We start from the raw sequence: 115,343 nt of genomic DNA, 5'->3' as shown, positions 1-115,343 counted from the left end.
TACCGCTCGCGGCCCGTCGTCTCCTCGCCGAGCAGCCGTGAGGAGAGCAGCACGAGGAGGACGAGCCCGGAGACGAAGATGCCCTGCGCGGCGGCGATGGGAAGTGTGCGGTAGACGGCCAGTTGGGCGCCGAATCCGGCGGCGAGCGACAGTGAGCCGCCGATCCACAGGGGGCTGCCCAGGACCAGCCGCAGCAGTCGGGCGGGGCGGCGGATGTCGACCTCCGGCATGGCCGCCAACGCGCGTTTCTCCAGGACGAATCCGGTGCTGTACAGGACGTTCGCCAGCAGGGCCGCGGCCACTCCCCACCACATGGGCTACGTCCTTCGCGCGTGCAGGAGAAGGATGGAGGACGCCGAAGGGACCGCGCAGGCCAGCCGGTCCAGCGGTCGCAGCGGACGCGGTACGCCGTGGAAGGGCGCACCTCGCAGCCGCTCGACCTCGAAGCCCGACGCGGCCACGAACTCCCTCAGCGCGCGGGCGGTGTAGAGCCGCAGATGGCCCACGACCTCCCGGCCCGGGCGGCCGTGGATCGCGCGCAGGCTCACCTCCGAGAACACGGGCTGCACGCCGGCAAGGAGCAGGGCGCGGTTGTACCAGGCGGCGAGGTTCGGGGTGGAGAGCATCAGGTGGCCCCCGGGACGCAGGACCCGGCGGATCTCGTCGAGCGCGGAGTCCGGGTCGACGAGGTGCTCGACGACCTCGCTGAACAGCACGGCGTCCGCTGACGCCGTCCTGAACGGCAGCCCCCCGTCGGTGAGTTCACCGCGGATCGCGTACGGCACATGGGCGTGGGCCCGTCTGAGGGCGTCCTGCGACCAGTCGACACCGATGAGACGGTGCCCGGCGAGGAGGGGTGCGGCGGTCGCGGCGGCGGAACCGTCGCCGCAGCCGATGTCCAGGACGGTCTTCGTGCCCGCCGTCGCCGGGCCGAGCGCGGCGGCGAGCATGCGTGCCTGGCGCAGGCTGCGGGCGGCGCCGGAGGCGACGGGCACGCCGGGGTCCTCGTAGAAGTCGCGAAGTCCCCGGCGTACGGCGCCTGTTGCCGGGGTTGCCGCGGGAGCCTTGGTGGTCATGGGCCGTTCTCCTCCGTCGCGTGCAGATAGTGCTCGAAGAGGTCGCGGAGGTGGGCGCCGTCGCCGTGGCTGAGCAGGGTCCGAGACCAGCGCAGGGCGACGTGCAGGCGGCCCGCGGTGGACGCGGTCGTGACGGTCAGCCCGCGGGGCATCCGGGCGGGCGCCGAGAACCAGACCGCGTTGGCACGGCCCGCCGCCTCCCCGAAGTCCAGCGGGTACGGGATCCGGCCGATGTTGCTCAGCAGCGTGGTCGACGTCCAGGGACCGGCCGCCCTGCGCAGGCCCCGGGTGAGGGCGGCCCGCCACGCCACCGGGACCACGGGGGCGGTCAAGAGGGCGGCCCCGTGCCCGAGTTGGGGGCGGTCCACGGACTTCAGGGCCTGGGTGCGGAGCGCGGTACGGCGCAGCAGCTCGCCCATCGACTCCGGGTCCAACTCCTCCGGGGCGAAGGTGACTTCGACGAGTCTGGTGCCGTTCCCGATGGGCATTCCCATGTCCCTGGGGCGGTCGTCGACCGGCATGGTGATCCGCAACGGGCGGGGACGGGCACCGTGTTCCCTGTTCCAGTGGGCGATCATCAGGGCGGTGGTGACCATGAGCTGGTCGTTCACCGTGTAGGGGGAGCCCTTGGGACGGCGCGGGACGTTGAGCTCGGTGACGAGCAGGCCGTTGCCGGGGGAGGGTTCGGGGGTGCCGTGGGCCACGCGGGCGGGCGGGGCCCAGCTGGAGGGGGTGTCGACCCGGGCGGTCTCGGGGGCCCCGGGTGTGCGTACGGGGGGTGCGGCGGGGGAGTTGTCCCGGCCGCCGTAGAGTTCCGCCGCCGTGGCCAGGATGCGGAGGCAGGCGGGGCCGTCGAGTGCCGTGTGGTTCATGGTGAGGAAGAGGACGGTGCCCTCGGACGCGCCGTCCTCGTCGACGACTTCGAGCCGAACCGGCGGTGCGGCCGACAGCGGCGGGGCGTCGTCCAGCGCCCGGTCGCGGGCATGCTTGAGCGCGTCCCGGTCCGGCGGCGGGAACGTCACGACCTCCAGGTCCGGACCGTCGGTGAGCTCCCACTCGTAGCGCCGGCGGTACCAGGGCCCCGGCGCCTCCCGCATCAGGATGCGAGGATGCCGGCGCAGAGCCTCGGCGAAGGCCGACCGCAGACGGGCGGGGTCGAGCCGCCCCGGCAGATGGACCTCGATGTGGACGGTCTCCGGCTCCGCCTCCTGGAGGCAGTGCCGCGAGACTTCGTCGACGACGGGGAAGGGGACCCGCGCGGGGGGCCCGCCCGGCCCGCCCGCGCCGTTCCGCGCCGGGTGCTCGACCGCGGTCATGGGGCCTTGTCCCTAGGGGTGTCGTCCGAGGGCGTCGCTTTGAACCTCGGCTTGCGGAAAGGGTTCCGCACGGTCGGCGGCTCGGGTTCGGGCTGAGCGGAGCCGGGACCACGGGCGGAGATGGTCGGCCCGGACTCGGGCCTGGGTTTCTCCAGTTCTGGCCGATCCAGCCCCTCCGGCGTTTGAGGAGCGGGGTCCGGGGCGGAGCCCCGGGAAGGGACGGGTAGGGGCGGAGGGGGCGAATCCAAGCCGTTCCCCGACTCGGACCGCACAGCCGAAGCACCGGGATCGACACCAGGCTTCCCCTTACCCGTCTCGGCCCCGGCGGGGGGCCCGAACGCCCCCGGCCCCGGGTTCTCCCCCCGCACCCGCTGCGGCAACGGCGCAGTAGGCGCCTCCGACCCGGGAGACCCCGGCGGCGCCCCCCACTGCCACGGCGGCGGCCCGGCGGGGACGGACTCCCGCACAGTCACCAGCGCCGCGAACAACCCGATCAACGCCAACAGTTGAGCCATAGGACCGAACGCCCCCGCGTCGGAGGACACCGCCTCCCCGGCCCCCGTCGAGGCGGCAACCCCCGCCCCGGCGAGCGCGAGAAACGCGATCGGCACGAGCAGCGCATGCCGTTTCCACGCGAGCAGCGCCAGCACGGGCACAAGGAGCGCGAAGAACCCCGCGATCACGACCCCCACCAGGGTCAGCGCGACCAGCCCCAGCCACACCCCGGGCCCCGCCGGAACCGCCTGCGGCTCGTCGGCGTTGGGCGAGCGGCGCCGCCACAGCACGAGGCCCACCAGCGCGGCCACGCCGACCCCGCCGCCGATCAGCCCGGCCTCGTACGTCGTCGAGGGCTCGTACGACAGCTTGACCGTGCCGCCCGCGCCGGACGGGATCTGCCAGCCCTGCTGCCAGCCGTCGAGCCGCACCGGCGTGAGTTCCTTGCCGTTGAGCGTCGCCTTCCAGCCGTCGTTGAAGTTCTCGTACGTCGTCAGGTACGAGGCCGCGCCCGAACCGACCGTCACCTCGCGGCGGTCGCCCAGCCAGTCGCGTACCCCCAGCTCACGCCCGGCGGTGGGGGCCTCGGCGACCGTCCCGCGGGTCAGCGTCACGTCGGTGACGGTGAGCGGCCCGGCGTCCCCGGCCTCGACCCGGTGCGAGCCGGAACCGAGGTCCAATTCCGCGTTCTCGCCGCCTTCTTGACAGAGCGTCAAGTCGATCGCGCGGCGTTCCACCAGGTCCTGCACGGTCCCGGCCGCACTCGTCGCGTACAGCTTCCCGTCGACCGCGAGCACCGGTCCCTTCCCGCAGGGGAGCGAGAACTCCCGGGTGCCCGAGGGCTGCGGGGTGCGGTACTGGTCGAGCGCCGGGATGTACGCCTCGGTGAGTCCGACCGGCAGTTGCAGGTCGGCGTCCGCGACCGGGTTGTGGACGGTCAGCGGCGCGGTCTCGGTGACGGTGATGTCGAGCTGGTCGGTGGTGATGGGCTCGAAGCGGGCCCAGCCGTTCTCGTCGACGCCGACGATCGCCGCCCCGTCCGGGGAGCTGATGGCGATCTTCGTCGGGCGGGTCGACAGGCCGCCCGCCGGGGCCAGGACGATCGACGAGACCGCCTGCTTGTCCGGCCAGCTCAGGTGGATCGTCGGGTTGTCGCCCGCGATCCACGCCGTCGTCAGGTCGCCGTCCGTGAGATTGCGCGCCGACAGACCCGCGCCGAGCTGCGCCGTCGAGTCCGCCGTCGCGGTGATCCGGCTCTGCTGCTCGGGCGCCACCTCGTAGAGCAGCTTGTCGAGCTCCTCACCTGGGACGGGGACCGCGCTCGCCTTGATCTCGTACGTCCCCGACGTCGACGTCGAGAAGACGCGGTGCAGGCCCGCCTCCGTGCCCGTCGGGGAGAGCCCGGTGGGGTCGGCGGAGCGGTGCAGGGAGACGATCTCGGCGGTGGCGTCCGAGTCGGCGGCGTCCGTCGGGAGCCGCAGCAGGCGGGTCACCTGGACGTTCGGGAGGTCGATCTCGGAGAAGCCCGCACCGGTCAGACCGGCGTGCTGCTCCGTGGCGTCGACGATCGTGATCTTCAGCCAACTCGTGTCGCCGACAGGGGACTTGATGCTCTGCGTCATGCCGTTCGGCTGGAGATAGCTCGTGACGGAACCCTTCTCCGTCTCCACCCGCACCCGCGTCGCCGCGGACCGCACCCCGTCCTGGGGCAGCGGCGTCACCTTGAACGACGACGGCATGTCCACGGAGTCGGTGAAGCCGATCCGCAGCCACTGCCCGTCCGCCGAGCCCGCCGCGCCCTCCGCCCACGCGGTGTCCGGGTTGCCGTCGAAGGCGTTCACGGGGTCGTACTGCGGGAGGTAGAACAGCCAGTTGCCGGTCGAGGAGGCCGTCACCGAGCGGGCGCCGCGCAGTTCGGCGACCGTCTGGTGGTCGATGCCCTTCGTCGGCAGGATCTGGTGCGGTTCCTCGCCCGCGTCCTGCGCGCTGTCGCTGTCGTTGCGCTGGTCGGCGGTGTACGTGTACGAGGTGTTGGCGTTGACCAGGCCGAAGCGGGTGTCTGCGCGCCGCAGCCCGTCGCCGAGGACCTGGACCGCCGGAGTGCCGAGCCCCGGATGGTTGTCGCCGGTGAGCACGGTGGCGCGGTCCCGCATCGCCGGGTCCGCGGAGAGCGGGAGGAGGGCCTCGGGGCCGCCGGAGACGACCGCGGTGTCGGCGATGGGCTTGAGCCCGGCCTGCCCCGGCCGTGGCACGTCGTCGCTGACGGGCTCGTAGATCTCGACGGAGCGCTGGCGCGGATAGAGGCCCTCGACCTGGAGGGGAGTGTCCTCGGCGATCCGGCCACCGGTCATCTCGGGCCCGAATCCGGTCACGCGCTGGTAGCCCGACTGCTCCAGGGTCCGCTTCACGGTCGTGGTCGGGACGTAGCCCAGCTGGTCGGGGTCCAGGTCATTGCGTACGACGACGTAGTAGAGCCCTGCCCGGCTCAAGTAGTCGGCCAAGCCCGGGACTTCGGAACCTGTCATCAGGGACTGCTCGACTGCGTCCATCGCGCGCCGGTTGCCCGCGGTGCCGAAGGGGACGTAATCGCGTTGCGCCCAGCGGGAGTCGGCGAGGACGTCGAGGGGCTGGTCGATGGGGGAGCCCCAGGTGTAGATGCCGTGTGCGGTGGCGGGGACGACGAGGGCGCGGGAGTCGGGGGAGTACTTCTCCAGCCAGTCGGCGGTGCTCTGCCAGTACTTGGGGAGTTCCTGGAACGAACCCGGGTTCAGGATCGACCCGTTGAGATACGGCCAGGCGAGCCCGGGCAGGATCAGGACCGCCGCGATCAGCGGGGCGAGACGGCGCCCGCGGACCCGCCTGGCCCCCCGCTGCTCCGAGGCGATCCCGACCAGATGGGCGAGCCCGAACACGAGGGCGAGCGCCAGCCCCGTCTGGAACTTGTAGATGTTGCGGAACGGGACGAGCCCGCCGTTCAGCCAGTCCTGGACCACACCGTGGAAGGGCGCGCCGAACGAACCGCCGTACCCGGCCAGGGTGATGAGCGCGACCGTCAGCACGGTCAGCACGAGCCAGCGCCGCTCGGGCATGTCACGGCGGGCGAGCCCCGCAAGGCCCAGGCCCGCCGCGAGCGCCGAGCAGACGATCACGATCACCGAGGCCACGACGGTCCAGCCCGCGGGCAGCCAGGCCTCGCCGAAGTGCAGATAGGCGACCCAGTTCCCGGCCCCGCGCAGGGTCTCCGTCGCCGACATGGTGGCCGTCGTCGTCTGCGAAGTCTCCACGTACGGAAGGAAGTTCTCCCCGTAGATGCCGAGCACCAGCAGCGGGACCACCCACCAGGCGGTCGCCAGGATCACACCCGGAACCCACCAGGCGATCAGCTTGCGCTGCCGGGGGCCACGCGGGCGGGAGAGGAGATACAGGCCGACGGGGAGGAGGGCGGCGAGCGTCGAGGCCGCGTTCACACCGCCCATGAACGGGATGATCAGCGCCGAGCGGAGGGCCGCGATGCGCGCGCTGTAACGCTCGTTGGTGAGCGGGAGCAGGACCCACGGGAGGAAGGCGCCGGGGAGCGCGGCGGCCGAGGTCGAGCCGACGACGATCGTGAACACCGGCCACAGCGCGTACGCCACGGCGGCGAGCAGACGCGAGGCGGGCGTGCCGATCCGCAGCCGCTCGGCCAGCCGCAGCGCGCCCCAGAAGGCGACGGACACGATGAGAGAGAGCCACAGCCGCTCGGCCAGCCACACCGGGAGGTCGATCAGCTTGCACAGGCCGTAGAACGGCAGCATCGGCCAGACATAGCCGACGTACTGGTCCTGGATGCCGCCGAAGCCGCCCCGGTCGTGCCACAGCTGCCCGAGGTCCGACAGGAACTGCCAGGGGTCGAGCGCGACTCCGAGCTTGGTGTCGAAGGTCGTGCGCCCGGGGTGCACCACCAGGAACAGCACGAACACAACAGCCCAGAACCCCAGCAGCCACCGTCGCGACCGCGGCCCCTCGGGGGGTCCCGAGGTGGTCGCGACGGGGCGGACGGCTGCCGGGGGTGGAGCCTGGACCGTGCTCGTCATGGTGGACACCGCCGGAGGATGAGGAGGAGATTCCAGGTGGCGAACTCGCGCAGCCCCGGCGCCTTCGCGACGGCTCCCGCGAGGAACGGCCAGTAGCGGGAGCGCGCCGAGACGACCGTGACGTCGTCGCGGGCGCGGACCTGCCGAAGGGTGGTTCCGATGTGCACGGCGAAGAGGTTCTCGCCGAGGGTGTGCTTGGCCGGCTTTCCGGTACGGCGGCTGTAGCGGGCCCGCGCCCGCTCCGCGCCGAAGTAGTGCCAGGGCGCCCACTCGTGACCGCCCCACGGGGACAGCCAGTTGGTGAACGACACGTAGATCAGCCCGTCCGGCCGGGTCACCCGCACCATCTCGCTGATGAAGGTCCCCGGATCGGCCACGTGCTCAAGGACGTTGGAGGAGAAGCAGACGTCGGCGACGCCGTCCGCCAGCGGCAGCAGATAACCGTCCGCCACGACGGTCGAGTCGGGCGGCTTCGGCCCCAACTCCGCCACGTCCGGCTCGAAGAGATAGGCGTGCGCCCCGCGCCGCCGGAACTCCTCGGTGAAGTACCCGCTGCCGCCGCCGACGTCCACGACGGTACGGCCCTCGACGACCCCGCCGTACGCCTCGACCTGGTCGGCGGCGTCACGGGCAAGCAGCGAATAGCAGGCCTCGGGGTCGTCCTGCTCGTGCAGGAACGCACGGAAGAGGGCGAGGGAGCGGCGTATGGAGGGGTCCTTGAGTCCGGTACCCGTACCCGCGCCGTTGCCCGCGCCCTTTCCCGTCCCGGTCGGGGCCGTCATGGTGCCCAGCTCCTCACCGCCTCGCCGGCCACCGCCCTGAACTGGCGGACCGTGTGGTTCCAGCGGTACTGGGCGGCGCGGTCGCGGGCCGCCTTGCCCATGAGGGTGCGGCGGTGGGTGGACAGGGCGAGGGTGCACCAGGCGGCGGCGAAGGAGGACTCGCCGCGGGCCAGGACGCCCGTCTCGCCGTCCACCACCGAGTCGCGCAGACCAGGTACGTCGAAGGCGATCGCCGGGGTCTCACGGGCCGCGGCCTCCGTGACCACCAGGCCCCAGCCCTCGACGGCCGAGGGGTGCAGCAGCAGCCAGGCGGCACACAGCAGCCGGTGCTTCTCCGCCTCGGAGACATGGCCGGCGAACTCCACGCCGGGGCCCGCGAGTTGCTCCAGGCGCTCCCGCTCGGGGCCGTCGCCGACGATCACGAGGCGGCCCCCGGTGACCGGGCGTACCCGCTCCCACAGCCGCAGCAGCAGATCGATCCGCTTGTACTCGACGAGCCGCCCCATCGCCACGAACAGCGGCTCCGGCGAGCGCGAGCCCCGTGGGCCCGGCTCCTCGACCCCGTTGTGCACGACCCGGATGCGGTCCCGCTCGACTCCGATCGCGCGCAGCGCGTGTGCCGTCGACGGAGAGACGGCGACCAGCAGATTGCGGCGCTGTGCGGCGCTCGCCAGCGCCCAGTGTTCGAGTCTTCGGCCGATCCGGGCCGCGGGCGCCATCGGTCCGCCGAACCGCATCCGCCACAGGTCGGTGTGGACGTGGTTGACCAGGCAGAGCGTGGGTCCGTGGTGCCACATGGGCGCCAGATACGGCATGCCGTTGCACACCTCGACCAGGAGGTCGCAGTCACCGACCTGGCGGTGGAACGTGGGGCGGGCGCGGAGGTAGTGCCCCAGGTCGCCGCCCGCCGAGACGACCCGGTAGTCGCGGTAGGCGGTGGGCCCGCCGCACAACAGGGTGACCTGGTGGCCGAGTTGGGTCAGCCCCTCGGCGAGGCGGTCGACCAGCAGCTCGGAGCCGCCGGCCGCCGGGTTGCCGAGGTCACGACGGGCGAGGAATACGATTCGGCGCGGCTGGGGGGGAAGCGCCGGGGGGTGCTGCGCGGAGCGCGGGAACGCGGCGCGCAGCGAAGACGGCACGTGCTGGGGCATCGGTGCTCCAACTCGTCTCAGGGTGCGGAACTCAGCGTGGGGGGTCGGTCGGTCTGGCGGTGGGACGGTGGGACGGTGGGACGGTGGGACGGTCGTGCGGTGGGGCGATCGTGCGGTGGGGCGTGGAGCAGGGTGCGGGACTCCGGATCCGCCGGGGGGTGGCGGGGCTACGAATCTTCCGATCTGTGGAGTTTTCGGGTACTGCCTGTATCTGGGATGTGGGCGGGCTGTGCTCGGGTGGGGGTGGATAGTTTTCGCCGAGCGGTTCGATGCTGCTACTCACCGAGGTGACAATTTCCGGGGTTTGTGAGCTGACGCCTCATCACATCGTGGGCGCAGGCTGGGAGGACTCGGGCGTATCGGGATGTGGACGCCCGCGTACGACCAAAACGACTCCCGCCGCGGCGAGGGCGAATCCCAGCGCACCCGCCCCGGTGGGCACCGTCTGCCCCACGGCCTTCAGCTGACCGCTTTCCTCCTTCGCCCGGTCCACCGCGAACTCCTGTGTGTCCGCGGTGAAGGCGATCTTCTCGCTGTCCAGGAGCACCGCCGCGTCCTCCGTGCCGCCCGGCGCCCGCAGCGTCTTGCGCGGTCCGGTCTGCGCGTACAGCACGCGTCCGGTGCGCTGGTCGACGACGAGTTCGACGCCGTGGTTGGCGTACCACTCCTCGGCGAGCACCTGGCTGCGCTCGGGCTGGTCGACGATCGCGCCCGGTACGAGCCGTGTGCCGGTCTTGGTCGCCGGGACCGTGCCGGTGAAGCGGAGGCCCTCGTAACCCCGGATCTTCTTGGTGCCCCGGTAGTTCAGAGTGACCGTCGCGCCAAGGGAGTTGTCCCACCAGCGGTACGCGCGTTTCTGCACGTCGAAGGGGAACTTGAGGTACGCCTCACCCTCGATGTAGGGCTTCTCCTGGCAGCAGTGCACCGGCTTGTTGGTCGTCCGGTCCATGACCCACCGGTGCGGGGTGAACTCCAGCGCGTCGTGCGGGTCGGCCGCGGGCAGCGACTTGTCCGTGTCGACCGTGGTCGTCACGTCCCAGACCCCGTTTCCGCTGGTCTCGCTGGCGGCGACGTCACCTCGTACCTTCTGGGTGACGGTGATCTTCTGATCGGGCACGGTGGCGACCTGCTCGACGTCGAAGACGCTGCCCGTCCCGGTGTAGACGGCGGTCTGGTCGATGTCGATCGGATTCACGGCGGCATGTGGTTTCACGTACCACGCGAGCATCGGGGCCAGTACGAGGAGAAAGGTCCCGAGACCCAGCAGGATCAGGGAGAGGGGTGAGGCTTTCCGGCGCATCCGGGCACTCCAGGGGGCGTGTGGCGGCTCGACGCGCGGGTCGTGCGGGCGGGTCGACACCGTGGGGAAAGTGCACCTGCGGTATGGGCCGGGAACCGTAGGCGCACCCTTGACGGGGTGTCAATGCATTGTCGAGACTGTGGACTTGCCGGACGGGACCGGCGAACATCGGGAACGCACCACGGGATCGAACAACCGGGGAACGGGCAGGGGCCGCCGGCCGCACGACCATGGGACGACCACGGTCACGCGGGCGAAGCGGCCGGGGTGGGGACGACCTCCGACAGAGAGGCTGACCCGCGATGTCCAGACTGCTCGCCGCCGCACTGACCGTCCTGGCCGCCACCGCACTCGCGATCGGCGCCGCGCTCGGCATCGTCGCGCTGCTCGACGCGACCCCCGACCAGCCGAACACACCACTCATCACGTACGAGAACGCCGGGCAGGAGCGCTGACGTGCGCGCCGCCGAGGGGCGTACCGGGGGTGAGGTGCCTATCGGAGACGGCCGTGCCGGAGCCGAGGCGCCTGCCGCGGACGGCCGTACCGGAGCTGAAGTGCCCGTCACGGAGGGCCGTGCCGGAGCCGAGGTGCCTGTCGCGGACGGCCGTACCGGAGCTGAAGTGCCCGTCACGGAGGGCCGCTCCGAGGTCGAGGTGCCTGTCGCGGACGGCCGTACCGGAGCTGACACGCCCGCCACGGACAGCCGTACCGGAGTTGAGGCGCCCGCCACCGAAGGCCGCTCCGGAGCTGACACGCCCGTCGCCGGCGGCCGCACCGGAGACGGCGTGGCGCCCCGCCGCAGCCGCGCCCGGACCGGTCGACCGGTCCGTCCGAGCCCGTTACCCACCGGAGCGCTGACGTGACCCCCCCACCCGTCGTGCGCGGGAGCGCCGACATCACCCCGCCGTCGGCCCTGCGAGGCAGCGGCGACGCGACCCCACCGCCAGCCCTACGAGCAGGCGGCGACCCGACCCCACCGTCGCCCGTGCGCGGCAGCGCGGACGCGACCCCCCGCCCGGGAACCGTCCCGACGCGCTCGGCCTGGCGCGACGTCCCACGCCTCCAGGTACGCCAGTTCGCCGCGCTCGCGATGGCCGAGGCGCCGGTGCTCGCCGAGGAGATCCTGCAGGAGATCCGGCACGAGTACCCGCAACTGCCCGTCTTCCTCGACGACTCCGGCGAGCCCATGGCGCTGATCGGCATCCGCCGGGCCATCGAGGTCTTCGTGCAGCACTTGGAGACCGCCGAGGGCCGCCCCCGCGTCCACCCCGAGGTCTTCCAGGAGTTCGGCCGCGGCGAGGGACTGAACGGCCGCAGCCTCGACTCGCTCCAGGCGATCTACCGGCTGGGGGTCCGGCTCGCCTGGCGCCGCTTCGCCGAGATCGGGCAGCGGGTCGAGATCCCGCCACCGGCGATGTACGAACTCGTCGACGCCGGATACGAGTACCTGGACGGCCTGGTGGACCAGTCGGTACGCGGCTACGCCGAGGCCGCCGCCCGCCAGGCAGGCGAGCGCCTGCGCCTCCAGCGCCGCCTGATGGAGCTGCTGCTCGCCGAACACCACCGCGGCGACCCCGCCGAGGCGCTCGGCGAACGCGCCGCCCGCATCGGCTGGCCGCTCCCCGAGAAGGTGGCCGTCGGGGTACTGCTGCGCCCCGCCCGCGAGGCCGTCGCACCCGCCGTGGGCCAGGGCGTGCTGCTCGACATGGAGTACGAGCAGCCCCGCATGGTCGTACCCGAGCCGGACGCCGCGGGCCGCCCCGAACTGCTGCACCGCGCGCTGACCGGCTGGTCCGGCGCCATCGGCCCCCCGGTGCCGCTCGCCGACGCGGCGAAGTCACTACGCTGGGCGGAGGCCGCCGTACGCCTCATGGAACGGCGCCTGCTCCCCGCCGGCGAGGTCCTGCACTGCACGGAACACACCGAGGCCCTGGTCCTCCTCCAGCCCGAGGAACTCATCGACGACCTCGCCCTGCGCTGCCTCGCCCCGCTCGCCCACTGCGGCCCCACCCACGGCCGCCGCCTCGCCGAGACCCTGCTCGCCTGGCTGGAAACACGCGGTGGCGCCCCGGAGGTCGCGGCCCGTCTCGGCGTCCACCCCCAGACCGTCCGCTACCGCCTCCGTCAGATACGGGAACTGTGGGGCGACGAGGTCGACGACCCGGACCGCCGCTTCGAGCTGGAGCTCGTCCTCAGGGCGCAACGCCTGCGGGGCGAACTCGGCGACCCCAGAACGCGGCGATAGTCACGTACCTCTGAGCCATCGGCGGTCACACACAGCGCACACCCATTGCCCGCCCAATACCACTATGAGTAACCTGTGTTCGTCATGCCGATCGTCTGTTGAAATTTCGAACACAAGGGAGGGGGCCGGTTGTGGGACGCCTGGTACCTGCCGTAACCCGAGCTCTGGACATACTCGAGCTCTTCCTCGACGGGGACGGCACGCTCTCCGCCCCCGACATCGTGCGCAAGCTGCAGCTGCCGCGCACGACCGTGCACGAACTGGTCACCACGCTCGCCGCCCGCTCGTACATCGTGCAGGTGCCCGGCCAGCCGGGACGCTACCGGCTCGGTGTGCGGCCGTACCAGCTGGGCAGCCGGTACGCCGAGCAGCTGGACCTCGCCGCCGAGGGCCAGCAGGTCGCCCGCTCGGTCGCGGAGACCTGCGACGAGACCGTACACGTGGCCATCCTGGAGGGCACCGACGTCATCTACATCGCGAAGGTGGACTCCACGCACGCCGTGCGCATGGTCTCCGCCGCGGGCCGGCGGCTGCCCGCCCACTGCACCTCCGTCGGCAAGATGCTGCTCGCCTCGCTCCCCGATCCGGAGCTGACGTCCCGCGTCCCCGACGACGCCCAGCTGGTCGCGATGACGCCCAACAGCATCACCGAGCCTGCCGCCCTGCGGGTGGCCCTCGCGGAGATCCGGCAGCGGGGCATCGCCGTGGAGAGCCGCGAGTCCAACCCGGACGTGAGCTGCGTCGCCGCCCCGGTGCGCGACCGCACGGGCCAGGTCGTCGCCGCCATCTCCATCTCCGTACCGATGATCCGCTGGAGCGACGAGCGCCTCACCGAACTGGAGCAGCTCGCCGTGAAGGGCGCCGCCGAACTGTCCGAGCGGCTCGGCCACCGGAGCGTGGGATGACGGCCGTCGAGGTCGCGGTACGCGAGTACGCGACGCTGGGGGAGGGGCCCACCTGGGACGCCGCCGCCCAGCGGCTGATCTGGGTCGACATCCTCGGCTCGCGGATCCACACGTACGACCCGGTGACCGGGCGCCGCTCGGTCATGGTCACCGAGCAGCACGTGGGCGCCGCGAAGCCGCGCACGGACGGCGGCCTGGTGGTCAACCTCCGTGACGGCGTGGGGATCTACGACTTCACGGGCTTCCGCTGGCTGCACCGGGACGTCGTCCCCGGCCGCCGCGGCAACGACGCGGCGGTCGCGCCCGACGGCTCCCTGTGGACCGGCACCATGCGCTACGACGAAGCGCCGGGCGGCGGCACGCTGTCACGGATCACCCCCGACGGCACCGCGGCGACCGTCCTCGACGACGTCGCCGTCAGCAACGGCACCGGCTGGAGCCCCGACGGCGGGCTGATGTACTACATCGACTCACCGACGCGCAGCATCGACGTGTTCGACGTCGGCACCGACCAACTGCCGTTCAACAGGCGGCAGTTGGCCTCGATCGACGAGGGCTTCCCCGACGGTCTCACCGTCGACGCCGACGGCTGCGTCTGGGTGGCACTCTGGGACGGCGGCGCGGTCCGCCGCTACACCCCGGACGGCCAGCTCGACCGAGTGATCGAGCTCCCCGTACTCCGCCCCACCGCCTGCGCGTTCGGCGGCACGGACCTCACCGACCTGTACATCACCACGGCCCGTACGGGCCTGGAGACGCCGCACCCGCTGTCGGGCTCGGTGCTGGTGGTACCCGGCGCGGGGAAGGGACTCGCGCAGCCCGCGTTCGCGGGTTAGCCCCGCCGCGCCGGCGACTCCCTGAGGTCCCTGTCGAAATCCCCGGCCGAGTGCAGGCCGGGGACGGGCTGAACAGGCCGAGTCGGCTAAGAGGGGCTTTGCCCGGAGTGCCTAAGGGGCGCGGGGAACTGCGCGACCAGCCCACGGCGACCCGCAGCCGCCCACGAAAGGGAATCCCCCTACTAACGGCGCCCTGGAAAGGAAGACATGCGCACCGCCCGCTTCACCCTCGACCCCGCCTTCACCATAGGCAAGGTCAACCCCCGCCTCTTCGGATCCTTCGTCGAACACCTCGGCCGCTGCGTCTACACCGGCATCTTCGAGCCGACCCACCCGTCGGCGGACGAGGCGGGCCTGCGCCAGGACGTGCTGGAGCTGGTCCGTGAACTCGGCGTCACCACCATCCGCTACCCCGGTGGCAACTTCGTCTCCGCCTACAACTGGGAGGACTCGGTGGGCCCGGCCGAGGACCGCCCCCGCCGCCTGGACCTCGCCTGGCGCTCCACGGAGTCGAACCGTTTCGGCCTCTCCGAGTACATCGCGTTCCTCAAGAAGGTCGGCCCGCAGGCCGAGCCGATGATGGCCGTGAACCTCGGCACGCGCGGCGTCCCCGAGGCCCTGGCGCTCCAGGAGTACGCCAACCACCCCTCGGGGACCGCCCGTTCGGACCTGCGGGTGGCGCACGGGGACAAGGACCCGTTCGGCATCAAGCTGTGGTGCCTGGGCAACGAGATGGACGGGCCCTGGCAGACCGGGCACAAGACCGCCGAGGAGTACGGCCGCCTCGCCGCCGAGACCGCGCGCGCGATGCGCCAGATCGAGCCGGACCTCGAACTCGTCGCGTGCGGCTCCTCCGGGCAGGGGATGGAGACGTTCGCCGCGTGGGAGGCGACCGTGCTCCAGGAGACGTACGACCTCGTCGACCACGTCTCGCTGCACGCCTACTACGAGGAGACCGACGGCGACCGGGACTCCTTCCTCGCCTCCGCCGTCGACACGGAGTCCTTCATCGAGAACGTGGTGGCGACCTGCGACCACGTGGGCGCCCGCCTCAAGTCCGAGAAGAAGATCAACCTCTCCTTCGACGAGTGGAACGTCTGGTACCAGAGCCGGCCCAACCCGCACCCGGTCGAGGACTGGCAGGAGGCCCCGCGCATCCTGGAGGACGTCTACTCCGTCACGGACGCGGTCGTCTTCGGCTCGCTGCTCATCGCGCTGCTGCGGCACGCCGACCGGGTGACCGTCGCCTGCCTCGCCCAGCTCGTCAACGTCATCGCGCCGATCATGACGGAGCCGGGCGGCCCGGCCTGGCGGCAGACGACGTTCTTCCCCTTCGCGGCGGCCTCGAAGTACGGGCGAGGGGAGGTCCTCGACGTACGGGTGGACTCGCCGACGTACGGGACGAAGAAGTACGGCGAGGCGGATCTGCTGCACGCCACCGCCGTACGTGCCGAGGACGGCTCGGTCACCGTCTTCGCGGTCAACCGCAGCCAGACCGAGCCGCTGCCGCTCGAAGTCGCCCTGAACCGGCTGGGGTTGACGACGGTCGTCGAGCACAGCGCGATCGCCGACGCCGACCCGGACGCCACCAACACCCTGGACGACCCGGAGCGGGTCACTCCGCACCAGGTCGAGGGGACCGCACTCCAGGACGGCACGTTGACCGCCGTCCTGGAGCCGCTGTCCTGGAACGTGATCCGGCTCGGCTAGGCGGATGTGCGGCCGGGGGAGTCCACCGCCGTCACCGGTACCCCTCCGGCCGCGCTGCCCATCAGCGTCAGTTTCACCTCACCGGGACCTGAAGGTGTGGTCCCGTCGGACAGGACAGCGAGGGCCAGTGTGTTGGCGCCCCGTGTGCGCAGCACCCCGTTCGGCAGGACGAAGGTGTGCTGGGGGCCTACGTCGTTGATGTACTGGCCCATGTTCCAGCCGTTCAGGAAGATCTGGACGCGGTAGGCGCGGGCGGGGTCGTCGGTGAGCGTGAGCCCGATCGAGGCGTCCACGCCGGGGTCGACGGCGAGCCGGAACCCGGTCCGGTACCAGACGACACCCTGCCGCCGCTCGGCCCGGGGGAAGTCGACGACCTTCCAGCCGCCGTCCGCGAACCCCGGCAGATGCCAGCCCGCACGCTCCCCGTACAGCCCGCCGTTGTTGAGCGGCCCGCGCACCGGGTCGGATCCCTTCTCACCCTGGATCCGCCAAGTGACCGCCGGAGAAGCCCCGTTGAAGGTCACGGCGGCCAGCCCCCGGGCGGCCTTGTGCGTGTCGTCCGCCTTGCCGTCCATGTCGTGCTGCATTGGGCGGACGAGGACGGAGAGGACATGCGGCCCTTCGTCGACCTGAACGGGGAAGGTCGCCGTGGCCGACCAAGTCCCCTGCCGCACCGTCTTCTTGTCCGGCACCGGCATCCGGTGCGTACCCAGCGGCTTCCCGTCCAGCCACGCCATCAGCAACCCCTGCGTGCCCGTGGTGAAGGCGAGGGACACCGTCTCCGCTGCGCCGCCCCCCTCGAAATGCCCCCGGTACCAGACGTCCCCGTAGTGGAATCCGTAGTCGTCGGCGAACAGCACGGGCTGCCCGGCCGGTACGGGGGTGGTGCTGTACGAGGACGTCCTGTCCGCGAGCTGCCACGCCGAGTCGTCGAAGCCGGCCTCGGACTCCGGGTTCTCCGCGGACCGCCGCCAGTTGGCGAGCTCGGGGAGCCGCACCTCCGGCACACCGGGCAGCCGCTGCCCGGCCCGCAGACTCCCGGACGTCGTGGCGGTCGTCCTCAACGTGCCCTGGTTCCAGACGACTTCGCTCACCCCGCGTGGCCCCCAGACCTCCAGGTCGGCAGCCTCGACGGTGTCCCCGGTGAGATGGACGGCCGAGTCGCGCACGGTGGCGGTGCGCAGCAGCGCCGGGCCGCGCACCAGTACCGGTCCCGACGGGGTGTCGTACCGCCACAGCCGCCCGGAGGTCTCGTCGTCGGCGAGGAGCAGCAGAAGCGGTGCCGAGGCGCCGCCGCCCTCCACCAACACCCGTACAAGACCGCCGAGTTGAGCCGAGACCCGGAGCGCACCACTTTCGTACTCGTGTTCCGCGGCCCCCTCCAGCACCGTCACCGTCGGCTCGCTCGCGCACTCCAGGGCGGTCTCGGTCGTCTCACCGGAGCGGCCGGTGAGCACGGCGATGTCCTGCCGTCCCGCCGAGAGCCAGAGCATCGGCTGCGCGGTGGAGTGCCGCAGGGTCCGCCGCCCGACGGCGATCTGGGTGGCGAGGAGCCGGGCGTCGAGGGCGGGCACGGTGAGCGGAAGGTCCGCGAAGGGGAGCGCCGTCGTCACCTCCGTCGCGCTGTCGTTGCGTACGACGTAGAAATGGGCGCCGGTGTCCGGGTTGACCAGGGGATACACCTTGACCTGCGGGTCCGTCCCGGCGACCGGCTCCGCCCGGTCCAGCTTGGCCAGGTCGGGCACGGAACGCAGCAGCTGCCCGATCTGGTGCATCGGGATCAGCTTGGGGGTCGGCCGGCGGGCCTCGTCGAGGGCGGCGCCGTAGTCGTAGGAGGTGTAGACGATCGGTGCGGGCAGCCAGCCCCAGGAGGTGCCGCCGAAGGTCATGTAGACGTTGTGGATCTTGATGCCGTTGGCGAGGTTGGTGAGGTAGAAGCGCCGCTCGTACGCCGCGTCACGCGTCCGGGCCGACTCGGCGTACCCCTTGCCGTCGAACTCCACCCCGCCCCACGGATCGAACCAGCCGCCCCCGAACTCGGGCACGAACCCCGGGGTCCGGGGACTCGCGGTCGAGCCGCCCTTCGTACCGCCGACACCGAAGTAGCCCCAGTCCGGCGGGGGTTTGAACGGCGACGGATACCCGTCGAAGCCGTACAGGTAACGCCCCTTCTCCCCGCCGGTGTCGAAGGTCCCCGGGGCCCAATGGCCGTTCCTGCCCTTGTCGTTGTGGAACAGCGGTACGTCGATTCCGTCGGCGCGGACCTTGGCGTACAGGTGGGCCATGTAGTCGCGGCCGAGGGGGCTGGTGACGTGGTCCGCGTACTCGTTCTCCAGCTGGTAGAGGACGATCGTGCCGCCGCCGTCGCTGTAGAGGTGCCGGGCGACGATGCGGCCGACGACGGTCAGCCACTCGTCGACGTGCTTCAGGTAGGTCGGGTCGGAGGTCCGGGCCGTGCCCTTGGTGGCGGTCAGCCAGCCGGGGAAACCGCCCGCGTCGACCTCGGCGTTGATGTACGGACCCGGGCGCAGGATCACGTAGAGGCCGGTCTCGGCGGCCATGCGCAGAAACAGGTCGAGGTCCCGGACGCCGGTGAAGTCGTACTTCCCGGGCGCGGGGGAGTGGTAGTTCCAGGACACGTAGATGCTGATCGCGTTGTAGCCGTGGGCGCGCAGCTTCTGCAGGACGTCCCGCCACAGGGACGGGCTCGGGAGGCGGAAGGGGTGGACCTCGCCGGACCAGAGGACGACGCGCCTGCCGTCGATCAGCATCGAGTACTCGTCGAAGCCGATGGTGTGCCGGTCGCCGTCGGCGCCGGGTGGTCCGGGTGCGGGGCCGGTGGGTGCGGTACCGGCGGCGTAGGCGCTGCCACTCCCACTGGCGCCGCTCAGGGAGAGGCCGAGTGCGGCCGTTCCGGCGAGTGCGCTGAAGGTACGTCTGCTCAACACCATGTGGTTCTCCGGTGGACAGGGGCGGCGCGGGTGCGGCCATTGTCCACAGCGATTCGCCCCACAATGGTGGCATGAGGATCTCGGCGCGGGCGGATTACGCGGTACGGGCGCTACTGGAGCTGGCAGTCCGGCACGACGACGGCGCCCCGGTGAAGGCGGAGGCCATCGCCACCGCGCAGGCGATTCCGTACAAGTTCCTGGAGGGAATCCTCGCCGACCTCCGGCGTGGCGGCCTGGTCGTCAGCCGGCGCGGCGGCAGCGGCGGCTATGTGCTGGCCAGGGCCGCCGACGCGATCACCGTCGCGGATGTCATCCGTACGGTCGACGGCCCCATCGTGTCGGTACGCGGCGAACGGCCCACCCAGCTCACCTACACCGGGCCCGCCGAACCGCTGCTGCCGCTGTGGGTCGCGCTCCGCGCCAACGTACGGCGGATCCTGGAGGGCGTCACACTCGCGGACATCGCGGCGAACGCCCTCCCGGAGCCGGTACGGGAGCTGGCGGCGGAACCGGCGGCCTGGGAGAACCCGTAGGGCCTGCCCGGGTCGCCTTGAGCGAGAGTGGCGTGCGGAACATCACCCTCCGTCTGTGAGCCATCCTCATTCCGCACTAAGGCAGTCCTCAGCTTCAGCACCTAGCGTCACGTCCCGTCCATCCCTATCGAACCGATAGGAAAGACCGGGAATCCCAGGCAGCTCGGGAGGACCGGAACCAGAACGACGGGACGGGATCCCATGCGCACGCTCATCCTGCTGGCTCTCGCGGGCCTCGGGGCCCAACTGGTCGACGGCAGCCTGGGCATGGCCTACGGCGTGACCTCGACCACCCTGCTGCTCGCCATGGGCACCAACCCGGCGCTGGCCTCGGCCACGGTCCACCTCTCCGAGATCGGCACCACGCTGATGTCGGGCGCCTCGCACTGGCGCTTCGGCAACGTGGACTGGAAGGTCGTCGCCAAGATCGGCGTACCCGGCGCGGTCGGCTCCTTCCTGGGCGCGACCGTCCTCTCCAAGCTCTCGACCGAGGTGGCCGAACCGGTCATGTCGCTGATCCTCTTCGGCCTCGGCCTGTACGTCATGTCCCGCTTCACCTTCCGCGGCATGCCCAAAGGCAATCTCGGCAAGCCGCTGCGCAAGCGGTTCCTCGCGCCGCTCGGCCTGGTCGCCGGGTTCCTGGACGCGACGGGCGGAGGCGGCTGGGGCCCGGTCGGTACGCCCGCGCTGCTCGCCAGCGGCCGGATGGAGCCGCGCAAGGTGATCGGCTCGATCGACACCAGCGAGTTCCTGGTGGCGGTCGCCGCGAGTCTCGGGTTCCTGTTCTCGCTCGGTTCCCAGGGCCTCAACTGGGGCTGGGTCCTCGCCTTCCTGCTCGGCGGCCTGGTCGCCGCCCCCGTCGCCGCCTGGCTGGTCCGTCTCGTACCGCCGCGCGTACTCGGCTCCGCGGTCGGCGGCATCATCATCGTCACCAACGTCCGCACGCTCCTGAAGAGCGACTGGATCGGCGCGTCCGGCGCGGTCAGCACCCCCGTCTACGTACTCCTCTACGCGCTGTGGGCTGCCGCCCTGACGTACTCGATCCGCGCCTACCGTCAGGAGAAGGCGGCGGAGGCGGAGCTTGTCGAGAAGCGGCAGCCCGTCGGGGTCTAACTACCCGGGGTCAGCCGTCGACGCCGACCGTGAGGGTCGCCGCGTACCCGTCCGACACGCTCGACCCGAGCGCCGTCAGGGTCAGCAGGCCGGAGGACGCGCCGCCGTCGTCATAGATGGAGTCGTCGGAGAGCAGGGTCTCCTGGGTGGTGTTCGCCGAGTACGGCGAGGTCGCCTGGACCTCCGCGTTGATGTCCTCGTCGAAGAACAGCTGACCGGTGTGGATGACCTCGCCGCCGGTGTACGAGTCGTCGGTGAGCGTCACGTCCGTGTGCACCCGCATATGGACGTGGACGGCGCGCGAGATGTAGTGCCCGGGCCAGATCGAGGTGATGTTCACCCGACCGTCGGCGTCGGTGATCTGCCCGCCCCGCAGGAAGGTCCCGTTGTCCTCCTCCTCGTGACCGTTGCCGCCGACGAACCCGGAGTACTCGCCGAGCGAGTCGCAGTGCCAGAGCTCGACGAGCGCACCGGCCAGCGGAGCACAGTCGCCCGCGACATCGACGACCGTGAAGGTGTACCGGACCTCGAAGCCCTCCTTGTCCTCACGGATGTCCTCGCGGACGAGAGCGCCGTCGAGGGAGTACGGACCTTCGGTGACTTCGGCGTTGAGGGTGCAGACGGTGGTGGCGGACGCGGACGCGGAGGCGGATGCCGACGCGGAGGTGGACTTCGCGGCCTTCGGTTTGCCCTTCTTGGCGGACGTCGGGTCGGCCGAGGCGATACCGGCGACCGCGAGCCCGCCCACGACGGCGACGGTTCCACCGCCGATCAGGACGCGACGACGCTGGACGCTGTTGTCGCGGCGGTGGGCCCCGGTGCGGGGGTTGTCGCCGTGCTGCTCGGGTTGCTCGTGTTGAGCTGGGGTCTCAGTCATGGACATGGAAAGTAGGGGCCCAGCTCAGGAAGTCCTTGATGTGGGGCTGTGAATGCGCTGGGGATTTAAGCCCCAACTGGGCGTGTTTGTGGGGGAGGTCGGACACATGCGATCCGCCGCGTGCGGGTCACAGGGCATGCGCCGACACCAGTGAGACCGGCCGAGGCCGCCGATAACTCTTCGTCCTGTCCCGTCACGCCGTTAAACGGCACACGCCGCGCCTCCATCATGCGACGGTAGATACGCCAGCCCTTGTCGCCGCGCACCAGAGTGTCGTCGTAGGTCACCGAGCCGCACGTGCCGTCCTTCATGACGCCAAGTCCTTTGGACCGGACGCGTACCCGGTCGCTCCTCTGCCCGGCGATCACGATGTTGGTGACGTGATGGGCGACGGGCTTCGCGGAGTGGGGCTCCTTTTTGGTGCGATTCGCTGTCATGCAGCGGAGTTTCCGGGGACGTTGCAGCGGCCTGAGATCAGGTCGGCAACGGTGATGCGTGATGACTTGGCGTTACAGATGACCGATCTGATGATTTCTGGAGAAGGCTGAATTCTTTCGCTCAGTGCATGCCAGTCAGTGGCCGTACTGCTATGTCCCGCTTGGTACTGAGAAGATCAATGACTCGTGGCGACCAAAATATACCCGCGGAGAGAATGGCTGGGTTCAGCGTTCCCTCGACTCTGATGGACGCGGAGAGTGATCTTCAGTGGAAGCAGGGCGGGCGGCTCCTGATCGGACATCCAGGGTCATTTGTGCAGGTCAGGGATCTGGCACGGGAGGGTTGATGTGTCGTGGGTCACATTGACGCAAGGATTTGAGGAAGCGTTTACTCGCTCCACCTGTGAACAATCTGTGACTCTGGGGTGGGGTTTGTGGGGCTGGGGCGGGAACATTGGTGTATCCGTACGACGGCGCGCCGATCGGGTCGTGTAATCGGCGGAGTTACGGCCGCGGCAACGGTGTTGTCGCTCCTGCCCGTTGTGGCATTTGTGGCGACTGCCGATGCACGGGCTGCGATGCCGCCGTCCGGGTTGACTGAACAGTCGGCTTCCGAACAGGCAGCTGCTTCCGGCGATCCGGTTGAGGTGACGGCAGCTCGGACCGAGTACTCCACCACGATGGCGAACCCTGACGGGACGTTCGCACTCACCCAGTCGACGGAGCCTCAACGGGCCAAGTCCGATGACGGGGTGTGGCGGGACATCGACGTCACCTTGGAGAAGCGTTCGGACGGCACGGTCGGGCCGAAGTCGGCTGTCGTGGATCTGGCGTTCTCGGGCGGTGGCAGCGGCTCGGACATGCTTCGACTGGGGCATGACGGCCAGGAGTTGAAGCTCGGCTGGCCAGCCTCGCTGCCGGCGCCGACATTGGACGGACCCACGGCTACCTACGCCAACGTGCCGGTCACTGGCGTGGATCTTCAACTGACCGCGACTGCCGAGGGCTATCGCGAGGTTCTCATGGTCAAGACGCCTGAAGCCGCGGCCAGTCCCGAGTTGGAGCAGGTCCAGCTCGCTGCCCACGGTGACGGCCTGAGTGTCGTGCCGGGCGAGGGTGGTGGCCTGCGAGCGATGGACGCCGACGGCAACGCAGTGTTTCGCGGGCCTGCCGGGCTGATGTGGGACTCGGCGGGGGGCGAGGCCACAGGCGCCACGACTCAGCTCATGTCGACTGCGGCCGACGACACGCAGGTTGGACAGGGCCCGGAGGAGGACCCGGCGCAGCCGGGCCATGGTGACGTCACGGCGGAGCTTCCGGTATCGGTCGGTGGCGGCACGGTGTCCGTGACGCCGGACCTTGGCCTGCTGCGTGGAAAGGACACCGTCTATCCGGTGTTCATCGACCCTGCTGCGGGGCTGGGGGTGTCGGAGTGGACGAAGCTTTCGTCGGACGGCGACAAGTTCTGGAAGTTCAGCGAGCCCAAGGGTGTGGGCCGGTGTGGTGTGGCGGACGGATACGCCTGCAGCACGGGTGGCTACACCGACCGGATGTACTTCGAGTTCGGCCCCGGCAAACTGGCCGGCAAGCAGGTCCTCGATGCGACGTTTCGAGCGTATGAGACCTGGTCGTTCAACTGCTCTCCGCACTGGGTGGATCTGGAGCGGACGGACAACATCAGTGAGGGCACCAGATGGCCCGGCCCCAAGCAACTCGACCAGATGAGTGACAGGTATGTCTCGGCGGGCCGTGGCGACCTCTGCAGCCCCGAACAACCCAACTCGTGGGTCGAGTTCAACGACAACCCCGCAGAGGCGGACGAGAACCTGACATCCACCGTCCGGGCCTTCGCGGACGGCAAGTTCCCCAGGCTGACGCTCATGTTGCGGGCCAAGGACGAGACCGATCCACGGGCTTGGAAGCGATTCGACAACAACGCCGAGTTGAAGGTCTGGTACGTGCACAAGCCCGGTGTTCCGACGTCAGTCGGGGCGATTCCGGGAACGGGAACCACGGCCGCGTGCCGACCCTCGTCCGACCCGCTGACGGTGACTGTGGACACGCCGACCGTCCAGGCGCGCGTACAGACGAAGGTAGAGCAGAACGAGGGCGAGGAAGAGGGGTATCTGCAGGCCGAGTTCGTCATGCAGCGCTCCAGTACCGACACCACATCAGGCACGTGGTCGCAAGTGTGGAGCGACTATGAGCCGGACTCTGGATGGGTTCCGGATGGCACGCTGGAGAAGACCACAACCAGTAAGCGGGCGGACGGAGGCCTGTACAGGTTCCGTGCCCGCACGCAATCGCACTGGAGCTACAACGGTAAGGCCGCAGATCTGTTCTCTCCGTACTCGTCGTGGTGCTACCTGCGGATCGACTCCTCGGCGCCGAAGGTGCCGACCATCACGTCCGGTGGGCCGTACCTCGAATGCCTGACGGACGACTGCACACCCACGGGCGGTCCGGGCGCGCAGGGTACCTTCACCTTCGGCCCCAACGCGGCGGACCTGGATGTGAAGGCATACCGCTGGAGATTCATGACCAGCAATGCCGCCGCAACCAAGACGGTGAACGCGAAGGTCACGAACGCCCCGGTGACGGTCAGTGATGTGAAACCAGGCCTTGCCGGTCTCCAGACGCTGTCGGTCGAGGCAAGCGACTTGAAGCTGGACAAGGAGGGACGGGTGCGCTGGGGGCCGCCCGCCTACTTCAACACGAAGGTTGCGCTCGCCCAGGATGCCAGCGGGCGTTGGCGCTTCGGGGAACTCAAGCCCGGCACCGGCACCATGACGGCGGCAGACACCGCCACCGTGGGTGTTCGTCACAACGCTTCGCTCGTCGGAGAGGCGGGTACCGGCGGCTCGACCAGGGCCCGCCGGGGTGCCGGCGACTACTCGCTGCGCTTGAACGACGACACCACCGATCCGGCGCAGCAGACCGGACATGCGTCGACGGCCTCGCCCGCGGTGAACACCCAAGGCTCGTTCACCGTCTCGTCCTGGGTGTATCTGACAGACGCTTCGGTGAACCGAGTTGTTTTGACGGAGCCGGGTTCCAAGACCAGTGCCTTTACCTTGTACTACTCGACCGCGTACAAGAAGTGGATCTTCAACCGTACGGACAAGGACCAAGCGGCACCGGTGATCATCCGTTCCCTCGCCGATACTGCCAATCCGCCGCTGAGGGTGTGGACGCACCTCATGGGCGTGTTCGACACCAACAAGGACGCGGACAGGAGCGACGACACCATCCAGCTGTTCGTCAACGGGCAGCCCCAGGGCGATCCCGTGGTGCTCGCCGCCGCGGCATCGACGTACGAACCCTGGGCCGCGACCGGTGGCCTGCAAATCGGACGTCAGGTCAAGGCCGGAGTCGGCGGTGAGCACTTCTTCGGGCTCCTGGACGAGGTTGCCGTGTGGCAGTACGCACTCGAACCGGGCCAGGCCCGGGAAGAGAACCGTCTGCAGCAGGACGGTGTACCGGCCAATGAGCTGGTCGCGCACTGGGACGCCACGATTTCGTCCGGGGTCAAGGTCGCGGAGAGCCCAGAGGATCCCGACAACCCCGCGAGTACTTCGTTCCCGTACAGCCGAGGCGGCCTGACCCTGTCCGGCTCGGGAGCAAAACTCTCCGGCGTCGACGCCACCGCACTGGTCATGGACGGGGCCGCCGGCTACGCGTCCGCGACGGGCTCGGTGGTCGATGAGACCGGTTCGTTCACGGTGTCCGCGCGGGTGCGGCTGAACAAAGCGCTGCTGACGTCGAAACCAGTCGGCTACCGAGGACTGGTTGCAGCACAGGCGACCCCGGTGGGCAAGGAGTCCTCGTGGGCGGTGTGGGTCGAGAAGGTCGCGGACGGCATCTACCAGTGGAAGTTCGGACGCACCGCCGTCGACTCCTCAGGCAAGGTGATCGACACCGCGCTTGCTCCCGCCCAGGAACCCGTGGGCGACAAGGAATGGGACACCTGGGTCGATGTGACGGGAGTCTTTGACGCGACGGAGAGCTTCGCTGCCGCTGACGGTTCCGAGCGCTTCGGGGTCGCCCAGTTGTACGTCGGTCCGTTCGTCCAGCAGGGCGAGGAGGATCCGGGGCTTGCTGTGGCGCAGCAGGGCAGCGGAGTGCTCTCGGTGGGCAATGGATCCGCGGACGGCGTCACAGGCCACTACCTGCCGGGCGACTTGGCGAAGGTGCGCGTGTGGACCGGCGCGATGACTCCTGACCAGGTGAACCGCCAGATCGCGCAACCCTCGACGTAGCCGACCGGGCGTCTCTTCTGCCGCCCTCCGACTTCTTCCGCAGACCTTCAACGACGTGCTGCCGTCCTCACCGGGGCGGCGGCACGCGAGGAGACATGTCATGAACCAGTACGCCTCAGGCTCGCCCAGGACAGGGAAAGCCGCACGCGGCAGACGCCCCTGGCTACGGCGTATCGCCGCGGTGGCCGGTTTCGTCATGGTGCCGAGCCTGCTGACGCCGGTCGTCTTCGCGGCGGACGCGGATCCGCTGGGGAACCCCGGTCTGAAGGCTCCGCGGGCGGCCAAGGTCACCCCGTGGACGGTGAAGGCAAACGAGAAGAGCACCGAGGTGGTCGAAAAGTCCGCCGCGGCCGACCGGGCCGCCGCCAAACGTGCCGACCAGGACCAGCGGCGTACGGTCACCTGGCCCGAGAGCGGTATCGCAAGGCTTTCGCTGCCCGCGTCGGGCAGGGCGAAGGCCGAGCCGGGTTCGCTGCCCTTGAGCCTGGCGGCCCCGAAAGCCGTCAAGGGTAAGAAGCAGCCGCGCACCGCCGACGCGGTCAGGGTCGAGGTTCTTGGGCAGAAGGCCACAAAGAAGCTTGGCATCAAGGGCGTGGTGCTCAAGGTCACCGGGCCCAAGAGCGGCGGCAGGGCCCAACTCGACATTGACTACTCGGCGTTCGCCACCGCCTACGGCGGCGACTGGGCAGGTCGCCTGCAACTGCTCAAGTTCCCCGAATGTCTGTTGGACACGGTCGACAAGGGAATGTGCCGAACCTCCCAGCCGCTCGACTCGGCCAATGACCGCGGCAGAGAGCTCCTTTCGTCGACGCTCGCCTTCAAGTCCACGGCCGACAGCGGCGAAACGATGGTGCTGGCCCTGGCCGCCGGAACGCAGTCGGGCGCCGGCGACTACAAGGCGACCCCGCTGGCAGCCTCCTCCACCTGGGAGGCGGGCGGCTCGTCCGGCACCTTCACCTGGTCCTACCCTCTGCGCACACCGCCCGCCGCGGCTGGACCCACGCCTGGCCTGTCGATCTCGTACGACTCCGGCAGCGTGGACGGACGTACCGCGTCCACGAACAACCAAGGCAGCCAGCTCGGAGAGGGCTTCGACCTGACCTCCTCCTACGTCGAGCGCAAGTACGGCTCGTGCGACGACGACGGGCAGACTGACAAGTTCGACCTGTGCTGGAAGTACGACAACGCCTCCCTCGTCCTGAACGGGAAGGCCACCGAACTCGTCAAGGACGACACCACGGGTGAGTGGCACCTCAAGAACGACGACGCCTCCACGGTCGAGCACCTGACCGGAGCCGGCAACGGCGACGACGACGGCGAGTACTGGAAGGTCACCACCGGCGACGGCACCCAGTACGTCTTCGGAAAGCACAAGCTGCCCGGCTGGCGCTCGGACAACCCGGCCACGACCGACACCGTGGACCCCGACCCCACAACCGACTCCACTTGGCTTGCCCAGGTGTACGGCGACGATTCCAGCGAACCCGGCTACGACAAGGGCACCGACTTCTCCGGTCGCTCCCTCGTCCAGGCCTGGCGCTGGAACCTGGACTACGTCGTGGACACCCGCGGCAACGCAATGTCGTACTACTACGGCAAGGAGACGAACTACTACGCCAAGAACGGCGCATCGACCAACAGCGCCTACACGCGTGGCGGTTACCTCAAGCGAATCGAGTACGGCCAGCGCTCGGACACGATCTTCACATCCGTGGCCCCGGAGAAGGTGACCTTCGGCTACGCACAACGTTGCACCGCTGCGGACTGCACTTCGCTGACCGAGTCCACGCGGGACAACTGGCCCGATGTCCCGTACGACGCCATCTGCGCCTCCTCCACCGCCGACTGCACCGGAAACAACGGCCCCTCCTTCTTCACCCGATACCGGCTGACCACTATCAACACCTACGCCTGGGACGCGGCGGCCGCCACACCCGCGTACGCGGCGGTGGACACCTGGACGCTCAACCACCTCTACCTCGACCCGGGTGACACGGGCGACTCCACCGACCAGGCCCTCTGGCTCGACGGGATCAAGCACACCGGCAAGCGCGGCACCGACCTCGTTCTGGACCCGGTCAAGTTCACGCACGTCTTCATGCCCAATCGAGTCGACGGCCCCAGCGACGACATCCTCTCCCTCGACAAGCCGCGCCTGCGCACGGTGACGTCCGAGGCCGGAGCACAGACGATCGTCTCGTATGCCGAGGCCGACTGTGTCTACGGGCAGACGATGCCCAAGGTCGACGAGAACATCAAGAACTGCTATCCGGTCTACTGGTCGCCCAACGGCGAGGAGACCCCGATCCTCGACTGGTTCCAGAAGTACCCGGTCACAGCCGTCTCCACCACCGACCCGCACGGCGGCTCGGAAGATGTCCAGCACAGCTACCAGTACTCCGGCGGCGGTGCCTGGCATTACAACGAGGATCCGTTCACCCCGGAGAAGGAGCGCACCTGGTCGGTCTGGCGCGGCTTCGGACGCGTCACGCACGTCACCGGTGACAGCAACAGTGCTCAGCTCAAGACGACCACGATCTATTTGCGTGGCATGGACGGCGACCGGGTGCTGGGTTCGGACGGGACGACCCCTGACCCGGACAAGCGCAAGTCGGTGTCGGTCACTGGAATCTACGCCGACGCTCACGGCGACCCCGACCGATACGCCGGCTTCACCAGAGAGAGCGTCACCTACAACGGTGCCACTCCCGTATCCGCGACGATCAACACCGGCTGGTCCAAGAAGACCGCCACGCAACACAAGTCGTACGCGGACATCGAGGCGTACTTCGTGCGCACCGGCGTCCAGTACGCGCATGCCAACCTCACCCCCACGGCCACCGCTCCGACGTGGCGTACTCGTACGACCACGACGACCTACGACGACTACGGAATGGCCGCCACCGTGCAGGACGGTGGCGACAACGCCGTCAGCGGCGACGAGAAGTGCACGCGCACCTGGTACGCCCGCGATGACGACAAGGGCATCAACTCCCTTGCCTCCCGCACCCGCACGGTCGCCAAAGCCTGCGCCACCGCGGACTCGGCCCTCGACCTGCCCACGGACTCCACCCGTGCCGGTGACGTCATCTCCGACACGGCCACGATCTACGACGACACCGCGGCCATCGCTTGGTCGGCCTCCCAGAAGCCGACCAAGGGCCAAGCGGTCTGGGCGGGCCGTGCGAAGTCGTACGGCAGTGACGACGCCCCGGTGTGGCAGAAGATCGCGACGACGACGTACGACACCCTCGGTCGCCCACGTGTAGTGAAGGACACCAACGACCAGACCATCGCGGACACGACCTACGTCCCGGCGGCGGCCGGACCGCTGACGTCCAGCAGTGTCACCAACGTCAAGGGCCACAAAGCCACCGCCGCGGTCTCCTTCGCGACTGGCAGCGTGGTCAAGGCCACCGACTCCAACGGCAAGATCACGGAAACCGAGTACGACAGTCTCGGCCGTGTCACCAGCGTCTGGCTGCCGAACCGCTCCAAAGCTCTCGGCAAGACGGCAAATCACGTCTACACGTACAAAGTCACGAACTCCGCCATGTCCTGGGTTTCGACTGGCACGCTCAAGGGCGACGGCTCCGGCTACAACACCACGTACGAGTTCTACGACTCGCTCCTACGCAGCCGCCAGGTCCAGAGCCCGAGCCCGGTCGGCGGACGGCTGGTGTCCCTGACCCTCTACGACGACCGTGGACTCGCGGTCAGCGCACAGGGCGACATCTGGGACGACACCTCCGAGCCCTCCGGCACGCCGGTGCAGACCGAGGGCAGCCAGACACCGATCCAGACGGACACGACGTACGACGGTGCGGGCCGTGCCACGAAAACCGTGACGAAGAACTACAACGTCACACGCTGGACCACTGACGCGACCTACACGGGCGACACCGTCACCACCTCGGCTCCGGCCGGCGGCCAGGCCACCGCAGTCGTGACCAACGCACTCGGCCAGACGACGGAGCGCCGCGAGTACGCGAGCCCGAAGCCCACAGGCACCGGCTACACCACCACGAACTACACCTACACACCGTCCGGCCGGCAGGAGAGCATCACCGGCCCCGACAAGGCCAAGTGGTCCTACGGCTATGACCTCTTCGGCCGTCAGACCACCGCAACCGACCCGGACAAGGGCACCAGCAGCACTTACTACGACGCCCTCGACCGGGTCGACTACACCGTCGATGCCGCGAACAAGAAGCTGCTGTACGGATACGACGAGCTGAACCGCAAGACCGGCCTGTGGCAGACGGCGAAGACGGACGGCAACAAGCTCGCCGCCTGGACCTTCGACTCCTTGGCCAAGGGACAACCGGACACCACGGTCCGCTACGACGGTGGCCTGACTGGTGACGCGTACACCCAGCAGGTCACCGCCTACGACAGCCTCTACCAGGTCACTGGCAGCCAGTTGATCCTGCCGGACAACGACGACATGGTCGCCGCGGGTGTGCCCAATCCTCTCTCCTTCACCACGGGCTACCGCCTGGACGGCACCATCAGCCAGACCTCCCAGCCGGCCGTCGGCGGCCTGGCAGCCGAGACCGTCTCCTTCACCTACAACGCGACAGGGCAGCAGCTCACCTCGCGGGGCACCACGGGCTACCTTCAGCTCGCGGCGTTCACTCCCCAAGGCGACCTGAACCAGCTCCAACTGGGCATGGACGGAGCGCTCTCGGCGAAGAAGGCCTACCTCAACTGGGAGTACGAGCCCGGCACCCGCCGCCTGACGCACTCCTTTGTCACCGACGACGTGCACGGCTACATGCCGCAGGACCTTAAGTTCACCCAGGACGACGCTGGCAACGTCACCTCGATCCTTGACGCCTCCACGCAGGGCGGCACCGCCAAGCCCGACTACCAGTGCTTCACCTACGACGGCTCCAGGCGGCTGACGGAATCCTGGACACCGAAGACCGCGGACTGCGCGGCCACTGGCCGCACCACAGCCAACATCGATGGCGCAGCGCCCTACTGGACCTCGTACACGTACACCGGCGGGGGCCAGCGCAAGACCGAGACCAAGCACACCGCCTCGGGCGACAACACCACCACGTACGCGTACGACGCCACCACCGACACCAAGCCCCACACGCTGGACAAGACCACCGGAGCCACCACCGGCAGCTACGTCTACGACGCTACCGGCAATACCACCTCCCGCCCTGGCCCCAGCGCCCAGCAGGCCCTGGTCTGGAACGCCGAAGGCAAGCCGGCCAAGACCACCGAAGGTACTAAGGAGACCAGCTACCTCTACGGCGCCGACGGCGAACTCCTCATCCGAAGTGCCAAGGGCGATGGTGACACCGTCCTCTACCTCGGCGGCACAGAGGTCCGCCTGACGGTCAAGGGCGCGACGAAGACTCTCTCGGGCACGCGCTACTACTCGGCCAACGGCCAGACGATCGCCGTCCGAACGGCCACTTCGGGAGTCTCCGGCACGAAGCTCAGCTTCCTCGCCTCCGACCACCACGGCACGTCCAGCATCGCGCTCGACGCCACGACGTACGCGGTCACCAAGCGCTACACGACGCCGTTCGGCGCGACGCGGGGCACCAAAGCCACCAACTGGCCTGACGACAAGGCCTTCTTGGGCAAGCCGGCCGATGAGTCGACGGCGCTGACGCATATCGGCGCCCGCGAATACGACTCCGGCATCGGCCAGTTCATCAGCGTCGACCCGCTGCTGGAACTCGACAAGCACCAGACCCTCAACGGCTATAGCTACGGCGCCCAGAACCCGGTCACAAACGCCGACCCCAGCGGCCTCGGCCTGGCCTGCGGAGGAGAGGGCGGCGACGAGGGCTGCGGCAGCGGCGTCGTCACGCACGGGGACGGCTCCCTCTCCAAAGACGGCAACCCCACCGGCGGCGGCGTGAGCAGCGGCGGGGGTGGGACCACGAGTGGACGCGGGGGAACGGCGAGCACGGACAGCACTTCAGGTGATGTCATCATCTTCGCCGAGGCGCCAGAACTCGGGGAGCTGCCGCAGCAGTATAGATATCAATCACCCAATGGGGTTTGCATTTATGCTATGGCGAGCAGTTGTGACACTGTGGATGCTCAGGCGCAGAGCATCCCCGATCTCCCGTGCCCTTCCGGCGAGGCAGGATGGGTGTGCGCAGCTCGTAACTCGCTGTATAAGTTTGGAATCTTGTCGGGAATGCAGGGTGGCTCTATCGGTTTCTTTGGGCTGGGTGGTGGTGGTGCTCGCTGGAATCAGGTGGTGAGGCTTCCCGAAGGGTTGACTAGATCACAATTCTCGGGAGTCGGAGATGTGTTTCGTAGCAGTTTGAAGATAAAGGCGAATGTTGTAGTTCAGGGTAGTCGCGTGACGGGGAATATTACAGGTTCATCGGACTTGGATATCGCCGTCCGCGTTTCTCCTGAAACATTTGACGCTATGGTTGCCCAGCGGTGGGTCGGTGCCAAGCCGGGATCTGCCAAGGCGCGTACGAGAGATTGGGCAATCGAAACAGGGAAGATCACGGCCGGAGATTCGATCCCCAAACTGAGTGGGATCCGAAACGAAATCCAGGGAATCTTGGGTGATGAAGTTCATCATGTAGATGTCTCGGTGATCAAGATGGGAGGTGCTTTCGACAATGGGCCATTCATTGGGATCGAATGAAAATTCTGCGAGTATTGACATGGACTGCATGATCTATGTTGACATGGACGACTTCAGGGGCGTTCTTCGTCGCCTGTCTGACGCCCTGCATGTGCGGTTGGAGTCGCGCGGAATGTTTGCCTACTCTGGAGTCAGGGTGTATGGAGCGCACAATGACTATGAGGCGGGTGGGGATGGTAGTAGCGACTTTGTACAGTGGCCGTCAGTCCTCGAATGTGAACCTCTCGATAACTCCTCACGAGAGGATGTGGTAGCAGCTATTGGTGTCATGCTGGAGACTCTTTGGGGTTTTGGTCGTCGAGCCGTGGCTGCCTGTGACTTTGAGGATGAATTGCCTGAGGGGGGCGGTCTAGGAATGCAGTCGTAGGTCACGGCCAGCTATTTGGTGCATCGGAATGCAATGTCGCTAAGTTAGCTGCTCCTGTCGTGCGCGTGTTGGCGGGGTGGACGGGTACGGTTCGCCATGGCGCAGGTTATGGTGTGCGGGGCAGGTCGGCGGAAAAGTGGTTCGTCGAGCTGGTGGCTGACGAACCACATTAAGTTGGTAGAGTTTCCAACCTTTCTGCGGTAGCCGGTGATTTTTTCAAGAATTGGGGTCGATGTTGAGTGGTGTGCCGCGCGCCGTGATAGCCATCGCCTTGGCGGCCGCAGTGGCAGCCATCGCGGCCTGTGGCGGGGTGGCGGACGGGTCCGCGGAGTCGAAGTCCTCCGCGGTGAGTCGGGGGCCGCTGACGGAGGCCCAATTGACCGCGGCGCTTCCGGTCGGCTCCGATCTTCCCGGTTTCACTGCAGAGCTGCAGAGCGCTCCCTTGTTGGAGGCTCAGGACATCGTGACAACCGGCCAGTCGGCCTGTCGCCCCATCGCGGACATGATGAGCGTGCGTCCTCGGTATCCGCGCCAGGCCATGGTCTGGGCCACGCTCCGACCGGACGGCGCTCCGGAGGCCGCCACGCCCGGCAGTGTGACGCTCACGAGTCACCGGGGCGACGGGGCGGCGGCGGGGATGGCCGAGCTCAAGGAGGCTGCGGTCAACTGCACCGGTTTCACCGCCACTTCGCAGCGGGGCTGGACCCACCGGTTCATCGTCACAAGACTTCCCCAGGCGCGGGTGGGTGACGATGCGGTCAGTTACCTGATCACGAATGTGAAGGCCCCGGGTGGAGAGGGCAACGTCATGACGGTCGTCCGCACCGGCAGCACCTTCGCCACGTACCTCCTGCCACCGACGGATGGCGAGTCGCAGCCTGTGCCGGAATCCGTCGCCGCCCGGCAGCACATGAGGATCCGCGTCGTTGCGGACTAGCGCGGTGGTCGAGGGAATCGGCTCGTAGGAGGCCTGGGTGCCTCGGAGTTGGGCAAGGCGGCGAGGTGCCCATCACGTCATTCGGTAATCATGCGGGCGCGGACGGTTCTGCCGATGTGCCGACGCGGACTCCAGGTGAGCTCTGTCGTCAGTGCTCGTACGAGGCTCAGGCCCCGCCCGTGTTCCTCGGTTAGATCTCGCGGTGCCGTCTCGGTGAAGTTCGGGAACGCTGAGACCGGGTCCGAGACCTCGATCAGCAGTGAGCCGTCCCCGAATTGCGCCAGCCGGAGCCACAGTTCATGCCTCGGACACCTGCCGTGGCGTACGCCGTTGGCCACGAGTTCTGACGTGATCAGTACAGCGTCGTCGGTGTTTCCCTCCCAGTTCCAGAGAGTCAGCCGGCGCCGTGCGTGGAGGCGAGCCAGGCGCACGCTGGTGGGCAGCATGGGGTAGCTCAGGGCACGTCAGCGTTCCGAGCCTTCGTGCGCGCCCTCAACTGACGCGATGCCGGGCAGGCGATGTGCTGCCGGGCAGCGTTGCCAGGCCGGGTCTGACCTTGTACTGCCGTCTCCTGCTGAAGCTGGCGTCGTCCGTTGACGGCTTCGCTACGCACTGCGCCTGGTGCAAGACATTCCAGCAAGGCACGCGGCTCGTCCGTGGTACCGACGCCAGCTTTGGATTCATGGGGGCGCAATACGCGTGCAGCGCGTGCCGCACCGAGCATCGGCTCCCCCTGGTCGCTGATCAGTGCCTCGGCGATTACCACCTCCCGAAGAACAGTCTGAAGGACGGCCGGCCATGATTTGCTCCAGGCGAGCCCAGGTGGTCGAGGCTGTCATCACGACCTCCCTCGCGGCGCTGGTCGTGGGGCGTGGAGTACCGCGCTTTGGTATGTGCTCTGCAGTCCCAGGCGATAGGAGCAGACTCGAACTCTGTGGTTCGGTGCGAGCCGGAGCCGGTGAGGCACGATGAGGTTTCCGATCGGCGCAGGAGGGAGGCCGCGGGGTGGGTTATGAACTGCAGGCAGTGATCGCCGGAGAAGAGTTGCTTCGGGCTGCCTCACGGGATGTCGCCGTCGCTGCAGTGGTGCCTCTGAGTCAAGGCCTGTCGCTGATGCCGATGACGGACCAGCTTTTCGATGCCGTCACGGACGGCAGTGCGGTGGGGCCTCTTGGCTTTTGGCGGTTGCCAGGAGGCTTCGACACGCTTCTTGCTCAGTGGTCCACTGCGGGGCCGGTCGTCTATGCGGAAGTTGAATACTTCGGAGGCGTCGGGGAACAGCGAGCTGCCGTCTGGGCTGATGGGGCAGTGGTGCTCGGACCGTTGCATGTCCCGGAGGGCCAGTCGTTCCCCTCTGCCGGGAGCCCGATCTCGCAGGCTCTTCGGCGAGTTGGCGCGGTGGCCAATGCGGCCGAGGACGAATTCTTGGCCGTGGGACTCGACCGCCATCGGCACAACGAAGACTGGATGCCAACCGGGAACGGTTAGGCCTGGGTGGGATCGACGGCGGAGCGCCCGGTTCAGTGCTTGGCGTCCAGCCTGCTGAAGGCTCTGGTCAGGCCCTGCTTGAGTTTTCGTGACAGTGGCACCTCGACGAAGCGGTGGACGAGCCGGCTCAGGGTGAGCATCGCGGTGATGATCGCGGGGACCAGGAGGCGGGCGTCGATTTGGGCGTGGAGGTGGTGGATGAGGGTGGTGCCGATGCCGTAGTGGAGTAGGTAGAAGGGGTAAGTGAGGGAGCCCGCGGTGGTCAGCCACTTCCACTGGATTCTGTCGGTCAGGCCGAGGGCGATCCCCACCATGAGGAGCAGGAAGAGGGTGTAGAGGAGCAGTGAGCCGGACCAGCTCGACACCTTTTCCACACTGATCCGGGCGAGCAGCTGGTTCTGGGACATGACCCAGGCCAGGCCCAGGATGCCCCACAGCAGCAGGTCCTGGCCGAAGCGGTGCATGAGGTACAGGGCGAGGCCTGCGATGAAGAACCACGCGGCCTCGGGGTTCACGACCGTCACCAGCAGCGGAATCCCGGAGTTGTGCGCGACCGCCGCGAGGGCGCCCATACGCAGCAGAACATCACGACCTTGCGGTACGTCAGTCCGGTCGCCACCACCAGCATGAAGACGACGTAGAAGCGCAACTCGGACCAGAGCGTCCAGTACACGCCGTCCACCGCGGGCGCTCCCTCGCCCTGCTGGAGCATGGAGAGGTTGAGGATGACCTTCGCGGAGGGGATCGCGGTGAACTCCGCCGGCCAGAGCGTGAGGACGGCGGTGGTGAACAGCACCGCGAACCAGTAGGCCGGGTAGAGGCGGATCACTCGCGAGACGAAGAAGTCCCTGGCCCGCCTGCCCCAGCTGGACATGCAGATGACGAAGCCGCTGATGACGAAGAAGAACTCGACGCCGATCCAGCCGTAGGCGGCGAACGGGAAGAGGCTGGGGAAGATCTCCGAGACGGGGCCGTCCCAGATCTGGTTGCCCGGCTGGTTGGCGCGGTAGGTGCCGATGTAGTGGTGCAGCGCCACCATCCGGGCTGCCGTCAGCCGGAGCGCGTCGATCACGTAGAGCCGGGGCCGGGGCCGGCGTTGCGCGGTCGTGGGCGCCGCGCGTTCCCGCGCGGGCGGGCTTGTGTTGTCTTCGAGGGGCTGGTGCTGCTGTCGCCGGTTCTCCGCGGCGACGCTTCCCGCCTGTATCACGTGCTCATTCCGCCTGCCTGGCCCGTGGGGAGCCATCGTCCGAATGACCGGGAGATGACGGAGCGACCCCGGCGGATCCGGCTCACCAACTCCCACACGGGTACCGCGCCGCCCGACGGACGGTACCGGCGGAGCCTGGGAGGCCCCTGAGTGGCCAGCCTCCCGCGCGTGGGTCCTTGATTGGCAGATTCATCCCAGCCGCGGGCGGGAAAAGGCCTGGTCGTGCGGTCTGCCGCTGGGACGAATCTGCCAATTACCTAGCTGTCGGGGTGGGGGGTTCGGGTCAGGTTGATTCGATTCCGAGGGTCAGGGTGCCGGTGTAGCCGGCGGAGGGGGAGGTGCCCAGGGGGGTCAGGGTGAGGAGGCCGGACGCGGCGCCTCCGTCGTCGTAGATGCTGTCCTGCGCGAGGGTGGTGCGGGTGACCGTGTTGGCCGAGTAGGGGGAGAGGGTTCCTACCGACGCGGTGGTCGTCTCGTTGAAGAAGAGCTGGCCGGTGTGGAGTTCCTGGCCGCCGGTGAACGAGCCGTCGGAGGTGAGGGTGACTCCGGTGTGCACCTTTACGTGGATGTGGACGCAGCGGCCTCGGTACCAGCCGGGGTAGATGCTCGTGATCTTCGCTACGCCGTTGGTGCCCGTCAGGACGCCGCCGCGCAGGAACGTGCCGTTGTCGGGCTCGTTGTGGCCGTTGCCGCCGACGAATCCGGAGTACTCGCCGAGGTGGTCGCAGTGCCAGAGCTCGACGAGCGCCTTGTTCAGCGGTGCGCAGGTGTCGTCGTCGACGACGGTGAGGGTGAGTTCAAGGGGGAATCCCGTCTTGTCCTCGCTGATGTCGGCGCGTACGTAGGCGCCGTCCAGGTAGTAGGGGCCTTCCGTCATCTCCTTGGTGAGGGTGCAGACGGCCGCCGCGGCGGCCGGAGCCGTGGCCGCGGTGTCGGCTGTGGGGGCTTCAGGGGCCCCGGCGGCCACGGCCAGCGTTGCGACCGTCGCGCCCGTGGCGATCAGCACCGTGCGGCGCCCGAGTGGGGTTGCTTCCGAAGTGTCTGTCATGAACGCGTCACCGTAGGGACGGAAGCTGTCGACGGGCTGTGTGTTCGGCAAAGTGATGCACCGTCAAGTTCAGAGTGAGCCAAGGGAGTTGATGGAATGTTGAACGAAGGGGAAGGGTGCGGCGCCATAATGGCGCCGCTCAGCGTGCCGCCTTCGCGATCGACGTCAGGACCGCCTCCGGATCGCCCGCCGGCGCGACCGCCGCGCCGACCTGCGTCCTGATCGCCGCCGAGACCTCCGACCAGTTGGTCTCGGAGAGCGGATAGAGATCCATGTTCTCCAGCGTGTCCAGGCCGTTCCAGAGGCTGCGGTAGCGGGTGTCCGCGCGCATGGCGGCACTGACGGACGCGGTGACGGGGAGCAGCTGGTACTCGGAGGCCTGCTGGGTGACGTACTCGTCGCTGTACAGGAAGTCGAGGAACCGGCCGGTCTGCTCGCGGTGTCCGGCCTGCTTGAAGGCGATGGTCCAGTCCGCGGTGCCCATGGTCGGCTCGGTCTGCCCGGTGCGGCTCGGCAGCGGAATCGTGCCGTAGGGCACGCTCAGCGACGAGTCCTCGATCTGCCGGATCAGGGAGAGCGGGGCGTTGACCATCGCGGCCTCACCGTCGACGAACGCGTCCAGGGCCTCGGTGCGGTTCAGCTCGCCCGGCTGGACAGGGCCGGTGAGCCCCGCGCCGACGAGGTCCGACTTGAGCCACTCCAGGGTCGACACGTTGGCGTCGGAGGTGAGGGTGTAGGTGCCGCCCTGGGTGTAACCGCCGTCCCCGGCCAGCAGCCACGTCAGCGTCTCCGCCTCCGCCTCCTCGGGGCCCAGCGGCACCGCGATCGGGTACTTCACGCCCCAGGCCTTCAACACCTCTGCTGCGGCGACGAGTTCGTCCCAGGTGGTGGGCGGTTCGAGGTCCGCCCGGGCGAACAGGTCCTTGTTGTAGTACAGCAGCCGGGTGCTCGCGGTGAACGGCAGGCCGTACTGGGTGCGTTGCACCTGTCCCGCCTCGGTGAGGCTCGGGGCGAAACTGCCCTGGACCGCGATGGAGAGCAGTTCGTCGGCCGAGTAGAGCAGGCCCTCTGACGCGTACTCGGCGTAGCTGCCGGTCTGCACGACGTCCGGCGCCCTGCCCTGTTTCACCAGCTCGGCGACCTTCGCGTCGACGGTGTCGGCCGGGTACACCTTCGCCTCCACATGGATGTCCGGGTTGGCGGCCTCGAAGTCGAGTGCCACCCGGTCCCAGTAGCCCTGCGAGTTCTTGTGGACGCTGTCGCCGTAGTTGGTCGCGATGACGGTGAGGGTGGTGGCCCCCGACTCCGTCCCCGCGCTGCCGCCGCAGCCGCTCGCGCCCGCCAGGAGGGCCAGCGCGGCCGCCGTCGTCACCATGGTCCGGGCTCTGCGGTGCATGGTCGCCACCTCTGTTCGGCCGTTGACGCGCGTAGACGAAGCGCGTCGATCGTAGGCCGGACATTAGGCGGTGCACAGGGCCGTGGCGGTTGCGTTCCGGTTCCGGGGATGTGACGCATGTGGCCTGAAATCACAGACGGGTGAAGGGAGTTGGGTGCGCGACGGACGTTGACGCGCAAGCGCTTCGATTCTACGTTTCCGGGCTGAAACCGTTCGAAGTGCAGGCCATGGTTCGAAATGGCGACCAATCGTCCGTACCTCGTCGGGTCAGTACCTGCTGTACGCCACCGGTGGCGGCCTGAGCCACCGGACGTCCGCCAACCGCATCGTCTTCAGCGCCGGCCGGCGACGCGTTCACCACCAAGCCCGGCGGCCCGTCCGTCCTGGCCGACGCGGACGACGACCTGATCGTCCACCACTACTACGACGGCAACGACAACGGGACGCCCAAGCTCGGGATCAACCTGCTGAACTGGAGCAGCGGTTGGCCGGTCGCGTACTGACCCCGTAGGTGCCGACCTGGAGGGTACTGACCCGGAGTCAGGCGGCGGGGGGAGGGGCTGCGTCCCTCCCCCCGCCTGGCTAGCCGGCCTGGGTGTACATGGCCCCCGCAGCCGGCCAGCCGCCCATGGCCTGCTGCGGCGACTGCTGCTGCGGTTCGGGCTGGGTCCGGCCGCGGACCTGGGCGGCGGTGAGGCCGCTGGGGTGGGCGCCGCCCTGTGTGCCCGGCTGGGGGGCGGGGGCGGGGGCCTGTACGGCCGCGGCCATGCCGGGCATGCCGGTCTGGGTGTAGGCGGGCAGTCCGGCGGCCGGGACCGGGGCGTACCCGGGCATCGGGGCGGGCTGCTGAGGCGGCAGCATGGCGGCCGGTGCCGCGACGGGGGCCAGGCCCGGCATGACCCCGGGGGTCTGCGCGGGGGCGGGCCCCGGCCAGGCGCCGGTCTGTGCGTTCTGGATGCTCGGCATCGCCTGGGCCTGCGCCGCCAGCCCCTGCATGCCGGCCCCGTTCGTGGCGCCGATCAAGCGGTCCACCGCCGCCGTACCCGAGCTGTAGCTGGTCCCTGTGCCCATCTCGGGTACGGCGGCTCCCCTCCTGGTCCCGTAGAGCACCTGTTCCAGGCCGGACACCAGGCGACGCACGTCCACCTGGGGGCGCACCACGAGTCTCAGGAAGCGGCTGGAGGAGCCGATCTTGTTGCCGCACTCGCGGACCAGGATGCGGTGCTCGGTGAGCAGCCGGTCCCGGACCACGGTGCCTTCGGCGCCCACGGGGAGGCGTACGAAGAGGAAGTTGCCCTGCGACGGATAGACCGTCAGGCCGGGCAGATGGGCGAGCTGCTGGGCCATGTCGAGCCGGTCGCGGCGGACCATATGCAGGCTCTGCATGTACTCCTGGCCGTGGTTCTTCAGCATGAACACCACGGTCTCCGCGAAGGAGTTGAGGTTCCACTTGGGCAGCATCGAGCGGACCCGGCCGGCCAGCGAAGGGTTGGCGACCATGTAGCCGAAGCGGATGCCGTGCAGACCGAAGTTCTTGCCGAGGCTGCGCAGCACGACGACGTTGGGGCGCATCACGGCGTCCTCGACGACACTCGGCTCGTGCTCCGCGTCGGCGAACTCCAGGAACGACTCGTCGATCACGATGAGGTCCAGGTCCGCCATCGCGTCCATGAACTGGACGAGCGACTGGCGGGGTATGAAGCCGCCGTCGGGGTTGTTCGGGTTGCAGATGACCGCGACCCGGGTGCCGCGGGCGCGGATGAACTCCGCGTACTTGGCGAGGTCCAGGGCGAAGCCGCTGGACTCCTGCAGCGGGAACATGTCGACCCGCTTGCCGGTCTCCATCGGCTGGTCGGTCCAGCGGCCGAAGGTGGGGACGGGTATCGCGAGGGACTCCCGGACCAGCAGGTGGTCGATCCAGGTGATGAGTTCGGTCGAGCCGTTGCCCATCGCGACGCACTGCGGCGGGAGTTGGAGGAGGTTGCAGAGCTCGCCCGTGATGGTGTCGGCGCTGCTCGGGTAGTACGTGATGATCTCGCGGAGCCGGCCCGCCAGGTCGTCGAACATGGCGGGCGTCGGGAAGTACGGGTTGCACGGGATGCAGAAGTCGACCGGGCCGGCCCCTTCGCCGCTCTCACGGGTAAGCGCTGCCATCGAGGGGCTGTGCGCCGCCGTGCCGCGGAACAGCGAGGTGACGTTGTCGGCCATGGAACCTCCGTAGGGGGCGGGCCCGCTGGGGAGGACGGGCCCTCCGGCTTTGGGTGGCCCGCGCGGGGGAGCGCGGGCCACCCAAAGATACGGATACGGAGGGGGCGCTGTTCAACTCGTGTGAATTTCGTAAGAGTTAGTGATCTCAGGCAACCGAAGCGGCCGGAAACCCCTCAGGGCCCACTGTGCCCTCAGTTGCCGAACGTGTGCACCGTCGTCGTCCGGTACGTCTGGCCCTGCCTCAGCACGGTCGACGGGAACGACGCCTGGTTCGGAGAGTCCGGGAAGTGCTGGGTCTCCAGGCACAGCGCGTCGCCCTGCCGGTAGATGCTCCCGCCGGGGCCGACCAGCGTGCCGTCCAGGAAGTTGCCGGAGTAGAACTGCAGGCCGGGCTCGGTGGTGGCGATCTTCAGGGTACGGCCGGAGGAGGGGTCGCGCAGCGTCGCGACGTGCTCCGGCTTGGCCGTGATCCCCTTGTCCAGGGCCCAGTTGTGGTCGATGCCCTTGCCGTACAGCAGCTGCTGGTTGGCGACCCGGATGTCCTCGCCGACCGTCTTCGTGCGCCGGAAGTCGAAGGGGGTGCCCGCGACCTTGGCCAGCTCGCCGGTGGGGATCAGCCCCGAGTCGACGGGTGTGTAGCGGGCGGCGGCGATCTTCAGCTCGTGGTCGTAGATCGAGCCGCTGCCCTCGCCGGCCAGGTTCCAGTAGACGTGGCTGGTGAGGTTGACGACGGTCGCCTTGTCGGTGGTGGCCTCGTAGTCGACGCGCCAGTCGCCGTGCTTGGTGAGGGTGTACGTCACCTTCGTCTTGAGCGTGCCGGGGTAGCCCATCTCGCCGTCGACGCTCGTGTAGTATAGGTACAGGCCGACGTCCGTGCCCTTGGTGAAGGGCTCGATGTCCCAGACGTGCTTGTCGAAGCCCTTGATGCCGCCGTGCAGGCTGTTGACCCCGTCGTTGACGGAGAGCTGGTAGCTCTTGCCGTCGAGGCTGAACTGCCCCTTGGCTATGCGGTTCCCGTAGCGGCCGATCAGCGCGCCGAAGTACGGGGTCTTGGCGACGTAGTCCTCGATGTTGTCGAAGCCGAGCGACACGTTCTTGTACTTGCCGTGCCGGTCGGGGATCTCCAGGGACTGCACGATCCCGCCGTACGAGAGGACCTTGAGCTTCGTCCCGCCGTTGGCCAGTGACCAGCTGTAGATCTTGGTGCCGTCGGCGAGCTTGCCGAAGAGCGACTTCACCGGCGTCCTGCCTCCCGTGGCGTGGGCCGTGCCGCCGAGTGCGGTGGCGGCCATTCCTGCTGCTGCGGCTCCAGCGATGACCGTACGTCTGTTCAGTTCCATGTGCGGCTCCTGCAGATGGAGGGGGCCCCGCCTTCCGGCGGGGCCCAGCTGACTTACGAACCGACCTTGCGCTTGTTCCACACGTCGAAGCCGACCGCCGCCAGCAGTACCAGGCCCTTGATGACCTGCTGCCAGTCGGTGCCGATGCCGACGAGGTTCATGCCGTTGTTCAGCACGCCCAGGACGAGACCACCGATGATCGCGCCGAGGACTGTGCCCACGCCGCCGCTCATCGACGCGCCGCCGATGAACGAGGCGGCGATCGCTTCGAGTTCGAAGTTCAGGCCCGCCTTGGGCGAGGCCGCGTTGAAGCGGGCCGCGAAGACCAGACCCGCCAGGGCCGCGAGCATGCCCATGTTCAGGAAGACCAGGAAGGTGACCTTCTTGTCCTTCACGCCCGACAGCTTGGCCGCGGGGAGGTTGCCGCCGATGGCGTACACGTGGCGGCCGATGACTCCGTTGCGCATGACGTAGCCGAAGCCGACGAGGAGCACGCCCAGGATGAGCAGGACGACGGGGGCGCCCTTGTAGCTGGCCAGGAGCATGGTGAAGGTCAGGACGGCCGCGGTGAGCGCTGCCAACTTCACCGCGAACAGCTTGGCCGGCAGCACCTCGAGCGAGTACTCCGACTGCCGCTTGCGGTCGCGTACCTCCTGGAGGATCACCACGCCGACCAGTGCGAAACCGAGCAGCAATGTGAGGTTGTGGTAGTTGGTGTCCGGTCCGATCTCGGGCAGGAAGCCGTTGGCGGTCTTCTGCAGGCCCTCCGGGAACGGGCCGAGTGTCTGGCCCTCGAGGAAGACCTCGGTCAGACCGCGGAAGATCAGCATGCCTGCGAGGGTCACGATGAACGACGGCATACCGGCATAGGCGATCAGGAACCCTTGCGCCGCGCCCGCGGCGGCACCCATGGCCAGGCACAGCAGCACCGCGAGCGGCCAGGGCACATCGTTCCTGACCATCAGTACCGCTGCCACACCGCCGATGAACGCGGTGATCGAGCCGACCGACAGGTCGATGTGGCCCGCGATGATGACGATCATCATGCCGATCGCCAGGATCAGGATGTAGCTGTTCTGCAGCACCAGGTTGGAGACGTTGCGCGGCAGCAGGAGGTCGCCGTCGGTCCACACCGCGAACAGGGCCACGATCACGCCGAGGGCTATCAGCATGCCGTACTGGCGCATGTTGCGGCGCATGCCGTCCAGCAGTAGCCGCAACAGGCCGTCGGAGGCGGCCGATCCGCTCTTCCCCGGCGGCGCGGGGGCCGGCGTCTTGGCGGTCAGATCCGTGCTCATCGCGTTACCTCTTTGTCCTTCGTCATCTGACGCATCAGGGATTCCTGCGAGGCCTCCGCCCGCGAGAACTCACCTGTCAGCCGCCCTGCGGCCATGGTGTAGATGCGGTCGCACATGCCGAGCAGTTCCGGCAGCTCGGAGGAGATGAAAACGACCGCCTTGCCCTCGGCGGCCAGCTTGTCGATGACCGTGTAGATCTCGAACTTGGCGCCGACGTCGATGCCGCGCGTCGGTTCGTCCATGATCAGCACGTCCGGACCCGTGAAGATCCACTTGCTGAGGACGACCTTCTGCTGGTTGCCGCCGGACAGCCTGCCCACCCGCTCGAAGACGTTGGGCGCCTTGATGTTCATGGACTTGCGGAAGCTCTCGGCGACCTTGCGTTCCTCGTGGCCGTCGACGACGCCCCGCTTGGACACCTTGTTCAGCGCGCTGAGCGAGATGTTGCGGCCGACGGTGTCGTCGAGGTTGAGCCCGTAGTGCTTGCGGTCCTCCGTGACGTACGCGATGCCGTGCTTGACCGCCTGGGAGACGGTCTTCGTACGGATCTCCTCGCCGTCCTTGAGGACCGTGCCGCCCGCGTACCGGCCGTACGTCCGCCCGAAGACGCTCATCGCGAGTTCGGTGCGGCCGGCGCCCATCAGGCCCGCGATACCGACGATCTCCCCGCGCCGCACATTTATTGACACATCGTCAACAACCTTGCGCTGCTGGTCGATCGGGTGGTGGACGGTCCAGTTGCGGATCTCCAGGGCCGGTGCCGCGCCCGCCACCGCGTCGTGCGCGGTGCGCTCGGGGAAGCGGTGGTCGAGGTCCCGGCCGATCATCCCGTTGATGATCCGCTCCTCGGTGGTCTCCGCGGCCTTCACGTCGAGGGTCTCGATGGTCCGGCCGTCCCGGAGGATCGTCACCGAGTCGGCGACCTTCCGGATCTCGTTGAGCTTGTGCGAGATGATGATGGAGGTGATGCCCTGTTCCTTCAACTCCAGGATCAGGTCGATGAGTTTGCCGCTGTCCTCGTCGTTCAGCGCGGCCGTCGGCTCGTCCAGGACGAGCAGCTTCACCTCCTTCGACAAGGCCTTCGCGATCTCCACGAGCTGCTGCTTGCCGACGCCGATGTCGGCCACCCGGGTCTGCGGATGGTCCTCGAGACCGACCCGGCGCATCAGCCGGGTCGCGTGCTTCAGCGTCTCGTTCCAGCTGATGACGCCACCGCTGGCCTGCTCGTTGCCGAGGAAGATGTTCTCCGCGATGGACATGTACGGCACCAGGGCCAGTTCCTGGTGGATGATCACGATGCCGTGGTGCTCACTGGCCCTGATGTCCTTGAACTCGCAGGCCTCACCCTCGAAGAGGATGTCCCCCTCGTAACTCCCGTGCGGGTGGACGCCGGAGAGGACCTTCATCAAGGTCGACTTGCCGGCGCCGTTCTCCCCGCAGATGGCATGGACCTCGCCCTGACGGACGGTCAGTGTGACGTCCGACAGCGCCTTGACGCCGGGAAAGGTCTTGACGATCGAGCGCATTTCCAGGACGGGTCCCGCCATGGTCGTGCCTTCCAATCCCTAGAGTGCGGCGGTTACTTGAGGTCGCTTTCCTTGATGTAGCCCGAGTCGACGACGACCTTCTGGTAGTTGGCCTTGTCCACGCTCACCGGCACCAGCAGGTACGCGGGCACGACCTTCGAGCCGTTGTCGTAGGTCTTGGTGTCGTTGGTCTCCGGCGTCTTGCCGGTGAGCGCCGCGTCGACCATGTTCGAGGCCACCTTGGCGAGTTCGCGGGTGTCCTTGTAGACGGTCATCGACTGCTCGTCCGCGATGATCGACTTCACCGAGGCGACCTCGGCGTCCTGGCCGGTGACGATCGGCAGCGGCTTGCTCGCGGAGCCGTAGTCGTCCGACTTCAGCGAGGAGAGGATGCCGATGGAGATGCCGTCGTACGGCGAGAGCACCGCGTCGACCCGCTCGGTCTTGTAGGCCGCGGTCAGGATGTCGTCCATGCGCTTCTGCGCGGTGCCGCCGTCCCAGCGCAGCGTGGTGACCTGGGTCAGGTTGGTCTGGCCCGACTGGACGACGAGCTGCTTCTTGTCGATGTACGGCTGCAGGACGTTCATCGCGCCCTGGAAGAAGTACTTCGTGTTGTTGTCGTCGTTCGAGCCCGCGAACAGCTCGATGTTGAACGGCCCCTTCTTGCTGCCGTCCGCCAGGCCGAGCTTCTCCAGGATGTAGTTGCCCTGGAGCTCGCCGACCTTCTCGTTGTCGAACGACGCGTAGTAGTCGACGTTCTTGGTGCCGAGGATGAGGCGGTCGTACGAGATCACGGGGATCTTGGCGTCGGCGGCCTGCTGGAGCACGTTGTTCATCGACTTGTTGTCGATGGCCGCGATGATCAGGGCCTTCACGCCCTGCGTGATCAGGTTCTCGATCTGGGAGACCTGCTGGTCCGGGTCGTCCTCGCCGTAGACCAGCTGGGTCTTGTAGCCCTTGGACTCCAGGTCCTTGACCACGTTGTTGCCGTCCGCGATCCAGCGCTCGGAGGACTTGGTCGGCATCGCGATGCCGATGGTGCCGCCCTTGGCACTGTCCGAGGCCGCGTCACTGCCGCCCTCGCTGTCCTGACCGCAGGCGGTGAGGGTGAGCGCGAGGGAGGCGGCTCCGGCTATGGCGGCGAGTGCTGCTCTGCGGTTTCGCATGATCATCATCCTTGATGTCGTGGGACCAGACTCGGTCTCGCGATGCGGGGACGCTCCGAAGGGCGGTGCGAGAGAAGACCGAGGAGAGGTGTGTGGGATTGTGTGCGGCTGCGTCGTCTTTTGTGAAGCGGTTGGCCCGGAACGTTATGAGGGCGTTTCGAACCGCTTCAAGCCACCCGGCAGCCGTGAACCGAGCGGCGCCATGTCGCCGTCCGCTCCGTGCCGCGCGAGCAGGTCCAGGGCGAGCCGGCCGCGCCGCACTCGTTCCCGGGCCGTGTTGAGGGTCAGATCCCGCAGATGGTGCCCGTAGGGGTAGATCCCGGGTGCCTTGGACAGGCCGAACTTCAGATAGATCGGTGCGCCGCGCCGGATCAGCTCGGCGACCTCGTACATCCGCACGTACCCGCCGAGGTCGTCGGGGGCCTCGATGTACATGTCCATGGGGGCGGCTGAAACCCGCCGGATCTCGGTGAGGTGATCGAGCGTCAGATCACTCGGCACATTGAGGGAGTCCGCGCCGAGATGCTCGTACACGGCGTACGAGGCCGGGTTGACGGGACCCACCAGCGCCGAGAGTTTGAGGGTGGTGTCGGCCGGGATGATCCCGGCCACCCGCGCCCGGTGCAGCGTCCACAGGACACCCTCGTCGGCGACGAGCAGGCACTTGACGCCCAACTCCGTTGCCCGGACGGCGTCTTCGACGCATCCGGCGACCGCGTCGTGGCCGCGGGCGCGCAGCCCGCCGCCGCGCGAGTCGGTGCGCACCGAGCCGCCGATGTCCCAGGTGCCGCGCGGCCCGGTGAACAGGCAGAGCTCGATGTCGTGTTCGTCGGTCGCCTCGACCATCTCGGTGATCTCGGAGTCGGTCAGCATCCAGACGCCGCTGCCCTGACTGATCCGGTGGATCGGCACATCGAGCCGCGAGGACTCCTTGAGAACCACGGCAAGCGCCTCGGGCCCCTCCACGGAGGGGACCTCGGTGCGCCAGCGGCCGCCTCCCGGGAAGGTGTGCGGCGAGGCGTCGGCGGGATCGAGGGCGGGCGCGCCCAGGCCGAGCGCGGCGAGCGCCTGCTCACCGGGTCGACGGGCTGCCGTTGGCGGGGCGTCGGTCACAAGCTGTCCTTCGCGTTCGTTGACTGGTGCGTTCGGTATTTCGAACGCGGTTCGTGTCGGTGGGTGTACGCCGGTACGGAGTGGTCAGGCACCCCGTACCGGCGTACTGCTAGGGGCGCCGAAGGACCCGGTTCATGGGCGGAGGACGACCTGGTTCATGGACGCAGAAGGACCTTTCCGACCTTGGGATCGCCGGACCCCACCAGCTCGATGGCCTGCGGGAACTCGGCGAGCGGCAGCTCGTGCGTGACCAGCGGCAACGGGTTCAGCAGCCCGGCCCCGAACACCCGCACCGTGTGCGCCCAGGCATCCGGCGGCGCCCCGAACACGGTGTGCACCTCCAGCTGCCGTACGACGAGATCGGTGGGGTCGAGACCCTCGGCACCCGGCGCCGGGATACCCGTGAGGACCAGGCGTCCGCCGCGCCTGAGCAGGGAGGCGGCGGTGCGCGCGGCGGACGCGGACCCGGCGGTCTCGATGACCACGTCGAAATCGTCGGGCAGTTCCTGGTCCCGGGTACGGAAGTCGGTGGCGCCGAAGTCCCTTGACAGCGCCGCACGGTCGGGGCGGGTGCCGACGACCAGCAGCTCGGCGGGCGAGCCCGCCTTGAGGAACTGCACGGCGAACATCCCGAGCGTCCCCGTGCCCACGACCGCGACCCGCTCACCGGGAACGGCGTTCGCCTTGAGCGCGGCGGCCGCGATGCAGGCGGCAGGTTCGAGCAGGGCCGCCGCCGTCAAGTCGGCGTCGTCCGGGAGGACATGGAGAAGGCGGGCGGGGAGGGTGAGCGTGGCGGCCATCGCGCCCGGCTGGGTGAAGCCGGTCTCCTCGTACCCCGCCGTGCACAGCGTGGTCTCGCCCGCGTGGCAGCGGTCGCAGACCTGGCAGTTGCGGAAACCCTCACCGACGACCTTCCGCCCGACGAGAGCCGCGGGCACCCCGGCGCCGACGGCCTCCACCGTTCCCGACCACTCGTGGCCGGGAGTGAGGGGGTAACGGACGTACCCCTCGGGCCTGTTGCCCTGGTAGACCTCGCGGTCGCTGCCGCAGATACCGACCGCGTGCACGCGCACGAGCGCCTCGCCGGCCTCCGGCTGCCTGGGCTCATGACGGGTCAGCCGGTGCTCGCCCGGCGCCTCGACGACGACAGCGGTACTCACTGCGCCCCCTTCGGCTTGCGCTGCTCCCAGCCGTCCGCCCACAGGTCGAACCTGGCCTGCTGCTGCGGGAACTCGGCCGCCGCGTCGACGTCCAGCTCGACACCGAGACCGGGCTCGTGGGACAGCTCGAAGTAGCCGTCGACGACCTGCGGGGCGCCCTTCACGACCTTCTTGATGTCCGCGTCCGCGAAGTCGTTGAAGTGCTCGAGGATCTTGAAGTTCGGGGACGTGAAGCCGACTTGGAGGGAGGCGGCGGTCAGGACCGGGCCGCCGACGTTGTGCGGCGCGACGAGGACGTAGTGGGCCTCGGCGGTGGCGGCGAGCTTCCTGGTCTCCCAGATGCCGCCGATGTGGCCGACGTCCGGCTGGATGATGTCCGCCGCCTGGCTCTCGAAGAGCTCGCGGAACTCGATGCGGTCGTGGATGCGCTCACCGGTGGCGACCGGGATGTCCACCTTGGCCGCGACCTTCTCCAGGGCCTTGAGGTTCTCCGGCGGGACCGGCTCCTCCAGCCAGGCGGGCTTGAAGGGCGCGAGCTCGTGGGCGAGACGGATGGCGGTGGCGGGGGAGAACCGGCCGTGCATCTCCAGCATCAGCTCGGTCTCGGGCCCGATCGCGTCGCGCACGGCCTCGATGAGGGAGACGGCGTACAGGCTCTGCTCGTGGTCGAGCTCGAACTGTCCGGTCCCGAAGGGGTCGATCTTGAGGGCCTTGTACCCGCGTGCGACGACCTCCTGCGCGGCCTTGTGGTAGGCCTCGGGGGTCCGCTCGGTCGTGTACCAGCCGTTGGCGTACGCCTTGACCTTGTCGGTGACCTTGCCGCCGAGCAGCTGCCAGACGGGCACGCCGAGCGCCTTGCCCTTGATGTCCCAGCAGGCCATCTCGATGACGGCGATACCGGACATGACGATCTCGCCGGCCCGCCCGTAGTCGCCGTACTTCATCCGCCGGACGAGGTCCTCGACAGCGAACGGGTCGGAACCGAGAATGTGGTTGGCCTGAGCCTCCCGCAGATACCCGATCAGCGCGTCGGTGTGGCCCAGCATGCGGGTCTCACCGACCCCGGTGACACCTTCGTCGGTGTGCACCTGGACGTAGGTCAGGTTCCGCCAGGGTGTCCCGACCACGTGTGTGCTGATTCCCGTGATGCGCACGGCAGTTGCCCCCTGTGCTCTTCGGCTCTGTTCGAAATTTCGTCACACGTTCGAAATGCTGGCGTGACAGTAAGGATTCCGTCCCGGAGGTGTCAATGGGTCGAACACATAACGGTTTCGACGCGATGGGTGCGGGATGGCGGGGAATGGTCGGGGCTGTCCTCAACTCGGCATACCGGAACGGGTGGTTCACTACACAACCTTCACAGCTGTGACTATGAACGTTACCTGTGGGGAATCTAGTCTTCCGGCGTCATGGACTACTGCCACCCGTGCCGCAGGCACCTCAATGGCGCTCTCGCATGCCCGGGGTGCGGCACACCAGTCGAAAAAGTTCGCGAGCATGCGGACGCGGTCGAATCGCGCCCGGAAGCGGACGACGTCGAGGACTCGTACGAGGACGACGACGACGCGCGTCCCAGCGGGCGTGGGCGCGGACGGCGGCGTGAGTCCGCCGCGGGCGGGGGCAGCCGGCGGGACCGGAAGGCCGCCGCGCACCGGCGGCGTCGGCGCGGGGCGCTGATAGCCGGGGCGGGGCTGCTGCTCGCCGCGGGCGGGCTGAGCCTTGCCGAGCTCGGCATAGAGGGGCCCGGGTCCACTCCGCAGGCCGCCACGGCGGGCGAGTCCGCCGACGGGGGTGCCACTCCGGCCCAGACCGCCGTGCCGATCGACGACACGGAGGGCTCCACCGGCGCCTCCGCCTCCCCGTCCGCCTCCGAGTCGGCCTCTCCGTCCGCCTCAGCGTCGCCCTCCGCCTCCGCGACGGACGAGGAGTCCGCGTCCGCCACGGCCCCGGAGGCCACGACCTCGACCCCGAAGCCGTCCCGCCCCGCCGCGACGTCCCAGGCCCCGACGTCCGACCCGACCTCGGCGGACCCGACCGCGGACCCGTCACCTTCGGAGACTTGCAGCCAGTTCTTGTGGTGGTGCACGTAGGGGTTTGTTTCGCCCCCTCCGCCCCTTCCCGTCCCGTTCCTGGGGGCTGCCGCCCCCAGACCCCCGCTAAAGATTTTCAGCCCCTCCGGCGTTTGAGGAGCGGGGTCTGGGGCGGAGCCCCAGGAACAAGGGACGGGTAGGGGCGGAGGGGGCGAAAAACCCCACCCCAGCCCCTACGTGGCGAGCATCCGCTGCAGCAGCCCCCGCAGGGAAACCCGCTCCTCCCGGGACAGCCCCGCCAACGGCTCCCGAGCAAAGCGGAGCGAATCCCGCAGCCCCCGGGCAACCCGCCGCCCCTCCTCCGTGCACGCGGCCAGCTTCACCCGGCGATCCGTAGGATCCGGCCGCCGCTCCACCAGCCCCCGCGCCTCCAGCCGATCCACGATCCCGGTGACATTCGACGGCTCACACTTCAGCTGCTGCGCGAGCCGCCGCATCGGCAGCGGCTCCAGCGACAGCAGGCTCAGCAGTCGCGCCTGCGCCCCCGTGAGGGCATGCTCGGCGGCAGCGTCCTCGTACTCCTCGTGATACCGCGCCACCACCGTGCCGATGAGGTCGACGACCTCCAGCGTCAGGGGGTCGATTCGGGGTGTCTTCTGCGTGGCCATGCGCTCCAGGCTACCTCGTTACTTGACATCATGAAATATTCAGGAGCATGGTTGTTTCAGGTACTGAAGTATTTGACCCACCAGAGCCGCAGACAGCACCCCGCACCCCGCAGGAAAGGCGCCCCTCATGACCGACACCCCCCAGCTCCCCGCCCTCAGCCGAGAATGGCACCTGGTCAGCCGCCCGGTCGGGGTCCCGAAGCCGGAGGACTTCGCCCTGGTCGAGGCCGAGGTCAAGCAGCCGGGTGAGGGCCAGGTACTCGTACGGAACAAGTACCTCTCCGTGGACCCGTACATGCGCGGCCGCATGAGCGCCGCCAAGTCGTACGTCGCCCCCTTCGAGCTGGGCAAGGTCATGCAGGGCGGCGCGGTCGGCGAGGTCGTCGCCTCGGGCGCCGAGGGCATCGAGGTCGGCGACCACGTGCTGCACTTCTTCGGCTGGCGCGAGTTCGCCGTGGTGGACGCCAAGCAGGCCGTCAAGGTGGACCCGGAGGCCGCGCCGCTGAGCACGTACCTCGGCGTCCTCGGCATGACCGGCCTCACCGCGTACGCGGGTCTCCTGCGCACCGCCTCGTTCAAGGAGGGCGACTCGGTGTTCGTGTCGGGCGCCGCCGGCGCGGTCGGCAGCCAGGTCGGCCAGATCGCCAAGCTCAAGGGTGCGTCGAGGGTCATCGGGTCCGCCGGCTCCGACGAGAAGGTCAAGCTGCTCGTCGAGGAGTACGGCTTCGACGCCGCCTTCAACTACAAGAACGGCCCGGTGGGCGAGCAGCTGCGCGAGGCCGCCCCCGACGGCGTCGACGTCTACTTCGACAACGTCGGCGGTGACCACCTGGAGGCGGCCATCGGCCGGCTCAACCGGGACGGCCGCATCGCCATCTGCGGCGCGATCTCCGTCTACAACAGCACCGAGCCCGTCCCCGGCCCGAAGAACCTCGCCCGCCTGATCCAGACCCGCGGCCGCATCGAGGGCTTCCTCGTCGGCGACCACTACGACATGCAGGCGCAGTTCGTCCAGGAGGTCGGCCCCTGGGTCGCCTCGGGCGCGCTCAAGTACCGCGAGACGGTCGTCGAGGGCATCGAGAACAACCTGGAGGCGTTCCTCGGGGTCCTGCGCGGCGACAACACCGGAAAGATGATCGTCAAGGTCTGAGATCCGAAGGCGGCCCAGGGGCCTGTCGCTGGACTTCCGGCATACGGTAACTTCTTTCCGAAGTCGTCGCGATCGCGGGCGCGAGTCGCGGCGGACCAAGGAGGAACGCACCGTATGTCCATCCAGCAGACCGACGTCCTGTACACCGCCGTCGCCACCGCCGAGAACGGCCGCGACGGCCGAGTAGCCACCGATGACGGCAAGGTCGACGTCGTCGTCAATCCGCCCAAGGAGATGGGCGGCAGCGGCGCCGGTACCAACCCGGAGCAGCTGTTCGCCGCCGGGTACAGCGCCTGCTTCCAGGGCGCCCTCGGCGTCGTCGCCCGGCAGGAGAAGGCCGACATCTCCGGCTCGACCGTCACCGCGAAGGTCGGCATAGGCAAGAACGAGGACGGGTTCGGGCTCATCGTCGAGATCTCCGCCGCCATCCCGAACGTGGATACGGCGACGGCCACGGCGCTGCTCGAGAAGGCCCACCAGGTCTGCCCGTACTCGAAGGCGACTCGCGGCAACATCACCGTGACGCTCGTCTGACGGCAGTCGTTGCACATGGCGGAGGCGGCACCCCAAGGACGTGGGGTGCCGCCTCTGTCGTAGCGACCCTGCTACCGGGCGAGTGTCAGCAACGCCCGTGCCACCTGCGGGAATTCACCCTTCGGATGGTCGCGGAAGAGCGGCTCCGTGCCGAACAGGACCGCGTCCGGGCCGCTCACGACGGAGGCCCGGCCCCCGGCCGCCGTGGGCCCTGCCGTGCCGTCGGCCAGCGGGCGCCAGTGCCCGGAGACCAGCGGATTGCCCGCCGCGTACGACTGCTCCACGCGGACCCCGGGACCGAGATCGGTGAACCAGAGCGGGGCGTAGACGAAGCTGTGGTCCGGGGCGCCTGTGGTGAGCGCGCCCGAATTCACCACCCGTACAACGCCGTTGGCGTCCCCGTCACCCGCCACAGGCTGCACGGCGAGCAGCCCTGTGGCGGCGTTGAGGGCCACGCCGGTGGCTCCGCGCCCCACCAGGCCATGGGTGTCGAGGAAGGCGCCGAGAGCGGCGCGTGCGGCCGCGTTGAGGCCTGCGTGGTTGAGCCCCGACGAGGCGAACAGCACATCCGCGCCGGACCAGTCGAAGCCCGCGTTGAGGACGGCCGTCGACACCGGGACCACGTCGAAGTTCATCTCGCGCAGCGCGAACAGCTCGCCCGGGGTCACGGCGGCGGCGACCCGCGTGAGGCGCAGGGGAGTGCCGCCGGTCGCCTTCGTCGCGTCGAAGGCGACGTCGTACTCACGGGCGAGGGCGACGGCCTTCGCCCGCGCCGACCCCGGCACGATCGCGCTGCCGTCCGCGGCCTGCCGTACCGGAACCCCCTGCTTCAGAAGGGAGTTGAGGGCCGCGATCTCCTGCGGATCGTCGAGCCGGAGCCGCAGATCACCGCGCGGGGAGACGTACCCGACGTCCGTGGCCGCGCCGACCGCGCGCAGCGGGACGGCCGACAGGCTGCCGCTCCGTATCGGCGTGACCGTCGCTCCCCACAGCCGGCCCAGACTCCAGCCCGAGATGTCGTACATGACCGACACCTTGTCGCTGATGTCCGTCCCGTCCGCCAGCATCACATTGGCCATCCCGCGTTTGGCCTGGCGCAGGTCGACGACGTACGAACCCTTCGCGTACGACCGTCCCGCGAGCCGGAAGCCGTCGGTCGCGCGGCTGACGCGGACGTCGTTGGCGAGAAGGTGGTCGACCAGGCGGGCGGCGGCCGTCGCGGAGCGCTGCGTGGCGCCTGCCGGGATGACGTACGCGCGCGGGAACTCGGTCGTGTAGACGTCCTCGGGGCCGATGCCCGGGACGCCGGGGACCGTCTCGGCGGAGACCGGCACCTGTGCGGCTCCGGTCACGCCGCGCCGGAAGACCTCGATCTGGTCGGCGATGAGCGAAGTCCGGTTCTTCTGCGCGAAGTTGAGGGTCGCGCGCATGGCCGCGCCCGCGACGTCCACGTTGATCGCGGAGCGGCGCTTCAGCTCGGCGACCGGCAGCGAATCGTAGGCGGCGTTGTTCACCTGCATCGGGATCTCGACGGTGTGCGCGGCGACCGTGCCGTGGAACGCCGCGTACTGCGGCGTGAAGATCGGCGGCCAGTCGTCCCAGCCCTCCTCCTGGTCGCGGAAGGGGATCTGCGCGGGCTCCACGCCGTCATCGGCGGGCGTGTAGCCGAGGCCGTTGACGGCGGCCTCCATGCCCAGCGCGTTGGCGTAGGTGTTCTTGAGGAAGAGGTCGTACTCGTAGTTCTCGCCGTGCGGCGGGGTCGTCGGCTCGATCAGCGTGCCGTTGACGTAGCCGTGCAGGTCGACCATGACCGCGGGCTGCTTGTCGATGCCGATCTGGCGCATCGCGCGCGCCTCGGGCTGCGAGGCGGTGATGAAGTCCCGGTTCAGGTCGAAGCCGTTGGCGTTGGCGCGGGTGCCCGCGATACGGCCGTCCGGGTTCGCGGTGATGTTGAAGTACAGGCGGCTGTGGGCGAGGAGGTCGGCGGTCTTGGTGTCCTTGGCCGTCGCGAGCTGCTCGATGAGCCCGAGGGCGGCGTCCGTGCCCTCCCATTCGTTGCCGTGGATGTTGTTGTTGAAGAAGACGGGCGTCTTGTACGTCTTCTTCACGGCCGGGTCCTTGGCCGCCGCCTGCGGAGCGTTCTCGAAGAGCTCGCGCATCCGGTCCTGGGCACGCGTCTCACGGCTGGACTCGGGCGCGGTGACGGTGACGAGGTACAGCCGGTGGCCGCCGGCCGACTCGCCCGCGACCTCCACACTCACGCGATTGCCAAGCTCCTGAAGGGCGTTGAGCTTCGGGGCGATCGCGTGGTACGGGGTGAGGCCGAGCTTGATGGACTTGTCGGCGGGGTTCTCCGGGTCCGGGGTGAGGACCTGCTCACGCGGATAGCCGGCGGTGGAGGCGGAGAGGCCGGTGACGGGGGCGGCGAGGGCGTTGAGGGCGGCGCTCGCGGAGTTCCGCGCGGCGCTGCCCTGGCCGTTCTCCTGCGCGGAACCTTCCCGGACAGGCGGTTTACGGTCCGCGGTGGCGCTCTGCGGGGTGAGCAGGAGCGAGCCGGTAGCCATGGTGATGACGGTCGCGGTCAGAACGGGTCTCGGTAGGCGCACGCGTCGTACCTCCTGAGGATTCATGAGGATTCCTGAGATCGGTTCAGGGTCGAGTCGGGTCGGTACGGCGAGGTGTACCCGTTCGACTCTCCCGCAACAAGAGGGCGTTGCCGTCACGTGCGTCGTCATGCGGGCCGTCACGGATGCCCCGGATGGCGCATGCCCGGTGGGTCGGAGAGGGCATCCTGAGTGCGACGGCCGAGCGGTACGCGCGCAACGAGGAGGCCCCCTCCATGTCCCCGATTCCGTCGCTCCCCAGCAGGGAGGACGTGCTGCGCATGGCACGCAGCACGACCGACATCACCGGCCAACTCCTCGACACGGCGGGGAACATCACCAGAATCGCCGTCAACACCTTCGACCCCCGGGACGGGGCGGGCGCGGAGGCGCTGCGCGTCCTGCGCGAGACCACGGCCGAACTGGCCGAGGCGAGCGCGTCCCCACAGGCGCAGGAGGCCTTCTACCGCATCGTGGACACCCTGACCCGCCTCGGCACCAGCGGGGCACCGCTGGCGGCGCACCCCGTGAGCGAACCCGCGCAGGTGCTCCTCTCCGCGCTCGGCGACAGCCTGCTGCCGGTCCTCGACGCGGTGGCGCCCGCGGTGGAGGAGGCGGCCGACGCGCTGGCCGAACTGGTCGACGCCGGCTCACCGTTGCTGCCCGCCGCAGCCGGGATCACCGCAGGCGTACTCCTCGCCCTGACTCCGGTGATCCGGGCCGCCGCAGACGTCCTGCGCGAAACGTCCCCCGAACTCCGCCGCATCGCCGACGCGTTGACGGCCGCACTGGCCCCACTCCTCCCGCTCCAGGTGGCCCTCGCGGAACGGGCCGCCGCGGTGGGGGCGGGGGTCGTACGCGCCTCCCTACCCCCCTTGGCCGACCTCACGGAGGCCGCCGCGACCGCAACGAAGGCGGCCCGCCCCCTCCTCATCGCCACCGAGGAGTTCCTGGTCTCCGGCCTGGAACACCTCCAGCCGCTCCTCCTCGGAACGGCTTCACGGGCCGGGCGCGTGGCCCGCTCGGCGGCGGTACGGGTGTCGGCGGCGGTGTCGCCTGCGGCGGAGCGGGGGGTGGTGGTTGCGGTGGCGCCGGTGTGAATCGGCGTGGCCTCAGGGGCTGTTGGGGCGCAGATCTGACCGCTGTGGAGTGCTTTCGCTGTGCCCATGACAGACTCGGCGATCTGTCGGCCACGCTTGAGGAGGTCCCCTGCCATGCGCCACTTGGCCACCGTGGCGGCCGCCATCGCGTCCGTCGTCCTGCTCGCCGGCTGTGGCGCCGGGGATGAGGGGAAGGCACCCGCATCGACGTCGAAGAGCGGAGCATCGGCCACGCCGGAGTCCGATGGTTCATTCGAAGTCGAGGCCGCGCTCAAGAACGCCGATCCAGCGCCTTACTCGGCTGAGATCGCGACGGAGACCTATACGGGCTCCACGCTGACGGTCGTGATGGCCGGCCGGATGAACTTCAACGGATCAGCACCTACGGGCAAACTGACCATGACGTCCTCCGACAGCGTCCCGGAGGACCAAGCGTTCAACGCGGAGACGATCCTGCTGGAGGACGCCACCTACACGCGAACACTTGATGACGACGGAGCAGTTGGGGGGTGGCAGCGCACAGGACTGGACTCCTCAAGCGCGGGCGTAGCTGACTACAGCCCTTACGCACAGCTGCTCTTGGACCTCGGGCCGAAGGCCCAAAAAGGTCCAGAGGAGATGGACGGAACCCCGGCATACCGACTTTCCGGCAAGCTCACCCAGGACCAGATCCGATCAGTGGACCGTCGGCTGTACGACAAGATGCGCGCCACGGGTACCGAGGAGTTCGCCTGTGACGTATGGGTCAACGATTCCGGCCGAGTCGTGCGCTTCGAGCAGTGGCTTGAGGTGTCCGGCAGCTCGGCGCACAACGTCGTGACGCTCAAGAATTTCGGCGACCCTGTGGCTGTGAGCGCACCCGAGTAGCTCCAGCCCAACTGTCGCGCCATGCAGAGATGGCATTTGGCGGCTGACACCAGCGGCTGACACCAACAGCGTGAACAGCGACGGTCGGCGCCGGACATCAGGGGACGATCAACCGAAGCGCAGAGCCGGTTGGGCCTTCGCAGCAGGTTCGGACAACGAACCTGCCGGGGCGAGGGTGCCGCGGGCTGGTGGTGGGCATGGGCAATTGAGTCATTACCGGCGTAGGGGTCTATCGGGTGCCCTAGGGTTTGGCCAGCTTGAGGGGCAGTGGCTCAGGGTTGCTGTGTTCGGGGGTGCGGTGTGACTGAGGCCGGGCGATTCGACGCGTTCGTGTCGTATGCGCATGAGGATGAGCCGTGGGCGAAGGCCTTGGCGGAGAACCTGGAGCGGCTCGGCCTTCATGTGTGGCTGGATCAGTGGGAGCTGGTCGGTGGTCAGCCGGTGGCATCGCGGTTGCAGGACGGCCTGGCGAGGTCCCGCACTGTGGTGACCGTCGTCAGTCGGCACTGGACGGAGTCGGGATGGTGCGGTGAGGAGTTCGCGTCCGCCGTGGCGAACTCCGTAGCTGGACAGCAACGGGTGATCCCGGTCCTGTGGGGCGAGGTGGAGGTGCCGCCCTTCATTGCTTCGCGGCTGTACTTCGACTTCCGTCAGGTGGCTTCTCCATCGCAGTACGAGAGCCTGGTGCGGCAACTGGACCGGGCCGTACGGGGATTGCCGACGGCGGAGCGCCCGGCGCCGGGCGGGGCGCTGGTGGTGCCCGACGAGGTGGTCTATCGGCCGGCCGGACCGGCGTACGCGGAATTGCGGGTCGGCACGGGATCGGTCACGTTCTCCACCGCGGGCTCCGAAACGTCCTGTCCGCCGCGTGGTGTGGACCGGAGCCTTGAGCAGCATCTGTGGATGTTGCAGCGCGCGCGTGCACGGGCTGTTGGCGGCCTGGCCACGCGGCGTCAGCTAGCTCTGGAGGAAGCAACTGCTCCGGGAGGGGCGGCGGGGGCGCTGGTTGGTGTCGGTGCGGTGTTGGGCGAGAGCTTCGTGTGCGGTGAGGTGGCGGCGGCGCTGGCGAAGGAGGAGGGGCTGGCGCAGACGCGTCACGCATCGTTACGGATCGGGTTGACGGTCGATGATCCGCGGTGGGTGGATCTGCCGTGGGAGACGCTGGTTGTTCCGGGCGCGGGGCAGCCGTTGGTGCTGTCGGAGCATGTGGAGTTGTACCGCAAGGTGCGGCGGGAGAGTCCTCCCGTCGCGGTGCAGCTGGCCGGTCCGTTGCGGATTCTGGCGGTGGTGGCGAGCCCGGAGGCCGATGGGGGTGAACTGCTGGACTACGAAAGGGAGCTGGGCCGCATCCTGGACGCGGTCGACCCGGCGCGGTCTGGGCACGACGCATATGTGCGGGTGCTGAACTGGGGCAGCCTGGCCGAGATTCACGCGGCCCTGGAGCAGGAGCGCTTCCACGTACTGCACCTGTCCTGTCACGCCAAGCCGGGGATTCTGCTGCTGGAGGACGAGCGGGGCCAGGCGGACGAGGTCGATGCGCGGCGGTTCATGGCAGAGGGCCTGCCCACTGATCGGGGCGTTCCATTTGTGGTGCTGGCCGGCTGCTCCACCGCCCGCACCCCCGCGTCCCGCGATTCGCACGAGCGGCCCCCGGGCGAGGAAGGGGACTCGGGTGAGGAGGGGGGCTCGGACGCGAGCGCCGACGGCTCCGGTCATGCTGATGTCAGTCCGGAGGGGCGGGCCCGGGCCGGTCTGGCGCGCGAGTTGCTCGCGCGCGGGGTGCCGGCGGTGCTGGCGATGACCGAAGCCGTCACGGACCACTACGCCACCGAGCTGGCCGCGGAAACCTACGAGGCGCTGGCAAGGGCCGAGCACCCCGACCCGCTGACCGCGCTCTCCCACGCCCGCCGCACCCTGGAGGCCCGGCGTCGGCAGCTGCCGGACAATACCCCACGCGCTGCGTGGCCGGAGTGGGCAACTCCGGCGCTGTTCCTGGCAGGGCCGCCGCTGCCGCTGTTCGACCGCACCCACGGTGCCGGTCGGGTGTCGGTCGCGCCGGAGGTGGTGCTGGACGAGGGGATGGTGGTCCGCAAGGTCGGCGAGTTCGTCGGCCGCCGCACCGAGCTGCGCAGACTGCTGTCCGCCCTGCGGGATCCCGGGCGGGCCGGGGTGCTGGTGCACGGAATCGGCGGAGTCGGCAAGTCCACGCTGGCCGCCGAGCTCTTGCACCACTACGGCATCCGGAACCGGCTGATCGTGCCGGTTTCGGCCACCACGACCCGTACCGTCGACGCCGTCCTGGAGACACTGCGGCAGCGCCTGAACGCATACTGCCTGGCCGCGGACCTGCCGGAAACTGACCCGTTGCGGCGGGTAGCGGTGGCGCTGACCGACGCCCGCTCACCCTGGCGGGACCGCTGGGAGCTGGTCCGTCAGATCGTGCTGCCACGGCTCCCGGTACTGATGATCGTGGACAACGCCGAAGACCTCCTCACCCGCACGACGTCCGGCGACGGCCGACAGCCGTCCGACCCGGCACTGGCGGATCTGCTGGCCGCGTGGACGGCGGCGAGCCCCCGCACACGGCTGCTGGTGACCAGCCGCTACCCCTTCAGCCTCCCCCAGCGCGCCCACGTTCGGCTCACCGCTCATCACCTGGGACCCCTGTCGCTGGCGGAGACCCGCAAACTCATCTGGCGACTGCCCGGCCTGGACGCCCTCAGTCCAGCCGACCAGACCCGCGCGTACACCGACGTCGGAGGCCACCCACGGGCCCTGGAGTACCTCGACGCCCTGCTGCGCGGCGGACAGGCCCGTTTCCCCGACATCGCCGACCGCATGGAAGCCGCGCTGGAGACTCGCGGCATCCATGATCCCGAGCGCTGGCTGGCAAACGTGGAGGGCGACCTGGACACGGCGCTGGCCGAGACCGTCACCCTCGCCGTGGACGACATCCTTCTCGACACCCTGCTCGACCAGCTCGACAACGTACCCGGGGCGCGCCAACTGCTCGACGGCCTGGCCGCCTACCGCACCCCAGTCGACCGCACAGGTGCCGCCTGGCAGCTGTCACAGCTCACCGCACCCCCCCAGCCCGACCCCGCCCTGTTGCAGCGCCTCAAAACAATGAACACGCGCATCACCCAGGCCCGTGCGGCCGGAGCAGGACCGGACAACAACTACGGCCTGACACCCGAAACAATCACCGAATACGAAAGCATCCGGGAGGAGCTCCAGCGGCCCCCGGTCGACTTGGACGGCCAGGCTGGGAACGCTTTGAAACGGCTGCTGGAACTGGGGCTGGTCTCCCCGGCCCCCGCGCCCCAGGACGAGCCGGGCAGTCGGCCCAGCGGTTTGACGGTGCACCACTGGACCGCCGACGCGCTCCGGCAGCGCGCCCGTCCCGACACTCTGGAAGCCGCACATCGGCGGGCCGCCGCGTACTGGCAATGGTGCGTCAACGTACGGCCCCAGCCTCCTGTCGACGACATCACTCAGCTCATCGAGGTACGCCATCATCATCACCAGGCTGGCGACCTCGACCAAGCCGATGCTGTCACGCAGCATGTGTGCTCCCAGCTGCACACCTGGGGAGCCTGGGACTGGGAACAACGCCTGATTGAGGAGACCCTCACCTGGGTCCCCGCACGCTCCAGTCCTGCCGCCGCCTACGTCCACCAGCTGGGCATGATCGCGCAGCTGCGGGGGGACTACCAGCAGGCCGAGAAACGCTACCGGGCCTCCCTCGCCATCAAGGAGGAGCTGGGCAACCGCTCCGGCATCGCCAGCAGCTACCACCAGCTGGGCATCATCGCGCAGGAGCGAGGGGACTACCAGCAGGCCGAGAAACGCTACCGGGCCTCCCTCGCCATCCTGGAGGAGCTGGGCAACCGCTCCGGCATCGCCAGCAGCTACCACCAGCTGGGCATCATCGCGCAGGAGCGAGGGGACTACCAGCAGGCCGAGAAACGCTACCGGGCCTCCCTCGCCATCCTGGAGGAGCTGGGCAACCGCTCCGGCATCCCCGGCAGCTACCACCAGCTGGGCAGGATCGCGCAGGTGCGGGGGGACTACGAGCAGGCCGAGGAACACTACCGGGCCTCCCTCGCCATCCTGGAGGAGCTGGGCAACCGCTCCGGCATCGCCACCAGCTACCACCAGCTGGGCAGGATCGCGCAGGAGCGGGAGGACTACGAGCAGGCCGAGGAACACTACCGGGCCTCCCTGGCCATCGAGGAGGAGCTGGGCAACCGCTCCGGCATCGCCAGCAGCTACGGTCAGCTGGGCAGGATCGCGCAACTGCGGGGGGACTACGAGCAGGCCGAGGAACACTACCGGGCCTCCCTCACCATCAAGGAGGAGCTGGGCGACCGCTCCGGCATCGCCACCAGCTACGGTCAGCTAGGCGTACTCCGTACTGCGCAACAGCGCCCGGCAGAAGGCGTGCCTTACACGCTGCAGGCGCTGACGCTTCAGCTGGAGATCGGAAGTCCGCCCGGCACCGCCCTTTACTGGCTCGGCCAACAGAGGGCCCTCATCGGCGACGACGCCTTCCGGTCCATCATCGACAACCTGCTGCCGGACGACGCTGCGACAGCGGTCATGAACGCCACGCAACCCCAGGCGGAACCTCCACCACAAGGGGGAGATGACACCGCCCGCCCGGACCCCACAACCACAGATCAGGCATAGACCGCTTCGAAGTCCTCCACCGGACGGACCGCAGAGCCTTCGAATTCAACAGACGGTGGTTGGCCACACTGTCGGCGCCTTCCGTGCTCGCCGCACGTTACCGATAGATCATCCCGGTAACGTGAGTCAGCAAGACCTGAGGACACTCCGTAGGCAGCCGAGGGGAACAGTAATGGTGCGGGCGCCGAAAAGCGTGGATGTGAAGCTGAACCTGCATGTGCTGGAGATTTCCGGCACATGGGAGCCGAACGACGCTGAACGGCGCGCGGCCTGGGAGGTCTACGTGGAGCTGGTGACGCGGGTATCAGTGGTACCCCTGAGAGTCGACGAGGGCCTCCTCCGCGAGGCGCTCACCAGCATGTACTCACTCTTTGCCACCACTCGCGACGTGCTGCGCCAACACGGCCCGGAGGTGGCCGAGCCCAAGCGCAACGGGCAGTACAACTTCGGCTACCTGGCCGTCGCCATGCTCAACTTCGGCATCCGCCCCCTGCTCGCCCGCTGGCACCCGGTGCTGGAGGACTGGGAGAACCAGCGCCCCGCCGATCGCTCACGCCGTGACCACGAACGGCTCTGGCCCCAATCCGACGAGTTCCGCGTTGCCCTCACGGACACCCGCCGCATCCTCACTGCCTACGCCGACCTCCTCGCCGGCGCCTGCGGCGTCCCCAATCTCCTGGCAGCCGTACCAGCCGGCGACTGACACAGCACCGCCTCAACACCGAAGCACACCAACGACCCCCACCGCAGCCCACCGACACCGCATCCAGACGACCCGTCAGCCGAACAGACCCCAGTGACTCACCTGTCCCTGGCGGGCCCCAAGACGTCCGTGTCAGACACTCCCGTTCCGGCGCGCCCCGACGGGCCGGTGACGGGACTGCCAGAGCGTCACTCGCCCCCCTCCGGGCGCGGTGGCGCCACCCGCTCGGCGTCGAGGGTGACGCGGCCGGAGGCGGCGAGGAGCGCGAGCAGTGCGAGTACGGCCAGCAGGATGACGACCAGCAGCAGGATGGTCAGGACTGTCGGGTGGTTCCAGAGTGCGAAGACCAGGGCCACGATCAGCAGGGCGGCCAGGGCGATCCAGTGGCGGTGGGCCTGGGTCCAGGTGCCCACCCGGCCGGTGCGGACCTGGTGGCCGTACGCCCACTTTGCTGTGGAGTCCGCGGCGCGCTCGGATGTGCCGCGGACGGCGCGTGGCAGCCGTCCGGGGCCGATCAGGTAGGCGCCCAGCGCGATGATCACGCCGAGCACGATCGCCGTGCGCAGGCTGACCCGCAGGAAGTGCAACAGGGTGTCGAAGATGGCCGCTGCGGCGGCCTCCGACTGCACCTGGGCCGGGAGGTGGTCCAGGTAGTAGCGGCGGGCGACGACCAGGCCGATGGCCACGATCAGGCAGGCGAAGGCCGCGCCGAGAGCCGTACGGGCGAGGGCCCGGCGGCGCCGGTGGGCCAGCAGCACACCGGCCGCGCCGATCAGCACGACGAGCACGGGGAACCAGTTCCCGATCACGTCCAGCAGATGGGCACCGTCGCGGATCTTCTTCAGCTGGTCGGACTGGAAGAGCACCATCTGTTTGTTGACGTCGGGGATCTTGGCGGCCGGCGACAGGCCGGCGTCCACGAGTGCTTCCTTGACCTGGTCGACGGCTTCGCCGACGTCGAGGGTGACTGTTCCGCCGTTCACGCCCACGGCTCCACGGCCCTCGCCGGTGAGCGCGTGCACGACCGCGGAGTGGGCCTCCCGGTTGGCGTTCGTCCAGATCCGCTCGAAACGGTCGCTCTCCACGAAGCGTGTGGCCACCTTCTCCACCGTGTCGTTGACCACGGAGTCGAGCTGCGGGCCCAGACCCTTCACGGCGTTCGCTGCCCGCGGCGGTAGTCCCTGCGACTGCAGCCAGGCGGCGATGTCCGCTGCGGCCTGGCTGCCGTTCACCCGCACGTCGGCGGCTTGGGTGATGCGGTTGACCGCTGCGGCCTCGATCGCCGGATCCGAGGCCAGCGGCGAGACCGTCGCCACGTACCGGTCGGTGTCCAGAGCGATGCCGTGCACCCACACCGTGAGCAGTGCGATCGGCACCAGGATGCAGGTGAGGACGATGAGCACTGCCGAGGCGATCTTCCGCGTGATCCGCGTGGCCGCCGAGCCGTGCTTGTGCCCACTTCCGGTCGCGTCACCTGCGGCCCCCTCCGGGGCGGCTTCGGGCTCGGACGACTCGTGCGGGTTGGTCATGGGGGCTCCCGGGGATTGGCCTCCCTCCATTTCCGCTGCTTTACGGCGATACGGCACGCCCAGGTGGGCCGTATGGGCAGCAGGTGGTCAACCACCCCGGCGGGTGACCCCGCAGTGCGGGCCGGGGTTCGTGCCGGTCGCACGCTGCGTGCGCGCACCGTTCAACGCGATGGAATCGACGGCTCAGGGTGAACGCACGGTTCCGGTGAGCCGACGCGCCGGTGATCCGCCGCAGCGCGGCGGATCACCGACGCCGGCGGGGAGCGCCCGCTCTCAGCCCTGAGCCTCGATCTCGGCATCGGCGACGGCAATGACGATGCCGAGCGCCGTGGCGATGTGGCCCGCTGCCGTCATGACGCGGGCGGTGCCCACGATGGGCGCGATGGCGACCAGGACGTCCTGCAACTGTTCGGCGGTCAGACCGGCCTGCAGAGCGGGGTCGATATGGGCCACGTAGGAGATCGGCGGGGCGTCCGAGGCGGCGAGTGCCGCGATGCGCGTGAGGATGAGCATGTCCGGGGCCAGCCCGCATCGCTCGATCGAGTCGACCGTCATGGCGGCGAGGGTGTCCAGGACACGGGTTTCAGATGCAGTGGACATGTCGCATGCCCTCCTGGTGAGTTTTCGAGCCCGAGAGAGCTACGTGGCGGAGAGAACCGGGTTCCGCGAACGCGAAGCTCCCTACAACCCTAGAACCCTTCCTGGCCTCGCGCCGGTCGGGCACCCCGAGGTGCGGTGCGATCCCGGTGGGCCGAGATTGGAACGAGGCGCGGCCCGACATCCAGGTCGCTTCCGGATCGGAGACACCCATGAAGGACCTCAAGTTCGAGCAGAAGCGCTCGCTGACACGCCTTGAAGCGGCTGACCAGCTCACGGCACTCGCAGCCGCGCTGAGGAAAGGTGAGGATGCAGAACTGGAACTCGGCCCGGCAACTCTGAGCCTGCGGATCCCCGACGACCTTCGCAGCGAGATCGAGGTCGAGATCGGTGATGGGGAGATCGAGTTGGAGATCGAGCTCAAGTGGCCGACAGCACCGACCCGGACTGCACAGACCCGGACAGCGCCGTCGCGGACGGCGGCACGCACGGAGAAGGCCACGACGCGAAAGAGCGTCACGACGCGAAAGAGCGTGCCCGCAAAGCCAAGGCGCACCAGTACGGGCACCAACAGAAGCAAAAGCGCGAAGCGGTCCGCTACGAAGACGTCCTGAGTTGCGTCCGTCACGCAGCCGACGAACCCCCATGAACCATCGACGCTAAAGTTCCCCCCATGCGCGACTTCGGGGTGGGCTTCAACTACTTGCTACAGGGCCAGCGATGGGTGGCGAGGCACGGGAAACAGTACGGATTCGGCCTGCTCCCGGGGCTGATCACCCTCGTGCTGTACGCGGCGGCCCTCGTCGCCCTGGCGATGTACGGCGACGACTTCATCACCTGGTCGACCCCGTTCGCGGACGACTGGACCAGCCCCTGGCAGGGCCTCTTCCGCGGCTTCCTGACCGCCGTACTGTTCGCGCTCGCCCTTCTCCTCTCCGTGGTCACCTTCACGGCGGTCACCCTCCTCATCGGCCAGCCCTTCTACGAGAACCTCTCGGAGAAGGTCGACCGGGACGTCTCCCCGGACGGCACGGCCCCCGAGTCCGGCCTGCCGTTGTGGCGTGAGCTGTTGATCTCGGCCCGCGACAGCCTTCGTATCGTCGCCAGGGCTGCCCTGTGGGGCGTCCTGCTCTTCGCGCTCGGCTTCATCCCGTTCGTCGGCCAGACGGCCGTCCCGCTGATCGGCTTCTTCGTCACCGGCTTCTTCCTGACGGAGGAGCTGGCCGGGGTTGCCCTGCAACGCCGCCGCGTCGAGCTCCGCGACCGCCTCACCCTCCTCCGCTCCCGCAAGACCCTGATCTGGGGCTTCGGCACCCCCCTCGCGGTCTCCTTCCTGGTCCCCTTCGTCGCCGTCTTCCTGATGCCCGGCGCGGTCGCGGGCGCCACACTGATGGCCCGCGACCTGCTGGGCGAGGAGACGACGGACGGCGACCGGGACAGGAACGGCGCGGACGACCAGGAGCCGGCGTCAGCGGGCTGACCGGCGTCCACGCCCTCCCGGTCTCCCGGTCCCCCGGTCAGGAAGCCTGACCCGCGTCCACCGCCACCGTCAGGATCGCCCGCACCTGCGCGATGATGTCCAGCCGGTTCTGTACGAACTGGGGGTCGGTCACCACCCCGGTCGCCGGGTCGGTGTTGCCCGTGCCGAACTGCAGCACCGGGGTGTGGACATGCCCGCCGGGAAGCGAGGACTGCAGCCCGAGCCGGTTGCGCAACAGCGTCGCGCGGTACGCGATCTCGTTGGAGAGGTAGTCACCACCGCCCCCGGCACGGGCCGTCGAACCCGGGGTCGGGCCGAGGGGACGTACGACCGGAGTGGTGCCGCCCGCCGGGATCTCGGTCACCGACGTGTTGTCGTACACCGGGAAGCGGCCCGTGTTCGCGGCCACGATCTCCGCGTACGGAAGGGTCGTCGACGTCCACTGCGGCTGCGAGGCCGGATCGGTGACGGGGATGGTCTCGGTCCGCGAGAGGTTCTCGTTGTCGGGGAAGCCGCCCCGCCAGGCCCCGTTGGTCCGCTCCACGTCGAACCGGCCGACCCGGCCCTGGCTCACCGTCGTGAACAGGTCCACGCGGGGGAGCTGCTTGCGCAGCGTCCGTTCCACCGTTCCGGCGGCGAAGTCCTGCCAGCGGACGGGGAACATGGCGGTCTCGACGCGTGCCGGGCCGTCCGCGGTCTGGATCGTCGTGCCGTCGAGGGCGAGGGCGGTGGCCCCGGAGGGGTTGGAGATCCGGATGTCACGGTCCAGCGTGAACGGGTCGAACCCGGTGACCAGGATCCGCTTCACGCCCTTGGCCGGCGGATAGTGGATGGCGTCCTGACCGCGCGAGGTCACCTCCAACTTGGCCAGCAGCTTGTCCCGTTGGGCATCCGTGAGCCCGAACTCCGGCTCCCACTGGCGTACTTCACGCGTCATACCGAGCCGCGCCCAGTACAGCGGCCGGTCGTCGTCCCGGCTCAGGTCACCGCCCGCCGGACCCCGGCCCTGCGCCCGGTCGACGGCCCGCTGCCACAGCCGCGCACCCTGCTGTACGGCGGCCCGCTCGGCCTGCGCGTACGAATCGGCGCTGTCCAGCGCCTGCGCGAACTCCGGTGCCACGGTGTCGAATCCGGAACGCCGCAGGATCTCCTGGGGCGCGGCCTTGTCGAGCCGCAGCTCCTCCACGGTGGGGGCCTCGGCGGTCGACGGCACGGCGGCGGACGCGGTGGGCGCCGCCGCGAGCCCCGCCACCAGGGTCAGTCCGAGTACGCCGATCCGAATACGTATGTGCGTCAAGGGAATTCAGGCCTTCCGTCGCCGTGGGGTGCTGCCGGGTGGCCGCAGTATCGCGTGACGGATGGGACGTACGCCATGGCGCGTGGCTCAGGTGGGGATCTTCGCGGCCGCCTCCCGGAGCGCTTGCAGGAACGCCTCTGCCGCGGGCGCCAGGGAACGCCCCCGTGCCGTCGCCGCGTACACGGCCCGTGCGGGCGTGTCCTCGTCGCGCACCGGGAGCAGCGCGATGTCGGGACGTACGGACTCGGCGGCGAGCGCCGGGATCAGGGCCACTCCGAGTCCGGCGGCGACGTAGCCCTGCTTGGCGGTCCACTGGGCCACGACGTGCGCGACGCGCGGGCGGAAGCCGTGCCGCAGCGCCGCGTCGAGGAGGGTGCCCTCGGGGCGGGCGGTGCCGGAGATCCAGTCGGCGTCGGCGAGTTGGGGGAGCCGTACCGAGGGCTCGGCAGCGAGCGGGTGGCCGGCGGGGACGGCTACGTAGAGGGACTCGTCGAGGAGGTGGTGCAGGGTGTACGCGTCCAGTGGCGCCCGGCCCGTCGTCGAGACGATCGCCAGGTCCAGACTGCCGGCGGACAGCCGCTCCAGGAGCGCGGGCGTGAACCCCTCTTCGCGGGTGAGGCGCACTCCCGGGTGACGGGTGCGGAAGGCGGCGATGGCCTGCGGGACGAGAGCGGCGTCGGCCGTGGCGAAGGCACCCACCCGTAGCCGTCCGCCCGTCAGTTCGCGCAGCGCCGTCAGTTCGCGCTCCGCCGACTGCAGCCGCTCGACCACGGCCTCGGCGTGCGGCACGAGGACCTGCCCGGCCTCCGTCAGCCGTACGCCCCGGTGCAGCCGGTCGAAGAGCGGTGCCCCGCCGAGCGCCGACTCCAGGGAGGAGATCTGCCGCGACACCGCGGACTGCGTCCACCCGAGTGTCCGTGCCGCCACGGTGAACGAACCGTGCCGGGCGACGTCCAGGAACACCCGCAGCCACACGGTCGAGAGATCGGGCGCGTCCTCATGGGTCGCGTCGCCCTGCAGATCGGCATTGTCATACGCGTCATGCGTGTTCGGCATGGGACCCATGCTAGACATTCGCTTGTCGCATTGCCTCGGTGTGCCTAGCGTCGAAGGCATGGAAAAGATCGCCTTTCTCGGACTCGGCCACATGGGCGCCCCTATGGCCCGCCAACTCCTTGGATCCGGGCACCCGTTGACGGTCTGGACCCGCACCGCCGCGAAGGCGGAGCCGCTGGCCGCCGAGGGAGCCACGCTCGCCGCGACCCCGGCGGACGCCGTGCGGGACGCGGACGTGGTGATCACGATGCTCGCCGGCCCGGCGGCGCTCCACGCGGTCGCGGACGCCGTCGTGCCGGAGCTGCGCCCGGGCGCGTACTGGGTCGAGATGTCGACCGTCGGCCCTGATGTGGTCAAGGAGTTGGCCGCCCGGCTCAAGGACGGCGTGACGCTCGTCGACGCGCCTGTGGCGGGCAGCACCGACAGGGCCGCCGCGGGCCGGCTCGGCATCCTCGCGGGCGGTGACGTGGCCGGTGTCGAGCATGTGCTGGCTCACCTCGGCACGGTCACTCGCACCGGACCGCTCGGCTCCGGCGCCGCACTCAAGCTCGTCGTCAACACTTCCGTCGTCGGCGGGGTCGCCCTCGTCGCCGAGGCGATGCGCCTGGCGGACGCCCTCGGTGTCGACGAGGACACCGCGCGCGCCGTCCTCACGAACGGCCCGCTGGGCGGAGCCGTCGGCCGTGCCTTCGCCGAAGGCGTGCACTTCGACACCGCGCTCGCCGTGAAGGACGCCGACCTCGCGACGAAGGCGGCCCGACTCCCGGTCATGGAAGCGGTGTTGGAGCAGTTCAGGCGCGCCGCCGCCGACCCGGCCGTCGTTCACGAGGACATCGCGAAGGCCGTGGCCCACATCCGCCGATCATCCTGACGAACCCGACGAACCCGAACCTGAAGAGCCCGAAGAGCCCGAAGAACCTGACGAACCCGAGGACCCCGTGCAGATCACGCTGGACAACCCGCCCTCCGCACCGCAGCCCGCCAACGCCTACTACTCCCAGGTCGCGCGCGTCGAACTCCCGGGCGGCGGAGCCCTGTTGTACCTCTCCGGCCAGGTCGCCGAAGGAGCGGACCTCGCCGCCCAGAGCCGCGGCGTCTTCGAGGCCATCGACGCCCTGCTCGAAGCGCACGGCGCGTCCCTCGCCGACATCATCAACATCCGTACGTACCTGACGGACATCGACAAGCTCCACGAATACGGCGCCGTACGGCGGGAGTTCCTCACCGGAACCGCGCCCACCAGCATGACGTTCGAGGCCTCCCGCCTCTTCAAGCCGGAGGCCCTCGTGGAGGTGGAGGTCGTCGCGGCGGTCAGCCCTCGCCCGGCGGGGAGTCCAGCAGGGAGTCCGGCGAAGGATTCTCGCCCAGCAGCGTAAGGAAGTCCCGAAACGCCCCCGGCATGTCCACCGACTCCGGGTCGAGCAGCCACTGGTACTGGAGTCCGTCCATCACCGCGACCAGGAGAGGGGCGGCGCGCTCCGGAGTGAGTCCGTTGGGGAGTCGCTCCCCGTACTCGGCGCGCAGTACCGAAGCCATGCTCGCCCGCACGGCCGCGTACCGCTGGGTGAAGAACTCACGGGCGGGGTGCCCTTCCGTGACGCTCTCGCCGAGCAGTGCGGAGAAGGTCTGGATGATCCCGGGCCGCATGGCGTTGTACTCGACGAGCGAGGTGAGCAGATCGACCCGCCACTGGGTGTCCGGCACCGCGTCCCACTGGTCGCGCTCCTTGAGGACGGCGACGAGCAGGGCCTCCTTGGTGGGGAAGTGGTGCAGCAGCCCCTGCTGGGTGAGGCCCACACGCTCGGCGACCGCGGCCAGACTCGCACCCCGGTAGCCGCGCTCGGCGATCACCTCCAGGGCCGCGCGCACGATCTCCGCGCGCCGTTCCTCACTCCTGGTCCTGGTCGTCATGGAGCCACGGTATCGGCATCCGATCACCCGAAAATAACGTCAAGATAACGAAACCTACCGCTCTACAGGTAACGGGTGCAGGATGAGGAGGTCCAAGGACTTCAACGAGGAGGTGCCGCCGTGGCGGAGACAGTGGAGAGCCGAGCCGGGAGCCGAGCCGAGAGCCAGGCCGGAAGCCAGGCCCGAAGCACGGCCGCAAACGCGACCCGAAGCACGGCCGACCAGGCCCGCGAGGCGGTCGTCGAGGCCGCGCTCGCCGAGCTCGGCATCGACGCGAAGGCGAAGCTGCTGGCCGGGCAGGACATGTGGTCGCTCCCCGCGCTCCCCGAGATCGGCCTGAAGTCCCTGGTCATGTCCGACGGCCCGATCGGTGTCCGCGGCGTCCACTGGACCGCCGACGACCCCTCCATCGCGCTCCCGTCCCCGACCGCGCTCGCCGCCACCTGGGACCCGGCCCTCGCCCGCCGCGCCGGCGCCCTCCTCGCCCAGGAGGCCCGCCGCAAGAACGTCCACGTGCTCCTCGCGCCCACCGTGAACCTGCACCGCTCCCCGCTCGGCGGCCGCCACTTCGAGGCGTACAGCGAGGACCCGTACCTGACCGGCGCGATCGGCAGCGGCTATGTGAACGGCGTCCAGTCCGGCGGCGTCGGCACCACCGTCAAGCACTTCGTCGCCAACGACGCCGAGACCGACCGCTTCACGGCGAACAACCTCGTCTCCGAACGCGCCCTGCGCGAGCTCTACTTGGCCCCCTTCGAGGCCATCGTCGAGAACGCCCACCCCTGGGGCATCATGACCGCCTACAACTCGGTCAACGGCACGACCATGACCGAGCACCGCTACCTCGTGAACGAGATCCTGCGCGGCGAATGGGGCTTCGACGGATTCAATGTCTCCGACTGGATGGCCGCCCGCTCCACGACCGGTGACATCGAGGGCGGCCTCGACGTCGCCATGCCCGGACCGAGGACGGTGTACGGCGAACCGCTCGCGCAAGCCGTACGCGACGGCCGCGTCGAGGAGTCGACGGTCGACGAGGCCGTACGCAACGTCCTGCGCCTCGCCGCCCGCGTGGGCATCCTGGACGGCGCCGAACCGGTCGTCACCGAGCCGCCCGCCGCCATCGACGGCGAGGCCCTGGCCCGAGAGATCGCCCGCCGTGCCTTCGTACTCGTGCGCAACCAAGGCGCCCTCCCGCTCAGGCCCGGCACGGTCGCCCTCATCGGCGCCGCCGCCCGCGACGCCCGAGTCCTCGGCGGCGGTTCCGCCACCGTCTTCCCCGCCCGGATCGTCTCGCCCCTCGACGGCCTCACCGCCGCCCTCCCCGAAGGCGGCCTGACGTACGCCGTCGGAGCCGACCCGAACGAGGAACTCGCCGTCGCGGACAAGGGGTTCGAGCTGCGAGCCGTCTGCCGCGACGCGGCCGGCGAGGTCATCGGCAGCGGCTCCGCGCCCAACGGCCAGATCCAGTGGATGGGCGACGACCTCCCGGCCGGCGTCACCCACGACACCCTCCACACCGTCGAGTTGACCGGCACGTTCACCCCGCGCGACAGCGGCCCGCACACCTTCGGCATCAAGGGCCTCGGCGGCTTCACGCTCACCGTCGACGGCACGACGTACTTCGACGACGTCCAGCGCACCGAGGAGGACGACCCGTTCCTGACCTTCTTCGGCGCCCCGGTGCCCCGCGCGCAGGCCGAACTGACCGCGGGTGAACCGGTGAACGTCTCCCTCACCCACGTCGTCACCCTCCCCGAGGGCATCCCCATGAAGGTGATCGGCTTCGCGCTCGCCCACCAGGAGCCGCAGCGCGACGCAGACGAACTGATCGCCGAGGCCGTGGAGGCGGCCCGCGCCGCCGACACCGCCGTCGTCGTGGTCGCCACCACCGACCGCGTCGAGTCCGAGGGCTTCGACCGCAAGGACCTCCGACTCCCCGGCCGCCAGGACGACTTGCTCCACGCCGTCGCCGCCGCCAACCCGAACACCGTCGTGGTCGTCAACTCCGGCTCCCCGGTGGAGCTGCCCTGGCGGGACGAGGTCGCGGCCGTTCTGCTGAGCTGGTTCCCCGGCCAGGAGGGCGGCGCCGCCCTCGCCGACGTCCTCACCGGCGCCCACGAGCCGGGCGGCCGCCTGCCCACCACCTGGGGATCCCTCGCGGCCGCCCCGGTCACCCAGGTCGTCCCGACCGAGGGCGAACTCGCCTACACCGAGGGCGTGTTCATCGGCTACCGCGCCTGGGACAAGGCCGGCGCCACCCCCTCGTACGCCTTCGGGCACGGCCTCGGCTACACCGACTGGACGTACGAGTCGATCGAGGTCGACGGCACCACCGCCAGGATCCGCGTCCGCAACTCCGGCGAGCGCGCAGGCCGCGAGGTCGTCCAGGTCTATCTGGCCCCGGCGGAGACCGACGCCGAGCGCCCCGCCCGCTGGCTCGCCGGTTTCGCCGGTGTCGAGGCCGGACCCGGCGAGAGCGTCGAGGCCGTCGTGGAACTGCCCGACCGCGCCTTCGAGATCTGGGACGAGACGGCGAAGGCGTGGGCATTTGTGAAGGGTTCGTACGAGATCCAGGCAGGACGTTCGATCGCGGACCGTCGCCTCGCTTCGACCATTACGGTCTGAGCCAGGACGAGCCGTCCTCCCGAGCAGCCCCGGTCCGGAACCTGACATCCGGGCCGGGGCTCGGGGGAGAACTCCTAGTCGCGCACCCCGAAGCCATAGACGGTCTCCGACCTGTACACCCCGCCCGGCCGCAGCTCGATCTTCGGGAAATCCGGACGGTTCGGGGAGTCGGGGAAGTGCTGTGTCTCCAGCGCGATGCCGTCGCCGGGTGCGAACGGCCCCGAGCCGTCCAGGTGGTCGGCGGTGTAGAGCTGGAGGCCGGGCTCGGTCGTCGCCACGGTCAGTACGCGCCCGGAGGCCGGATCGTGCAGCTCGGCCACCTCGACGGCCGTCCCGGTTAGCCCCTTGTCGAGCACGAAGTTGTGGTCGTACCCGGCGCCCACCTTGCGTGCCTCCCGGAAGTCGAAGCGCGTGCCGTGCACGCCCTCGAACTCCCCGGTGGGGATCAGATCCGCGTCCACCGGCGTCAACCGTGAGGCGGCGATGCGGAGTTCGTGCCCGCCCGCGCTGCCCGAACCGCCGCCGCCCAGATTCCAGTACGTGTGGTTCGTCAGGTTCACCACGGTCGGCGCGTCCGTGACCGCCTCGTACGCGATCCGCAGCGCGCCACCCTCGTCCAGTGTGTAGGTCGCCGAGACCTCCAGGCGCCCGGGGAAACCCTCTTCGCCGTGCGGAGCGACCCGCGACAGCCGGACTCCGTGCTCGACCGGCTCCGCGTCCCACACGCGCTTGTCGAAGCCGCGCTCGCCGCCGTGCAGGGAGTTGGTCCCGTTGTTCTGGGCCAGGTGGTAGGTCAGGCCGTCGAGCGGGAAGCGGCCGCCCGCGATCCGGTTCGCGTACCGGCCGACGAGCGCCCCGAAGTACGGCTCCGGATGCGCGAGATACCCCGCCAGGTCCGGGAAGCCCAGCACCACGTCCACGGCCCGCCCTCCCCGGTCCGGGACCTCGGCGGACTGCACGATCCCGCCGTACGTCAGGACCCGCACCCGCACGCCGGAACGCTCCAGCGTCCAGCGGTGGACCGGGGTGCCGTCGGGAAGAGTGCCGAAGAGTTCGTCGTACATGATCGAAAGCCTAGGCCAACCGGTCACGATCGAACGCCTTGCGCCGCGCTACGGCCTGGTCATGCCCGCATCGACAGAGGACGGGCGAGTGGGACACATGCTTCGGCGGCCTCCGCGTGCAGCGGCCCCGTGCCGGCACGAAGAGGTGTGGCCGGGCGGCCATGGCGTACCGCGACCACTTCGGCGGCGATGGACAAGGCGGTCTCCTCCGGGGTGAGTCCGCCCAGGTCGAGGCCGACGGGAGCCCGCAGACGCGCGAGTTGGCGCTCCGTCACACCCGCCGCGATCAGCGACCTGCTCCGTTCGGCGCACGTACGACGTGACCCGATGGCCCCCACATAGGCCAGCGGACGTCGAAGTGCTTCACACAACAGGGGGATATCGAACTTGGGGTCGTGCGACAGCGATACCACGACCGTGTCGCGATCGGTTTCCACATCACTGAGATGGCGCGCCGGCCGGTCGACGACGACTTCGTGGGCGTACGGGAACCGTTCAGGAATGGCGAATACCGCACGCGCGTCGCACACGGTCACGTGATATCCCAGAAATGCCCCGACCTGCGAGAGTGCGCGCGCGAAATCTACAGCCCCGTACAGCAGCATCCTGGGCGGCGCGGAGATCTCGTGGATAAAAAATGAGGTCTTCTCACCGGAGTCGTTCTTCATATTCAGAACGCCGGAATCTCCGACGGCCCGGCGACGCAGACATTCACGGTCCCACTCCTCGGCGCCGAGTGTGCCAATGATCGATTCCGGAGTGATGACCAGGGTCGAGCCGAGATGCTCGGGGTGGACACTGCCGACGGTCAGGGCGAGCGTGACCGCGGCCCCGCGGGCGAGTGACGCCAGGGCCGCCCCGAAGGCCTCGTCCGTGCCGGGGTCGACGCGCCGTACAAGGGCCTCCATGCTTCCCCCGCACAGGAGACCGGGCTCGAACAGGTCGTCCGACCCGCTGTCGAACCGCACCACCTGGGCGCGGCCGTCGGCCAGCACCTCACCTGCCAGCTCGTAGAGCGTGGCGTCCAGGCATCCGCCCGAGATCCCGCCGAGCGCTTCACCCTCCGGTCCTCGGACGAACATGGCGCCGGGGCGTTGCGGCGAACTTCCTTCCACCGCGGTCACCAGGGCGACGGCGAACGCCCTTTTTCCGTCGAACCAGCCAGTGAGAGCCGGGAGCAGATCACGCATATATTCCCTCCGTACTGAACACTATTGATGTACCAGACTCCGTCCGAGTACGTCCATGCGTCTCATCGAAGCTTCATAGTGCCTTCATATCGCAAATAGCGGCGTTTTCGCTGTTACGATAACCGGGCGCATTTCCTCGGCAGAGCTTTCCAGGAGGGAATGCCTGAGCGCGGCTGACCGAGCTCTCTCGAAGGGTTTGGTGAGTCGGTCCCATCGCTCTCGGATACCGGAAGGCATGGCATATGTCAGATACGTTCGACGAAGCATCCACCATCAATCGGCGCAGTTTTGTTGTGGCGTCCACGGCGGTCGTGAGTGTGCCCCTGCTGGGCACGGCGTTCACGTCCGACAGCGCGCAGGCGCAGACACCGTCCGCCGCCGTGCAGGAGTCAGAGGTCAGGCTGACGGTCAACGGCGAGCAGCGGTCGGCGTCCGTGGACACCAGGACCTCGCTGCTCGACCTCCTGCGCGAGCACCTGGACCTGCCCGGCACCAAGAAGGGCTGCGACCAGGGCGCCTGCGGAGCCTGCACGGTCCTGGTGAACGACCGCCGGGTGAACTCCTGCCTCACCCTCGCCGTCATGCACGACGGCGCGGAGGTCACCACGATCGAGGGGCTCGCCGACGGCGACGAACTGCACCCTCTCCAGCAGGCCTTCATCGACCACGACGGCCTCCAGTGCGGCTACTGCACGCCCGGTCAGATCCTCTCCGGGGTGGCCTGCATCGCGGAGGGACACACCAACTCCCCGGAGGAGATCCGCGAGTGGATGAGCGGCAACATCTGCCGCTGCGGCGCCTACACCAACATCGTCTCGGCCATCGAGCAGACCGCCAAAGAGAGGTGAGCTTGCCATGCATCCCTTTGCCTTCAGCAAGGCCGGCACCGAAAAAGCCGCGCTGACCGCCGGCGCCGCCGGCGGCCGGTACATCGCCGGCGGTACCACCCTCGTCGACCTGATGCGGGAGACCGTCGAACGCCCACCGCGCGTGGTGGACATCAACGGCCTTCCCTACAAGGACATCTCGGTGTCCTCCTCGGGAGTCCAGGTCGGTTCCCTGGTGCGGATGAGTGAACTCGCCGCACATCCGCGGGTGCGCTCCCTGTACCCCGTCGTCGCGCAGTCGCTGGAGCTGGGCGCCTCGGCGCAGCTCCGGAACATGGCGTCCATCGGCGGCAACATCATGCAGCGCCCGCGCTGTCCCTATTTCCGGGACGTCCACTCGGCCTGCAACCGGCGTACCCCCGGCACGGGGTGCGACGCCCGCGACGGCGACAACCGTATGCAGGCGATCCTGGGGACCAGCGAACAGTGCGTGGCCACCCACCCCTCGGACTTCTCCGTCGCGCTCGTGGCCCTCGACGCCGTCGTCCACGTGCGCGGCGTGGGCGGCGAACGGGCCATCCCCGTCCAGGAGTTCTTCCTGCGCCCCGGCAACACCCCGCAACGCGAGCAGAGCCTGAAGCCGGGGGAACTCATCACCTCCGTGGAGATCCCGGCCGGTCCGCACACACGGCGCTCCGGCTACCTCAAGGTGCGCGACCGCCAGTCCTACGAGTTCGCCCTCGCGTCGGCGGCCGTCGCGCTGGACATCAGGGGCGGCGTCATCCGCGGTGCCCGCGTGGCGGTCGGCGGAGTCGCGACCGTGCCGTGGCGGCTGCCGAAGGTGGAGCGCGCACTGGTCGGCAAACGCCCCGGCCGCAAGACCTGGACGGACGCGGCCTCCTTCGCCGCGGACGGCGCGACCGCGCTGTCCGAGAACGAGTTCAAGATCGCGCTCATCGAACGCACGGTGCGCCGACAGCTGATGACGATCGGAGGGCAGTGATGGCCGACACCGTTGTGGGGCAGGCGCTCTCCCGCGTCGACGCCCGGCTGAAAGTGACCGGCGCCGCAACCTACGCGGCCGAGCACCGGTTCGCGGGGCTGCTGTACGGCGTCATCGTCAACAGCACGGCAGCCCGAGGCACGGTGTCCGCGATCGACGCGGACGCGGCCCGCGCCCACCCCGGTGTGGTGCGCGTGCTGACCGACTTCAGCAGCCTGACGCTCGCCCACTCGGTGACCGAGCTGGTGTTCTACGGCCAGCCGATCGCCCTCGTCCTCGCCAACACCCTTGAGGCGGCGACGCATGGAGCGTCCCTCGTCGAAGCGACGTACAACCGGCAGGAGGTCATGACCGACTTCAACAGCTCCACGGCCACCTCCGTGACGGCCCCGTCGAACCCCGACTACAGCCGCGGAGACCCGGAGGGCGCCTTCAGGTCGGCACCCCACAAGGTGGATCTCGACTTCACCATCAGCCGGGAGAACCACAACCCCATCGAGCTGCCGTCGACCATCGCCCGCTGGGAGGGCGACCGGCTCACGCTCTGGGACAAGTCCCAGTGGGTCCAGGGCGCGGCCCGTACCGTCGCGGGCGCGCTCGGTATCCCGGTGGGCAACGTCCGGGTCCTCAGCGAGTTCGTCGGCGGCGGATTCGGCAGCGCCATCCGCGCCTACGACCACGTCACCCTGGCCGCCTTCGCCGCCCGCGAGGTCGGCAAACCCGTCAAGGTCGTCCTGACGAGGCGCCAGTTCTACTACGGCACCGGCTACCGCCCCGCCAGCCGCCAGCGCCTCGCCCTCGGGGCCAACGCCGCCGGACGCGTCGACGGTCTCCTCTACGAGGTACGCACCGAGACCTGCCGCTACGACGAGTACGAGGAGGGCATGACCGACCTGCCGAAGTTCCTCTACGGAGTCCCCAACACCAGCACCAAGTACCAGATCACCGCCATCGACGCCCAGTCACCGTCCTCGATGCGCGGACCAGGTGTCGTCACCAGCGCCTTCGCCCTGGAGACGGCCATGGACCAACTCGCGCACGATCTGCGCGTCGACCCCATCGAGCTGCGGCTGCGCAACGAACCCACCAGGGACGAGGTGACCAAGCTTCCGTTCTCCATCCGCAAGCTCCGCGAATGCTTCGAGACCGGGGCGCGCGGCTTCGGCTGGTCGCGGCGCGCCGCCACTCCGCGCAGCCGCACCGAGGGCGATCTGCTGATCGGCATGGGGATGGCCACCGCCTCGTACCACAACAACCGCCGCGACGTCGGCTCGCGCGCGCGGATCGACGCGGACGGGACGGCGACGGTTGCCACGGCCACCAGCGACATGGGCCCGGGCACCACCACGTCCGTCATGCAGGTGGCCGCCGACGCGCTCGGCCTGCCCGCCGGGAAAGTCACCTTCAGACTGGGCGACTCCACCTACCCCACCGCGCCCCCGCACGCGGGCGCCACCACCATGGCCAGCGTGGGATCCGCCACCTTCACCTCCTGCAACGCCCTGCGCAACAAGTTCATCGCCATGGCGGTCGCGGACACCGCCTCGCCCCTGCACGGCGCCGACCCCGCCCAAGTGACCGCCGCCGACGGCTACCTCCGGCTGGCCGACGACGACAGCACCAGGGACAGCTACCGCGAGATCCTGAGCCGAGCCGACCTGCCCAGCCTGGAAGCCACGGCCACCTGGGGGCCGGGCACCATCGACACCAGGATCTCCACCTACGGATACGGCGCCGTCTTCGCCGAGGTGTCGGTCGACCCGCTGCTCGGCCTCGTCCGCATCCGCCGTATCTTCGCGGCCTACGACGTGGGCCGCGTCATCAGCCCCAAGCTGGCCCACAGCCAGGCCATCGGAGGCATGGTCGGCGGCATCGGCATGGCCCTGCTGGAAGGCACCTACACGGACCACCGCGACGGCCGGATCGTCAACGCGAGCCTGGCCGACTACCTGGTCCCGGTCAACGCCGACGTTCCCGAACTCGACGCCACCTTCATCAACACCGAGGACCCTCAGGCGGACCCCATCGGCGTCAAGGGGCTGGGCGAGATCACCATCGTCGGCGTCCCGGCGGCCATCGGCAACGCGGTCTTCAACGCCACCGGCAAACGCCTCACCGACCTCCCCATCCTCCTGGAGGCCCTGCTCTGAGAACTCCCGCGCCGACGTGACGTCCCTCCGGCCGACGGCGACCGGAGGGACGTCACGTCAGCGCGCGTCAGGCCACCGGCTTCTTCGCCGTCACCACGCGATAGGCCATCTCCGCGAGCTGCGCCTGGCCGTTCTTGCTCGGATGGAACCAGTCCCAGTGGCTCAACTGATCAGTCCCGAAGCGGTAGTCGAAGACCGCGCCACCGTCGAAACGGCAGTACTTGTCCTTGGCGCAGACCTCTTCCAGCACCTTGTTGTACGCCTCCACCCGGTCCTGCACCGTGTCACGCCGCAGCGTCGCCGCCGCGTTGAGGGAGTCCGCGTTCTCCAGCATCGAAGGGCAGATGCCCAGCTTCCAGACCTGCTTGCCCATCGGATTGCTGCGGCCCTCGGACCAGAGGCGCTTCAGGTCCGGCACGCTCGACACGTACACCTGGGTCTTGGGCAGCGCACCGCGCAGCGTGCCCAACGCGTCCTCGAAGTCGGCCTGGAACTCGGCGACGGACGTCATCGCCGAGACGGACGAGCGGCAGGCGTCGTTGGCCCCCGCCATCACCGCCACCAACTCCGGCTTCTCCGCGGCGGCCTGAGCCATCTGCCCGGGCAGGTCCGCCATCCGCGCCCCGGTCACTGCGTAGTTCCAACTGCGCTCGGCAGCCCCGGCCGTCCCCAGCAGCCGTACGGCGAGACTGTTGACCTCCGTGTCGCTGCCGGTCGCCCAGGACGCCTCGGGGCAGTCGGACAGCACGGTGCACGCGTCGAAGCCGCGCGTGATGGAGTCGCCGACCGCGGCCACGGACTTCGGGCTGCGGTCCCAGGCCGGCGTGGGCTTCGGGGACGGCCGCACCTTCGCCTCGGTGCCCTGTGGCGCCGGGGAGTTGCCACCGGTGGCGTCGCACCCGGCGACACCCAGCAGGGCCGCCGCCGCAACGGCGAGGACTGCCCGTGAACGGTGGCTACGCTTCCGCATCCCCTGGTCCCCTCGTTCGTTGTGCAGGGTCGGTCGCCACCCGGGCAGACACGGTCGGTCAGCACCGCGTCCCCTTGGGTGAAACCTCAATATTTCTGGGCGCTTGGACCGACGGTACGTCACACTCCTTGCACCGCCGCACGGTAGCCTCGCCACGTGGCCGCCCCGCCACTGCCGTTCCGCTAAGTTACAAGATGCGTCGCTCTGTCCGGAGGCCCCAGTGACGACACGTGGAGTTCTCTACGTGCACTCCGCGCCCCGCGCGCTGTGCCCGCACGTCGAGTGGGCGGTCGCCGGAGTGCTCGGCACGCGCGTCAACCTCGACTGGATCCGGCAGCCCGCCTCGCCGGGCACCTGGAGATCAGAGTTCTCCTGGAAGGGCGAGGTCTCCGCCGCCTCCAAACTCGCCTCCGCGCTGCGCGGCTGGCAGATGCTCCGCTTCGAGGTCACCGCCGAGCCCTGCCCCACGGCCGAGGGCGAGCGCTACAGCTGCACCCCCGAACTGGGCATCTACCACGCCGTCACCGGAATCCACGGCGACATCCTCATCCCCGAGGACCGCCTCCGCGCCGCCCTCCTCCGCTCCCAACGAGGCGAGACAGACCTCGAAGCCGAACTCGCCAAGCTCCTGGGCAAACCGTGGGACGACGAGCTGGAACCCTTCAGGTACGCGGGCGAGGGCGCCCCGGTCCGCTGGCTCCACCAGGTCGTCTGACGGTAACGGCCCCGCACTTCTGACACGCGCCTGCAGGAGAGCGCCCTTTAGGGGCGCGGGGAACTGCGCGACAAGCCCCCACCGGCGGGCAGCCGACAAACAACATGTGGCCCGAACCCTCCGAGGGGTTCGGGCCACACGCCGGTTCAGTACAGCTACGTCAGAAATCAGACCGTCCGGAACGCCAACACCACGTTGTGCCCACCAAACCCGAACGAGTCGTTCAGCGCAGCGATCCGCCCCTCGACAGGCAGCTTCCGCGCCTCACCCCGCACGATGTCCGCGTTGGCCGCAGCCTCAGGGTCGAGGTTCTCCACGTTGATGGTCGGCGGCGCCACCCGGTGGTACAGGGCGAGGACCGACGCGACCGACTCCACGCCGCCCGCACCACCGAGCAGGTGACCGGTCATCGACTTGGTGGCGGACACCGCCATGTGATCGGCGTCGTCGCCGAACACCTTGCGCAGCGCCTTCAGCTCGGCCACGTCACCGGCCGGCGTCGAGGTCGCGTGCGCGTTCACGTGCACGATCTCGGCCGGGTCCAGGTCGGTGTTGTCGAGCAGGTTCTGCAGCGCGTGGGCGATACCGCGGCCCTCGGGCTCCGGCTGCACGATGTCGTGGCCGTCGGCGGAGATGCCCTGGCCGACCGCCTCGGCGTAGACGCGGGCACCGCGCTTGGCGGCGTGCTCGGCCGACTCCAGGACGAGGACGCCGGCGCCCTCACCGAGGACGAAGCCGTCGCGCGCGACGTCGTAGGGGCGCGAGGCACCCTGCGGGTCGTCGTTGTTCTTGGACATCGCCATCATGTTGCCGAAAGCGGCGATGGGCAGCGGGTGGATGGCCGCCTCCGTACCACCGGCGACGACGACGTCGGCGCGCCCGGTGCGGATCATCTCGATCGCGTAGCCGATGGCCTCGGCGCCCGACGCGCAGGCGGAGACCGGGGTGTGCACACCGGCACGGGCACCGACGAGCAGACCGACGTTGGCGGACGGGCCGTTCGGCATCAGCATCGGCACGGTGTGCGGGGAGACGCGGCGTACGCCCTTCTCCTTCAGCACGTCGTACTGGTCGAGGAGGGTGGTCACGCCGCCGATGCCGGAGGCGATGACGGTGCCGAGCCGGTCGGGGTCGACGCTGTCGTCCTCCCCTGCCCGGTCGGTGTAACCGGCGTCCGCCCAGGCCTCCTTGGCCGCGATCAGCGCGAACTGCGCCGAGCGGTCCAGGCGGCGGGCCTGCGGACGGGGGATGACCTCGCCGGGCTCCACGGCGATCTGTGCCGCGATACGGACCGCCTGCTCGGCGGCCCAGTCCTGCTCCAGGGCGCGGACGCCGGAACGTCCGGCGACCAGGCCCTCCCAGGTAGAGGCTGCGTCGCCACCCAGCGGTGTGGTTGCGCCGATACCGGTGACGACCACGGTGCGATTGGTCGGGCTCACGGGAATTCTTTCTCCAACGGATACGAGGATTCAGCGGCGCCACCGCCGGGTGGCGGGGCAGTCAGCCCAGGGATCGGGCGGTCAGCCCAAGTTGATCGGGAGATCAGCCCTGGTTCTTGAGGATGTAGCTCGTCGCGTCGCCGACGGTCTTGAGGTTCTTGACGTCGTCGTCCGGGATCTTGACGTCGAAGCGCTCTTCGGCGGCGACGACGACCTCGACCATGGACAGCGAGTCGACGTCCAGGTCGTCGGTGAAGGACTTGTCCAGCTGGACGTCCTCGGTGGGGATCCCGGCGATCTCGTTCACGATCTCGGCGAGACCTTCGACGATCTCTTCCTGAGTGGCGGCCATGTCAGGCGCTCCTTCGGTATGTATCCAGAGGGTGAGGCGGTACTCCGGCCGGAAAGATCCGGACGGTGTGCCTAGGGGAGGGTAACGACCGTGGCGGCGTACACGAGACCCGCCCCGAAGCCGATGACGAGCGCGGTGTCGCCGCTCTTCGCTTCGCCGGTCGCCAGAAGCCGCTCCATCGCGAGCGGAATCGAGGCGGCCGACGTGTTGCCGGTGGTGCGTACGTCGCGCGCGACCGTGACGTGCTCCGGCAGTTTCAGTGTCTTCACCATCGAGTCGATGATCCGCTCGTTGGCCTGGTGGGGAATGAAGACGTCCAGCTCGGCCGAGGTGATCCCGGCCGCGTCCAGCGCCTGCTGAGCGACCTTCGCCATCTCGAACACGGCCCAGCGGAACACCGCCTGGCCCTCCTGCGTGATGGCGGGGAACTTGACCTCGCCCTTGGAGTCGAGCGGCAGCTGGGACACGTCGCCGATGCGGAAACGGTCCCACGGCACGGTCTGCTTGATCGTGTGGGACTTGTCGCCCTCGCTGCCCCAGACCGTCGGGCCGATGTGCGGCTCGTCGGAGGGGCCGACGACGACCGCGCCCGCGCCGTCACCGAACAGGAAGGCCGTCGCGCGGTCCTCCAGGTCGGTGAGGTCGGAGAGACGCTCGACGCCGATGACGAGGACGTACTCCGCGGAACCCTCGACGACCATGCCCTTGGCGAGGGTGAGGCCGTAGCCGAAGCCCGCGCAGCCGGCCGAGATGTCGAAGGCCGCGGCCTTGTTCGTGCCGAGCTTGTGGGCGATCTCGGTGGCGACGGCCGGGGTCTGGCTGAAGTGCGACACGGTGGAGACGACGACCGCGCCGATCTGCTCGGCGGTGATCCCGGCGTCGGCGATCGCCTTGCCGGACGCCTCGATGGACATCGCGGCGACGGTCTCCTCGTCGTTCGCCCAGTGCCGGGTCTCGATGCCGGAGCGCGAACGGATCCACTCGTCGGACGAGTCGATCGTCTCGAGGATCACCTCGTTCGGCACGACCCGGACGGGGCGGTAGCCGCCCACGCCGAGGATCCGTGCGTACGGTGCGCCCTTGCTGGGCTTGATCTTCGACATGCTCTCAAGCTCCTTGTCAGGCACTGTGCTCGGCGATGAGCTCGCGAGCCGCGTCGAGGTCGTCGGGGGTCTTCAGCGCGAGCGTCTTCACACCGGGCAGGGCGCGCTTGGCCAGACCGGTCAGGGTGCCGCCGGGGCACACCTCAAGGAGCGCGGTCACGCCGAGCTCCTTGAAGGTCTCCATGCACAGGTCCCAGCGGACCGGGTTGGCGACCTGGCCGACGAGCCGGGCGACGACCTCGTCGCCGGTGGCGACGGCCTTGCCGTCCTTGTTCGAGACGTACGTCAGCTTCGGGTCCGCGGGAGCCAGCTCCTCGGCGGCCTTGGCCAGCGCGTCGACGGCGGGTGCCATGTGGCGCGTGTGGAAGGCACCGGCGACCTTCAGCGCGATGACCTTGCGTACGCCCTCGGGCTTGTCCTCTTCGAGCGCGGCGAGCTGCTCCAGCGTGCCGGCGGCCACGATCTGGCCCGCGCCGTTCACGTTGGCCGCCGTCAGGCCGAGCTTCTCCAGGTGCGGGACCGTCGTCGCGGGGTCGCCGCCGAGCAGCGCCGACATGCCGGTCCGCGTGATGGCTGCGGCCTCGGCCATCGCCAGACCACGCTTGCGTACGAGCCGCAGCGCGGCCGAGTCGTCGAGCACTCCGGCGAACGCGGCGGCGGTGATCTCACCGACGCTGTGGCCCGCGACGGCACCCGGGGTCACCTCGCCCAGCGCGGCGGCGGACAGCAGTCCGGCCGCGACGAGCAGCGGCTGCGCCACGGCCGTGTCGCGGATAGCGTCGGCGTCGGCCTGCGTGCCGTAGTGGGCAAGGTCGAGCCCGATGGCGTCGGACCAGGCGGCGAGGCGGTCCGCTGCGCCGGGGAGGTCGAGCCAAGGAGTCAGGAAGCCGGGCGTCTGAGCGCCCTGGCCGGGAGCGACGAGTACGAGCACTCTCACACTCTCTCTTGCGGACGGCCACGACCGCCCGTGGGGACAGGGACGAAGAACACGAGGGGGAATTGTAGGTCCCCGACAAAAGCCTAGGCCTGAGGATCTCCATCGGCCAGACGCCCCAGGATCAGCGCGATCCGCAGCGTGAACGCGGAGCGTACATCGGAGGGCGACCAACCGGTGACGTCAGTCACACGTCGGAGCCGGTAGCGCACGGTGTTGGGGTGGACGAAGAGCATGCGGGCCGCGCCTTCGAGGCTGCTCGCCTGTTCCAGATAAACGGCGAGCGTCTCCAGGAGCGCGGAGCCCGCCTCCTCCAGCGGTCTGTAGATCTCCTCCACCAGCTGATCGCGGGCGGCGGGGTCACCGGCGATCGCGCGCTCCGGCAGCAGATCGTCCGCCAGCACCGGCCGCGGCGCGTCCTGCCAGGCAAAACACGCCTTCAGCCCGGCGGCGGCGGCCTGCGCGGAGCGGGTCGCGGCGAGCAGGTCGGGCACGATGGGGCCCGCGACCACGGATCCGGCGGCATACGGCCCGATCAGCGACTTGGCGACGGCGAGCGGATTGTCGCTGCCGCCCGCGATGACGACCAGCCGGTCCCCGAGCACCCCGGTCAGCACCTGGAGCTTGGCGTGCCGGGCGGCCCGCCGGATCGCCTCCACCGTCAGCTCGCTGTCACCGTCGGGCGCCGTGCCCAGCACCACGCAGACATGTTCGGGTGAATTCCAGCCGAGCGCCGCGGCCCGGCTGACGGCGCCCTCGTCGGCCTCCCCGGACAGCACGGCGTTCACGACGAGCGACTCGAGCCGGGCGTCCCAGGCGCCGCGTGCCTCCGCCGCCTGGGCATAGACCTGGGCGGTCGCGAAGGCGATCTCACGGGCGTAGACGAGGAGTGCCTCACGGAGCACGGACTCGTCACCCGGCGACGCGACCTCGGCGACCGCGCTCTCCATCACCTCGATCGTCGTTCGCACCATCTCGACGGTCTGACGCAGGGTGATCGCCCTGGTCAGCTCGCGCGGCGCGGTCCCGAACACATCGGTGGAGATGGCCTGCGGGGCGTCGGGATGCCGGAACCACTCGGTGAAGGCCGCGATTCCGGCCTGGGCCACAAGCCCGATCCAGGAACGGTTCTCCGGGGGCATGGCCCGGTACCACGGCAGCGTCTCGTCCATCCGCGCGATGGCCTGCGCGGCGAGACTCCCGGCCGACTTCTCCAGCCGCTTCAGGGTCGCTGCGTGTGCGCGGACGTCGAGCGGTGGGCGTGCGGTGTTGCTGGTTTCGGGTTCGGGCACGGGACAAGACTGCCTTATCCGGACGGAGGTGTGCCGCGGCGGGTCGCAAGTAAGCGCCGGGCGAGCCCGGGGGCGGGGGCTACGGTGGGGCCGTGATGGATGTCCGCCGCGCCGACGAGCGCTACAGCGGAGGGGACCCGGCGACCGGGATCTCCTCGCTCCACGCCTTCTCCTTCGGCCCCCACTACGACCCGGACAACCTCCGCTTCGGCGCGGTGATCGCCTGCAACGAGGAGCGGCTCGCGCCCGGCGCCGGCTTCGACGAGCACCCGCACAGCCACACGGAGATCGTCACGTGGGTGGTCGAGGGGGAGCTGACCCACCTCGACTCCACCGGCCACGAGTCGGTCGTCCGCCCCGGGGACGTCCAGCGCCTCAGCGCCGGGGGCGGTGTCCGCCACGTGGAACGCAACGACGGCACGGACCCGCTGACCTTCGTCCAGATCTGGCTGGCCCCGCTGGAGCCCGGCGGCGATCCCGCCTACGAGGTCGTCCACGGCATCGCGGACTCCACGCCGTACGCCGTCCCGGAGGCGGGCGCGATGCTCCACGTACGCCGCCTCACCGCCGGCGAGCGGACGGCTGTGCCGGACGCCGCGTGCGTGTACGTCCACGTCGTACGCGGCGAAATCCGCCTGGACGGCGAGGAGTTGGGCCCGGGCGACGCCGCCCGCGTCACGGACGCGAAGGACCTGGAGGCGGTGGCGGGGTCTCCTGCGGAGGTACTGGTGTGGGAGATGACGGCGGGGATGTAGGCGGCGGGCGTGCGGGTGGGGTTTTTCGCCCCCTCCGCCCCTGCCCGTCCCTTGTTCCTGGGGCTCCGCCCCAGACCCCGCTCCTCAAACGCCGGAGGGGCTGAATCTTTCCCCGGCCGGCGCTGAAATCTTCGCCCCGGCCGGGGGGAGATCTTTCAGCCCGTCCGGCGTTTGAGGACGAGGCCGTCCAGGCCGATACGGGGGTCTGGGGGCGGAGCCCCCAGGTACGGGTCGGGTAGGGGCGGAGGGGGCGAAAAAACCCAACCCCGGCTCAGCCCGACAGCTCCGCGAGGACCGCGTCCGTGAACGGTGGCCACGCCTCGGCGGCCCACGGGCCGAACGGCCGGTCCGTGAGGGCCACGCAGGCTACCCCTGCGGCGGGGTCGATCCACAGGAACGTACCCGACTGCCCGAAGTGGCCGAAGGTCCGCGGCGAGGACGAAGAGCCGGTCCAGTGAGGCGACTTGGAGTCGCGGATCTCGAAGCCGAGCCCCCAGTCGTTGGGGTTCTGGTGCCCGTAACCCGGGAGGACACCTTTCGTGCCGGCGTACTGAACGGTCATCGCCTCCGCGACCGTACGGGGGTCGAGGAGCCGCGGCGACTGAACCTCCGCCGCGAAGCGGACGAGGTCGTCCACCGTCGACACCCCGTCCTTGGCGGGCGACCCGTCGAGCGAGGTCGACACCATCCCCAGCGGATCCAGCACCGCCTGCCGCAGATACTCCCCGAAGGGAATGTCCGTCGCCTTGGCGATGTGCTCCCCGAGCACCTCGAACCCGGCGTTGGAGTACAGCCGCCGCTCACCCGGCGCGGACGTCACCCGGTGCTCGTCGAAGGCCAGCCCGGAGGTGTGCGCGAGGAGATGACGGACGGTCGATCCGGCCGGCCCGGCGGGTTCGTCGAGCTCGATCGCGCCTTCCTCGTACGCGACGAGGGCGGCGTACGCGGCAAGCGGCTTGGTCACCGAGGCGAGCGCGAAGGGCCGCGCACCGGGCCCATGGGCTCCGAGCACCGCACCGTCCGCGCGGACGACGGCAGCCGCGGCCGTGGGAACGGGCCAGTTCTCGATCAACGCCAGGCTCTGCAGGGACATGCGTCCGAGCCTAAGCCGCTCAGAGCTGGAGCCGCATCGAGGGGTCCGGCTTGCGCTCGAAGCCGAGCGAGGCGTACAGCGGCTCGGCCTCCGCGGAGGCGCTGAGGTCGACCGCCCTGACGCCCCGTTCGCGGAACCAGTCGAGGAGCGTCTCCATGCTCGCGCGGGCATAGCCGCGGCGCCGCGCGTCCGGATCGGTGGCCACGCTGAAGACGTATCCGATCGCGCCGTGCGGATTGCCCGCGCGCCCGATCCGGTAGTCGATCGTCCCGGCGACGAGCGCCGCCAGCGCGTCCGGCCGGTCCGGATGGTCGACGACGAAGGCGGCGAAGTCCCCGTCGGGGTCGGCCAGCCTTCTGCGTACGGTGGGGAGCGAGTCGGCGTGCCAGGCGCTGGACGACTCGGTCGCGAAGACCGAGTCGATCATCACCTGGCGCAGGCGCAGTACTTCCTCGGCGTCCTCGGGCACGGCACGGCGTACAAGACTCATGATCTGCAACGTAGACACCGCGACCGGGAGGCGTCACGGGATTTTCATCGGTTTCCGCTTGCTTGGAGTGCACTCCAAGGTTTTAGCGTGGTGGTCATGACGGTGATGGAGACCACGGCCGAGGCCGCCGAGACCGGTACCAGCCCCGACGTCTGTGTCGTGCCCCCCGAGCAGCAGTCGCGGCGGCCGGACGGGCAGGACAACTACACGATCAGCGAGGTCGTCGCCTTCACCGGCCTGACGGCGCACACCCTGCGCTGGTACGAGCGGATCGGGCTGATGCCGCACATCGACCGCTCGCACACCGGGCAGCGCCGCTACAGCAACCGCGACCTGGACTGGCTGGGCCTCGTCGGCAAGCTGCGGCTCACCGGTATGCCGGTCGCCGACATGGTGCGGTACGCGGAGCTGGTGCGCGAGGGCGACCACACCTACATGGAGCGCTACGAGCTCCTGGAAGCGACCCGCCGGGACGTCAAGTCCCGGATCGCCGAGCTCCAGGACACGCTCGCGGTGCTCGACCGCAAGATCACTTTCTACGCGGACGCCGGGCGGGCCCTGGCGTCGGAGAGGTCCTGATGACGGACAGCAAGATCGCGAAGGTGCAGCTCGGTACCGGAGGCCCCGAGGTCGGGGTGCAGGGCCTGGGCTGCATGGGCATGAGCTTCGCGTACGGTCCCGCGGACACCGATGAGGCGCGGGCCGCCCTGGAGCGGGCGCTGGAGCTCGGCGTCACGCTCTACGACACCGCGGACGCGTACGGGCAGGGCGAGAACGAGAAGTTCCTGTCGCCGTTCTTCAAGGCACACCGCGACGAACTCGTCATCGCGACGAAGTTCGCCCTGTCGATCCCGCCGGACGAGCCGACCAAGCGGATCATCCGCAACGACGCGCCGTACATCCGGCAGGCCGTCGAGGCGAGCCTCAGCCGACTGGACGTCGACGTGATCGACCTCTACTACATGCACCGCCGTGATGTGAACGTCCCCATCGAGGAGACCGTCGGCGTCATGGCCGAGCTGGTGCGCGAGGGGAAGGTCAAGCACCTCGGGCTGAGTGAGGTCACCGGCGGGGAGCTGCGGGCGGCGCAGGGCGTGCACCCGATCGCCGCCGTGCAGTCGGAGTGGTCGCTGTTCAGCCGCGACATCGAGGCGGGTGTCGTGCCGGTGGCGCGTGAGCTGGGCGTGGCGCTCGTGCCGTACTCGCCGCTCGGGCGCGGGTTCCTCACGGGGTCCTTCGCGAACGCCGAGACCGATCTGACGGCGGGAGACTTCCGGCGGCAGCAGCCGCGGTACACCGGGGACAACGCTGCCGCCAATGCCGCGCTGCTTGAGCCAGTGCGGGTCGTCGCGGACGCGCACGGTGCCTCGCTCGGCCAGGTCGCCCTGGCCTGGGCCCAGCAGCAGGCCGCCGCGCACGGGCTCACCGTGGTGCCGATCCCCGGCACCACCAAGGCCAAGCGCGTCACCGAAAACGCCGCGGCGACCCGCATCGTCCTCAGCGACGCCGACCTGGGCCTCCTGGAGCCGATTGCCGCGAAGGTCGCAGGCGACCGCTACTCCGACATGACGTTCACGTCGGCGGGCCGGGAGTAGTCGGCTGGGGTGGAGGGTTTTTCGCCCCCTCCGCCCCTGCCCGTCCCGTCACTTGGGGGCTCCGCCCCCAAACCCCCGCTCCTCAAACGCCGGAGGGGCTGATTTTCCCGGCCGGCGCTGAAATCTTTCGCCCCGGCGGCAGATCTTTCAGCCCGTCCGACGCTGCAATCTTTCAGCCCGGGCCAGGGGAGGTCTTTCAGCCCGTCCGGCGTTTGAGGACGAGCGCGTCAGCGCGATACGGGGGTCTGGGGGCGGAGCCCCCAGGGGCAAGGGACGGGTAGGGGCGGAGGGGGCGAGAAAAATCCCCCCACCCCCCTCAAAGCTCCGCCAGCAACTCCGCCTTCTTCGTCGAGAACTCCTCGTCCGTGACGAGTCCCGCCTCGTGCAGCTCCCCGAGGTGGCGGATCCGCTCGGCGATGTCGGCCGGATCCCGGCGGCCCGCGGAGGGCACGGCGGCCGGTGCCAGAACCGCGGCAGACGAGCCCCGCACCGCCGCCAGCACAGCCGCCGCAAACGGCAGCGACTCATGCACCGGCCCATACCCGAGCCCGAACACGACCGCCGCCGGATCCTGATCGGCCTGCGCGGGCTGCGCGACGGCCGGCTCGCGGCGCAGCAGCCGCAGATGGCCCTCGAAGACCTCGGGGGAGCGCCACTCGACCCCGCTCAGGGCGGCGACGGGGAAGGTCTGGTCGCCGGCTTTCCACTTCGCCGACGAGGCCCCCGTCCAGAACCACCGGAAGGACACCGACTTGCCGTCGAAGGACGCCTTCCCGTCGTACGCCTTGAACTGCAGCGGCGCCTCGGGCGGTGCGACGAGATACCGCTCGGCCGGTTCGTCGTCCGTGGTGAGCTGCGCGCGCAGCTCGTCGGCGTAGTACTCGGCGAGCGTCTCGCGCTCGGCGGGCAGCACGAGCCGGTAGGGGTCGCACCCCTCTTTGAGCTGTCCCGCGGCCGCCTCGACCAGCGGATCGGCGCCCGGTCTCGGGATCGCGCGCAGCACGACCGTGCCGCGCTTCCCGGGCGTCAGTGTCACCGCCGCGATCGCCTCGAGCGGGATACGGCGTTCGCCGAGCGCCTGGAACAGCTTCGGCGTGCGGATTCCCCGTTCGAAGCGGATGAGCACGGAGTCGGACTCGAACTCCCAGGCGGCATGAAATCCGGCCAGTACGTCACCCATGCGGGCCATCGTATGCGGCACGGGGGCCTCCGTCGCCTCCCTGGGCGGACCGCAGTTCCTGTCGCTTCTACGCGCGTCCGTCCGACGACCCGTCGGACAAACCCGTCCGGCACCCCTGATCCGTGTGTGCGCAGTCCACCGCGTCGTACGCGCCGATGCCGATCTCGGCCAAGTTGCGGAGGCTGTCGGTGCCCGGCTCGAAGTAGCCGGTGTGGCCCTTCGCGTCCTGCGCGGACAGGACCCGTGCCCCGAACGCCGTCGACACCGGGTCGGCGCCGTGTCCGAGCCCTCCGACCTCCAGGTGGGGTACGTCCTGGATCCAGTCGTCGGAGTCCCGCATCGCCCAGACCTGGGCGGAGGTGCCCAGTCCCGCGACGGTGTCGGCCCGCATGCCGGGGCTGCCGGCGACCGCTATGTCGGAGACCCGTGAGGGCAGTTCGTGGGCGGCGACCCCGCACAGCACGGAGCCGTAGCTGTGGCAGTACAGCGCGACCGACGAGCCCGCGGGCAGCGCCCGCACCAGCGCGTTCAGCCGGACAGCGCCCTCCTCGGCGCGCATCGCGGTGGCCGAGTCGATGCCGAGCCCGCTGGGCGCGGTGTAGTCGGCCCAGGCGATCACGGCCGTATGCGTCGTGGGGTCGGCCGCGTGCTCCGCCGCGTAGAGGGAGTGCGCCATGCCCACGGGCGCGGAGTACTCCTTGACCGTGCGCTGGAAGGTGAGCAGGTCGGTGTCGACGCCGGGTACCACGACCGAGACGCGTTCGGCCGTGTCGAGGTTTCCGAAGACCTCGGCGACCCGGCCCGATCCCATCGGGTCGAAGGCGAGGATCTTCCGGCCCTCGGTGAGGAGTGCCTCGTAGCGGTGCATACGGCGGCCCGCCTCGTGCTGTCCGAGTTCCGAGAGCCGGGTGTCGTGCATGCGTTTGACCTCGACCTTGCGCTGTTTCTCCAGGGCGAGGTGGTTCGCCTGATAGCGCAGTGTCACGGGTGCGCCGTTCATGTTGCCGACCGCGAGGGGGTAGCGGTGGGCGAGACGGTCGCGCTGGCCGGCGTCGAGCGAGGCGAAGAAGCGGGCCACGAGACCCGGCGCGGAGTCGGCGTCCGGGAGCGGGTGCCCGGCGAGGGTGCCGCGCTCCCACGCGGAGCGCGAGGCTTCGAGGGCGGAGGACCCCCGATGACTGTGGATCGCGGTCCAGCCACTGGTGGCCAGCATCACGAAAACCACGGCCAGCGCGAGCAGTGCGCGCCAGACGTTCAGTTGGGGGGATGCGTCGAAGGAAGTCACTAAGAGGACACACTAGGAGAACGGGAGTGTCTCGCGTTAACCGAGTGGTACGGATCACGTTTCGGATGGGGTGATTGGTGCAAATCGGGTTCAAATTGAGCTAAATGGTCACGCTGGGTAAGTGAATTCGGGTCTGCTGTACGCGAGATGTGACTCTGTGTGCGAGTGGGGCGGTGCTGCGGGCGCCGGTCCGGCGACCCTCTGTACGACGGGCGTTATTCCGTACGCCATGTTTCCGCCAACGCGGGCCCCACGTTGTCGAGATACGAGAGGGTCAGTTCGCGGATCGCCTCGACGCTGATGTCCTCGCCCTGGCCCCACAGGCGGCTCGTCACGCGCATCACCCCGCCGAACACGGCGACCGCGACGCGCGGGCGCGGATCCGCGTCCACGTCGAGCCCCTCGCGCTCGGCGATCAGCCGCGCGATCTCCTCCTCCATTTCCGCGGAGCGGCGCAGATGTACGGCGAGCAGCGCGGGTGTCGACTCGATCAACTGGAAGGTGCGCATGTGCAGTTCGATCGGGATGACGGCCTCGATCGCCTCGCCGATGGTGTCCCAGCTCTCCACTACGGAGCGCCGCAGGACCTCCAACGGGGCTTCGTGGAGCGGGCGTTCGCGTACGGCGGCGAGGAAGTGCGACTCCCCGATCCGCTGGGTGAAGAGGGCGACCTCCTCCTTGCCCGCGAAGTACCGGAAGAAGGTGCGCTGCGAGACGTCGACGGCCTCGGCGATCTCGTCGACGGTCGTCCGCTCGTACCCCTGGGTGGTGAACAGTTCGAGGGCGGCCCGCAGCAGGGCGTCCCGGGTGCGCTGCTTCTTGAGCTCGCGCAGCCCCGGTTTGAGCTCGCCAAGGCCTGGCCGTGACGCCGGGCCGGTCCGGTCCGCCGTGTCCATGGTCCCTCTCCTCTGGCCGCTCGCTTTCGGACCGTCTGCACCATCTGAACCGTCTGCCCGGTTCAGGGTATCCGCGAGTGACGTGACAGTTACCGACTTGTGAATTGGTTTGTCAACTGTCAGTGGCTGTCACTAGCCTCGAAGGTATGACTAGTCAGACCACCGTCGACCCGACGGGCCCGGCCGACAAGGCCCCGGCTGCCGTCTCCGGGCCGACGCCGACCCGGGGGCTGCGCGGCCACCCGTGGTTCACCCTGTTCACCGTTGCCGTAGGCGTCATGATGGTCGCCCTGGACGGCACCATCGTGGCCATCGCCAACCCCGCCATCCAGAAGGACCTCGGCGCGAGCTTCGCCGATGTCCAGTGGATCACCAACGGCTACTTCCTCGCTCTCGCGGTCACCCTGATCACCGCGGGCAAGCTCGGCGACCGGTTCGGTCACCGGCAGACCTTCCTCATCGGCGTCGTCGGCTTCGCCGCCGCCTCCGGAGCCATCGGGTTCTCCAGCAGCATCGCCCTGGTGGTCACCTTCCGTGTCCTGCAGGGTCTGTTCGGCGCGCTGCTGATGCCGGCCGCGCTCGGTCTGCTGCGGGCCACCTTCCCGGCCGAGAAGCTGAACATGGCGATCGGCATCTGGGGCATGGTCATCGGCGCCTCCACCGCAGGCGGCCCGATCCTCGGCGGTCTGCTGGTCCAGCACGTCAGCTGGCAGTCGGTGTTCTTCATCAACGTGCCGGTCGGCGTCATCGCGCTGGTCCTCGGCGTGCTGATCCTGACCGACCACCGCGCGGAGAACGCGCCGCGCTCCTTCGACATCCTCGGCATAGCCCTGCTCTCCGGCGCCATGTTCTGCCTGGTCTGGGCCCTCATCAAGGCCCCCACCTGGGGCTGGGGCGACGGTCTGACCTGGACCTTCCTGCTCGTCTCGGTGCTCGCCTTCGTGCTCTTCGCCCTCTGGGAGAAGAGGGTGAAGGAACCGCTGATCCCGCTGGCGCTGTTCCGCTCGGTGCCGCTGTCGGCGGGCGTGGTCCTCATGGTCCTGATGGCCATCGCCTTCCTGGGCGGCCTGTTCTTCGTCACCTTCTACCTCCAGAACGTGCACGGCATGAGCCCCGTCGACGCGGGTCTGCACCTTCTCCCGCTGACCGGGATGATGATCGTGGGCTCGCCGCTGGCCGGCTTCCTGATCACCAAGACCGGCCCGCGCATCCCGCTCGCCGGCGGTATGGCCCTCACCGCGATCTCCATGTACGGCATGTCCACGCTGGACACGGGCACCGGCAGCTTCGTCATGTCGCTCTGGTTCGCCGGTCTCGGCCTCGGTCTCGCGCCGGTCATGGTGGGCGCGACCGAGGTCATCGTGGGCAACGCTCCGATGGAGCTCTCCGGTGTCGCCGGCGGTCTCCAGCAGGCCGCGATGCAGATCGGCGGCAGCCTCGGTACGGCCGTCCTCGGCGCCGTGATGGCCTCCAAGGTCGACGGCGACCTCGCGGGCAACTGGGCCGACGCCAAGCTGCCGCCGCTCACGCCCGAGCAGCTGGACGCGGCCTCCGAGGCGGTTCAGGTCGGTGCCGCGCCGGTCACGCCGGATACGCCGGCAGCCGTCGCCGCGCAGATCACGGGTGTCGCGCACGACACCTTCATCTCCGGCATGAGCCTCGCCTGCCTGGTCGCCGCCGGGGTCGCCGTCGTCGCCGTCTTCGTCGCGCTGCTCACCAAGCGGGGCGAGAACGCGGAGGCGGGCGCCGGAGCCGGGCACATCTAGGCGGAGTTCAAGGGGCGTTTCCCCTATCAGGGTGACAACGCTAAAGATCCCTCGCACCCGGCACGCGCCGCACGTCACAGTGGGTCAAGTCCTCCGTACGGCCTTGGAGGACGACCAGAACTGCGGCGCGCTGCCGGAGGGGGGCAGCGCGCCGTCGGTCTGTCCCGGTCCCTACCGCTGTACCTGCGGTGGGTGCGAGTGTTCCTCCGCCGCTCCTGGCACCGGAACCCCGGAGAGCATGCCGGCCTCCGCCACCGGGCCCCGCGAAAGCGCCGCCACCTCCGCCCGCAGGGCGCGTACCTCCTCCGTGAGGGCGGTGATCGCTGCCGTCTGGCGGCGTTCCTCGACGTCGTCCATCTCGAAGCGGGAGATGAACCAGGCGGCGATGTTGGCGGTGACGACACCGAGGAGGGCGATGCCGGAGAGCATCAGGCCGACCGCGAGTACGCGGCCCAGGCCGGTGGTCGGGGCGTGATCCCCGTACCCCACCGTCGTCATCGTCGTGAACGACCACCACACCGCGTCGCCCAGCGTCTTGATGTTCCCGTTCGGCGACTCCCGCTCCACGGAGAGCACCGCGAGCGAGCCGAACATCAACAGGCCCACCACCGAGCCCGCGACGTACGTCGTGAGCTGTATCTGCGAGGCGATCCGGGCCCGTTGCCCGACCAGCAGCAGTGTGGAGACGAGCCGCAGCAGCCGGATCGGCTGGACCAGCGGCAGCACCACCGCGATCAGGTCCAGCCAGTGCGTACGTACGAACTCCTTGCGCTGCTCGGCCAGTAGGAGCCGCGCGGCGTAGTCCGCGGCGAACGCGCCCCACACCACCCACTCCACGGCCGTGCACACGGAGGCCACGTCGTGACCCGCCCCGGGCCACACGATCGGCACGGCGTACGCGACGGCGAAGGCCAGGGCGAACCCCAGCAGCGGCCGCTGCGTGCGCCGCTCCCAGCGGACCTGGGCGGATTGCTGCTTCATGCCCGCATCGTAGGGAACCCCGCGCCCCGAAAGGGGCGCGGGACTGTGACGTCATGCGGCTCCGCCGCGTGGGCGCGACCAGCCCCCACGACCCGCAGATACCTACCGGCCTTCGCGCGGAGCGCCTACGCGTCGCCGCCCGCGGCACCCGGGTCCGCCGCCGACACGTCGAGCAGCTGGTAGCGGTCGATCGCCTGCTTCAGCACCGACCGGTCGACCTTGCCCTCGCGCGCCAGCTCGGTGAGCACCGCGACCACGATCGACTGCGCGTCGATGTGGAAGAAGCGCCGGGCCGCGCCACGCGTGTCCGCGAAGCCGAAGCCGTCCGCGCCCAGGGACTGGTAGGTCCCCGGCACCCACCGGGAGATCTGGTCGGGGACGGAACGCATCCAGTCGGAGACGGCGACGAACGGACCCTGTGCCCCCGACAGCTTCTGCGTCACGTACGGGACGCGCTGCTCCTCCTCGGGGTGCAGCAGGTTGTGCCGCTCCACCTCGACGGCCTCGCGCCGCAGCTCGTTCCAGGAGGTCGCCGACCAGACGTCCGCCTTGACGTTCCAGTCGGTGGCCAGGATCTGCTGCGCCTCGACCGCCCACGGCACCGCGACACCGGAGGCCATGATCTGCGCCGGGATGGTGCCCTGGTCGCCGGATTTCAAGCGGTAGATGCCCTTGAGGATGCCGTCCACGTCAACGCTCTCCGGTTCAGCCGGGTGCTGGATCGGCTCGTTGTAGACGGTCAGGTAATAGAAGACGTCTTCGCTGTCCGGGCCGTACATCCGGCGCAGCCCGTCCTTGACGATGTACGCGATCTCGTACCCGTACGCGGGGTCGTAGGAGACGCAGCCGGGGTTCGTCGAGGCGAGCAACTGCGAGTGCCCGTCCGCGTGTTGAAGCCCTTCACCGGTCAGAGTCGTACGACCGGCGGTCGCGCCCAGGACGAAACCGCGCGCCAACTGGTCGGCCATCTGCCAGAACTGGTCACCGGTGCGCTGGAAACCGAACATCGAGTAGAAGACGTAGACGGGGATCAGCGGCTCGCCATGCGTGGCGTACGCCGAACCCGCGGCGATCAGGGAGGCCGTACAGCCCGCCTCCGAGATGCCGTCGTGCAGCATCTGCCCGGTCGGCGACTCCTTGTACGCGAGCAGCAGGTCGCGGTCCACGGCTTCGTACTGCTGGCCGAGCGGGTTGTAGATCTTCGCGCTCGGGAAGAACGAGTCCATGCCGAAGGTGCGGTACTCGTCGGGCGCGATCAGCACGAACCGCCTGCCGATCTCCTTGTCCCGCATGAGGTCCTTGAGCAGCCGCACGAAGGCCATGGTCGTGGCGATCGACTGGTGACCCGAGCCCTTCTTCACGCTCGCGTACGTCTTGTCCTCGGGGAGCACGAGGGGCTTGGACCGCACGACGCGCGTCGGGACGTACCCGCCGAGCCCCTTGCGGCGGTCGTGCATGTACTGGATCTCCTCCGAGTCGCGGCCCGGGTGGTAGTACGGCGGCGCGCCGCCCTCCAGCTGCTGGTCGGTGATCGGGATGTGCAGCCGGTCGCGGAAGCCCTTGAGGTCGGCGACCGTCAGCTTCTTCATCTGGTGCGTGGCGTTGCGGCCCTCGAAGTTCGGGCCGAGCGTCCAGCCCTTGACGGTCTGGGCGAGGACCACGGTCGGCTGGCCCTTGTGCGCCTTGGCCGCCGCGAAGGCCGCGTACACCTTCTTGTGGTCGTGACCGCCGCGCCCCAGGTGCAGGATCTGGTCGTCGGTCATGTTCTCGACCATCGCGCGCAGCCGGTGGTCGTGGCCGAAGAAGTGCTCGCGGATGTACGCGCCGGTCTCGGTGGCGTACGTCTGGAACTGGCCGTCCGGCGTGGTGTTCAGCTGGTTGACCAGGACACCGTCGCGGTCCTGGGCGAGCAGCGGGTCCCAGGTGCGGTCCCAGACCAGCTTGATGACGTTCCAGCCGGCGCCCCGGAACTGCGACTCCAGCTCCTGGATGATCTTGCCGTTGCCGCGCACCGGGCCGTCCAGCCGCTGCAGGTTGCAGTTGACGACGAAGGTCAGGTTGTCCAGGCCCTCGCGCGCCGCGATCGACAGCTGGCCGAGCGACTCCGGCTCGTCCATCTCGCCGTCGCCGAGGAACGCCCACACATGCGACTTGGAGGTGTCGGCGATCTCGCGCGCCTCCATGTAGCGGTTCATCCGCGCCTGGAAGATCGCGCCGAGCGGGCCGAGGCCCATGGACACGGTCGGGAACTCCCAGAAGCCCGGCATCAGGCGCGGGTGCGGGTACGAGGAAAGCCCGTACGGCGCCTTCGACTTCTCCTGCCGGAAGGCGTCGAGCTGCTGCTCGCTCAGCCGGTCGAGGAGGAACGCGCGGGCGTAGATGCCCGGCGAGGCGTGCCCCTGGAAGAAGATCTGGTCGCCGCCGTCGCCCTCGTCCTTGCCGCGGAAGAAGTGGTTGAAGCCCACGTCGTAGAGCGAGGCGGAGGAGGCGAAGGTGGCGATGTGGCCGCCGACTCCGATACCCGGGCGCTGGGCCCTGGACACCATCACGGCCGCGTTCCAGCGGGTCGCGTTGAGGACCTTGCGCTCGATCTCCTCGTTGCCCGGGAAGAACGGCTCGTCCTTGGTGGCGATGGTGTTGACGTAGTCCGTGCTGCGCATCTCGGGCACGGCCACGCGCTTCTCGCGGGCCCTCTCGATCAGCCGCAGCATCAGATAGCGGGCGCGCTCACGGCCGCGCTCGTCGACGGCGGCGTCGAGGGAGTCGAGCCACTCCTGAGTCTCCTCAGGGTCGAAGTCCGGGACCTGGCTGGGAAGGCCGCCAATGATGATCGGGTTGCGATCGGATCCGGAAGCCACGCTGTTCCTTCGCTGTCGGAGGGGGTGTCCAAGGGCGGTCTGGGGGGTGTTCTTCTCTGTGTTCACACCGTTCCCCATCGTGTACCCGGCGAACGGAATCGTCATCTCTACCGAGAGGTAACCGAGACGTTCGCGCAGTACGTTGGGACGTGCCCGGCCAAAACGCAACGATACGCTCAGTCCGTGACGCGTTCCGCAAAGTCGTTCGGGTCTCGTACCCTCCAAGGGTTCCGAAATTCGCAAACCGGGCAGAAGGGTGTGGTGTGCGTCACCAGGTGCCGCGATTCCATGCCTGGAGTTGCGTCGACACCGCCGGGAACGTCACCGTTTCGGCGGTCTCGACGGCCGGGTACTTGCGCGATCCGCCCCGTCCGTGTGGACTACGGCCAATGCTTCGCGCACGCGCGTGGCCAGAAGACTTCCTCCAGCTCCGACAGAGCCGGGGGAGACCCCCAACCAGAAACATGATCAGGAGGCAACCCGTGAGCGCGACCGCGGACCACGCGGAGGAGAGGACGAACCCTGCCGCAAGGCTGGGGTTCCAGCCCGAGCAGGTGGTCCAGGAGATCGGCTACGACGACGACGTCGACCAGGAGCTCCGCGAGGCCATTGAGGAAGTCATCGGCGGCGAGCTCGTGGACGAGGAGTACGACGACGTCGCCGATGCCGTGGTGCTGTGGTTCCGCGACGAGGACGGCGACCTGACCGACGTACTGGTGGATGCCACCACGTACATCGAAGAGGGCGGCACGATCCTTCTGCTGACGCCGAAGACCGGCCGGGACGGCTACGTGGAGCCGAGCGACATCGCCGAAGCGGCGACGACCGCGGGTCTGTCTGCGACCAAGAGCGCCAGCGTGGGCAAGGACTGGAGCGGCAGCCGGCTGGTCACCCCCAAGGGGGCCAAGTCCGGCAAGCGGTGACGCTCGTCTGATTCAGCCGGGTAACTGACTCCGGGGGCTCCCGCCCCCGGACCCCCCCGGATATTCGGCCTGACGGCCTCGTCCTCAAACGCCGGACGGGCTGGGTTCTCCCAGCCCGTCCGGCGTTTGGCGTGTGCCCCTGCGTAGGCTGGGCTCACCCGAACAGCCCCCTGGAAGGGAAGCGTGTGACTATGGCGATCGAGGTCGGCACCAAGGCCCCGGACTTCGAGCTCAAGGACAACCACGGTGCCACCGTGAAGCTGTCCGACTTCCGCGGCGACAAGAACGTGGTGCTGCTCTTCTACCCGTTCGCTTTCACGGGTGTGTGCACGGGTGAGCTCTGCTCCCTGCGGGACAACCTGCCGCAGTTCACCGACCGTGACACCCAGCTGCTGGCCGTCTCCAACGACTCCATCCACACCCTGCGCGTCTTCGCCGAGCAGGAGGGCCTGGAGTACCCGCTGCTCTCCGACTTCTGGCCGCACGGCAACACTTCGCGCGCGTACGGCGTCTTCGATGAGGACAAGGGCTGCGCGGTGCGCGGCACGTTCATCATCGACAAGGAGGGCGTCGTCCGCTGGACCGTCGTCAACGCCCTGCCGGACGCGCGTGACCTGAACGAGTACGTCAAGGCGCTCGACACCCTGTGATTGTTCGGTCCCAAGCCCTGCAAGGTGCGGGAACCCGTCACTAGGATCGACTCGTTGATCCGATACCAAACGCGAGACGGGGCATCCCGCCCCTGGACACCAATGGAGGACTCGTGGGAGTCAGCCTCAGCAAGGGCGGCAACGTATCGCTTTCGAAGGAGGCCCCGGGACTGACCGCGGTCATCATCGGTCTGGGGTGGGACATCCGCACCACCACCGGCACCGACTTCGACCTCGACGCCAGCGCCATCCTGACGAACGCGGAGGGCAAGGTCAGCAGTGACGCCAACTTCGTGTTCTTCAACAACCTGAAGAGCCCGGACGGCTCGGTCGAGCACACCGGGGACAACACCACCGGTGAGGGCGAGGGCGACGACGAGCAGATCAAGGTCAACCTCGCCGGCGTCCCGGCCGACATCGAGAAGATCGTCTTCCCGGTCTCGATCTACGACGCCGAGAACCGCCAGCAGTCGTTCGGCCAGGTCCGCAACGCGTTCATCCGCGTGGTGAACCAGGCCGGCGAGGCGGAGATCGCGCGCTACGACCTCTCCGAGGACGCCTCGACGGAGACCGCCATGGTCTTCGGCGAGCTCTACCGCCACGGCGCGGAGTGGAAGTTCCGTGCCATCGGGCAGGGCTATGCGTCGGGCCTGCGCGGTATCGCGCAGGACTTCGGCGTCAACGTCTGAGTAAAGGCCCTACGGCTCAACCGTCCGGCGCCGCACACTTCACGTGCGGCGCCGGACGCGCTCGCCAACTCAACGTATGACCTCGGGGAGGACCACAATCATGGGCGTCACGCTCGCCAAGGGGGGCAATGTCTCCCTCTCGAAGGCCGCACCCAACCTCACGCAGGTACTGATCGGGCTCGGCTGGGACGCGCGTTCCACCACCGGAGCCGACTTCGACCTGGATGCCAGCGCACTGCTGTGCAACTCCGGGCGGGTACTCGGCGACGAGTACTTCGTTTTCTACAACCAGCTCAAGAGCCCCGACGGCTCGGTCGAGCACACCGGTGACAACCTCACGGGTGAGGGCGAGGGCGACGACGAGTCGATCCTGATCGACCTCTCCAAGGTTCCGGCCAACGTGGACAAGATCGTCTTCCCGGTCTCGATCCATGACGCCGACAACCGCGGCCAGACCTTCGGCCAGGTCAGCAATGCCTTCATCCGCGTCGTCAACCAGGCCGACGGCCAGGAACTCGCCCGCTACGACCTTTCCGAGGACGCCTCCACGGAAACGGCGATGATCTTCGGCGAGGTTTACCGCCACGGCGCCGAATGGAAGTTCCGGGCCGTGGGACAGGGGTACGCGTCGGGCTTGCGGGGCATCGCTCTAGACTTCGGAGTCAACGTTTCGTAAAGCCGGGTACGGCGGGGGGTGAAACCCTCTCCGGACTTCGTCCGGGGGTCACCCCCCAACTCACGATTGGGTAGCCAGTGGTCCTGAAAACCTTCGGCTGGTCGTTCGCGGTCACCGCGCTCGGCTTGGTCGCAGCGGTGCTGATCGACGGATGGACCGCGTTCGGGATCGTACTGATCCTGTCCATCCTCGAGATCTCGCTGTCCTTCGACAACGCGGTGGTCAACGCCGGAATCCTGAAGAAGATGAGCCCGTTCTGGCAGAAGATCTTCCTCACCGTCGGTGTTCTGATCGCCGTCTTCGGAATGCGGCTGGTCTTCCCCATCCTGATCGTGGCGATCAGCGCCTCGCTCGGCCCCATCGAGGCGGTCGACCTGGCGCTGAACGACGCGGACCGCTACCAGGAACTGGTGACCGACGCCCACCCGGCGATCGCGGCCTTCGGCGGCATGTTCCTGCTGATGATCTTCCTCGACTTCATCTTCGAGGACCGTGACATCAAGTGGCTCGGCTGGATCGAGCGCCCGCTGGCCAAGCTCGGCAAGGTCGACATGCTGTCGGTCTGCATCGCCCTGATCGTCCTGCTCGTCTCCGCGCTGTACTTCGCCCCGGAAGCCCATCTGCACGCCGGGCACGCCGACAAGGCGGAGACGGTCCTGCTCTCCGGCGTCGGCGGTCTCATCACCTACCTGATCGTCGGCGGCCTCTCCGGCTTCTTCGAGAACCGTCTCGAAGAGGAGGAGGAGCGCGAACACGAGGCCGAGGAAGAGGCCAAGCGCGCAGGCAAGCAGCCCACCATGGTCGTGCTCGCCGGCAAGGCCGCGTTCTTCATGTTCCTCTACCTCGAGGTCCTGGACGCGTCCTTCTCCTTCGACGGCGTCATCGGCGCCTTCGCCATCACCAACGACATCATCCTGATGGCGCTCGGCCTCGGCATCGGCGCCATGTACGTCCGGTCGCTCACGGTCTACCTGGTCCGCCAGGGCACCCTCGACGACTACGTCTACCTGGAGCACGGCGCGCACTACGCGATCGGCGCCCTCGCGGCGATCCTGCTCATCACCATCCGGTTCGAGATCAACGAGGTCATCACCGGCCTCGTCGGTGTCGTCCTGATCGCCTGGTCCTTCTGGTCCTCCGTGCGCCGCAACAGGGCGTTGGCAGCGGCCGAGGGAAAAGGTGAGAGCTCGGACGACAAGGCCGAAGTGTCGTCCGGGGTCTGATCCCGGTCCGGGTTCCGGGGTGTGACCCGGGTCCCGGTGAGGAACGCTCTGAACGGGGCGGCCGTCGAGGACGAGTCCTCGCGGCCGCCCCGCGGCATACCGAGGGAACGTGGGGGCGGGAATGGGTATCTGGCAGGACCTGTGGCGCGGGCGCTCGGCGGACTTCGACTCGGGCAGCGCGTCCACCAACTCCATCGAGCTGACCAAGCGCAACCACACGGTCTCGCTCACCAAGCAGGGCGCGGCCACCGGGAACCTGCGCATCAACCTGTCCTGGCGGATGCGCACCTCCGACATAGGCGGGCCGCAACGCGGCAGCCTGCTGCGCCACCCCTTCCGTACGTTCAAGCCGGAAGTGGTCCAGGCGCACACCCAGAGCATGGTCAACGTCGACCTCGACCTCGGCGTCATGTACGAGCTCAAGGACGGCTCCAAGGGCGTCGTCCAGCCGCTGGGCAGCTTCTTCGGCGAACTCAACGGCCCGCCGTTCGTGAAACTCAGCGGCGACGACCGCTTCGGCTCGGCGTCCGGCGAGACGATCTACGTCAACCTCGACCACCGCGACGACATCAAGCGGCTCCTGGTCTTCGTCTACATCTACGACCAGACCCCCGCCTTCGACCGTACGCACGCCATCGTCACGCTCTTTCCGAGCAACGGCCCACGCGTCGAGATCAGCCTCGACGAACGCCATCCGCAGGCCCGTTCCTGCGCGGTCGTGATGATCGAGAACGTCAAGGGCGAGCTGATCGTGCGCCGCGAGGTGCGGTTCGTGTACGGCTTCCAGGCCGAACTCGACCGGCTGTACGGCTGGGGGCTGCAGTGGGGACGGGGGTACAAGTCGAAGGCCGCCCGCTAGCGGCGGGCGTACGTCGACTCCCCGGCGCCGGACTTACCGGGCGGACGTCAACGGCCGATGAACTGCGGTCCCTGCGGCGGGAGTTTGAAGTCCGGGTCGGGCAGCGCGCCGACCGCCTGCGGGAAGCCGTACGCGGGTGCCGCGGCCGGCGCGGTCTGGGGGCCCGGGTAGCCGTAGGCGGGCTGACTGGCGGGCTGTGGATAGCCGTACGCGGGCTGGGCGGCCGCGGGCGCCGTCTGGGGCCCGGGGTAGCCGTACGCGGGCTGCTGCGGCACCGGGGCGGGCTGCTCGGGCGGCAGCGGTACGGAGGTCTCGGGGGCCGGGGCCGGTGCGGACCAGGCGGGGGCGTCGGGTGCGGCCGCGGCGGCCTCCGACTCGTCCACAGAGATCCCGTAGTCGCCCGCCAGCCCCTGCAGGCCGTTCAGATAGCCCTCGCCCAGCGCCCGGAACTTCCAGCCGCCGTCGCGCCTGTACAGTTCGCCGCAGATCAGCGCCGTCTCCGCGCCGGTCTCCGGCTTGATGTCGAAGTACGCCAGTGGCTCGCCGTTCGCGACGGTCGCGTCGTACAACAGGATGCGCAGGCCCCGTACGCGGTTGAAGGTGACGTCCTCCGCCGATGCGACCAGCAGAATCTGTCCGACGGCGGACTCGACACCGGCCAGATCCGTCTGGATCGTGTCGGTAAGACCCTCGGTCCCACGCTTCTTGCCGAGCAGCCTGACCTTGCCGGAGGGGTGGCGGGGCTGGTTGTAGAAGACGAAATCCTCGTCGGATCGCACACGACCTTCGGGGCCGAGGAGCAGCGCCGAGGCATCCACGTCCGGGACCCCCTGTCCGGGTGTCCAGCGCAGCACGGCGCGCACCGCTGTGGCGTCCAGCGGGACGTTCGACCCCTTCAGCATCGCGTGCGTCATGCGGTCATCCTGCCCTCTGGGGCCTGGTCACGACAATGCGGGGGTGAAGATCCCCGCCAGGGATCGAAGAACAGGTGACATGGCCGAGTTACCTGAACTTCATGCCCGGTGGGAACCCCTGACATGGATCCATACGTACTATTACCGGCCACATCAGATCAGGCCGCCTAGCCGCTCCGGGGGAGTTTCATGCGTCATTTTGGTCATATCGCCCCGGAAGAGCGGCAGCGCCTCTTCTACCGGGAGCCGAGCCTCTTCACCGCCGAATCACCGGCCCGCGTGCTCGCGGCGGCCCTCGGAGCCACCCTCTACAGCCCCGCGACCAGGCCGCAGCTGGCCGACGACATCATCAAACAGGCCGGGCGCGGCGTCGTCTCCATGGTGCTGTGCCTGGAGGACTCGATCGACGACGCCGAGGTCATCGGCGCCGAGGAGAACCTGGTCCGGCAGTTCACCGACCTCGCCGGGCGGCCGGGCACCTCCGAGCTGCCGCTGCTCTTCGTACGGGTCCGTGAACCGGAGCAGATCCCCGACCTCGTCGAACGGCTCGGCCCGGCGGTGCGGCTGCTGTCCGGATTCGTACTGCCGAAGTTCACCGAGGAGCGGGGCGTCCCGTTCCTGGAGGCGCTCACGGCGGCCGAGAGCGCGAGCGGGCGGCGCCTGTTCGCCATGCCGGTCCTCGAATCGCCCGGCCTGATGTACGTGGAGAGCCGCAGGGAGACCCTGGAGGGCATCCACCGCACGGTCGACAAGTACCGTGACCGCGTCCTCGCGCTGCGCCTCGGCGTCACCGACTTCTGCTCGGCGTACGGGCTCCGCAGGGCGCCCGACATGACCGCGTACGACGTCCAGATCGTCGCCTCCGTGATCGCCGACGTGGTCAACCTGCTCGGGCGGGCCGACGGCACCGGCTTCACGGTGACCGGGCCCGTGTGGGAGTACTTCCGCGTCCAGGAGCGCATGTTCAAGCCGCAGCTGCGCCGCAGCCCCTTCACCCCGGAGGCGGAGGACCTGCGCGCCTCGCTGATCGAGCACGACATGGACGGGCTGCTGCGCGAGATCGCCCTCGACCGGGCCAACGGCCTGCTCGGCAAGACCTGCATCCACCCCTCGCACGTACCGGCCGTGCACGCGCTGTCCGTCGTCAGCCACGAGGAGTACAGCGACGCGCAGGACATCCTCAGGCCCGAGCGCGGCGGCGGTGGCGTGCTGCGCTCGGCGTACACGAACAAGATGAACGAGGTGAAGCCGCACCGCGCCTGGGCGGAGCGCACCCTGCAGCGCGCCGAGGTCTTCGGCGTCGCCAACGAGGGCATCGACTTCGTGGATCTGCTCGCCGCCGGGCTTCCCCACTGAAACGGCCCGGCCGGCCGTAGTGGCTCGTACTTCTACCGATACCGATACCGACAAGGAATTGATGAACAACGTGGTGTGGACGGGGACCTGGGTCGCCGAGCGGCTGGGCGTCGAACTCGTCGGCGACGAGAAGCTGAGCGAACTGCTGGGGCTCGCGCTGCGGCGCAACCCCAAGCGCGCGCATCTGCTCGTGTCCAACGTGCTCGGCAAGCATGTGCCGCAGTCGCCGTCCGTGGTGTACGGGTACGGGTTCGCGCTCGGCCGGCGGGTCCGGGAGCTCCTCGGCGAGGCGGAGTCCCGGGCGGCGGTCGTCCTCGGCTATGCCGAGACGGCCACCGGGCTCGGCCACTGCGTCGCGGACGGCGTGGGCCTCGCGCCCTACCTCCACTCCACCCGCCGCCCCGTCCCCGGCGTCGCCCGCGCGGGCGGCTTCGAGGAGTCCCACTCGCACGCCACCTCGCACCTGCTCCTCCCCGAGAACCCCGGCCTGCTCTCCGGCTCGGGCCCGCTGGTCCTCGTCGACGACGAGTTCTCCACCGGCAACACGATCCTCAACACCATCCGTGACCTGCACGCCCGCTACCCGCGCGAGCGGTACGTGGTCGTGGCGCTCGTCGACATGCGGTCCGCCGCCGACATGGGGCGCCTGGACGAGTTCGCCCGCGAGATCGGGGCGCGGGTGGATCTGGTGACGGCGGCGTCGGGGACGGTGCGGCTGCCCGAGGGGGTGCTGGAGAAGGGGCAGGCGCTGGTCACGGAGCACGAGTCGGCGCCTGTGGCGCCCGCTCGGCCGAGTACCGGGAAGGTCGCCCGAGTCGGGCTCGGCTGGCCGCGCGGCGTTCCCGACGGCGGGCGGCACGGGTTCGCGCCCGGGCAGCGAATACGCCTGGACGGCGCCCTGCCCGCCCTGGCCGCACGGCTCGCCGACGCGCTGCCGGACGACGCCCGGCGGGTGCTGGTGCTCGGCTTCGAGGAGCTGATGTACGCGCCGCTGCGGCTGGCCCGAGAGCTGGAGCAGGTCGTGGCCGCCGAGGTCCGCTACTCCACGACCACCCGGTCCCCGGTGCTCGCCCTCGACGACCCGGGCTACGCGATACGCAGCCGGATCGTCTTCCCCGCCCACGACAACCCGGACGACGGCCCCGGCGAGCGCTACGCCTACAACGTCGCCGGCGCCGGCTTCGACGCCGTGGTCGCCGTCGTCGACTCCACCGCCGACACCCCCGAACTGCACGCCGCCGACGGTCTGTTGGCGCAGCTCGCCGCGCACACCCCGCACGTCCTGCTCGCCGTCGTCCCTTCGTACGTCCCCGGGCGCCCGTCCACCGAAAGGCCCTCCATGCTCCCCGAGCCCCTCCGCGGCCCAGCCTTCTCCTCGTACGCACCCGAAGACGTCGGCTGGCTGCTGCAGGACCTCTCGGACGTGACGCTGGAGGCGCCGACCGAGGAGCGCGAGGAGGCCATCCAGAGTGGCGGCGCCCACTACGCGGAGTCGCTGCCCGTCGAGTACCAGCCGAGCGCCCACTACCAGGAGCTGTTCCACGCGGCGCTCGACACCTCGGCCGCCCGCATCGCCCAGGCCGTCGGCGCGGTCACCGAACTGGTTCTCGCCGAGCGTTCACCGCGCCCGGTGCTCGTGTCGCTCGCCCGCGCCGGCACCCCGGTCGGCGTGCTGATGCGCCGCTGGGCACAGCACCGGCACGGCCTCGACCTCCCGCACTACGCCGTCTCCATCGTCCGCGGCCGCGGCATCGACGCCAACGCGCTGCGCTGGCTGGCCGCCCACCACGACCCCGCCGACGTCGTGTTCGTCGACGGCTGGACCGGCAAGGGCGCGATCACCCGCGAACTCGCCGACGCGATAAAGGAGTTCGAGGAGGCCGAGGGAGTCACCGGCTTCGACCCGGAGATCGCGGTGCTCGCCGACCCGGGCTCGTGTGTACGGACGTACGGCACCCGCGAGGACTTCCTGATCCCCTCCGCCTGCCTCAACTCGACGGTGTCCGGGCTGATTTCGCGCACCGTGCTGCGCTCCGACCTGGTCGGCGAACACGACTTCCACGGCGCGAAGTTCTACCGCGAACTCGCCGGCTCCGACGTCTCCGTCGACTTCCTGGACGCCGTGGCAGCGCGGTTCGCCGAGGTCGCCGACGCGGCCTGCGCCCAGGCCAAGGAACTCCTCGCCGCCGACCGCACCCCCACCTGGGAGGGCTGGAGGGCGGTCGAGCGGATCAGCGAGGAGTACGAGATCCACGACGTGAACCTCGTCAAGCCGGGCGTCGGCGAGACCACCCGCGTGCTGCTGCGCCGAGTGCCCTGGAAGATCCTGGCCCGCGCCGGAGCGGGCGCCGATCTCGACCACGTACGCCTGCTCGCCGAACAGCGCGGGGTGCCCGTCGAGGAGGTCGCCGAACTCCCTTACACCTGCGTGGGGTTGATCCACCCGAAGTACACGCGCGGCGCGACGGGTGCCGACGGCAAGGCGGTGACGGTCTGATGTCCGGGGTGTCTGAGACTTCCGCGTCGGCCTCGCCCAAGGTGCTCGTCGCCAGCGACCTCGACCGCACGCTCATCTACTCCAGCGCCGCCCTCGCGCTGACCATGCCGGACGCGGTGGCGCCCCGGCTGCTCTGCGTCGAGGTGCACGAGAGCAAGCCGCTGTCGTACATGACGGAGACCGCGGCCGCTCTCCTGACCGAACTCGGCGGCGTGGCGGACTTCGTGCCCACCACGACCCGCACGCGCAAGCAGTACCAGCGCATCAGTCTGCCGGGCCCGGCTCCGAAGTACGCGATCTGCGCCAACGGCGGGCACCTGCTGGTCGACGGGGTGTCCGACGCCGACTGGCACGCGCGGGTGACCGCACGGCTGGCGAGCGAGTGCGCCTCCCTCACCGAGGTGCGCGAGCACATGGAGGCCACCGCCGATCCGGCCTGGGTCCGCAAGCACCGGGTCGCCGAGGACCTCTTCGCCTACCTCGTCGTCGAGCGCGAACTGCTCCCCGAGGACTGGGTCAAGGAACTCGCCGTCTGGGCCGAGAACCGCGGCTGGACCGTCTCCCTCCAGGGCCGCAAGATCTACGCCGTGCCCAAACCGCTCACCAAGAGCGCGGCCATGCACGAGGTCGCCCGCCGCACGGGCAGCACGCTCACTCTCGCGGCCGGCGACTCCCTGCTCGACGCCGACCTGCTCCTCGCGGCCGACCGGGGCTGGCGCCCGGGGCACGGGGAGCTGGCGGAGGCGGGGTGGACGGCGCCCACGGTCACGGCTCTGCCCGAGCTGGGGGTCGCGGCGGGGGAGCGGATCCTGCGGGAGTTCCTGGACGGGGTCCGGCAGGCTTCCTAGGTGAGCCTGGGTCAGGCGTCGAAGTCGATCGATTCGCTGACCTTGCGCCACTTGGCGTCCGAGGCGGCCAGGTTCTGAGCCATGGCACCGGCCACGGCGACGGCGTCGCTGCCGAGCAGCAGGCGCACCGGCGGGTCGGCGGCCTCCGTGACGTGGAGGATGGCCTGGGCGGCCCGGGCGGGATCGCCGGGCTGGGTGCCGTCGGCCTGGCTGAGGAACCCGGCCATGGGTTCGATGACGGGCTTGTACGGGTCGCTGATCGGCGGCGTACTCATCGAGGATCCGGCCCAGTCGGTGCGCAGTCCGCCCGGCTCGATGACGGTGACCTTGATGCCGAAGGGGGCGACTTCCTGGGCCAGGACCTCGGAGAAGCCCCCGACGGCCCACTTGGCGGCCTGGTACGCGCTCAGGCCGGGGGTGCCGACGCGTCCGCCCACGGAGGAGATCTGGACGATGTGCCCGCTGCCCTGTTCCCGCAGCACGGGCAGCGCGGCCTTGGTCACGTTGACGACGCCGTGCAGATTGGTGTCGATCTGGGCGCGGAAGGCGTCCTCGGTGACGTCCTCGATGGAGGCGACGTCCGCGTAACCGGCGTTGTTGACGAGGACGTCGAGCCGCCCGAAGGAGTCGACCGCGTGCCGGACGGCGGCACGGGCGGCCGCGGGGTCGGTGACGTCCAGGGCGACGGCACGGACCTGATCGCCGAACCGCCGGACGAGGTCGTCGAGTTGCTCGGGCTTGCGGGCGGTGGCGACGAGTTGATGGCCGGCGGTGAGGACGGCCTCGGCGAGCGCACGGCCCAGGCCGCGGGAACTGCCGGTGATGAGCCAGGTCTTGGACATGAGTCTCTCAACTTTCCTGTGAGGAGCGGATGTTGACGGTCCGGGGCGGTCAGACGCTGATGGTCAGGGACGGTCAGACGTTGACGGTCCGGGACGGTCAGACGTTGATGGTCTTGAGCTCGACGAACTCGGCCAGGCCGAAGGCGCCCATCTCGCGGCCGATGCCGCTCGCCTTGTAGCCGCCGAAGGGTCCGTCGAAGCCGACGGGAGCGGCGTTGACCATGAAGAAGCCGGTGCGGACACGGCGGGCGAGAGCAAGCGCGCGTTCGGGATCGGTGCTCCATACGCCGCCGCCCAGGCCGTACGCGGAGTCGTTGGCGATCCGTACGGCGTCCTCCTCGTCCTCGTACGGGATCACCACGATCACGGGCCCGAAGATCTCCTCCTGGGCGATGCGCATGCCGTTGTCGACGTCGGCGAAGAGGGTGGGACGTACGTAGTTGCCGCCCTCCAGGCCATCGGGCGACCCGGGACCGCCGGTGACGACGCGGGCGCCCTCGTCGATGCCGATCCGGATGTAGTCGAGTACCCGCTGCTGCTGGACTTCGCTGGTCATCGGGCCGATGAAGGTGTCCGGGTCGGTGGGGTCGCCCACGGTGAGCGACTCCACGAGGTCCTTCAGTACGCCGACGACCTCGTCGTAGCGGCTGCGGGGGGCGAGGATGCGGGTGTGGGCCTGGCAGTTCTGCGAGTTGTTCGCGAAGGAGGCGAACTTCAGGCCGTTGGCCATCGCGGTGAGATCCGCGTCCTCGCAGATGATCGAGGCGGACTTGCCGCCCAGCTCCAGGGAGACCCGCTTGAGCTGTTCACCGGCGATGGAGGCGATCCGGCGGCCTGCGGCGGTGGAGCCGGTGAAGGCGATCTTGTCGACCTCGGGGTGCGAGACCAGGTGCTCGCTGGTGGCGCGGTCGGCGGGCAGGATGCTCACCACGCCTTCCGGCAGGCCGAGTTCGTCGAAGATCTCGGCGAGCAGCATGATGCTGAGCGAGTTCTCGGGCGATGCCTTGAGGATCACGGTGTTGCCGGCCAGCAGCGCCGGGATCATCTTCACCAGCGCGGCCATGTAGGGGGAGTTCCACGGGATGACCGCGGCGACGACACCGATCGGCTCACGGCGTACGAGGCTGCCGGACGCGCCGGTGGGGTCGAGGGGCTCCTCCCAGCCGAAGGAGCGCGCGGCGCGCAGATAGGCGTCGGCCTGCTTGTCGAGGGCGGGCTGACCCCACTCGGCGAACCAGAGTGCGGCGCCCGTCTCGGCGCTGATGCGGGCGGCGATCTCCTTCGCCCGGGCGGCCCGCAGTTCGGTGAGGCGCCCGACGAAGGCCTGTCGTTCCTCGGGGGTGGTGCGCGACCAGGGGCCGTGGTCGAAGGCCTCCCGGGCGGCGGCCACCGCCTTGTCGACGTCGGCGGTGGTGGCCTGGGCGGCGCGGCCGAGCAGGGAGCGGTCGTGGGGGGAGCGGATGTCGAGGAGCCGGGGATCGGTGGGGTCGGTCCAGCGGCCGCCGATGTAGAGCTTGTCGTAGACGATCATCTTGCCCGTCCTGTCTAACAACTAAACGTTCATTTAGAAACGCTCATTCAGACAGTAGCGCCGTTCGGGGTCGGGGGCAACTGAACGTTTATTTGCTTTACTCTGGAGGCATGCCTGAGACACCCCGCGCTCCACGGACCCGCGATTCAGAGGCCGCCAAGGCCAGACTCCTGCGGGCGGCCACGGACGAATTCGCCGCCTACGGCATCGCCGGTGCCCGTATCGACCGCATCGGTGCCGCGGCCGAGGTCAACAAGGCCCAGATCTATACGTACTTCGGCAACAAGGACCAGCTCTTCGACATCGTCATGGACCTGCACGTGACGCGGGTCCTGGACGACGTCCCCTTCACGCCGGGCGATCTCCCGGACTACGCGGGCAAGCTGTTCGACTACCTCATCGCCAACCCGCACCAGCTGCGGCTGGCCACCTGGAACCGTCTCGAACGAACCGGTGAGGGCCCCGGGCCCGTACGCCTGGCCGCGTCGATGGAGCAGAAGACCGCGGCGATCGCCCAGGCGCAGGCCGACGGCAGCGTCCCCGGGGCGTTCAGCGCCGAGGATCTCCTCACGTTCGTACTGGCCCTGGCCGGTGCGTGGACACCTACCAGTGCCGTGGCGCCCGGGGGGCTGGACGAGGCGCTGCTGCGCTCGCATCGGGGAGCGGTTGTGGAGGCCGTACGGCGCCTGGTCTCCGACGTATAGGCGTCTGGTCTCTGACGCTCATGCGACGCGCCCGGAGGGCCAGCGGCCGCCCGGAGGGTCAGCCGCAGCAGCCCCCACCGCAGCAGCCGCCGCCACCTCCGCCCGGGGCCGGTGCCGGCGCCGAGGCTGAGGCCGAGCCGCCCACCGCGACCGTCGACAGGAGTTTCACCGTGTCGTCGTGGCCGGCCGGGCAGGCCGCCGGAGCGGAGGACTCCGCCATCGGGCGGCTCATTTCGAACGTGTCGCCGCAGGTCCGGCAGCGGTACTCATAGCGAGGCATGGGGCTCAGGTTAGCGGGCGCCCGGTGCCGGCGACGAGGGTCACTTGCGCAGCTCGCGCGGGTTCGCCTTCTGGAGGGCGAGCGCGTGGGCCTTGGCGCGCAGCCGCTGCTCGTGTTCCTGCTGTTCGGGATGGCGGGACTTCCAGTACGGGTTGTCGTGGGGCAGGGCCGAGCCGACCCTCCCGTACATCCCGAAGAACATCAGCAGGACGCCCACCACAAAGCTGAACAGCACGTTCTGGATGCGGAAGGCGAGGAAGTTGTAGCCGGTGTCGAGCAGCGCCAGGTTCACAAAGCCGCTGAGGATGAAGACGACGCCGAGGATCATGTTGAGGGTGGAGGCGAAGTTCCCGCCGATCACCATCCCCACGAACAGGAGCAGTCCGACGCAGATCGACAGCACGCTGAGCGCGCCGTTGGTGCTCAGCCCCGCGACCTGGTCCCCGCGGGTGTCGAAGAAGCCGACCCTGTCGATGAGGCCCAGGATGCCGAACGCGAGCAGCACGAGGCCCATCAGGCCCGCGCCGATCCGGTAGAAGGTGCTGAGACGGTGATCGACGGGCAGATGCTCGTCGAAGTTGATGCGCCGCCTGATTCCCGGGCGAAGTGCGTGTGTGGCCATTGTCCGCCTCCTCACGCTCAGCTCTTGGCGGAGGCCGTACGTACCTTCAGCATCCGCCCGGGGTGCCCGGATCGCCAACCCCGGCGCAGTAGGCAGTGTCAGGCCCCGCCGCCCCGCTCCTCCCGGATCTGCGAGACCACCCGTCCCACCGTCTGCCGTACCGCCTCGGTCTCGGTGAGGAAGTGCCAGTAGTCGGGGTGGCGGCCCTCCAGCGTGGTGATGGCGCGCTCCAGGCGGGCCACCGATTCGTCGAGCGGGCGGGCGTGCCGCGGGTCGGGGGTGTTGCGGCCCGACATGGCGAGGCGCTGGGCGTCGCGGATGGCGAAGCGGGTGCGGTCGATCTCCTGCCGCGGGTTCTTCGACACGGCGTTCAGCCGGCTCAGCCGGTCGCCCGCCGCCGAGACCGCCTCGTCGGTGTTGTTGAGCAGCGCCCGAACCGTCGAAAGGAGGGAGGTCGCGTCCGGCCAGCGCTGCTCGTCGCGCGCGGTCCGGGCCTCCTTCAGCTTCAGCTCGGCCTGCCGTACGCTCTCCGCGGCCTGCTCCGGTACGTGCTGGAGATCCTGCCAGCAAGGGGCCGTGAACCGGCGCCGCAGCTCGCTGAGCACCGGTTCCACCTGCCCGGCGCGCGTGGTCAGCGCCTGTGCGCGGGTGCGCAGCGAGACCAGCCGGTGGTCGATCTCGGCCGCCCGCTCGGGCAGCCGCTCGGCTTCCGCCCGTACCCCCTCGGCCTCCTTCGAGACCCGCTCGGCGCGCTCCAGCGTCTCTGGTACGCCATGCTGCCCGGCCCCTTGGTTGAGCTTGGTCAGCTCGGGCCCGAGGGTGGCGAGCCGGGCGGCGAGATCGTCGGCCTTGAGCCCCGATCCCCGTACGCCGTCCAGCGCGTTCGAGGCGGCCAGCAGCGACTGGCGGGCGCGCTCGACGGACGGGGCAAGCCGGGCGAGCTGCGTCTCCGCCTTGCCGAGCAGCGGTTCGAGGCCCTGCTCGAAGCG

93 protein-coding genes and 1 pseudogene (2 of these 94 running past the window's edge) are annotated in these 115,343 nt (G+C 69.3%); 43 read left to right on the top strand and 51 right to left on the bottom strand.

Annotated features, from left to right (window positions below):
- From OG219_RS15670 to OG219_RS15640, 7 genes are all read right to left on the bottom strand, one after another.
- Positions 1 to 302 carry the 5' end (the start) of a hypothetical protein gene (locus tag OG219_RS15670; protein WP_266836105.1) on the bottom strand. Its footprint begins 604 nt before the window's first position, so 302 of the gene's 906 nt are visible here — the first part of the coding sequence; the start codon lies at positions 300 to 302; its stop codon lies beyond the left edge, outside the window.
- 15 nt (positions 303 to 317) lie between these two features.
- Positions 318 to 1,076 carry a bifunctional 2-polyprenyl-6-hydroxyphenol methylase/3-demethylubiquinol 3-O-methyltransferase UbiG gene (locus tag OG219_RS15665; RefSeq protein ID WP_266826968.1) on the bottom strand — a complete coding sequence of 253 codons (759 nt, stop codon included), beginning with the start codon at positions 1,074 to 1,076 and terminating at the stop codon, positions 318 to 320.
- Positions 1,073 to 2,392, bottom strand: coding sequence for a condensation protein (locus OG219_RS15660; protein WP_266826966.1), 1,320 nt, complete (start codon positions 2,390 to 2,392; stop codon positions 1,073 to 1,075). Before OG219_RS15660 ends, OG219_RS15665 begins: the two co-directional genes overlap by 4 nt.
- The gene (locus tag OG219_RS15655; protein WP_266836104.1) at positions 2,389 to 6,960 is read right to left on the bottom strand and encodes an alpha-(1->3)-arabinofuranosyltransferase; all 4,572 of its coding nucleotides are present in this window, start codon (positions 6,958 to 6,960) and stop codon (positions 2,389 to 2,391) included. Before OG219_RS15655 ends, OG219_RS15660 begins: the two co-directional genes overlap by 4 nt.
- Entirely contained in the window at positions 6,957 to 7,742 is a 786-nt protein-coding gene (locus OG219_RS15650; protein WP_266826964.1) for a class I SAM-dependent methyltransferase, read from the bottom strand. Before OG219_RS15650 ends, OG219_RS15655 begins: the two co-directional genes overlap by 4 nt.
- Entirely contained in the window at positions 7,739 to 8,893 is a 1,155-nt protein-coding gene (locus tag OG219_RS15645; RefSeq protein ID WP_266826962.1) for a glycosyltransferase family 4 protein, read from the bottom strand. The genes OG219_RS15650 and OG219_RS15645 overlap by 4 nt, the downstream gene beginning before the upstream one ends.
- A gap of 322 nt (positions 8,894 to 9,215) precedes the next feature.
- On the bottom strand, positions 9,216 to 10,193 hold the full coding sequence (locus OG219_RS15640) for a DUF3068 domain-containing protein (RefSeq protein WP_266826960.1): 978 nt from the start codon (positions 10,191 to 10,193) through the stop codon (positions 9,216 to 9,218).
- 302 nt (positions 10,194 to 10,495) lie between these two features.
- On the opposite strand from OG219_RS15640, the gene OG219_RS15635 reads away from it, so the two are divergent.
- The 6 genes from OG219_RS15635 to OG219_RS15610 all read left to right on the top strand — a co-directional run bounded on the left by OG219_RS15635 (position 10,496) and on the right by OG219_RS15610 (position 15,890).
- A complete protein-coding gene (locus tag OG219_RS15635) occupies positions 10,496 to 10,648 on the top strand; it encodes a hypothetical protein (protein ID WP_266826958.1) in 153 nt (50 codons plus the stop codon).
- A gap of 1 nt (position 10,649) precedes the next feature.
- Positions 10,650 to 11,057, top strand: coding sequence for a hypothetical protein (locus OG219_RS15630; protein WP_266826956.1), 408 nt, complete (start codon positions 10,650 to 10,652; stop codon positions 11,055 to 11,057).
- A 122-nt stretch (positions 11,058 to 11,179) separates the two neighbouring features.
- The gene (locus OG219_RS15625) at positions 11,180 to 12,439 is read left to right on the top strand and encodes a helix-turn-helix domain-containing protein (RefSeq protein WP_266836103.1); all 1,260 of its coding nucleotides are present in this window, start codon (positions 11,180 to 11,182) and stop codon (positions 12,437 to 12,439) included.
- 131 nt (positions 12,440 to 12,570) lie between these two features.
- On the top strand, positions 12,571 to 13,344 hold the full coding sequence (locus OG219_RS15620; protein ID WP_266826954.1) for an IclR family transcriptional regulator: 774 nt from the start codon (positions 12,571 to 12,573) through the stop codon (positions 13,342 to 13,344).
- Positions 13,341 to 14,180: an SMP-30/gluconolactonase/LRE family protein gene (locus OG219_RS15615; protein ID WP_266826952.1), complete on the top strand. Its 840-nt coding sequence runs from the start codon at positions 13,341 to 13,343 to the stop codon at positions 14,178 to 14,180. The genes OG219_RS15620 and OG219_RS15615 overlap by 4 nt, the downstream gene beginning before the upstream one ends.
- A 207-nt stretch (positions 14,181 to 14,387) precedes the next feature.
- Complete coding sequence (locus tag OG219_RS15610; RefSeq protein WP_266826950.1) at positions 14,388 to 15,890, top strand: alpha-N-arabinofuranosidase; 1,503 nt, start codon at positions 14,388 to 14,390, stop codon at positions 15,888 to 15,890.
- Here OG219_RS15610 and OG219_RS15605 read toward each other — a convergent pair.
- Positions 15,887 to 18,841 (bottom strand): beta-galactosidase, encoded by a 2,955-nt coding sequence (locus OG219_RS15605; RefSeq protein WP_266826948.1) that lies wholly within the window; start codon positions 18,839 to 18,841, stop codon positions 15,887 to 15,889. The two genes, OG219_RS15610 and OG219_RS15605, sit on opposite strands and share 4 nt — an antisense overlap.
- Positions 18,842 to 18,912: 71 nt before the next feature.
- Here OG219_RS15605 and OG219_RS15600 point away from each other — a divergent pair, with 71 nt between their 5' ends.
- Entirely contained in the window at positions 18,913 to 19,374 is a 462-nt protein-coding gene (locus OG219_RS15600) for an Rrf2 family transcriptional regulator (RefSeq protein WP_266826946.1), read from the top strand.
- Between the two features lie 201 nt (positions 19,375 to 19,575).
- Positions 19,576 to 20,487 (top strand): sulfite exporter TauE/SafE family protein, encoded by a 912-nt coding sequence (locus tag OG219_RS15595; protein ID WP_266826944.1) that lies wholly within the window; start codon positions 19,576 to 19,578, stop codon positions 20,485 to 20,487.
- A gap of 10 nt (positions 20,488 to 20,497) precedes the next feature.
- Here the strand turns inward: OG219_RS15595 and OG219_RS15590 are convergent, their stop codons facing one another.
- Positions 20,498 to 21,370 (bottom strand): intradiol ring-cleavage dioxygenase, encoded by an 873-nt coding sequence (locus tag OG219_RS15590; RefSeq protein WP_266826942.1) that lies wholly within the window; start codon positions 21,368 to 21,370, stop codon positions 20,498 to 20,500.
- 59 nt (positions 21,371 to 21,429) lie between these two features.
- Positions 21,430 to 21,801, bottom strand: coding sequence for a nuclear transport factor 2 family protein (locus tag OG219_RS15585; protein ID WP_266826940.1), 372 nt, complete (start codon positions 21,799 to 21,801; stop codon positions 21,430 to 21,432).
- Positions 21,802 to 22,379: 578 nt separating this feature from the next.
- Between OG219_RS15585 and OG219_RS15580 the strand changes: the two genes are divergently transcribed.
- From OG219_RS15580 to OG219_RS15570, 3 genes are all read left to right on the top strand, one after another.
- Positions 22,380 to 26,060, top strand: a complete 3,681-nt coding sequence (locus tag OG219_RS15580; RefSeq protein ID WP_266836102.1) for a LamG-like jellyroll fold domain-containing protein — start codon at positions 22,380 to 22,382, stop codon at positions 26,058 to 26,060.
- A gap of 100 nt (positions 26,061 to 26,160) precedes the next feature.
- Positions 26,161 to 32,703: an RHS repeat-associated core domain-containing protein gene (locus OG219_RS15575; RefSeq protein ID WP_266826938.1), complete on the top strand. Its 6,543-nt coding sequence runs from the start codon at positions 26,161 to 26,163 to the stop codon at positions 32,701 to 32,703.
- Positions 32,704 to 33,314: 611 nt separating this feature from the next.
- Positions 33,315 to 34,007 carry a hypothetical protein gene (locus tag OG219_RS15570; protein ID WP_266826936.1) on the top strand — a complete coding sequence of 231 codons (693 nt, stop codon included), beginning with the start codon at positions 33,315 to 33,317 and terminating at the stop codon, positions 34,005 to 34,007.
- Positions 34,008 to 34,084: 77 nt separating this feature from the next.
- On the opposite strand, the gene OG219_RS15565 is transcribed toward OG219_RS15570, so the two are convergent.
- Entirely contained in the window at positions 34,085 to 34,453 is a 369-nt protein-coding gene (locus tag OG219_RS15565) for an ATP-binding protein (RefSeq protein WP_266826934.1), read from the bottom strand.
- A 559-nt stretch (positions 34,454 to 35,012) separates the two neighbouring features.
- Between OG219_RS15565 and OG219_RS15560 the strand changes: the two genes are divergently transcribed.
- The gene (locus OG219_RS15560) at positions 35,013 to 35,495 is read left to right on the top strand and encodes a hypothetical protein (RefSeq protein WP_266826932.1); all 483 of its coding nucleotides are present in this window, start codon (positions 35,013 to 35,015) and stop codon (positions 35,493 to 35,495) included.
- Positions 35,496 to 35,527: 32 nt separating this feature from the next.
- On the opposite strand, the gene OG219_RS48130 is transcribed toward OG219_RS15560, so the two are convergent.
- The 4 genes from OG219_RS48130 to OG219_RS15545 form a co-directional block, all read right to left on the bottom strand.
- Positions 35,528 to 36,067: a hypothetical protein gene (locus OG219_RS48130; RefSeq protein WP_323183278.1), complete on the bottom strand. Its 540-nt coding sequence runs from the start codon at positions 36,065 to 36,067 to the stop codon at positions 35,528 to 35,530.
- Entirely contained in the window at positions 36,016 to 36,702 is a 687-nt protein-coding gene (locus OG219_RS48125; RefSeq protein WP_323183277.1) for an acyltransferase, read from the bottom strand. Before OG219_RS48125 ends, OG219_RS48130 begins: the two co-directional genes overlap by 52 nt.
- Before the next feature lie 283 nt (positions 36,703 to 36,985).
- Positions 36,986 to 37,750: an intradiol ring-cleavage dioxygenase gene (locus tag OG219_RS15550; RefSeq protein WP_266826930.1), complete on the bottom strand. Its 765-nt coding sequence runs from the start codon at positions 37,748 to 37,750 to the stop codon at positions 36,986 to 36,988.
- 139 nt (positions 37,751 to 37,889) lie between these two features.
- Positions 37,890 to 39,146, bottom strand: a complete 1,257-nt coding sequence (locus OG219_RS15545; protein ID WP_266826928.1) for an extracellular solute-binding protein — start codon at positions 39,144 to 39,146, stop codon at positions 37,890 to 37,892.
- 365 nt (positions 39,147 to 39,511) lie between these two features.
- Between OG219_RS15545 and OG219_RS15540 the strand changes: the two are divergent.
- Positions 39,512 to 39,649 (top strand): annotated as a pseudogene (locus OG219_RS15540) (arabinan endo-1,5-alpha-L-arabinosidase); the annotation flags it as partial.
- Positions 39,650 to 39,728: 79 nt separating this feature from the next.
- On the opposite strand, the gene OG219_RS15535 reads toward OG219_RS15540, so the two are convergent.
- From OG219_RS15535 to OG219_RS15500, 8 genes are all read right to left on the bottom strand, one after another.
- The gene (locus OG219_RS15535; protein WP_266826926.1) at positions 39,729 to 41,354 is read right to left on the bottom strand and encodes an aminotransferase class I/II-fold pyridoxal phosphate-dependent enzyme; all 1,626 of its coding nucleotides are present in this window, start codon (positions 41,352 to 41,354) and stop codon (positions 39,729 to 39,731) included.
- Positions 41,355 to 41,545: 191 nt separating this feature from the next.
- Entirely contained in the window at positions 41,546 to 42,694 is a 1,149-nt protein-coding gene (locus tag OG219_RS15530) for an aldose epimerase family protein (protein ID WP_266826925.1), read from the bottom strand.
- A 53-nt stretch (positions 42,695 to 42,747) separates the two neighbouring features.
- A complete protein-coding gene (gene mmsB / locus OG219_RS15525) occupies positions 42,748 to 43,992 on the bottom strand; it encodes a multiple monosaccharide ABC transporter permease (RefSeq protein WP_266826924.1) in 1,245 nt (414 codons plus the stop codon).
- The gene (mmsA, locus tag OG219_RS15520) at positions 43,989 to 45,539 is read right to left on the bottom strand and encodes a multiple monosaccharide ABC transporter ATP-binding protein (protein ID WP_266826923.1); all 1,551 of its coding nucleotides are present in this window, start codon (positions 45,537 to 45,539) and stop codon (positions 43,989 to 43,991) included. Before mmsA ends, mmsB begins: the two co-directional genes overlap by 4 nt.
- Before the next feature lie 32 nt (positions 45,540 to 45,571).
- Positions 45,572 to 46,684 carry a multiple monosaccharide ABC transporter substrate-binding protein gene (gene chvE / locus OG219_RS15515; RefSeq protein WP_353962406.1) on the bottom strand — a complete coding sequence of 371 codons (1,113 nt, stop codon included), beginning with the start codon at positions 46,682 to 46,684 and terminating at the stop codon, positions 45,572 to 45,574.
- A gap of 144 nt (positions 46,685 to 46,828) precedes the next feature.
- Positions 46,829 to 47,797 (bottom strand): hypothetical protein, encoded by a 969-nt coding sequence (locus OG219_RS15510; RefSeq protein WP_266826921.1) that lies wholly within the window; start codon positions 47,795 to 47,797, stop codon positions 46,829 to 46,831.
- A 155-nt stretch (positions 47,798 to 47,952) separates the two neighbouring features.
- Positions 47,953 to 48,957, bottom strand: a complete 1,005-nt coding sequence (locus tag OG219_RS15505; protein ID WP_266826920.1) for a zinc-binding dehydrogenase — start codon at positions 48,955 to 48,957, stop codon at positions 47,953 to 47,955.
- Positions 48,954 to 50,111 (bottom strand): mandelate racemase/muconate lactonizing enzyme family protein, encoded by a 1,158-nt coding sequence (locus tag OG219_RS15500; protein ID WP_266826919.1) that lies wholly within the window; start codon positions 50,109 to 50,111, stop codon positions 48,954 to 48,956. Before OG219_RS15500 ends, OG219_RS15505 begins: the two co-directional genes overlap by 4 nt.
- A 255-nt stretch (positions 50,112 to 50,366) precedes the next feature.
- Between OG219_RS15500 and OG219_RS15495 the strand changes: the two genes are divergently transcribed.
- Complete coding sequence (locus OG219_RS15495) at positions 50,367 to 51,047, top strand: hypothetical protein (RefSeq protein WP_266826918.1); 681 nt, start codon at positions 50,367 to 50,369, stop codon at positions 51,045 to 51,047.
- 173 nt (positions 51,048 to 51,220) lie between these two features.
- On the opposite strand, the gene OG219_RS15490 is transcribed toward OG219_RS15495, so the two are convergent.
- Positions 51,221 to 51,655 (bottom strand): MarR family winged helix-turn-helix transcriptional regulator, encoded by a 435-nt coding sequence (locus OG219_RS15490; RefSeq protein WP_266826917.1) that lies wholly within the window; start codon positions 51,653 to 51,655, stop codon positions 51,221 to 51,223.
- 127 nt (positions 51,656 to 51,782) lie between these two features.
- Here OG219_RS15490 and OG219_RS15485 point away from each other — a divergent pair, with 127 nt between their 5' ends.
- Both OG219_RS15485 and OG219_RS15480 read left to right on the top strand, forming a co-directional pair.
- Positions 51,783 to 52,805, top strand: coding sequence for an NADP-dependent oxidoreductase (locus OG219_RS15485; RefSeq protein ID WP_266826916.1), 1,023 nt, complete (start codon positions 51,783 to 51,785; stop codon positions 52,803 to 52,805).
- A gap of 114 nt (positions 52,806 to 52,919) precedes the next feature.
- Entirely contained in the window at positions 52,920 to 53,339 is a 420-nt protein-coding gene (locus OG219_RS15480; RefSeq protein WP_266826915.1) for an organic hydroperoxide resistance protein, read from the top strand.
- 71 nt (positions 53,340 to 53,410) lie between these two features.
- Here OG219_RS15480 and OG219_RS15475 read toward each other — a convergent pair whose 3' ends face one another.
- Positions 53,411 to 55,903, bottom strand: a complete 2,493-nt coding sequence (locus OG219_RS15475; protein WP_266836101.1) for a M14 family zinc carboxypeptidase — start codon at positions 55,901 to 55,903, stop codon at positions 53,411 to 53,413.
- Between the two features lie 194 nt (positions 55,904 to 56,097).
- On the opposite strand from OG219_RS15475, the gene OG219_RS15470 reads away from it, so the two are divergent.
- The 4 genes from OG219_RS15470 (at position 56,098) to OG219_RS15455 (ending at position 63,304) form a co-directional block, all read left to right on the top strand.
- Entirely contained in the window at positions 56,098 to 57,042 is a 945-nt protein-coding gene (locus OG219_RS15470; protein WP_266826914.1) for a hypothetical protein, read from the top strand.
- A gap of 114 nt (positions 57,043 to 57,156) precedes the next feature.
- On the top strand, positions 57,157 to 57,909 hold the full coding sequence (locus OG219_RS15465; RefSeq protein ID WP_266826913.1) for a hypothetical protein: 753 nt from the start codon (positions 57,157 to 57,159) through the stop codon (positions 57,907 to 57,909).
- A gap of 300 nt (positions 57,910 to 58,209) precedes the next feature.
- Positions 58,210 to 62,601 carry a tetratricopeptide repeat protein gene (locus OG219_RS15460; protein ID WP_266826912.1) on the top strand — a complete coding sequence of 1,464 codons (4,392 nt, stop codon included), beginning with the start codon at positions 58,210 to 58,212 and terminating at the stop codon, positions 62,599 to 62,601.
- 193 nt (positions 62,602 to 62,794) lie between these two features.
- The gene (locus OG219_RS15455) at positions 62,795 to 63,304 is read left to right on the top strand and encodes a hypothetical protein (protein WP_266826911.1); all 510 of its coding nucleotides are present in this window, start codon (positions 62,795 to 62,797) and stop codon (positions 63,302 to 63,304) included.
- 188 nt (positions 63,305 to 63,492) lie between these two features.
- On the opposite strand, the gene OG219_RS15450 is transcribed toward OG219_RS15455, so the two are convergent.
- Together OG219_RS15450 and OG219_RS15445 are read right to left on the bottom strand one after the other, a co-directional pair.
- On the bottom strand, positions 63,493 to 64,833 hold the full coding sequence (locus tag OG219_RS15450; RefSeq protein ID WP_266826910.1) for a hypothetical protein: 1,341 nt from the start codon (positions 64,831 to 64,833) through the stop codon (positions 63,493 to 63,495).
- Between the two features lie 273 nt (positions 64,834 to 65,106).
- Positions 65,107 to 65,433 carry a carboxymuconolactone decarboxylase family protein gene (locus OG219_RS15445; RefSeq protein ID WP_266826909.1) on the bottom strand — a complete coding sequence of 109 codons (327 nt, stop codon included), beginning with the start codon at positions 65,431 to 65,433 and terminating at the stop codon, positions 65,107 to 65,109.
- Positions 65,434 to 65,642: 209 nt separating this feature from the next.
- Between OG219_RS15445 and OG219_RS15440 the strand changes: the two genes are divergently transcribed.
- Positions 65,643 to 66,044, top strand: a complete 402-nt coding sequence (locus tag OG219_RS15440; RefSeq protein WP_266826908.1) for an amphi-Trp domain-containing protein — start codon at positions 65,643 to 65,645, stop codon at positions 66,042 to 66,044.
- A 59-nt stretch (positions 66,045 to 66,103) separates the two neighbouring features.
- Positions 66,104 to 66,910, top strand: coding sequence for an EI24 domain-containing protein (locus tag OG219_RS15435; protein ID WP_266826907.1), 807 nt, complete (start codon positions 66,104 to 66,106; stop codon positions 66,908 to 66,910).
- Between the two features lie 37 nt (positions 66,911 to 66,947).
- Here the strand turns inward: OG219_RS15435 and OG219_RS15430 are convergent, their stop codons facing one another.
- Together OG219_RS15430 and OG219_RS15425 are read right to left on the bottom strand one after the other, a co-directional pair.
- Positions 66,948 to 68,207 carry a pyroglutamyl peptidase gene (locus tag OG219_RS15430; RefSeq protein ID WP_266826906.1) on the bottom strand — a complete coding sequence of 420 codons (1,260 nt, stop codon included), beginning with the start codon at positions 68,205 to 68,207 and terminating at the stop codon, positions 66,948 to 66,950.
- Positions 68,208 to 68,294: 87 nt separating this feature from the next.
- Complete coding sequence (locus OG219_RS15425; RefSeq protein ID WP_266826905.1) at positions 68,295 to 69,263, bottom strand: LysR family transcriptional regulator; 969 nt, start codon at positions 69,261 to 69,263, stop codon at positions 68,295 to 68,297.
- 58 nt (positions 69,264 to 69,321) lie between these two features.
- Between OG219_RS15425 and OG219_RS15420 the strand changes: the two genes are divergently transcribed.
- The gene (locus tag OG219_RS15420; RefSeq protein WP_266826904.1) at positions 69,322 to 70,134 is read left to right on the top strand and encodes an NAD(P)-dependent oxidoreductase; all 813 of its coding nucleotides are present in this window, start codon (positions 69,322 to 69,324) and stop codon (positions 70,132 to 70,134) included.
- A gap of 67 nt (positions 70,135 to 70,201) precedes the next feature.
- The gene (locus tag OG219_RS15415; protein WP_266826903.1) at positions 70,202 to 70,639 is read left to right on the top strand and encodes a RidA family protein; all 438 of its coding nucleotides are present in this window, start codon (positions 70,202 to 70,204) and stop codon (positions 70,637 to 70,639) included.
- Here OG219_RS15415 and OG219_RS15410 read toward each other — a convergent pair.
- Positions 70,575 to 71,174: a TetR/AcrR family transcriptional regulator gene (locus OG219_RS15410; protein ID WP_266826901.1), complete on the bottom strand. Its 600-nt coding sequence runs from the start codon at positions 71,172 to 71,174 to the stop codon at positions 70,575 to 70,577. The genes OG219_RS15415 and OG219_RS15410 overlap by 65 nt on opposite strands.
- Positions 71,175 to 71,294: 120 nt before the next feature.
- Between OG219_RS15410 and OG219_RS15405 the strand changes: the two genes are divergently transcribed.
- The gene (locus OG219_RS15405; protein WP_266826899.1) at positions 71,295 to 73,802 is read left to right on the top strand and encodes a glycoside hydrolase family 3 protein; all 2,508 of its coding nucleotides are present in this window, start codon (positions 71,295 to 71,297) and stop codon (positions 73,800 to 73,802) included.
- Positions 73,803 to 73,876: 74 nt separating this feature from the next.
- Here the strand turns inward: OG219_RS15405 and OG219_RS15400 are convergent, their stop codons facing one another.
- Positions 73,877 to 74,866 (bottom strand): aldose epimerase family protein, encoded by a 990-nt coding sequence (locus OG219_RS15400; protein ID WP_266826897.1) that lies wholly within the window; start codon positions 74,864 to 74,866, stop codon positions 73,877 to 73,879.
- Positions 74,867 to 74,925: 59 nt separating this feature from the next.
- Positions 74,926 to 76,056, bottom strand: a complete 1,131-nt coding sequence (locus OG219_RS15395; protein WP_266826895.1) for an XdhC family protein — start codon at positions 76,054 to 76,056, stop codon at positions 74,926 to 74,928.
- 242 nt (positions 76,057 to 76,298) lie between these two features.
- Here OG219_RS15395 and OG219_RS15390 point away from each other — a divergent pair, with 242 nt between their 5' ends.
- Genes OG219_RS15390 through OG219_RS15380 form a run of 3 tightly spaced genes read left to right on the top strand, consistent with a single transcriptional unit; the run spans position 76,299 to position 80,036 of the window.
- On the top strand, positions 76,299 to 76,904 hold the full coding sequence (locus OG219_RS15390) for a (2Fe-2S)-binding protein (protein WP_266826893.1): 606 nt from the start codon (positions 76,299 to 76,301) through the stop codon (positions 76,902 to 76,904).
- Between the two features lie 7 nt (positions 76,905 to 76,911).
- A complete protein-coding gene (locus OG219_RS15385; RefSeq protein ID WP_266826891.1) occupies positions 76,912 to 77,886 on the top strand; it encodes a xanthine dehydrogenase family protein subunit M in 975 nt (324 codons plus the stop codon).
- The gene (locus OG219_RS15380) at positions 77,886 to 80,036 is read left to right on the top strand and encodes a xanthine dehydrogenase family protein molybdopterin-binding subunit (protein ID WP_266826890.1); all 2,151 of its coding nucleotides are present in this window, start codon (positions 77,886 to 77,888) and stop codon (positions 80,034 to 80,036) included. The genes OG219_RS15385 and OG219_RS15380 overlap by 1 nt, the downstream gene beginning before the upstream one ends.
- A 67-nt stretch (positions 80,037 to 80,103) precedes the next feature.
- Here OG219_RS15380 and OG219_RS15375 read toward each other — a convergent pair whose 3' ends face one another.
- On the bottom strand, positions 80,104 to 81,006 hold the full coding sequence (locus tag OG219_RS15375) for an SGNH/GDSL hydrolase family protein (protein ID WP_266826888.1): 903 nt from the start codon (positions 81,004 to 81,006) through the stop codon (positions 80,104 to 80,106).
- A 220-nt stretch (positions 81,007 to 81,226) separates the two neighbouring features.
- Between OG219_RS15375 and OG219_RS15370 the strand changes: the two genes are divergently transcribed.
- The gene (locus tag OG219_RS15370; protein ID WP_266826886.1) at positions 81,227 to 81,721 is read left to right on the top strand and encodes a DUF3145 domain-containing protein; all 495 of its coding nucleotides are present in this window, start codon (positions 81,227 to 81,229) and stop codon (positions 81,719 to 81,721) included.
- Positions 81,722 to 81,888: 167 nt separating this feature from the next.
- Here the strand turns inward: OG219_RS15370 and fabF are convergent, their stop codons facing one another.
- The 5 genes from fabF to OG219_RS15345 all read right to left on the bottom strand — a co-directional run bounded on the left by fabF (position 81,889) and on the right by OG219_RS15345 (position 86,841).
- The gene (gene fabF, locus OG219_RS15365; RefSeq protein WP_266826884.1) at positions 81,889 to 83,160 is read right to left on the bottom strand and encodes a beta-ketoacyl-ACP synthase II; all 1,272 of its coding nucleotides are present in this window, start codon (positions 83,158 to 83,160) and stop codon (positions 81,889 to 81,891) included.
- A 103-nt stretch (positions 83,161 to 83,263) separates the two neighbouring features.
- The gene (locus OG219_RS15360; RefSeq protein WP_266463227.1) at positions 83,264 to 83,512 is read right to left on the bottom strand and encodes an acyl carrier protein; all 249 of its coding nucleotides are present in this window, start codon (positions 83,510 to 83,512) and stop codon (positions 83,264 to 83,266) included.
- Positions 83,513 to 83,583: 71 nt separating this feature from the next.
- Positions 83,584 to 84,615: a ketoacyl-ACP synthase III gene (locus tag OG219_RS15355; RefSeq protein ID WP_266826881.1), complete on the bottom strand. Its 1,032-nt coding sequence runs from the start codon at positions 84,613 to 84,615 to the stop codon at positions 83,584 to 83,586.
- A 16-nt stretch (positions 84,616 to 84,631) separates the two neighbouring features.
- Positions 84,632 to 85,546: an ACP S-malonyltransferase gene (locus OG219_RS15350; RefSeq protein WP_266826879.1), complete on the bottom strand. Its 915-nt coding sequence runs from the start codon at positions 85,544 to 85,546 to the stop codon at positions 84,632 to 84,634.
- Between the two features lie 89 nt (positions 85,547 to 85,635).
- Complete coding sequence (locus tag OG219_RS15345) at positions 85,636 to 86,841, bottom strand: CdaR family transcriptional regulator (RefSeq protein ID WP_266826877.1); 1,206 nt, start codon at positions 86,839 to 86,841, stop codon at positions 85,636 to 85,638.
- A 95-nt stretch (positions 86,842 to 86,936) separates the two neighbouring features.
- On the opposite strand from OG219_RS15345, the gene OG219_RS15340 reads away from it, so the two are divergent.
- Entirely contained in the window at positions 86,937 to 87,596 is a 660-nt protein-coding gene (locus OG219_RS15340) for a pirin family protein (RefSeq protein ID WP_266836100.1), read from the top strand.
- 271 nt (positions 87,597 to 87,867) lie between these two features.
- Here the strand turns inward: OG219_RS15340 and OG219_RS15335 are convergent, their stop codons facing one another.
- Both OG219_RS15335 and OG219_RS15330 read right to left on the bottom strand, forming a co-directional pair.
- Positions 87,868 to 88,689, bottom strand: coding sequence for a serine hydrolase (locus OG219_RS15335; RefSeq protein WP_266826875.1), 822 nt, complete (start codon positions 88,687 to 88,689; stop codon positions 87,868 to 87,870).
- A 19-nt stretch (positions 88,690 to 88,708) separates the two neighbouring features.
- Positions 88,709 to 89,179, bottom strand: coding sequence for a GNAT family N-acetyltransferase (locus tag OG219_RS15330; protein ID WP_266826873.1), 471 nt, complete (start codon positions 89,177 to 89,179; stop codon positions 88,709 to 88,711).
- Positions 89,180 to 89,275: 96 nt separating this feature from the next.
- Here OG219_RS15330 and OG219_RS15325 point away from each other — a divergent pair, with 96 nt between their 5' ends.
- Complete coding sequence (locus tag OG219_RS15325) at positions 89,276 to 89,758, top strand: MerR family transcriptional regulator (RefSeq protein WP_266826871.1); 483 nt, start codon at positions 89,276 to 89,278, stop codon at positions 89,756 to 89,758.
- A complete protein-coding gene (locus tag OG219_RS15320; protein ID WP_266826869.1) occupies positions 89,758 to 90,774 on the top strand; it encodes an aldo/keto reductase in 1,017 nt (338 codons plus the stop codon). The genes OG219_RS15325 and OG219_RS15320 overlap by 1 nt, the downstream gene beginning before the upstream one ends.
- A gap of 316 nt (positions 90,775 to 91,090) precedes the next feature.
- On the opposite strand, the gene OG219_RS15315 is transcribed toward OG219_RS15320, so the two are convergent.
- The 3 genes from OG219_RS15315 to OG219_RS15305 all read right to left on the bottom strand — a co-directional run bounded on the left by OG219_RS15315 (position 91,091) and on the right by OG219_RS15305 (position 94,135).
- Positions 91,091 to 91,954: a DUF4429 domain-containing protein gene (locus tag OG219_RS15315; RefSeq protein ID WP_266826867.1), complete on the bottom strand. Its 864-nt coding sequence runs from the start codon at positions 91,952 to 91,954 to the stop codon at positions 91,091 to 91,093.
- 67 nt (positions 91,955 to 92,021) lie between these two features.
- Entirely contained in the window at positions 92,022 to 93,239 is a 1,218-nt protein-coding gene (locus tag OG219_RS15310; protein WP_266826865.1) for an alpha/beta hydrolase, read from the bottom strand.
- Between the two features lie 215 nt (positions 93,240 to 93,454).
- On the bottom strand, positions 93,455 to 94,135 hold the full coding sequence (locus tag OG219_RS15305; RefSeq protein ID WP_266826863.1) for a TetR family transcriptional regulator: 681 nt from the start codon (positions 94,133 to 94,135) through the stop codon (positions 93,455 to 93,457).
- 146 nt (positions 94,136 to 94,281) lie between these two features.
- On the opposite strand from OG219_RS15305, the gene OG219_RS15300 reads away from it, so the two are divergent.
- Positions 94,282 to 95,901: an MFS transporter gene (locus OG219_RS15300; protein ID WP_266826861.1), complete on the top strand. Its 1,620-nt coding sequence runs from the start codon at positions 94,282 to 94,284 to the stop codon at positions 95,899 to 95,901.
- A 171-nt stretch (positions 95,902 to 96,072) separates the two neighbouring features.
- Here the strand turns inward: OG219_RS15300 and OG219_RS15295 are convergent, their stop codons facing one another.
- Together OG219_RS15295 and aceE are read right to left on the bottom strand one after the other, a co-directional pair.
- Entirely contained in the window at positions 96,073 to 96,882 is an 810-nt protein-coding gene (locus tag OG219_RS15295; protein ID WP_266826859.1) for a potassium channel family protein, read from the bottom strand.
- Between the two features lie 125 nt (positions 96,883 to 97,007).
- Entirely contained in the window at positions 97,008 to 99,740 is a 2,733-nt protein-coding gene (aceE, locus tag OG219_RS15290) for a pyruvate dehydrogenase (acetyl-transferring), homodimeric type (protein ID WP_266826857.1), read from the bottom strand.
- Between the two features lie 482 nt (positions 99,741 to 100,222).
- Between aceE and OG219_RS15285 the strand changes: the two genes are divergently transcribed.
- From OG219_RS15285 to OG219_RS15260, 6 genes are all read left to right on the top strand, one after another.
- Positions 100,223 to 100,663 (top strand): DUF3052 domain-containing protein, encoded by a 441-nt coding sequence (locus OG219_RS15285; RefSeq protein WP_266463285.1) that lies wholly within the window; start codon positions 100,223 to 100,225, stop codon positions 100,661 to 100,663.
- A 191-nt stretch (positions 100,664 to 100,854) separates the two neighbouring features.
- Entirely contained in the window at positions 100,855 to 101,313 is a 459-nt protein-coding gene (locus OG219_RS15280; protein WP_266463287.1) for a peroxiredoxin, read from the top strand.
- A 113-nt stretch (positions 101,314 to 101,426) separates the two neighbouring features.
- The gene (locus tag OG219_RS15275) at positions 101,427 to 102,002 is read left to right on the top strand and encodes a TerD family protein (RefSeq protein ID WP_055617911.1); all 576 of its coding nucleotides are present in this window, start codon (positions 101,427 to 101,429) and stop codon (positions 102,000 to 102,002) included.
- A gap of 100 nt (positions 102,003 to 102,102) precedes the next feature.
- On the top strand, positions 102,103 to 102,678 hold the full coding sequence (locus tag OG219_RS15270) for a TerD family protein (protein ID WP_266463295.1): 576 nt from the start codon (positions 102,103 to 102,105) through the stop codon (positions 102,676 to 102,678).
- Between the two features lie 77 nt (positions 102,679 to 102,755).
- Positions 102,756 to 103,901, top strand: a complete 1,146-nt coding sequence (locus tag OG219_RS15265) for a DUF475 domain-containing protein (protein WP_266826854.1) — start codon at positions 102,756 to 102,758, stop codon at positions 103,899 to 103,901.
- Between the two features lie 121 nt (positions 103,902 to 104,022).
- Complete coding sequence (locus OG219_RS15260; protein WP_266826852.1) at positions 104,023 to 104,760, top strand: Tellurium resistance; 738 nt, start codon at positions 104,023 to 104,025, stop codon at positions 104,758 to 104,760.
- Positions 104,761 to 104,807: 47 nt separating this feature from the next.
- Here OG219_RS15260 and OG219_RS15255 read toward each other — a convergent pair whose 3' ends face one another.
- Positions 104,808 to 105,674: a TerD family protein gene (locus OG219_RS15255; protein ID WP_266826850.1), complete on the bottom strand. Its 867-nt coding sequence runs from the start codon at positions 105,672 to 105,674 to the stop codon at positions 104,808 to 104,810.
- 189 nt (positions 105,675 to 105,863) lie between these two features.
- On the opposite strand from OG219_RS15255, the gene OG219_RS15250 reads away from it, so the two are divergent.
- The 3 genes from OG219_RS15250 to OG219_RS15240 all read left to right on the top strand — a co-directional run bounded on the left by OG219_RS15250 (position 105,864) and on the right by OG219_RS15240 (position 110,375).
- Positions 105,864 to 107,030: an HpcH/HpaI aldolase/citrate lyase family protein gene (locus tag OG219_RS15250; protein ID WP_266826848.1), complete on the top strand. Its 1,167-nt coding sequence runs from the start codon at positions 105,864 to 105,866 to the stop codon at positions 107,028 to 107,030.
- Between the two features lie 61 nt (positions 107,031 to 107,091).
- Positions 107,092 to 109,527, top strand: coding sequence for a phosphoribosyltransferase (locus tag OG219_RS15245; RefSeq protein WP_266826846.1), 2,436 nt, complete (start codon positions 107,092 to 107,094; stop codon positions 109,525 to 109,527).
- A gap of 8 nt (positions 109,528 to 109,535) precedes the next feature.
- Positions 109,536 to 110,375: an HAD family hydrolase gene (locus OG219_RS15240; RefSeq protein WP_266826844.1), complete on the top strand. Its 840-nt coding sequence runs from the start codon at positions 109,536 to 109,538 to the stop codon at positions 110,373 to 110,375.
- A gap of 11 nt (positions 110,376 to 110,386) precedes the next feature.
- Here OG219_RS15240 and OG219_RS15235 read toward each other — a convergent pair whose 3' ends face one another.
- Positions 110,387 to 111,217 (bottom strand): oxidoreductase, encoded by an 831-nt coding sequence (locus OG219_RS15235; RefSeq protein WP_266826842.1) that lies wholly within the window; start codon positions 111,215 to 111,217, stop codon positions 110,387 to 110,389.
- Positions 111,218 to 111,314: 97 nt separating this feature from the next.
- Complete coding sequence (locus OG219_RS15230) at positions 111,315 to 112,748, bottom strand: aldehyde dehydrogenase (protein ID WP_266826840.1); 1,434 nt, start codon at positions 112,746 to 112,748, stop codon at positions 111,315 to 111,317.
- Positions 112,749 to 112,858: 110 nt separating this feature from the next.
- Between OG219_RS15230 and OG219_RS15225 the strand changes: the two genes are divergently transcribed.
- On the top strand, positions 112,859 to 113,452 hold the full coding sequence (locus tag OG219_RS15225; protein WP_266826838.1) for a TetR family transcriptional regulator: 594 nt from the start codon (positions 112,859 to 112,861) through the stop codon (positions 113,450 to 113,452).
- A 58-nt stretch (positions 113,453 to 113,510) separates the two neighbouring features.
- On the opposite strand, the gene OG219_RS15220 is transcribed toward OG219_RS15225, so the two are convergent.
- The 3 genes from OG219_RS15220 to OG219_RS15210 all read right to left on the bottom strand — a co-directional run.
- Positions 113,511 to 113,732: a zinc ribbon domain-containing protein gene (locus OG219_RS15220; protein WP_266826836.1), complete on the bottom strand. Its 222-nt coding sequence runs from the start codon at positions 113,730 to 113,732 to the stop codon at positions 113,511 to 113,513.
- A 40-nt stretch (positions 113,733 to 113,772) separates the two neighbouring features.
- A complete protein-coding gene (locus tag OG219_RS15215) occupies positions 113,773 to 114,354 on the bottom strand; it encodes a DUF4383 domain-containing protein (protein ID WP_266826834.1) in 582 nt (193 codons plus the stop codon).
- A gap of 98 nt (positions 114,355 to 114,452) precedes the next feature.
- Positions 114,453 to 115,343, bottom strand: the 3' portion of a protein-coding gene (locus OG219_RS15210) for a hypothetical protein (protein ID WP_266826832.1). The gene runs 534 nt beyond the window's last position; only the last 891 of its 1,425 coding nucleotides appear in the window; the start codon falls outside the window, past its right edge; the stop codon is at positions 114,453 to 114,455.

This window comes from Streptomyces sp. NBC_00038 (genome assembly GCF_026343635.1).
Classification (GTDB): domain Bacteria; phylum Actinomycetota; class Actinomycetes; order Streptomycetales; family Streptomycetaceae; genus Streptomyces.
Note: the sequence above shows the minus strand (reverse complement) of the source record. Positions and strands in the feature narration are given on the sequence as shown.

Bases quoted from the DNA above. Each gene is read 5' to 3' on its own strand.
- OG219_RS15665 (WP_266826968.1), bottom strand. From the start codon at position 1,076: ATGACCACCAAGGCTCCCGCGGCAACCCCGGCAACAGGCGCCGTACGC.
- OG219_RS15660 (WP_266826966.1), bottom strand. From the start codon at position 2,392: ATGACCGCGGTCGAGCACCCGGCGCGGAACGGCGCGGGCGGGCCGGGC.
- OG219_RS15655 (WP_266836104.1), bottom strand. From the start codon at position 6,960: ATGACGAGCACGGTCCAGGCTCCACCCCCGGCAGCCGTCCGCCCCGTC.
- OG219_RS15650 (WP_266826964.1), bottom strand. From the start codon at position 7,742: ATGACGGCCCCGACCGGGACGGGAAAGGGCGCGGGCAACGGCGCGGGT.
- OG219_RS15645 (WP_266826962.1), bottom strand. From the start codon at position 8,893: ATGCCCCAGCACGTGCCGTCTTCGCTGCGCGCCGCGTTCCCGCGCTCC.
- OG219_RS15640 (WP_266826960.1), bottom strand. From the start codon at position 10,193: ATGCGCCGGAAAGCCTCACCCCTCTCCCTGATCCTGCTGGGTCTCGGG.
- OG219_RS15635 (WP_266826958.1), top strand. From the start codon at position 10,496: ATGTCCAGACTGCTCGCCGCCGCACTGACCGTCCTGGCCGCCACCGCA.
- OG219_RS15615 (WP_266826952.1), top strand. From the start codon at position 13,341: ATGACGGCCGTCGAGGTCGCGGTACGCGAGTACGCGACGCTGGGGGAG.
- OG219_RS15610 (WP_266826950.1), top strand. From the start codon at position 14,388: ATGCGCACCGCCCGCTTCACCCTCGACCCCGCCTTCACCATAGGCAAG.
- OG219_RS15605 (WP_266826948.1), bottom strand. From the start codon at position 18,841: ATGGTGTTGAGCAGACGTACCTTCAGCGCACTCGCCGGAACGGCCGCA.
- OG219_RS15600 (WP_266826946.1), top strand. From the start codon at position 18,913: ATGAGGATCTCGGCGCGGGCGGATTACGCGGTACGGGCGCTACTGGAG.
- OG219_RS15595 (WP_266826944.1), top strand. From the start codon at position 19,576: ATGCGCACGCTCATCCTGCTGGCTCTCGCGGGCCTCGGGGCCCAACTG.
- OG219_RS15590 (WP_266826942.1), bottom strand. From the start codon at position 21,370: ATGTCCATGACTGAGACCCCAGCTCAACACGAGCAACCCGAGCAGCAC.
- OG219_RS15585 (WP_266826940.1), bottom strand. From the start codon at position 21,801: ATGACAGCGAATCGCACCAAAAAGGAGCCCCACTCCGCGAAGCCCGTC.
- OG219_RS15580 (WP_266836102.1), top strand. From the start codon at position 22,380: ATGCCGCCGTCCGGGTTGACTGAACAGTCGGCTTCCGAACAGGCAGCT.
- OG219_RS15575 (WP_266826938.1), top strand. From the start codon at position 26,161: ATGAACCAGTACGCCTCAGGCTCGCCCAGGACAGGGAAAGCCGCACGC.
- OG219_RS15565 (WP_266826934.1), bottom strand. From the start codon at position 34,453: ATGCTGCCCACCAGCGTGCGCCTGGCTCGCCTCCACGCACGGCGCCGG.
- OG219_RS48130 (WP_323183278.1), bottom strand. From the start codon at position 36,067: ATGGGCGCCCTCGCGGCGGTCGCGCACAACTCCGGGATTCCGCTGCTG.
- OG219_RS15550 (WP_266826930.1), bottom strand. From the start codon at position 37,750: ATGACAGACACTTCGGAAGCAACCCCACTCGGGCGCCGCACGGTGCTG.
- OG219_RS15545 (WP_266826928.1), bottom strand. From the start codon at position 39,146: ATGCACCGCAGAGCCCGGACCATGGTGACGACGGCGGCCGCGCTGGCC.
- OG219_RS15535 (WP_266826926.1), bottom strand. From the start codon at position 41,354: ATGGCCGACAACGTCACCTCGCTGTTCCGCGGCACGGCGGCGCACAGC.
- OG219_RS15530 (WP_266826925.1), bottom strand. From the start codon at position 42,694: ATGGAACTGAACAGACGTACGGTCATCGCTGGAGCCGCAGCAGCAGGA.
- mmsB (WP_266826924.1), bottom strand. From the start codon at position 43,992: ATGAGCACGGATCTGACCGCCAAGACGCCGGCCCCCGCGCCGCCGGGG.
- mmsA (WP_266826923.1), bottom strand. From the start codon at position 45,539: ATGGCGGGACCCGTCCTGGAAATGCGCTCGATCGTCAAGACCTTTCCC.
- chvE (WP_353962406.1), bottom strand. From the start codon at position 46,684: ATGCGAAACCGCAGAGCAGCACTCGCCGCCATAGCCGGAGCCGCCTCC.
- OG219_RS15495 (WP_266826918.1), top strand. From the start codon at position 50,367: ATGGACTACTGCCACCCGTGCCGCAGGCACCTCAATGGCGCTCTCGCA.
- OG219_RS15490 (WP_266826917.1), bottom strand. From the start codon at position 51,655: ATGGCCACGCAGAAGACACCCCGAATCGACCCCCTGACGCTGGAGGTC.
- OG219_RS15485 (WP_266826916.1), top strand. From the start codon at position 51,783: ATGACCGACACCCCCCAGCTCCCCGCCCTCAGCCGAGAATGGCACCTG.
- OG219_RS15480 (WP_266826915.1), top strand. From the start codon at position 52,920: ATGTCCATCCAGCAGACCGACGTCCTGTACACCGCCGTCGCCACCGCC.
- OG219_RS15475 (WP_266836101.1), bottom strand. From the start codon at position 55,903: ATGGCTACCGGCTCGCTCCTGCTCACCCCGCAGAGCGCCACCGCGGAC.
- OG219_RS15470 (WP_266826914.1), top strand. From the start codon at position 56,098: ATGGCGCATGCCCGGTGGGTCGGAGAGGGCATCCTGAGTGCGACGGCC.
- OG219_RS15465 (WP_266826913.1), top strand. From the start codon at position 57,157: ATGCGCCACTTGGCCACCGTGGCGGCCGCCATCGCGTCCGTCGTCCTG.
- OG219_RS15450 (WP_266826910.1), bottom strand. From the start codon at position 64,833: ATGACCAACCCGCACGAGTCGTCCGAGCCCGAAGCCGCCCCGGAGGGG.
- OG219_RS15445 (WP_266826909.1), bottom strand. From the start codon at position 65,433: ATGTCCACTGCATCTGAAACCCGTGTCCTGGACACCCTCGCCGCCATG.
- OG219_RS15440 (WP_266826908.1), top strand. From the start codon at position 65,643: ATGAAGGACCTCAAGTTCGAGCAGAAGCGCTCGCTGACACGCCTTGAA.
- OG219_RS15435 (WP_266826907.1), top strand. From the start codon at position 66,104: ATGCGCGACTTCGGGGTGGGCTTCAACTACTTGCTACAGGGCCAGCGA.
- OG219_RS15425 (WP_266826905.1), bottom strand. From the start codon at position 69,263: ATGCCGAACACGCATGACGCGTATGACAATGCCGATCTGCAGGGCGAC.
- OG219_RS15420 (WP_266826904.1), top strand. From the start codon at position 69,322: ATGGAAAAGATCGCCTTTCTCGGACTCGGCCACATGGGCGCCCCTATG.
- OG219_RS15410 (WP_266826901.1), bottom strand. From the start codon at position 71,174: ATGACGACCAGGACCAGGAGTGAGGAACGGCGCGCGGAGATCGTGCGC.
- OG219_RS15400 (WP_266826897.1), bottom strand. From the start codon at position 74,866: ATGTACGACGAACTCTTCGGCACTCTTCCCGACGGCACCCCGGTCCAC.
- OG219_RS15395 (WP_266826895.1), bottom strand. From the start codon at position 76,056: ATGCGTGATCTGCTCCCGGCTCTCACTGGCTGGTTCGACGGAAAAAGG.
- OG219_RS15390 (WP_266826893.1), top strand. From the start codon at position 76,299: ATGTCAGATACGTTCGACGAAGCATCCACCATCAATCGGCGCAGTTTT.
- OG219_RS15385 (WP_266826891.1), top strand. From the start codon at position 76,912: ATGCATCCCTTTGCCTTCAGCAAGGCCGGCACCGAAAAAGCCGCGCTG.
- OG219_RS15380 (WP_266826890.1), top strand. From the start codon at position 77,886: ATGGCCGACACCGTTGTGGGGCAGGCGCTCTCCCGCGTCGACGCCCGG.
- OG219_RS15375 (WP_266826888.1), bottom strand. From the start codon at position 81,006: ATGCGGAAGCGTAGCCACCGTTCACGGGCAGTCCTCGCCGTTGCGGCG.
- OG219_RS15360 (WP_266463227.1), bottom strand. From the start codon at position 83,512: ATGGCCGCCACTCAGGAAGAGATCGTCGAAGGTCTCGCCGAGATCGTG.
- OG219_RS15355 (WP_266826881.1), bottom strand. From the start codon at position 84,615: ATGTCGAAGATCAAGCCCAGCAAGGGCGCACCGTACGCACGGATCCTC.
- OG219_RS15340 (WP_266836100.1), top strand. From the start codon at position 86,937: ATGGATGTCCGCCGCGCCGACGAGCGCTACAGCGGAGGGGACCCGGCG.
- OG219_RS15335 (WP_266826875.1), bottom strand. From the start codon at position 88,689: ATGTCCCTGCAGAGCCTGGCGTTGATCGAGAACTGGCCCGTTCCCACG.
- OG219_RS15330 (WP_266826873.1), bottom strand. From the start codon at position 89,179: ATGAGTCTTGTACGCCGTGCCGTGCCCGAGGACGCCGAGGAAGTACTG.
- OG219_RS15325 (WP_266826871.1), top strand. From the start codon at position 89,276: ATGACGGTGATGGAGACCACGGCCGAGGCCGCCGAGACCGGTACCAGC.
- OG219_RS15320 (WP_266826869.1), top strand. From the start codon at position 89,758: ATGACGGACAGCAAGATCGCGAAGGTGCAGCTCGGTACCGGAGGCCCC.
- OG219_RS15315 (WP_266826867.1), bottom strand. From the start codon at position 91,954: ATGGGTGACGTACTGGCCGGATTTCATGCCGCCTGGGAGTTCGAGTCC.
- OG219_RS15305 (WP_266826863.1), bottom strand. From the start codon at position 94,135: ATGGACACGGCGGACCGGACCGGCCCGGCGTCACGGCCAGGCCTTGGC.
- OG219_RS15300 (WP_266826861.1), top strand. From the start codon at position 94,282: ATGACTAGTCAGACCACCGTCGACCCGACGGGCCCGGCCGACAAGGCC.
- OG219_RS15295 (WP_266826859.1), bottom strand. From the start codon at position 96,882: ATGAAGCAGCAATCCGCCCAGGTCCGCTGGGAGCGGCGCACGCAGCGG.
- OG219_RS15280 (WP_266463287.1), top strand. From the start codon at position 100,855: ATGGCGATCGAGGTCGGCACCAAGGCCCCGGACTTCGAGCTCAAGGAC.
- OG219_RS15270 (WP_266463295.1), top strand. From the start codon at position 102,103: ATGGGCGTCACGCTCGCCAAGGGGGGCAATGTCTCCCTCTCGAAGGCC.
- OG219_RS15260 (WP_266826852.1), top strand. From the start codon at position 104,023: ATGGGTATCTGGCAGGACCTGTGGCGCGGGCGCTCGGCGGACTTCGAC.
- OG219_RS15255 (WP_266826850.1), bottom strand. From the start codon at position 105,674: ATGACGCACGCGATGCTGAAGGGGTCGAACGTCCCGCTGGACGCCACA.
- OG219_RS15250 (WP_266826848.1), top strand. From the start codon at position 105,864: ATGCGTCATTTTGGTCATATCGCCCCGGAAGAGCGGCAGCGCCTCTTC.
- OG219_RS15245 (WP_266826846.1), top strand. From the start codon at position 107,092: ATGAACAACGTGGTGTGGACGGGGACCTGGGTCGCCGAGCGGCTGGGC.
- OG219_RS15235 (WP_266826842.1), bottom strand. From the start codon at position 111,217: ATGTCCAAGACCTGGCTCATCACCGGCAGTTCCCGCGGCCTGGGCCGT.
- OG219_RS15230 (WP_266826840.1), bottom strand. From the start codon at position 112,748: ATGATCGTCTACGACAAGCTCTACATCGGCGGCCGCTGGACCGACCCC.
- OG219_RS15225 (WP_266826838.1), top strand. From the start codon at position 112,859: ATGCCTGAGACACCCCGCGCTCCACGGACCCGCGATTCAGAGGCCGCC.
- OG219_RS15220 (WP_266826836.1), bottom strand. From the start codon at position 113,732: ATGCCTCGCTATGAGTACCGCTGCCGGACCTGCGGCGACACGTTCGAA.
- OG219_RS15215 (WP_266826834.1), bottom strand. From the start codon at position 114,354: ATGGCCACACACGCACTTCGCCCGGGAATCAGGCGGCGCATCAACTTC.